This is a genomic window from Providencia rettgeri (genome assembly GCF_041075285.1).
In the GTDB taxonomy this organism is placed as follows: Bacteria; Pseudomonadota; Gammaproteobacteria; order Enterobacterales; family Enterobacteriaceae; genus Providencia; species Providencia rettgeri_G.
In genome coordinates, this window is sequence record NZ_CP163512.1 from 346,029 (window position 1) to 461,371 (window position 115,343).

Annotated in this window: 92 protein-coding genes (2 of these 92 cut by a window edge); 51 read left to right on the forward strand and 41 right to left on the reverse strand. The window is 40.0% G+C overall.

The window, feature by feature from the left end; genetic code table 11:
* A protein-coding gene (locus AB6N04_RS01595) for a LysR family transcriptional regulator (RefSeq protein WP_369310179.1) crosses the window boundary here: on the reverse strand, positions 1-426 show its 5' end (the start). 483 nt of this gene lie to the left of the window's left edge; the window shows 426 of its 909 coding nt (coding positions 1-426); the start codon lies at positions 424-426; its stop codon lies beyond the left edge, outside the window.
* 180 nt (positions 427-606) lie between these two features.
* Positions 607-1,812, reverse strand: coding sequence for a sodium/glutamate symporter (gene gltS, locus AB6N04_RS01600; RefSeq protein ID WP_369310180.1), 1,206 nt, complete (start codon positions 1,810-1,812; stop codon positions 607-609).
* A gap of 1,098 nt (positions 1,813-2,910) precedes the next feature.
* On the opposite strand from gltS, the gene mdlC reads away from it, so the two are divergent.
* The 4 genes from mdlC to AB6N04_RS01620 all read left to right on the forward strand — a co-directional run bounded on the left by mdlC (position 2,911) and on the right by AB6N04_RS01620 (position 5,951).
* Entirely contained in the window at positions 2,911-4,539 is a 1,629-nt protein-coding gene (mdlC, locus tag AB6N04_RS01605) for a benzoylformate decarboxylase (RefSeq protein WP_369310181.1), read from the forward strand.
* Between the two features lie 117 nt (positions 4,540-4,656).
* Complete coding sequence (locus tag AB6N04_RS01610; RefSeq protein ID WP_369310182.1) at positions 4,657-5,418, forward strand: aminoglycoside adenylyltransferase family protein; 762 nt, start codon at positions 4,657-4,659, stop codon at positions 5,416-5,418.
* A gap of 127 nt (positions 5,419-5,545) precedes the next feature.
* A complete protein-coding gene (locus AB6N04_RS01615; RefSeq protein WP_369310183.1) occupies positions 5,546-5,701 on the forward strand; it encodes a hypothetical protein in 156 nt (51 codons plus the stop codon).
* Entirely contained in the window at positions 5,670-5,951 is a 282-nt protein-coding gene (locus tag AB6N04_RS01620) for a Rid family hydrolase (protein WP_369310184.1), read from the forward strand. The genes AB6N04_RS01615 and AB6N04_RS01620 overlap by 32 nt, the downstream gene beginning before the upstream one ends.
* A 218-nt stretch (positions 5,952-6,169) precedes the next feature.
* On the opposite strand, the gene AB6N04_RS01625 is transcribed toward AB6N04_RS01620, so the two are convergent.
* Together AB6N04_RS01625 and AB6N04_RS01630 are read right to left on the reverse strand one after the other, a co-directional pair.
* Positions 6,170-7,513, reverse strand: coding sequence for an NCS2 family permease (locus tag AB6N04_RS01625; RefSeq protein ID WP_369310185.1), 1,344 nt, complete (start codon positions 7,511-7,513; stop codon positions 6,170-6,172).
* Positions 7,514-7,545: 32 nt separating this feature from the next.
* Positions 7,546-9,321, reverse strand: a complete 1,776-nt coding sequence (locus tag AB6N04_RS01630) for an adenine deaminase (RefSeq protein WP_369310186.1) — start codon at positions 9,319-9,321, stop codon at positions 7,546-7,548.
* Between the two features lie 146 nt (positions 9,322-9,467).
* Here AB6N04_RS01630 and AB6N04_RS01635 point away from each other — a divergent pair, with 146 nt between their 5' ends.
* The 3 genes from AB6N04_RS01635 to AB6N04_RS01645 all read left to right on the forward strand — a co-directional run bounded on the left by AB6N04_RS01635 (position 9,468) and on the right by AB6N04_RS01645 (position 12,622).
* Entirely contained in the window at positions 9,468-10,400 is a 933-nt protein-coding gene (locus tag AB6N04_RS01635) for a LysR family transcriptional regulator (RefSeq protein WP_369310187.1), read from the forward strand.
* Between the two features lie 402 nt (positions 10,401-10,802).
* Entirely contained in the window at positions 10,803-11,705 is a 903-nt protein-coding gene (locus AB6N04_RS01640; protein ID WP_369310188.1) for a hypothetical protein, read from the forward strand.
* A 182-nt stretch (positions 11,706-11,887) separates the two neighbouring features.
* Positions 11,888-12,622 (forward strand): VWA domain-containing protein, encoded by a 735-nt coding sequence (locus tag AB6N04_RS01645; RefSeq protein WP_369310189.1) that lies wholly within the window; start codon positions 11,888-11,890, stop codon positions 12,620-12,622.
* Between the two features lie 146 nt (positions 12,623-12,768).
* On the opposite strand, the gene efeB is transcribed toward AB6N04_RS01645, so the two are convergent.
* From efeB to AB6N04_RS01670, 5 genes are all read right to left on the reverse strand, one after another.
* Complete coding sequence (gene efeB, locus AB6N04_RS01650) at positions 12,769-14,043, reverse strand: iron uptake transporter deferrochelatase/peroxidase subunit (RefSeq protein ID WP_369310190.1); 1,275 nt, start codon at positions 14,041-14,043, stop codon at positions 12,769-12,771.
* Positions 14,044-14,054: 11 nt separating this feature from the next.
* Positions 14,055-14,957: an EfeM/EfeO family lipoprotein gene (locus tag AB6N04_RS01655; protein WP_369310191.1), complete on the reverse strand. Its 903-nt coding sequence runs from the start codon at positions 14,955-14,957 to the stop codon at positions 14,055-14,057.
* Positions 14,935-15,783 carry an FTR1 family protein gene (locus AB6N04_RS01660; RefSeq protein WP_369310192.1) on the reverse strand — a complete coding sequence of 283 codons (849 nt, stop codon included), beginning with the start codon at positions 15,781-15,783 and terminating at the stop codon, positions 14,935-14,937. Before AB6N04_RS01660 ends, AB6N04_RS01655 begins: the two co-directional genes overlap by 23 nt.
* Before the next feature lie 11 nt (positions 15,784-15,794).
* The gene (locus AB6N04_RS01665; RefSeq protein WP_369310193.1) at positions 15,795-16,130 is read right to left on the reverse strand and encodes a cupredoxin domain-containing protein; all 336 of its coding nucleotides are present in this window, start codon (positions 16,128-16,130) and stop codon (positions 15,795-15,797) included.
* A gap of 93 nt (positions 16,131-16,223) precedes the next feature.
* Positions 16,224-16,781 carry an iron transporter gene (locus AB6N04_RS01670; protein WP_369310194.1) on the reverse strand — a complete coding sequence of 186 codons (558 nt, stop codon included), beginning with the start codon at positions 16,779-16,781 and terminating at the stop codon, positions 16,224-16,226.
* Positions 16,782-17,054: 273 nt separating this feature from the next.
* On the opposite strand from AB6N04_RS01670, the gene AB6N04_RS01675 reads away from it, so the two are divergent.
* Both AB6N04_RS01675 and AB6N04_RS01680 read left to right on the forward strand, forming a co-directional pair.
* On the forward strand, positions 17,055-17,984 hold the full coding sequence (locus AB6N04_RS01675; protein WP_369310195.1) for a haloacid dehalogenase-like hydrolase: 930 nt from the start codon (positions 17,055-17,057) through the stop codon (positions 17,982-17,984).
* A 504-nt stretch (positions 17,985-18,488) separates the two neighbouring features.
* Positions 18,489-19,193: a hypothetical protein gene (locus tag AB6N04_RS01680; RefSeq protein WP_369310196.1), complete on the forward strand. Its 705-nt coding sequence runs from the start codon at positions 18,489-18,491 to the stop codon at positions 19,191-19,193.
* Positions 19,194-19,397: 204 nt separating this feature from the next.
* Here AB6N04_RS01680 and AB6N04_RS01685 read toward each other — a convergent pair whose 3' ends face one another.
* Both AB6N04_RS01685 and AB6N04_RS01690 read right to left on the reverse strand, forming a co-directional pair.
* On the reverse strand, positions 19,398-19,877 hold the full coding sequence (locus AB6N04_RS01685) for an Hcp family type VI secretion system effector (RefSeq protein ID WP_369310197.1): 480 nt from the start codon (positions 19,875-19,877) through the stop codon (positions 19,398-19,400).
* Between the two features lie 415 nt (positions 19,878-20,292).
* Positions 20,293-21,261 (reverse strand): hypothetical protein, encoded by a 969-nt coding sequence (locus tag AB6N04_RS01690; protein ID WP_369310198.1) that lies wholly within the window; start codon positions 21,259-21,261, stop codon positions 20,293-20,295.
* Between the two features lie 236 nt (positions 21,262-21,497).
* Between AB6N04_RS01690 and rimO the strand changes: the two genes are divergently transcribed.
* Both rimO and AB6N04_RS01700 read left to right on the forward strand, forming a co-directional pair.
* Positions 21,498-22,832: a 30S ribosomal protein S12 methylthiotransferase RimO gene (gene rimO / locus AB6N04_RS01695; protein WP_369310199.1), complete on the forward strand. Its 1,335-nt coding sequence runs from the start codon at positions 21,498-21,500 to the stop codon at positions 22,830-22,832.
* A 212-nt stretch (positions 22,833-23,044) separates the two neighbouring features.
* Positions 23,045-23,683, forward strand: coding sequence for a helix-turn-helix domain-containing protein (locus AB6N04_RS01700; protein ID WP_369310200.1), 639 nt, complete (start codon positions 23,045-23,047; stop codon positions 23,681-23,683).
* A 584-nt stretch (positions 23,684-24,267) separates the two neighbouring features.
* On the opposite strand, the gene AB6N04_RS01705 is transcribed toward AB6N04_RS01700, so the two are convergent.
* Positions 24,268-24,897: a response regulator transcription factor gene (locus tag AB6N04_RS01705; protein ID WP_369310201.1), complete on the reverse strand. Its 630-nt coding sequence runs from the start codon at positions 24,895-24,897 to the stop codon at positions 24,268-24,270.
* A gap of 470 nt (positions 24,898-25,367) precedes the next feature.
* Here AB6N04_RS01705 and AB6N04_RS01710 point away from each other — a divergent pair, with 470 nt between their 5' ends.
* Positions 25,368-26,363 carry a LacI family DNA-binding transcriptional regulator gene (locus AB6N04_RS01710; protein ID WP_369310202.1) on the forward strand — a complete coding sequence of 332 codons (996 nt, stop codon included), beginning with the start codon at positions 25,368-25,370 and terminating at the stop codon, positions 26,361-26,363.
* A gap of 31 nt (positions 26,364-26,394) precedes the next feature.
* On the opposite strand, the gene AB6N04_RS01715 is transcribed toward AB6N04_RS01710, so the two are convergent.
* On the reverse strand, positions 26,395-27,852 hold the full coding sequence (locus AB6N04_RS01715; protein WP_369310203.1) for a glycoside hydrolase family 32 protein: 1,458 nt from the start codon (positions 27,850-27,852) through the stop codon (positions 26,395-26,397).
* Between the two features lie 159 nt (positions 27,853-28,011).
* Here AB6N04_RS01715 and AB6N04_RS01720 point away from each other — a divergent pair, with 159 nt between their 5' ends.
* The 3 genes from AB6N04_RS01720 to purT all read left to right on the forward strand — a co-directional run bounded on the left by AB6N04_RS01720 (position 28,012) and on the right by purT (position 31,358).
* On the forward strand, positions 28,012-28,959 hold the full coding sequence (locus AB6N04_RS01720; protein WP_369310204.1) for an aminoimidazole riboside kinase: 948 nt from the start codon (positions 28,012-28,014) through the stop codon (positions 28,957-28,959).
* Between the two features lie 170 nt (positions 28,960-29,129).
* A complete protein-coding gene (gene rarD / locus AB6N04_RS01725; RefSeq protein ID WP_369311930.1) occupies positions 29,130-30,056 on the forward strand; it encodes an EamA family transporter RarD in 927 nt (308 codons plus the stop codon).
* 123 nt (positions 30,057-30,179) lie between these two features.
* A complete protein-coding gene (gene purT, locus AB6N04_RS01730) occupies positions 30,180-31,358 on the forward strand; it encodes a formate-dependent phosphoribosylglycinamide formyltransferase (protein ID WP_369310205.1) in 1,179 nt (392 codons plus the stop codon).
* An 88-nt stretch (positions 31,359-31,446) separates the two neighbouring features.
* Here the strand turns inward: purT and AB6N04_RS01735 are convergent, their stop codons facing one another.
* The 8 genes from AB6N04_RS01735 to AB6N04_RS01770 all read right to left on the reverse strand — a co-directional run bounded on the left by AB6N04_RS01735 (position 31,447) and on the right by AB6N04_RS01770 (position 39,190).
* On the reverse strand, positions 31,447-32,679 hold the full coding sequence (locus tag AB6N04_RS01735; protein WP_369310206.1) for a hypothetical protein: 1,233 nt from the start codon (positions 32,677-32,679) through the stop codon (positions 31,447-31,449).
* Between the two features lie 46 nt (positions 32,680-32,725).
* Entirely contained in the window at positions 32,726-35,281 is a 2,556-nt protein-coding gene (locus AB6N04_RS01740) for a fimbria/pilus outer membrane usher protein (RefSeq protein ID WP_369310207.1), read from the reverse strand.
* Between the two features lie 62 nt (positions 35,282-35,343).
* Positions 35,344-36,093 carry a molecular chaperone gene (locus AB6N04_RS01745; protein ID WP_369310208.1) on the reverse strand — a complete coding sequence of 250 codons (750 nt, stop codon included), beginning with the start codon at positions 36,091-36,093 and terminating at the stop codon, positions 35,344-35,346.
* Entirely contained in the window at positions 36,090-36,806 is a 717-nt protein-coding gene (locus AB6N04_RS01750; RefSeq protein ID WP_369310209.1) for a molecular chaperone, read from the reverse strand. The genes AB6N04_RS01745 and AB6N04_RS01750 overlap by 4 nt, the downstream gene beginning before the upstream one ends.
* 19 nt (positions 36,807-36,825) lie before the next feature.
* A complete protein-coding gene (locus tag AB6N04_RS01755) occupies positions 36,826-37,371 on the reverse strand; it encodes a fimbrial protein (RefSeq protein WP_369310210.1) in 546 nt (181 codons plus the stop codon).
* 5 nt (positions 37,372-37,376) lie between these two features.
* The gene (locus AB6N04_RS01760) at positions 37,377-37,940 is read right to left on the reverse strand and encodes a fimbrial protein (RefSeq protein ID WP_369310211.1); all 564 of its coding nucleotides are present in this window, start codon (positions 37,938-37,940) and stop codon (positions 37,377-37,379) included.
* Positions 37,915-38,589 (reverse strand): molecular chaperone, encoded by a 675-nt coding sequence (locus AB6N04_RS01765; protein ID WP_369310212.1) that lies wholly within the window; start codon positions 38,587-38,589, stop codon positions 37,915-37,917. The genes AB6N04_RS01760 and AB6N04_RS01765 overlap by 26 nt, the downstream gene beginning before the upstream one ends.
* A gap of 70 nt (positions 38,590-38,659) precedes the next feature.
* Positions 38,660-39,190 carry a fimbrial protein gene (locus AB6N04_RS01770; protein WP_369310213.1) on the reverse strand — a complete coding sequence of 177 codons (531 nt, stop codon included), beginning with the start codon at positions 39,188-39,190 and terminating at the stop codon, positions 38,660-38,662.
* Between the two features lie 784 nt (positions 39,191-39,974).
* Between AB6N04_RS01770 and AB6N04_RS01775 the strand changes: the two genes are divergently transcribed.
* From AB6N04_RS01775 to yjiA, 8 genes are all read left to right on the forward strand, one after another.
* A complete protein-coding gene (locus AB6N04_RS01775) occupies positions 39,975-40,655 on the forward strand; it encodes a VWA domain-containing protein (protein WP_369310214.1) in 681 nt (226 codons plus the stop codon).
* Positions 40,656-40,658: 3 nt separating this feature from the next.
* On the forward strand, positions 40,659-41,411 hold the full coding sequence (locus AB6N04_RS01780; RefSeq protein ID WP_369310215.1) for a PP2C family serine/threonine-protein phosphatase: 753 nt from the start codon (positions 40,659-40,661) through the stop codon (positions 41,409-41,411).
* Positions 41,411-42,847 carry a DNA-binding protein gene (locus AB6N04_RS01785; protein WP_369310216.1) on the forward strand — a complete coding sequence of 479 codons (1,437 nt, stop codon included), beginning with the start codon at positions 41,411-41,413 and terminating at the stop codon, positions 42,845-42,847. Before AB6N04_RS01780 ends, AB6N04_RS01785 begins: the two co-directional genes overlap by 1 nt.
* A gap of 10 nt (positions 42,848-42,857) precedes the next feature.
* Positions 42,858-45,413, forward strand: a complete 2,556-nt coding sequence (locus AB6N04_RS01790) for an energy transducer TonB (RefSeq protein WP_369310217.1) — start codon at positions 42,858-42,860, stop codon at positions 45,411-45,413.
* A gap of 15 nt (positions 45,414-45,428) precedes the next feature.
* Complete coding sequence (locus AB6N04_RS01795; protein WP_369310218.1) at positions 45,429-45,881, forward strand: WG repeat-containing protein; 453 nt, start codon at positions 45,429-45,431, stop codon at positions 45,879-45,881.
* 418 nt (positions 45,882-46,299) lie between these two features.
* On the forward strand, positions 46,300-48,453 hold the full coding sequence (locus AB6N04_RS01800) for a carbon starvation CstA family protein (RefSeq protein WP_369310219.1): 2,154 nt from the start codon (positions 46,300-46,302) through the stop codon (positions 48,451-48,453).
* A 101-nt stretch (positions 48,454-48,554) separates the two neighbouring features.
* A complete protein-coding gene (locus tag AB6N04_RS01805) occupies positions 48,555-48,758 on the forward strand; it encodes a YbdD/YjiX family protein (RefSeq protein WP_004260586.1) in 204 nt (67 codons plus the stop codon).
* A 39-nt stretch (positions 48,759-48,797) separates the two neighbouring features.
* Complete coding sequence (yjiA, locus tag AB6N04_RS01810) at positions 48,798-49,760, forward strand: GTPase (RefSeq protein WP_369310220.1); 963 nt, start codon at positions 48,798-48,800, stop codon at positions 49,758-49,760.
* Between the two features lie 102 nt (positions 49,761-49,862).
* Here the strand turns inward: yjiA and AB6N04_RS01815 are convergent, their stop codons facing one another.
* Complete coding sequence (locus AB6N04_RS01815) at positions 49,863-51,182, reverse strand: serine dehydratase subunit alpha family protein (protein ID WP_369310221.1); 1,320 nt, start codon at positions 51,180-51,182, stop codon at positions 49,863-49,865.
* A gap of 208 nt (positions 51,183-51,390) precedes the next feature.
* Positions 51,391-52,737, reverse strand: a complete 1,347-nt coding sequence (locus AB6N04_RS01820) for an MATE family efflux transporter (protein ID WP_369310222.1) — start codon at positions 52,735-52,737, stop codon at positions 51,391-51,393.
* 195 nt (positions 52,738-52,932) lie between these two features.
* Between AB6N04_RS01820 and AB6N04_RS01825 the strand changes: the two genes are divergently transcribed.
* From AB6N04_RS01825 to AB6N04_RS01835, 3 genes are all read left to right on the forward strand, one after another.
* The gene (locus AB6N04_RS01825) at positions 52,933-53,829 is read left to right on the forward strand and encodes a diaminopimelate dehydrogenase (RefSeq protein ID WP_369310223.1); all 897 of its coding nucleotides are present in this window, start codon (positions 52,933-52,935) and stop codon (positions 53,827-53,829) included.
* Positions 53,830-53,999: 170 nt separating this feature from the next.
* Positions 54,000-54,764, forward strand: coding sequence for a hypothetical protein (locus AB6N04_RS01830; protein WP_369310224.1), 765 nt, complete (start codon positions 54,000-54,002; stop codon positions 54,762-54,764).
* A gap of 41 nt (positions 54,765-54,805) precedes the next feature.
* Positions 54,806-55,444 carry a hypothetical protein gene (locus AB6N04_RS01835; RefSeq protein WP_369310225.1) on the forward strand — a complete coding sequence of 213 codons (639 nt, stop codon included), beginning with the start codon at positions 54,806-54,808 and terminating at the stop codon, positions 55,442-55,444.
* 55 nt (positions 55,445-55,499) lie between these two features.
* Here AB6N04_RS01835 and AB6N04_RS01840 read toward each other — a convergent pair whose 3' ends face one another.
* Both AB6N04_RS01840 and AB6N04_RS01845 read right to left on the reverse strand, forming a co-directional pair.
* Complete coding sequence (locus tag AB6N04_RS01840) at positions 55,500-56,327, reverse strand: phosphoenolpyruvate hydrolase family protein (RefSeq protein WP_369310226.1); 828 nt, start codon at positions 56,325-56,327, stop codon at positions 55,500-55,502.
* A gap of 11 nt (positions 56,328-56,338) precedes the next feature.
* The gene (locus AB6N04_RS01845; protein WP_369310227.1) at positions 56,339-57,559 is read right to left on the reverse strand and encodes a Tm-1-like ATP-binding domain-containing protein; all 1,221 of its coding nucleotides are present in this window, start codon (positions 57,557-57,559) and stop codon (positions 56,339-56,341) included.
* A 367-nt stretch (positions 57,560-57,926) separates the two neighbouring features.
* Here AB6N04_RS01845 and AB6N04_RS01850 point away from each other — a divergent pair, with 367 nt between their 5' ends.
* Both AB6N04_RS01850 and AB6N04_RS01855 read left to right on the forward strand, forming a co-directional pair.
* Entirely contained in the window at positions 57,927-58,559 is a 633-nt protein-coding gene (locus AB6N04_RS01850; RefSeq protein ID WP_369310228.1) for a TetR/AcrR family transcriptional regulator, read from the forward strand.
* Between the two features lie 176 nt (positions 58,560-58,735).
* Complete coding sequence (locus AB6N04_RS01855) at positions 58,736-59,776, forward strand: AbrB family transcriptional regulator (protein WP_369310229.1); 1,041 nt, start codon at positions 58,736-58,738, stop codon at positions 59,774-59,776.
* Between the two features lie 68 nt (positions 59,777-59,844).
* Here the strand turns inward: AB6N04_RS01855 and AB6N04_RS01860 are convergent, their stop codons facing one another.
* On the reverse strand, positions 59,845-60,195 hold the full coding sequence (locus tag AB6N04_RS01860; RefSeq protein WP_369310230.1) for a YacC family pilotin-like protein: 351 nt from the start codon (positions 60,193-60,195) through the stop codon (positions 59,845-59,847).
* A gap of 241 nt (positions 60,196-60,436) precedes the next feature.
* Here AB6N04_RS01860 and cueO point away from each other — a divergent pair, with 241 nt between their 5' ends.
* Together cueO and hpt are read left to right on the forward strand one after the other, a co-directional pair.
* Complete coding sequence (gene cueO, locus AB6N04_RS01865) at positions 60,437-62,038, forward strand: multicopper oxidase CueO (protein ID WP_369310231.1); 1,602 nt, start codon at positions 60,437-60,439, stop codon at positions 62,036-62,038.
* Between the two features lie 126 nt (positions 62,039-62,164).
* Positions 62,165-62,701 (forward strand): hypoxanthine phosphoribosyltransferase, encoded by a 537-nt coding sequence (gene hpt, locus AB6N04_RS01870; RefSeq protein ID WP_369310232.1) that lies wholly within the window; start codon positions 62,165-62,167, stop codon positions 62,699-62,701.
* Between the two features lie 237 nt (positions 62,702-62,938).
* On the opposite strand, the gene AB6N04_RS01875 is transcribed toward hpt, so the two are convergent.
* Together AB6N04_RS01875 and can are read right to left on the reverse strand one after the other, a co-directional pair.
* Positions 62,939-67,087, reverse strand: a complete 4,149-nt coding sequence (locus AB6N04_RS01875; protein ID WP_369310233.1) for a filamentous hemagglutinin N-terminal domain-containing protein — start codon at positions 67,085-67,087, stop codon at positions 62,939-62,941.
* Positions 67,088-67,502: 415 nt separating this feature from the next.
* On the reverse strand, positions 67,503-68,156 hold the full coding sequence (can, locus tag AB6N04_RS01880; protein WP_369310234.1) for a carbonate dehydratase: 654 nt from the start codon (positions 68,154-68,156) through the stop codon (positions 67,503-67,505).
* 257 nt (positions 68,157-68,413) lie between these two features.
* Between can and AB6N04_RS01885 the strand changes: the two genes are divergently transcribed.
* The 8 genes from AB6N04_RS01885 to AB6N04_RS01920 all read left to right on the forward strand — a co-directional run bounded on the left by AB6N04_RS01885 (position 68,414) and on the right by AB6N04_RS01920 (position 76,899).
* Positions 68,414-69,352, forward strand: a complete 939-nt coding sequence (locus AB6N04_RS01885; RefSeq protein ID WP_369310235.1) for an ABC transporter ATP-binding protein — start codon at positions 68,414-68,416, stop codon at positions 69,350-69,352.
* A complete protein-coding gene (locus tag AB6N04_RS01890) occupies positions 69,352-70,122 on the forward strand; it encodes an ABC transporter permease (RefSeq protein ID WP_369310236.1) in 771 nt (256 codons plus the stop codon). Before AB6N04_RS01885 ends, AB6N04_RS01890 begins: the two co-directional genes overlap by 1 nt.
* Before the next feature lie 737 nt (positions 70,123-70,859).
* Entirely contained in the window at positions 70,860-71,405 is a 546-nt protein-coding gene (locus AB6N04_RS01895) for a fimbrial protein (RefSeq protein WP_369310237.1), read from the forward strand.
* 56 nt (positions 71,406-71,461) lie between these two features.
* Positions 71,462-72,139, forward strand: coding sequence for a molecular chaperone (locus AB6N04_RS01900; RefSeq protein WP_369310238.1), 678 nt, complete (start codon positions 71,462-71,464; stop codon positions 72,137-72,139).
* A gap of 21 nt (positions 72,140-72,160) precedes the next feature.
* Positions 72,161-74,743, forward strand: a complete 2,583-nt coding sequence (locus tag AB6N04_RS01905) for a fimbria/pilus outer membrane usher protein (RefSeq protein WP_369310239.1) — start codon at positions 72,161-72,163, stop codon at positions 74,741-74,743.
* 20 nt (positions 74,744-74,763) lie between these two features.
* Positions 74,764-75,786, forward strand: a complete 1,023-nt coding sequence (locus AB6N04_RS01910) for a fimbrial protein (RefSeq protein WP_369310240.1) — start codon at positions 74,764-74,766, stop codon at positions 75,784-75,786.
* A 14-nt stretch (positions 75,787-75,800) separates the two neighbouring features.
* Positions 75,801-76,349 (forward strand): fimbrial protein, encoded by a 549-nt coding sequence (locus tag AB6N04_RS01915; protein ID WP_369310241.1) that lies wholly within the window; start codon positions 75,801-75,803, stop codon positions 76,347-76,349.
* Positions 76,350-76,359: 10 nt separating this feature from the next.
* A complete protein-coding gene (locus AB6N04_RS01920) occupies positions 76,360-76,899 on the forward strand; it encodes a fimbrial protein (protein ID WP_369310242.1) in 540 nt (179 codons plus the stop codon).
* Positions 76,900-76,961: 62 nt separating this feature from the next.
* Here AB6N04_RS01920 and panD read toward each other — a convergent pair whose 3' ends face one another.
* The 7 genes from panD to sfsA all read right to left on the reverse strand — a co-directional run bounded on the left by panD (position 76,962) and on the right by sfsA (position 83,325).
* On the reverse strand, positions 76,962-77,342 hold the full coding sequence (panD, locus tag AB6N04_RS01925) for an aspartate 1-decarboxylase (protein ID WP_219246106.1): 381 nt from the start codon (positions 77,340-77,342) through the stop codon (positions 76,962-76,964).
* A gap of 301 nt (positions 77,343-77,643) precedes the next feature.
* Complete coding sequence (gene panC / locus AB6N04_RS01930; protein WP_369310243.1) at positions 77,644-78,507, reverse strand: pantoate--beta-alanine ligase; 864 nt, start codon at positions 78,505-78,507, stop codon at positions 77,644-77,646.
* A 26-nt stretch (positions 78,508-78,533) separates the two neighbouring features.
* A complete protein-coding gene (gene panB, locus AB6N04_RS01935) occupies positions 78,534-79,325 on the reverse strand; it encodes a 3-methyl-2-oxobutanoate hydroxymethyltransferase (protein ID WP_369310244.1) in 792 nt (263 codons plus the stop codon).
* Positions 79,326-79,383: 58 nt separating this feature from the next.
* Positions 79,384-79,875 (reverse strand): 2-amino-4-hydroxy-6-hydroxymethyldihydropteridine diphosphokinase, encoded by a 492-nt coding sequence (folK, locus tag AB6N04_RS01940; RefSeq protein ID WP_369310245.1) that lies wholly within the window; start codon positions 79,873-79,875, stop codon positions 79,384-79,386.
* 14 nt (positions 79,876-79,889) lie between these two features.
* Entirely contained in the window at positions 79,890-81,236 is a 1,347-nt protein-coding gene (pcnB, locus tag AB6N04_RS01945; protein ID WP_369311932.1) for a polynucleotide adenylyltransferase PcnB, read from the reverse strand.
* 727 nt (positions 81,237-81,963) lie between these two features.
* A complete protein-coding gene (gene dksA, locus AB6N04_RS01950) occupies positions 81,964-82,419 on the reverse strand; it encodes an RNA polymerase-binding protein DksA (RefSeq protein WP_004260494.1) in 456 nt (151 codons plus the stop codon).
* 195 nt (positions 82,420-82,614) lie between these two features.
* Entirely contained in the window at positions 82,615-83,325 is a 711-nt protein-coding gene (sfsA, locus tag AB6N04_RS01955) for a DNA/RNA nuclease SfsA (RefSeq protein ID WP_369310246.1), read from the reverse strand.
* A gap of 79 nt (positions 83,326-83,404) precedes the next feature.
* Here sfsA and hrpB point away from each other — a divergent pair, with 79 nt between their 5' ends.
* Together hrpB and mrcB are read left to right on the forward strand one after the other, a co-directional pair.
* On the forward strand, positions 83,405-85,885 hold the full coding sequence (gene hrpB / locus AB6N04_RS01960; RefSeq protein ID WP_369310247.1) for an ATP-dependent helicase HrpB: 2,481 nt from the start codon (positions 83,405-83,407) through the stop codon (positions 85,883-85,885).
* 188 nt (positions 85,886-86,073) lie between these two features.
* On the forward strand, positions 86,074-88,596 hold the full coding sequence (mrcB, locus tag AB6N04_RS01965) for a bifunctional glycosyl transferase/transpeptidase (RefSeq protein WP_369310248.1): 2,523 nt from the start codon (positions 86,074-86,076) through the stop codon (positions 88,594-88,596).
* 201 nt (positions 88,597-88,797) lie between these two features.
* Here mrcB and hemL read toward each other — a convergent pair whose 3' ends face one another.
* Entirely contained in the window at positions 88,798-90,087 is a 1,290-nt protein-coding gene (hemL, locus tag AB6N04_RS01970; RefSeq protein WP_369310249.1) for a glutamate-1-semialdehyde 2,1-aminomutase, read from the reverse strand.
* A 213-nt stretch (positions 90,088-90,300) separates the two neighbouring features.
* Between hemL and erpA the strand changes: the two genes are divergently transcribed.
* Complete coding sequence (gene erpA / locus AB6N04_RS01975; protein ID WP_369310250.1) at positions 90,301-90,645, forward strand: iron-sulfur cluster insertion protein ErpA; 345 nt, start codon at positions 90,301-90,303, stop codon at positions 90,643-90,645.
* Positions 90,646-90,916: 271 nt separating this feature from the next.
* Here erpA and btuF read toward each other — a convergent pair whose 3' ends face one another.
* A complete protein-coding gene (gene btuF, locus AB6N04_RS01980) occupies positions 90,917-91,747 on the reverse strand; it encodes a vitamin B12 ABC transporter substrate-binding protein BtuF (protein WP_369310251.1) in 831 nt (276 codons plus the stop codon).
* A 64-nt stretch (positions 91,748-91,811) separates the two neighbouring features.
* Entirely contained in the window at positions 91,812-92,504 is a 693-nt protein-coding gene (gene mtnN, locus AB6N04_RS01985) for a 5'-methylthioadenosine/S-adenosylhomocysteine nucleosidase (RefSeq protein WP_369310252.1), read from the reverse strand.
* 251 nt (positions 92,505-92,755) lie between these two features.
* Between mtnN and dgt the strand changes: the two genes are divergently transcribed.
* From dgt to AB6N04_RS02020, 7 genes are all read left to right on the forward strand, one after another.
* Complete coding sequence (dgt, locus tag AB6N04_RS01990; protein WP_369310253.1) at positions 92,756-94,282, forward strand: dGTPase; 1,527 nt, start codon at positions 92,756-92,758, stop codon at positions 94,280-94,282.
* A 165-nt stretch (positions 94,283-94,447) separates the two neighbouring features.
* On the forward strand, positions 94,448-95,779 hold the full coding sequence (rlmD, locus tag AB6N04_RS01995) for a 23S rRNA (uracil(1939)-C(5))-methyltransferase RlmD (protein WP_369310254.1): 1,332 nt from the start codon (positions 94,448-94,450) through the stop codon (positions 95,777-95,779).
* A 16-nt stretch (positions 95,780-95,795) separates the two neighbouring features.
* Positions 95,796-98,027 (forward strand): GTP diphosphokinase, encoded by a 2,232-nt coding sequence (gene relA, locus AB6N04_RS02000; RefSeq protein ID WP_369310255.1) that lies wholly within the window; start codon positions 95,796-95,798, stop codon positions 98,025-98,027.
* Positions 98,028-98,802: 775 nt separating this feature from the next.
* Complete coding sequence (mazG, locus tag AB6N04_RS02005) at positions 98,803-99,597, forward strand: nucleoside triphosphate pyrophosphohydrolase (RefSeq protein ID WP_369310256.1); 795 nt, start codon at positions 98,803-98,805, stop codon at positions 99,595-99,597.
* A 735-nt stretch (positions 99,598-100,332) separates the two neighbouring features.
* Positions 100,333-101,970 (forward strand): glutamine hydrolyzing CTP synthase, encoded by a 1,638-nt coding sequence (gene pyrG, locus AB6N04_RS02010; protein ID WP_369310257.1) that lies wholly within the window; start codon positions 100,333-100,335, stop codon positions 101,968-101,970.
* A 65-nt stretch (positions 101,971-102,035) separates the two neighbouring features.
* Positions 102,036-103,337, forward strand: coding sequence for a phosphopyruvate hydratase (eno, locus tag AB6N04_RS02015; protein WP_369310258.1), 1,302 nt, complete (start codon positions 102,036-102,038; stop codon positions 103,335-103,337).
* 373 nt (positions 103,338-103,710) lie between these two features.
* On the forward strand, positions 103,711-105,096 hold the full coding sequence (locus AB6N04_RS02020) for an SLC13 family permease (RefSeq protein ID WP_369310259.1): 1,386 nt from the start codon (positions 103,711-103,713) through the stop codon (positions 105,094-105,096).
* Between the two features lie 72 nt (positions 105,097-105,168).
* Here the strand turns inward: AB6N04_RS02020 and AB6N04_RS02025 are convergent, their stop codons facing one another.
* The 3 genes from AB6N04_RS02025 to AB6N04_RS02035 form a co-directional block, all read right to left on the reverse strand.
* On the reverse strand, positions 105,169-106,104 hold the full coding sequence (locus AB6N04_RS02025; protein WP_369310260.1) for a filamentous hemagglutinin N-terminal domain-containing protein: 936 nt from the start codon (positions 106,102-106,104) through the stop codon (positions 105,169-105,171).
* 582 nt (positions 106,105-106,686) lie between these two features.
* Complete coding sequence (locus AB6N04_RS02030; RefSeq protein ID WP_369310261.1) at positions 106,687-109,845, reverse strand: efflux RND transporter permease subunit; 3,159 nt, start codon at positions 109,843-109,845, stop codon at positions 106,687-106,689.
* Between the two features lie 15 nt (positions 109,846-109,860).
* Complete coding sequence (locus AB6N04_RS02035) at positions 109,861-111,048, reverse strand: efflux RND transporter periplasmic adaptor subunit (protein WP_369310262.1); 1,188 nt, start codon at positions 111,046-111,048, stop codon at positions 109,861-109,863.
* A gap of 134 nt (positions 111,049-111,182) precedes the next feature.
* Here AB6N04_RS02035 and acrR point away from each other — a divergent pair, with 134 nt between their 5' ends.
* From acrR to mscK, 3 genes are all read left to right on the forward strand, one after another.
* Positions 111,183-111,833 (forward strand): multidrug efflux transporter transcriptional repressor AcrR, encoded by a 651-nt coding sequence (gene acrR, locus AB6N04_RS02040; protein WP_369310263.1) that lies wholly within the window; start codon positions 111,183-111,185, stop codon positions 111,831-111,833.
* A gap of 13 nt (positions 111,834-111,846) precedes the next feature.
* Positions 111,847-112,200 carry a DsrE/DsrF/TusD sulfur relay family protein gene (locus AB6N04_RS02045; RefSeq protein WP_369310264.1) on the forward strand — a complete coding sequence of 118 codons (354 nt, stop codon included), beginning with the start codon at positions 111,847-111,849 and terminating at the stop codon, positions 112,198-112,200.
* A gap of 121 nt (positions 112,201-112,321) precedes the next feature.
* Positions 112,322-115,343, forward strand: partial view of a mechanosensitive channel MscK gene (gene mscK, locus AB6N04_RS02050; RefSeq protein ID WP_369310265.1) — the 5' portion only. It continues 377 nt past the right edge of the window; only the first 3,022 of its 3,399 coding nucleotides appear in the window; it begins with the start codon at positions 112,322-112,324; the stop codon falls past the right edge of the window.

A 115,343-nucleotide genomic window follows, 5' to 3' on the forward strand; every position in this document is an offset into this window, starting at 1 on the left:
ATCCAAATCTTGTTGCGTTAATAATTGCAGAATATCGGTTGTATGGTGTGTGCCAATTGTCAGCTTGATATTGGGGTGTTTTTTTATAAATAGGGCGGTGACTTCAGGCACAAGGTTTAGCCCTAAGCTTGGTAAGCAACCGATCGCTAATTTACCTTGCGGATTACGGGATAAATTTTGTGCTAAAATTCTGAGCTTATCTAAATTTTGATAAACTTCTTTTGCCTCTTCAAACAATAAATTGGCTTCATCTGTTGGAATTAATTTCCCTCTAATTCGTTGAAATAAAACCAGTCCAAGTTGCTGTTCGGCATGTTTTAATGCTTTGCTGGCAGCAGGCTGTGAAATATGAAGAACTTCTGCTGCCCGAGTTAAAGAACCACAAGTCATGACTGCGTAAAAGATATCAAGATGTCGTAATTTCATTCTATGAAAACCTGCCATTTTTGTTTATCAAGGTATTCTACCGAATTAATCCTATTTAATCCGATGAGGTCGTCACTTTGTGATGAGATACGAAAAAAGACATTTTTAAATGAAGGGATGCATTCACTAGAAAGGACCATGCCAGCCTATATGATTTCGTTATAGGCTGGCATTGTATAATTAGGTGAAATAAGTGCCTATCTCGATGAATATTTTAATTAAGATGCTATTTGAGATATCTACGATAAATGCACCAACCATTGGCACTACTAAGAAAGCTTTATGGGAAGGGCTAAATGCTTTTGTGACGGTTTGCATATTGGCAATCGCCGTTGGCGTTGCCCCCATACCAAAACCACAATGCCCCGCACTGATAACCACAGCATCATAATCCTTGCCCATCATCCGAAACGTGACGAAACAGGCGAAGAGCACCATCACGACCGTTTGCACCGCAATAATCAGTAAAACAGGGCCCGCCATACTGGCGAGTTGACCGAACTTTAACGACATTAACGCCATCGCTAAGAATAATGACAACGCCACACTACCAAGAACATCTACAGTCGGTTCAAACACTTCATGTTTAAAGAGGTGGGTTAAGACGTTACGGATGATAATTCCGACAAATAAACACCAAACAAAGGTGGGTAATTGTAACACAGTATCTTTGAACAATGCGCTAATATAGCCACCAACGACAATACAGATAATCAACATTGAAATGGTTTCAATAACATTATTAGCATTGATTTTGCGCTTAACACTCGGTTGTTCAAATGCTTCAACGATAGTTTCTTTTTCTAATTCAGTGGAAGATGGGATCGTGACTTTTTTCAATAAATGACGTGCTACTGGTCCACCAATTAATCCCCCTAACACTAAACCTAATGTGGCACATGCCATGGCTAATTCAACCGCACCGGTTACACCGTATTTATCGGCTAATAATGGCCCCCAAGCTCCCGCGTTCCCGTGACCGCCCGTTAACGTAATTGAGCCTGCAATTAAACCAATAAAGGGGCTTTCATTAAGCATGATAGCCATCCCCATGCCAACGGTATTTTGAATCGCAATTAAAATAGTTACCGCGATAGTTAATAATACTAGCGGCTTGCCACCTTTTATTAAGCGCGAAAAATCCGAGCTTAGCCCAATGGATGAGAAGAAGGCGATCATCAGAATACTTTGTAATGATGCATCAAAGGTAAAGGTATAGCCTGCGGTTTTATCGACAATCAATAAAATAATCGCCACAATAAAACCGCCAACAACAGCTTCGGGAATATGGTTTTTTTGTAAAAAGGGGGAGTATTTAACAACGAACATCCCTATCAATAGCGCTAAACAAGCGACTAATAATGTGTAGCTGGCATCTAAAGTCATTGTATTACCTCAAATCAGTTTACGAGGGGCTGTTTATCTTTGATGGTCAATTTTCATTCGAATTAAAGCCATTTTAGGATTGTTGTTTGACCTTTTTTAGCTGTAAAAATCAGCAGCAAAGATAAACAGCCCCTAGAGCTTTTACTATTGTTATTTAACATTAGTGATAAATTAAGCTACTTTGTGCAACCTTTATTTAACAATGAGTTTTGATTGGGTATCTATAACCTTTAGTTAACCCTAAAGGGGATACTGAAAGAAAGGTGATAAAATTTTATGTATCAATTTGTTGACTAAACACAGCAAGAGGCTGCTTAAACAGTAGGTTTGCATGGCGGTGGTCGATTTTGAGATGATTTTTTAAGAAGCAAGCTGGCTTTTTTTTCAACTCAGGGGGGGCAAGGCTACGACGGCAAGTAATTATAAGAAATGTGATGTACAACATAAAAGAAAACGCGCAGATTGAAGTGAAAAATGAGGTAAATAATCTATTTTGGATGGCTTGTAGATATTTTGTCTAGGGGCTGTTTATCTTTAATGGTCAATTTTTATTCGAATTAAAGCCATGTGATGCTGCGTTAAGAGGCGCTTGACGAGTCCATTAAACGGTAAATTTTCCCCTTGACTAAAATAGCGTTAATTCGAATAAATATTTACCGCCAAAGTTCTCAGCTCCTTGATGCTCGGTGTGAGTGTTAAAGCCTGATGCAGGGGTCTTTTATTGATAATAAATTATGGATGATTATTTTTAAATGGAATAAGTACAAATATAATCACCCAACTCTATTTGATAATTTTGTTTCGAGTTTAGATTTGGATTTTTTTACTATCTTATTACAGCTATCGAATTTGGTTAGTTATTTAATGGGTTGTTTTAATACGCTTATTGTCTTTATTGCCATTTTTAAAATACATAAAAGTCAATTTTATACAAATATATGGTTAGCCGATTGTTTGCTATGATGACCTAATAGCAATGGGTTCTCTGGTATTTTTTATTGTTTAATGATGCTGTGATATGTAAATCTAAAAGAATGTATTCAATTCAAAATTTCGTTTTATTAAATAATTTTAATCGTGTTTTCTGGAGTGTTTTAAATGCAAAAAACGATCCGCCAAGTCACCTTTGATTTATTACGTAAGCTGGATATTACAACCATTTTTGGGAATCCCGGTTCAACAGAAGAAACATTCTTAAAAGATTTTCCGCGTGATTTTCGTTATATCCAAACCTTACAAGAAGCTTCTGCGGTCGCTGCCGCTGATGGTTATGCCCAAGGAATGCGTAAAGTTGCAATGGTAAATGTGCATACCTCGGCGGGTTTAAGTAATGCCATGAGTAATATTTTGACGGCATATATGAATCGGACGCCACTCATTATTACGGCGGGAAACCAAACACGTGAAATGCTATTAATGGAGCCTTGGTTAACCAATATTGAACCGGAAACGCTACCTAAACCTTGGGTCAAATGGAGTTACCAGCCAGTGCGGGCGGAAGATGTTCCCGCCGCGTTTATGCGTGCTTATGCTATGGCGCTACAACCTCCGGCGGGGCCAGTATTTTTATCGATCCCTTTGGATGACTGGGATAAACCCGCACTGACTGAAGAAGTGGTTGTGCGTTCAGTACCACAGCGTATTGGTTATGATCCTATTCGATTGCAAGAGTTTGCCACTGCGCTATCTAATGCGAAGGATCCCGTTCTTATTTATGGTTCCGCCATTGCAAGAGGAGAGGGGTGGGATATTGGTATCAAACTTGCTGAGAAACTCAATGCTCCGGTGTGGGCTGCGCCGGCTTCTGAACGTCCGCCATTCCCCGAAACCCATCCTTTATACGCAGGGGGCTTACCTTTTGCGACCCAGCCATTAGCTGAAAAGCTTGAAGGACACGACTTAGCCATTGTTATTGGCGCGCCTGTATTTCGCTATTATCCTTATGTTGCAGGCCGTTATATTCCGGAGGGGTTAAGGTTATTACATATTACCGATGATCCTCTTGAAGTGGGTAGAGCCCCGGTTGGCGATAGTCTACTGAGTGATGCCGTGCTCGCACTTGAAGGGTTAATCAACTTAGTTGCGCCACGCGCAGCCGCAAAAAATGTGGTAAAACAGCCCCATGGAATGGCTCCGCACCCCGCTGCGCCGGCACACAGCAGCAACAGTTCAATTTTGAGTGCAACACAATTATTTCGCGCTTTAAGGGAAGTTTCACCGAAAGAAACTGTTTTGGTGGAAGAATCCCCTTCCAATCTCGGGGAACTTCACCGTGAATGGCCGATTGAATCTCCAGACTCATTCTATACTTTTGCAAGTGGTTCATTAGGTTGGAATTTGCCTGCAAGTGTGGGGATTGCCTTGGCAGAAAGAGACAGTGGACGTCATCGTCCAGTAATGGCAATTATTGGTGATGGCTCTATGCAGTATTCTATTCAAGGCTTATGGAGTGCGGCGCAACTGAATTTACCTATTGTATTTATTATTCCGAAAAACAATGAATATGCCATTTTAAAATCCTTTGCGGTATTGGAAGAAACACCGGGGGTACCGGGGCTTGATATTCCAAATTTAGATATTGTGGCGTTAGGTAAAGGATATGGTTGTACCGCCCTAAGAGCACAGACTGTAGAAGAGGTTAAAAAAGCGTGTGAAGAGGCATTTAAACGCAATGGACCAACGGTAATTGAAGTGCCTATTTTACCTTCAATTCCATCTCTGATTTAATTGTGTTTATAATTGTTAAATAGCGCCTAATTTGGCGCTATTTTTTAACCTGCGGTTTATTCATAAAACAGAAAGAATTGATAAATTATCATCTCAATAAGGCTGGATGCGATATTGATGACAGTTCCTCTCCAAGCGAAACAGGCTTTAGCTATTTTGCAAAAACATTTTTCTGATTCATTAATTGCGGTTTATCTGCACGGTTCTTCTGTTTCTGGTGGATTACGACCAACGAGTGATATTGATTTACTTGTGGTTGTTGATAACCCGATGACAGAAGCGTCTCGTGAACAACTTGTGCGAGAGTTAATGGTAATTTCTGGTTTATACCCAACAGATCCAGAAGGGCGTCGCCCCCTTGAAGTGGCTGTGTTTTTAACCAATGACTTAAACACGCTTTCATACCCCGCAAAATGCGAATTAATGTACGGAGAGTGGTTACGTACAGAGTATGAACGAGGAATATTTGAAGGGCAAACTCAAGATCCTGAATTCACACTGATGTTAGCCCAAGCGGCACAAGAAGCGGTGAGTTTATGGCACAAAAAAAGGTTCTGCCTACCCATGATTGCCCAACATGAAATACGGCGAGCCCTATTAGATGCCCTCCCTAACTTAGTGTTATCTGTGAAGGGGGATGAACGCAATGTTTTACTCACACTAACGCGGATGTGGTACACCATGGCGACGGGGTTATTTACATCAAAGGATAACGCCGCTAATTGGGCGATAGAACAGATGCCAGCGGCGTTATCGCCGATAATTATGATGGCAAAAAATGACTATTTAACCGGGGTTCCCGTTGATTGGGAAGCGCAAAACGAGGGTATCCGCCAGTGTGTGAGTTATTTAGCGGGATGTGTAAATATTTATCCTTAATTGGTTCCAATTGATACTTGTTTTAGTGCTTTTTAGCGTTATTAACGCGATGTTTTCCCGTTATTTAAGGAATTAAAAAATAAATTAATTATACTGCACCACTGTTTTATTCACGAGGGAATAAAAAATGGGGAAAAAATTAATTAACCCTGCATCTGTTTTCAATTCTTTGCAGTATGGCTTTAGCCAAGCAATAGAAACCACAGGAACTCGCCAACTGTTTTTGTCAGGTCAAGTGGGGGTCAATGAAGATGAAGAAACGGTGGCGGGGGGGAATTTATGAGCAAACGGTTCAGTCACTGGTGAATATAGAACATGTACTACGTGAAGCGGGTGGGGATTTATCTCATGTTGCCGTTTTACGTATTTATATCAAAGATGGCGCGAATAGCTATGAAGAGCAACGAGATATTGCCAAGGCATTAAAAGAAAAGTTTGGTGATACACCGCCAGCGTCCTCTTGGATTATTGTGACGGGGCTTTCATTGCCTGAATGGTTAATTGAAATTGAGGCGCATGCCGTTTTAGATTAATTCAATAAAATAGAAAAAGCCGATAAAAAATCGGCTTTTCAGACTGCTGACAAACATAACATGCTTGGCGGCAGGTTGGATAGGTTTTGAAAATAAACAAGGAAAATCAATATATTGATTTTCGCCTGATAACACAAAGTGGGAAAAACCACGCTTTTATCCCACTTTGTCAACAACCTCAAAAGCCGATAAAAAATCGGCTTTTTTACAATAAAGAATTAGTGCTTAACGAGGGTTGAAAAGTAATACACTAACGGAACGGCAAGGATCCACAAACTTATTGGAATTTCTCGCCACTTGCCTGCAACGGCTTTAATTAAAATATAAAACAGCAGTCCACCGGCAATCCCGGTACCGAAGCTATTGGCGATTAACGTGATCATTACCATCATTAGCACAGGCAAACCGTCAGTAAAATTCCCCAAATCAACTTTACGTAATCCACTGAACATATTGAGACCAATTAAAATTAATGCTGGTGCAGTGGCTTGTGCGGGGATCATTAAGGCGATTGGCGTAAATAGCAGCATCAATAAGAACATTAAGGCGGCAGCGAGAGCTGTCATCCCCGTTTTACCGCCCGCTTCTGCGGCAGCGGAGGATTCAATCAATGCAGTTGCGGCCGGGATCCCCACCCATGGGCCCAATGCCGCAGCAATAGAATCAACAATAAACGGGCGATTGATATTGGGCATATTGCCTTCTTCATCTAATAACCCCGCCTCCCCACCTACGGCTAATGTTGTGCCCATCGTTGAAAAGAATTCTGCGGCAAAAAAGACAAACAGGAATGGTAAAAAGGCAATGTTTAAAGCACCAATTAAATCGACTTGAGCTAATACTGGGGCAACAGAGTGAGGGGTACCAATAAAGCTTTCTGGTAACTTAGTCACACCAAAAGGAATCCCTAAAATTGTGGCAAATAAAATGGCCCATAAGATCCCCCCTGGAATTTTACGTGCTTGCAAGGCAATAGCGACAAAAAAGCCCGCGAGTGCAACAAGCGCGCCGGGGGATAAAAAATCCCCTAACATGAGTGCATTAGTTTTCGGATTAGCGAGGACTAACCCGGCATTTCGAAAGCCTAGCACCGCGACAAACAGACCAATTGATGCGGTAAGCCCAAGTTTTATGGACTGTGGTACGGAACGCGTGACGACCTCACGTAAGCCAAATTTAGTGAGTAAGAAAAATAAAATGCCTGACCAGCATGCGATCCCTAAACCGATTTGCCAAGCAATACCTTCACTCCCTGCCAGAGTGATACCGACTAAGACTGAGCCGCCGATCCCTGGACCAACAATAAAAGGTAAGTTGGCATAAAAGGCCATTAATAAACTTGCTAATACAAACACAATGATAGTGCCAGTTGTCGCAGCACCTTTATCCATTCCCCCCGCAGCCAGTAGACCGGGGATCACTACAAGAAGATAAGCCGCTGCCAAAAAACCGGTGATCCCTGCCAAACACTCTGTTTTGACTGAACTGCCGCGTTCACGTAAGGCAAAACGTTTTTCAAGCCAATTCCCTGGTATTGGCTTATTGATTGAATTGTCAGCCATGAGTTGGCTCTCCTTTTATAATTTTAACTATTTTACGCGTGTTCATGACGATGAATAACAGCATCAACGATCTTGCGTGTTGTGCCATCGGTGAGCCCTAAATCGGTTAAATGAGGCCCTGCATTACAAGCAAGGCAAGTGCCTTCAATGGCTTTAAATACGCGATATGGTGGTTCCCAGTCGGCAATTTCACTACTTAAATCACGGAGTTGTCGAAACTGAGCAGCAAGCTCAGGGGCTGGTAAGTCAGAGAGCATTCCTGCAATTGGCATCGCAACGTGGGCTAACACTTTGCCATCTTGTACTAACGCCATCCCGCCGCCACTTTCGATTAACAAGTTACATGCCATGGCCATATCTTGCGGGTCACGACCTAAGACGACAAGGTTATGGGAGTCGTGTGAGTAGCTGGTTGCAATAGCGCCACGTAACTCTCCCCAACCCGCTAGCAGCGCTATTTGGGGTATAGCATCATGGCGTGCGTGGCGGTGCTGGACACGAATTAGGCTAAAATTATCAGGAAGTTGCACAACACCATTTTGAATCTCTACGTCAACTTCCCCCCACTGTGTAAAACGGGCTCCCTGAATATGACGTAGTCGTGCTGTACCGTTGTTTATTCCGTCAATTTTGAGTTGGCAATCCTCAACTGTCACAGGGGAAAGGCGCATTGTCTCGCGAGGCGGTAAAATATGACTCGCTGAGGGGATGGAGACGAGAAGCTTGCCATTTTCGGCTATTTTCTTGCCTGCGACATACACAGATTGAGCTTTTAATGTTGTTAATGAATCAAAAATGACGAAGTTGGCTTGGCGACCCGCAGCTATTAATCCTAAGTCATTGCGTTGTAGACGGATGGCACCGTTAAATGTTGCAAAACGCAGCGCATCAGTTGCTGGCATCCCGTGTTCAATCAATAAATTAAGCAGCGCAATAATACCGCCTTTTTCCAGTAGTATATCGGGTGGAACATCATCAGTGCATACGGTAATTTGCGAGGATAAATGGGGCAGCGATTTTAATGCAGTAACAATTTCGGGTAATAGGTAAGGGTGTGAGCCCCGAATTTCGAGGGTGAGTCCCGCGCGTAGTTTTTCTAGTGCATCTTCCGCGGAGGTAAGTTCATGATCGGATGTGACACCTGCGGCAAGGTACGCCTGTAAATCAGCACCGCTTAAGCCTCTGGCATGTCCTTCAATCAATTTTCCTGAGCGCAATCCCGCGTCTAAAATGTCTTCCATACGTTCACTGCCATGAAGCACACCAAACATATCCATCACTTCAGCAACACCATGGACTTCAGGCCAGCTAAGCATTGTCGCCATTTCTTTGCCTTCAAAATCAGCCCCTGACATTTCTAGACCGGGTGTAGAAGGGACTGAAGATGGCGCTGCAACCATCACATCAAGGGGGAGATTTCGACTGGCATCAATCGCATATCGGACTCCTTCTAGCCCTAATACATTGGCAAGTTCATGGGGATCCCAAAAGACGGTTGTCGTCCCTTGTGTTAAGACTATTTCTGCATAACGCACAGGGGGCAAATGTGAGCTTTCTAAATGGACGTGGGTATCAATCAGACCTGGAGAGACAAAATAACCGGATAAGTCATGAGTTTCTTTTGCATCTGTGCGTGTGCCGCTTGGGTGAACACTGGCAATTAGATTACCAGTAATACCAATATCCGCAGGACGAACTTCACCTGTGACCATATCAATGATATTGGCATTGACCAGTAAAAGGTCAAAAGGGGCATCACCTTTTGCAGCTTGAATGACGTGACGTCGACTTTGTTCTGTTTTGCACATAAAAATACCATCCCTACAATTTATGATAGCTACTTTATGAGCAACGCAAACGTTTGCCAAGATGATAAAATTTATCAGATCATAAGAACAGGTTATAATGGGATAAATACTTCAGGGATATTTAATCAATTTAATAATAGATCACTATGACTGAACCTTGGCAACGCTTGCCAGCACTAACGCTTAAACAACTTCAGTATTTTGTCACTCTGGCAAAATTACGTCATTTTACGGAAACGGCAAATCGTTTAGCGGTCAGCCAGCCTGCCTTAAGCAGCGCAATACGGCAGATTGAGTCTGTTTTAGGGGGGAAACTGATCAATCGAACCGCTTCATCTGTCTCTTTAACGGAATTAGGCACTGCTATTTTGCCTCATGCTCAGCAGATATTGAGTGTTTCACACCGTGCATTTAGCGAAATTCAAAAAATTATCGAAGAAGGTGGCGATGGTACGTTGCGAATTGGTCTTGTGCCTTCAGTGAGTTCGTTACTATTTCCGGCTGTGCCTGAGTTATTAAGCCAACATTTTCCGAGGCTAAACATTGAATTTTATGACCAGACCAATGACTCTCTGGTTAATAAATTAATTAATCATGAAATCGATTTTGGGATCGGTGTTATTGATAGTTTTGTTCCGCAAAATTTGCAGATCTTTCCATTACAAGATGACCCCTTTGTCGCCGTTATTCATTGTGGTGATATATTAGCAAATCATCAGTTCCATTTACCTTGGAAATTACTCAACGGACGAGATATCGCTATTTTTTCAAAAGGGAATATTCAGCGATTAGTGACAGCAACGATTGAAAGTCACCGACTGAAATTAAACCCACGCTATCAAGTGGATTATATTGAAACACTGTATGGATTAGTTCGCTCAAAATTAGCCATTGCGATTTTACCACAACTGTATACCAGCCATTTATGTGATCCCGAATTAAAAGTACTGCAACTTCAGCAGCCGGAACTTGCTCGTACAGTTGCTCTAATTCGTCATAACGCGGTTGCGACACCAATGATTGAGTCTGTTTTTCAGATACTTTTAACGGCATTGAAAGGAAAAAAAGCTAACGAATAGCCATATTTTATCCCCTTTAAAAAGCGGTCTTAACGGACAACTTTTCCCCTAATAATTCGCTTTATTATCATGGGCAGCAGTGAAATTTTTATCGAAAACAGGCGTCCAATCTCTTTTCTAAAAGCCATTAATATTTCTGCCGATAAGTATTTATTTCATTTGAATATATAACATGAAAATAAATATTTTTGTTTTGATAACATATCATGTTTTAAATATAGTGATTATCACAAAAACGGATGGAAAATAGCCTACTTGGATTAAAGCACTTATCGTAAAGTTATTTATATCCATTTAGATTTAGAATATACAATTATATAAAATGCATATTAGTGTATATTTAAAATTTAACTCATTGATTTTAAATATATTTTATAATGCCCTATCTATTGGGAATGCTCAATGAAAACGTTACTGACATTTGGCTGCTTGATGGTTTCTTTGTTACTGCTTTCAGCTTGTGATGGATTTGATAGCATTGGAAGTAAGGGGAAATTTTACTACAGTAACCCAAGCACCAACAATATTCGATTCAAGGTTGATGGGAAATCTTATGAAATTTTACCCAATGATCATGGCGTCATCATGCTTTCCAGCGGTGTACATCATTTAGAAAATGATAAAGGTGACATAACTGAGTTTATGGTTTTTGAAAATAACTCCGGGGGGATCCTTAACCCAAACCATTTTGTCTACTATACCTTATCTGAAGTTTATGCCGTGGATGGGAAAGCGGATCGATTTAAACCTACAAGTTATCCGATTACCATTAATGGATATCAGCTAAATTTACCTATTCGCAGTGCTAATGCGACGGTTATTGATACCAATTTATTTAGGTGCAGCTACCCTATCGGAGAAGTTTTTCCTGACTCCATTACACTTCATGATGATAAGTTGGATGGGAATATCAAATCGAAATGCTTCGATCAACTTGAATTGGTTAAGTATATGGCGAATGAATATGATCAAAATTTAATGCCAATCACGTTTGATGATGGAGATCTTAACTCCATTAATATGACCTTTAATTATGAAGTACCGAAAGTAGAATTTAATGATAAAACGGTACAACTAAAGGCGCAGCAGCTTATTAAGCTTATTGAAAAACTTAAAAATACTGATGATGTTGATATCCATAAAAAATTAAATAAAGAGTTTCATCAAGCAACCATAGAACTAGTTGAAGAACATGCCGCGATGGCGACACATAATACGGTTGAGGAAAATGTAAAATATAACGATTTTATTCAGGAAGTTAATATGCTTATAGGGAATGGTATATGGATAAAATCGACTCATTAAGCTTATGCATTGCCTTTTACTTTTAATACCTTTAATTTGCGTATTTAAGGTAATTGGTGCTGTATGTTTTTAATTCGGAATATGCTTATTTAGTAAACAGAGTAATCTTATGTGAAGCAATGCCGTTACACGGAATATTGGTCATGGCGATACTTATATTAACTTCACCAAGGAACTCGGCTATGAACTTATCTAAACAGTCCATTTTTACCTTCCTATCAGCAGCATTTTTATTACTATTTTCTTCAATATCAATCAGTAAAACGGTTATTGAATCAAATACAACCCCTGAAGTGTTAGATTTAGTTTTTATTTTAGATAAAAGTGGTTCAATGTCGGGCTTTGAATCTGACACTATAGGTGGCTACAATAGTGTGCTTGCTGAAAATAAAGATAAAAAAACACAGACCTATATCACCACTATTTTGTTTAACGACAAAACAAGCTTATTACATAATCGTGAACCGATAAGCAAAGTTTCTAATTTAACATTAAATGATTACCCAGTTGGTGGATATACTGCATTATTTGATGCTATTGGCGAAGGCATCGAAAAAATGCGTGAAAATAGAAAAATCACGAAAAATAATAATGTTCTTTTCGTGATCATTACGGATGGTCAGGAAAATAGTAGTCATAAATATTCTGCCTCTAAAATTAAAACTATGATTAAGTCGGCAGAAGCAGAGGATAAATGGGACTTTATTTTCTTAGGTGCCAATATTGATGCGATTTCTGAAGCGGAAAATATCGGTATTAAAAGTTCTAATGCAACAGGATATGTACAAGATGGCGAAGGGTACGATAAAGCTTATCGCGCTGTAAATAAAGCCGTCGAAGCGAAGCAAAATGCAGCGCCAATATCAAAAGATTGGAAACAGGAAGTTGAAGCGGATGTGAAGGAACGCAAAAAATAGCCAGCTATAGCGCGTTAAGGATGGTGTTTTGCGGGTGAGTTAACCTAAAATATTGATTTGTATTAAGTTTAATCTGCAAGCGAACGTGACATCATCGATTGCAATGCCCTTAAGGTATCAATAAGACTTAAGGGCATTTTTGTGGGTTAACTTGCTTGTTTTAACGCATCAAACATTGGTTTAGCTAGGCTATCTTGTGGGGATTGCATTCCCGGTAAGACAAAATAATATCCGCCACCAAATGGCTTAATATAACGTTCAAGTGGTTCGCCATTGAGCCGTTTTTGTGTGTCAATAAAGCCTGTTTTCAAATTGCCTTGATAAGAAACAAAAATCAGCCCCATATCAAGGGCACCTGCATCCGTAAGGCCTAAAGAATAACTGTAGCTTCGGCGTCTTAGTTTAGCGGTATGGCGTTTAGGGTTGCGAGGTTCAGCCCGTCGCATGTGAGAGTCAAACAATACGCGATCCCCGTGAGGGTCTTTATCAAAGGCCGGATCATCATGCTCTTGTTTCATCCCCATTGGCGCTCCAGTCGTTTTGTGTCGACCAAAATCATTTTCTTGATCTTCCAATGGTGTTCTATCCCAAAATTCAAGGTTAAAACGGATCAAACGTACGGCTTGGTATGTTCCACCATCACACCATGCAGGCTCTTTACTGCCTTGTGTCACCCAAATTAATTCATCCATGAGCGCTGCATCATCAGCGGAGGCATTTCCTGTACCATCTTTGAAACCAAATAAGTTAATAGGCGTACTATGGTTATCGATGTCACGAGCTGGCAAGAAACCATCCATTTTCCACAATGGAAAACTATAAGGTGAAATATGGCGTAAAATATCTCTTAGTGCATAAATGACACTTTCTTGGCTATTTGCACAGATTTGCAGCATGATATCGCCACCACACCACTTTTCTTCTAGCCGATCGTTCGGAAAACTTGTCATTTCAACGAGTTGTTTGGGTTTGATTTTATCCAACCCAAAGCGTGAATCAAACAGGCTATTCCCCAGCGCTACGGTGATCGTTAAAGAATCAGGTTGTAGATGCGTGCCAAGAATACCCGATTCAGCTGGTGGCATTTTATCGTTTGTCGTTAATGGTGCTTGCTGTGGTTGAGTGAGGTAAGCGATTCGCTGGGAGAGTAGCGAGAAAACAGCCTGTAGTTCAGCTAATTGGCGAGTGGTGATATTGAACGCAATAAAAGAGGCATTTTTTTGCTCGGGTGTTAAAACTCCGGCTTGGTGCAGACCAAGGTAATTTATCGATTTGTCATAATTTAATTGGCAGTTTGCAATTTGGTTTTTTGCGTTTAATGCAGGGGCCGCGAAAATGGCACTACCAATTGCGATTGCTTTTAATGCGGAACGACGAGATAACCCATTGGTGGGTAGCTGGCTTCTAAGTTTAGCTTGCATAAATTTATGCCTTAATATTTATAGTAAACATCAACATCGAGCTGGGCTCTCAGTGTTGCTAAGATCTCGGCTTGTTGAGTTAATAAGGAATAGAGGGCCATTTTATCTTTTGGTTGTAATTGGCTGTAAGGTTGGTACATACCATTTGGTACTTGATACGTTTGTACTACTTTACTTATTTTTTGGTCATTTTCTTTTATCTGATCTAATGTTTTTGGCTCAATAAAAGGGCTAATGACGTCAATAATTTCTTGAGAACCCTTAAGATTAGCCGCAATATCAGCTAAGTCGGATAAACTGTAGATATTTTCTTTACCATCTAGCTTTGTTTCGATGATCATTTCCACAAAGTCAGCAGAGGCTTGAACTAATTTCGGTATTTCAATGGTTTCTGTCATCACCCGTTTATGTAAATCGCGTCCTTTCAGTAATAACTCTTCGGTAGCCACAAGAGCTTGTTGGACAGATTTTTGCTCAAATAACTGATATTCAACCAAGTGAAAGCCAGTAAAACGATAATCTTTTTCTTTATCGAGAAAATAGTCAGCGCGAGGATTTATCGTCCTATCGGTATTACCGAATAATACAATAATTGGACGTACTGTTTCGTAATGCTGATGGGCGGCAATATAAGCGCCTTGCGCTTTGATTAAGTCCCCTTTTTGCAAACTTTGTTTCAGTGTTTCTAATTGAGTGACCATTTCGGCGAGTTCGGCGGTCACGAATGTGAGGTAGGTTTGAATACTACTTTGGTATTTTTCAGGGGTTGGAATATCCCCTTTAGCGATAATAATATTGTCCCCTGTTTGCACAGGGGAGCGCAGCGCTTTACCTTGAACCGAAGAAGGTATGGTAATAGCAAGTATTAAGCTAAAAAAAATCCATCTTGTGTTATGCCTTAGCAAGCTGTGCATGTTTTTTGCTCCGTGCAAATAATGGAATGACGATCAACCAATAAAGGACAAAGGTGATCACACTTAACCAAATAGGTTGCGAACGATAGGCGAAGAACGACGAAATAAAGTTCCCAACAATACCTGAATCATCAAGCAATGCTGTGGTATCCCATGCTGGGTAGATTAAAAATTCAGGTATTGAATAGTCATACTCAATGAATAAATTCGCGCTTTCTTCGACACCCTTAAGCAGTAAAGATAAGGCTAAAAATAGCAGTACTACCCCCGTCACTCTAAAGAAAATTGCCCATGAAATAAGGCGATTAGTAAGGAGAAATAGATACAGTGTTAAGCCTGCGATGGCGATCCCTCCACCAACTTCGACAAAAAACTCAGATGCATTGGCCGCTGTTAGCGACATGATAAAGCTGGAGAGGAACACGACGATTTCACTTCCTTCTCGGGCGATAGCTATGGCAATAATCAGTGCAGCACCCCACCAGTTATGGCGTGCAGCATTACGATTAATCCCTGATTCTATTTCGGACTTCATGGAACTGCCATGCTTATTCATCCAATACACCATTTGGACGATGAGTATACAGGCGAGTAATTCCATAAAAATCATGAATAATGATTGGCCAGTATCATCAAGCACATTAAACACGCCATAGATCAGTAAGGCGAGCAAGATAGAGGTAATGATACCTAGAGTAACGCCAGCCCAGAGGTATTTCATCCCATTACGGGCGTCAGGATGGCGTTTTATCCATGCATAGATAATACCGATAACGAGCAATGCCTCAAAACTTTCTCGCCAAACAACAAATAGAACTTGTCCCATATTTAACCCTTTTATTTCGCTATGATTTCGCCTTTAGGGCTAGAAAGGTGGAAGTCATCAAAGAAGGTATAAGTGCCAGGTTTAAGAGGCGCAATCACGACAACAGAGCTTGCTCCAGGCGCTAACACTTTTTCTTTGCGCAGTTGGATACTTTCAAATTCAGCGGGCTCAGTTCCTGTATTGGTTATTTTAATCCGGATAATTGTTTTGGCAGGGACTTCAAGTACGCGTGGAATTAAATCGCCATTTTTCATTTCTAATTCTACGGTGTATTTTTCCGCCGCAAAAACAGATTGAGGCAAGAAAGAGCACGCGATAACCAGTAAAAAGCTCAGTAATGTTCTCATGTTGGCTCAGGTCATCCTGTTATTAGCGCAATCAGAAGAAGGGCTTGCAGTGGATAATTGTTCCCACCAAGCCCTTAACCCGTATAAATAAAACTAGTAGCTTCCTTTACGACCTACCCCCGCGTAGTCAAAGTCCCAAGAAACTTCAAAAGGTTGGAACCAAGGTGCAACACCAGTTTCTTTATCAATGTGGCGACCAAAGGCAGCATCTTTATTGTGTGACGGTGGGTAAATTTTATACGTTACTCGGTATTTACCATTACCATCGAGCTTGATGTTTTCCCCATAGTGAGGACCATCATTAGCCACCATAGGCATGAATGTACCCGTTTGTGTTTGAGGTTTATCCCCTAATTTTGTTATAGCGTATTCGATGGTCAGGTAAGGGATCCAATCGCCTTCTGCAAACCCATTCGGGTTATCTTCTACTGCGTGGATGTCCGCTTCTAAGTGAATATCGGCTTTACTGGCCGCCAAATGGGCCATTTTATGATGCCCTTCTTCGGTATCCATTGTAATGGGTTGTAAATAGACTCCTTGGATTTCCATTCCATTTTTAATTACTGGGTGTCCGAGTGGGTATTCTTGAGCAAATGCGGAAATTGAAAACAACGCGAGACCCGAAACGGCAGCTTTATAGGCGAGTTTCATTATTACGTCCTTACCATTATGTAAATTAGAGGGGTAATGATAATCATTACTATTACTGAATTACAAGAGGTTATTTCTGATAAGTTAACCCTAGAATAGGCGAAATAATTATTTTTTTGAGAAAAATCTAAGCGTTAGAAAAAGTTATTATGCTTTAAAAAATAACTTCATCATAATGTGCACTGTGGATCGGTTTATTATTTTTGACATGCTATATTTCACTCAAGGATATTATTTTACAGTGAAATTTGTTGATAAATAAAGGTACTGCAAATGCAAAAACGTTATCTTGACTGTTCAGCTTCAGAAATTGCAAATTTAAGTAAAAAGAACCTGTTAGAAGCGATAAAAGCCAGTGAAGGGCGGTTAGTCGTCTCTGAAACCATTGGCACTATTCAGCCTGTTTTAATGACGGTAACGAATGCAGAACTTGCAGCAAGCCAAGGTGCTGATATTTTATTATTAAATGTTTTCGATGTTAATCAACCTGTTATGCAAGGCTTACCACAAGGAACCGCGCCAGAGGAGATTATCCGCACATTAAAACATTTAACGGGGCGTGCAATCGGTGTCAATTTAGAACCTGTCCCCGCAGGGTTTAATAACCCAACTCAAGATGCGCAGTGGAAAATGTCTGAAGGGCGACTTGCAACAGTTAAAAATGCAATGAAATTAAAAGAGATGGGGGTAGATATAATTGTCCTGACAGGAAATCCGGGCAATGGTGTTACCAACCAAGAAATCAATCAAAGCTTAAAAGAGTTAAAAGCGGTTGTCGGCAACGATGTGATCCTAATTACAGGAAAAATGCATGCTGCGGGGGTGTTAAATGCGTCGGCCGAGCAATTGATCACTGAAGATGATATTCGTGCATTTATTGCGAATGGGGCTGATATTATCTTGCTACCAGCTCCCGGAACGGTGCCAGGAATTTCGTTGGAGTTTGTACAAAAAATGGTTGCTTATTGTCACTCTCAAGGGGTGATGACGATGACCGCAATTGGCACGTCACAAGAAGGTGCTGATATACAGACAATTCGCCAAATTGCTTTAATGTGTAAAATGGCTGGAACAGATCTACACCATATTGGTGATTCTGGATATAACGGTATTGCGCTACCGGAAAATATCTTGAATTATGGCATTGTGATCCGTGGTGTACGCCATACTTATGCGCGTATTGCACGCTCTATTAACCGCTAAATTTTATTTTACTTCCGAGCGGATCAATACGTATTTTCCGCTCGGAACATCATGTTTATCGGCAAAAATTTATACAATTCCTTTTGTTCTTCAGGTAAAATTTTGCCCATTTTTTTAAACAATAAAAGAAGTGAGTTTGTCGCAAAATACTAATCCGGTGCCAAAAATTGGCTTCGCTTCACTTGGTTGCCCGAATGAAAAAATACTATCGATTTATTAGGTAAGTAAGAATTTAAATAATATTTAAAAGTAAGTGCAACTTTCTTTGTCAGTCGCTATAGGTTGAACGCATATTGTTATTACTTCAATATAAAAATATGTATCGTATCAATGTGGATTCGCTTCAGTCATTTCCCCTCTGCATGGGGGCAATGTAATTATGTTATTATTAATTGAATATCATTATTGTGTTCATCTCATAGCATAAAAATATTAGCTCTTTCGTTTTATAATCATTCTGCTAAAATAAAATTTAGCATAAGTCATTTTAACCGGTACTAATGAATGGATTACATTGAGCAACATTTTATTAATTTGACAAAAGAAGAAAAGATGATTGCTATTGCAATGGATAAAGGCATTGCAGGGGTCCAGGAAATAGCAGCAGATGTTTATGATGCATTAGGTGATGGGCTTAATCGGTCAATGAGAAGGGCAATCTCTTATGCTTTTGATGATGATGAGTATAATGTAATACATAACCAAGATAGTCGGTTAATTTCAGCGGTTAGAACATTTTCATTTGATTACAATCCAATAAAAGATATTGTTAATACTTATATTGAATTAGCATTAATTGAAAAAAGTGAAAGTGAGGTAAAAAGCATTTATGATAAGATACTTAAACAGTTAGGTCATAGTGCAAAGCTTGCAACAAAAAAACTTACAAAAATGGTTATCATTGAAGCTATAGTTGAATCACTATATCAAATAATTTTATTTAGTCCTGTTGTTAGAAAAAATGTTAGAATGGTTTCCAATATTGCATTTACAGCAATCGGTGGCTATGGTCGGTTTGAACAAGCCGCTATTGCTGCTGAACAACTAAGTTGGAATGACCCATATTTTTATTGGAAGCTTTATGGTAAGGGAATTGAAATGTTGTATTTCATCCCAAAACCTAAGTTAGAAAAAGGGTTATATCTTGTAAATGGAAAGCATACTGATGAAGATATAGTATCTACAATAGTCGATTTGATTGTAGGATAATTTAATGAAGGATTTTATATCTTATTTTTTTAAAGACTTACTAAGTAATATATTGATTACAATAGTTACTATTAGCATAATCATAATATATATTATTTTTTTTCCAAGTCATTGGTTTTTATTAAGTTTCATTACCATCTGCATCGTTCCGTTTTATCGTAAAATAATTCTTTTTTTTAAAAGGTGAAAGGTCACCTTTTAAAATTAAAAAATGTTATCATTAGATATTGAATAGCCCTCTGTGCCTGACATTAAATGTCTCCATGATATAGATTCGTACTTCATTAATAGCTTTTCATATGGCATCAATTCATTGTTGTTAATGGAATTAGGGTAAACGCAAGAAACTTCAACTAATGAAGCTTTGGTTAGTTTTAGCTCATAGAATTTTTCTAACCCACCTTGCCCACTCGTCCGATAAAAATAAAAGACTGCATTGAATAATTCATTGTTATTCAATGCAACACCGAGCAATGGTGATGACTTATCTATAGGTTTTAAGATTTGTATTGGATGATGGGATGAGTTTTGAGTTCTTGTCATTGAATGATTTAAACCAATAACTTGAATTTCATTTTCATGACCAAGCTGATAACGATTTCCAATTGAGTCTTTGGATGAACATCCAGTAGAGATTAAACCTTGCTTATCACCTTGTAAGCTTAAATAGATCAAATATGACATGGTACTTCCTATACGCTAATATTTTTTGGTAAGCATTGTAAATTTAACTTAGGTGATGTGCAATAAAAATAAAGTGAGAATATTAGGTTTATCAAGGGGAAGTGGGCAATGCCGCTATGGATAAGAAAAGTGAAGGTATCGGCAGCAGAAAGAGTATTATCTCTAGAAATTTGGTCTAAATTATTGCTTTTGGCAAAGGCTGTAGCAGTAAATAGTTGCCTATCACCAGTCGTACCTTCTGTTTGTTTTTCACTTGACCATAGAATCTAGATGTACATTTTGCTTTTTTCAAAGCTAAAATCCTTCGCCAATTATTCAACCCATATAATAATTATATTATTTATGAACAATAAAAATCGAGCTTTAACTGTTGGATTTATTTCACTCGGTTACCCGAGTGATGAAAATACTGCAGTTAAGGTGATTGTTTATCAATATCATGAGTATAGCTGATATTGCCTATAAATTCTGGATAAAGCCAAGAAAAGAATAGAACTAACCCAATAGCGATAAGAATAGTTGAAGTTAATAACAAAACTAAAGCCCATGAAGGCGGTAAAATTGTGGCCCAAAATGGCCATAGCATAAATAAAACACCTATCATGATGATTGTCAAAATAATGCCATACGTGTTTTCTGCCCTTCGCTTTGATGGTGAAAATTCAAATGTTTTTGGGTCTATATCGAGTTTAGTAAATACACTTTGGTTGATTTTTATATCAGGAATTCTCGCGAGTCCTTTAAGCACTGCTTTAAGCATCAATTTTCTTTTTTCTACTGGAGTGAATGGCGAATAGTTAAGCCAGCTCTCGATGGGTAATTTATATTCTTCACTCTCATTTGAGGCATTTTTATATTGAAAAATAAGATAGTCAGGCCCATATTTACGACTTCTTTCGATATAAACAACATATTCAGAGCAAATATTTTCCCAGAGTATTTCAAAGTTCCTGTTTGGATATGAATCACACTTATAGCGGAATCCTTTATCATCGATAGAATAATAACCAACAGTTTTAGTTAATCGTTTTAGTAGGGTATAAAATGAAACGAATAGTATGGTCTCAATAGTGACAAAAAGAAATTTCTCTGAGATTACACTCCATAAAATGAGCGAAGTAAATGCATATATCAAAGTACAAAATAGCCATATAAAATAAGTAAATGTTTGATTGCCATGTCCGATGATCGATTCTATAGGACGTTTCAACTCATTAGGTAATGGATAAGTGATTGTTTCTAAGTGGATGCAGGGCTGACTATTGTTGTTAATACTATTGTCACTATTTAGACTATCAGGGCTAAAAATCAGACTGTTGTAGCTACAGTGGTTTCTATTTCGACGTTTGTTTTTTCTTTTGTTTTTTGTCTTGTTTTTTTTCATTTTTTAAAGATAAGTCGTTGTAATTAATTCTTCTAAGTGAATTTAAATGGTAACATAAGTTAAATTATGTAGCTATGAATAATAAAATCGCCCATAGTTTTTGGTTTATATCTGTAAAATCCGAAAGACATAAACCTTTTAATGAAAATCATGTTTATCGGCAAAAATTTATACAATTCCTTTTGTTCTTCAGGTAAAATTTCGCCCATTTTTTAAAACAATAAAAGAAGTGAGTTATGTCGCAAAATACTAATCCGGTGCCAAAAATTGGCTTCGTTTCACTCGGATGTCCAAAAAACTTGGTGGATTCAGAACGCATCTTAACAGAGCTACGCACTGATGGTTATCAAGTCGTTCCAAGCTATGATGATGCAGATTTGGTCATTGTGAATACCTGTGGTTTTATCGATAGCGCGGTACAAGAATCGTTAGAAGCGATTGGCGAAGCGTTAAACGAAAACGGTAAAGTCATTGTGACAGGGTGTCTTGGTGCAAAAGAAAATCAGATTCGTGAAGTTCATCCGAAAGTTTTAGAAATTACGGGGCCACATAGCTATGAGCAAGTGTTAAGCCATGTTCATCATTATGTCCCTAAACCAGAACACAACCCATTCTTTAGCTTAGTGCCGGAACAAGGCGTTAAGTTAACTCCAAAACATTATGCTTACTTAAAGATATCAGAGGGGTGTAATCACCGTTGCACTTTCTGCATTATTCCTTCAATGCGCGGTGACTTAGACAGTCGCCCAATTGGTGATGTTTTAAATGAAGCAAAACGCCTTGTTGCTTCGGGTGTGAAAGAGTTATTGGTTATCTCACAAGATACCTCTGCTTACGGTGTTGATGTTAAGCATCGCACAGGTTTTTGGGATGGACAGCCAGTAAAAACAAGTATGGTTGGATTGTGTGAGCAACTTGCGACAATGGGCGTTTGGGTGCGTTTACATTACGTCTACCCTTACCCTCATGTAGATGATGTTATCCCATTGATGGCTCAAGGTAAGGTTTTACCGTATCTAGATATACCGTTGCAGCATGCAAGTCCCAAAATTTTAAAATTGATGAAGCGCCCTGGGGCTGTAGAAAGAACATTAGAGCGTATTAAACGTTGGCGCGAAATTTGCCCTGAGTTAACGTTGCGTTCAACCTTTATTGTTGGCTTTCCGGGGGAAACGGAAGAAGACTTCCAAATGTTACTCGATTTCTTAACTGAGGCGAAATTAGACCGCGTAGGCTGTTTTAAATATAGCCCAGTGGAGGGAGCAAAAGCCAATGAGTTGGCAGATCAAGTCCCTGAAGATGTAAAAGAAGAGCGTTACCATCGGTTTATGCAATTACAACAGCAAATTTCAACCCAGCGACTGCAAGATAAAATCGGTCGTGAAATTCTGGTGATTATTGATGAAGTTGACGATGAAGGGGCCGTTGGTCGTAGCATGGCAGATGCACCTGAAATTGACGGTATGGTGTATTTGAATGGGGAGTTTGATGTAAAAGCTGGGGATATCGTTAAAGTGCTTGTTGAGCACGCTGATGAATATGACCTGTGGGGAACGCTCATCACTGCATAATAAAAAGAAGTTGTTTGTATCTTTTAGGGCCTACTTGTTGTTTAATAAGTAGGCTTTTTTGGTTTCATTTTGGGATTATTTTGGTTTTCATATTGAAAATTGATACAGATCAAATGGTAAAAATCTATCAAAGAATAATTTGATCTAGGATATAAAAATTAAATGGCAAGTTGACATAATCAGATAACTCTTATCGAAGAATAAGGATAATTATGTCGGCTCAGTTATTATTTACCACTACAGCAACAAAAGAAAATACAGCTTATTTAGATGATAATGAGCTTCACCTTTCGCTAATACGTGATACCGTATTATCTGGATTATCAACGCTTGATGAAATTGATGCTGATGTTTCCTTGTTAAGTCTTCAAGGTGAAACATTATGGCTAAGTCAAAAAGCTCAAGATAACTTTGAAATAGCTGATTTGCTATTAGGGGAAATGAGTCAGAGTGCTCAGGAACGGCTTTTTGTTAGTCCTATTGAATTGCACGGTAAATTTTATTATTTAGCACCCGTCTATTCGCCATTAGGTGAATTGCGGTTGATCGTCGCTTTATCAACCTCTCAGATAAATAGCAATATATTGCTTGCTCTTCTTCAATCGTTAGCAAGAGAGGCCAGTGAAAAGCTGAAATGCCAATCTTATGTATCGTCACTTTCACGTGTGCAGTTTAATGGTGCCCGCGTTGCCGATCTGAATATCCAGTCAGTTGAAAAAGCACTCATTATTGAGGTGGCAAAAGCTTGTCGAGGTAAAATTCAACAGATGCATCAGGTTTTGAATATGGGAAGAACAACACTGTGGCGAAAGCTGAAGCAATATCATATTGATATTAAAGAATATAAGTAGAAAAATTTGCTATTTATCTACATAAAAAATGTAAAAAAAACGCTTCGACATATTCTTAGATGGATGAGCACCATAAAAATAGTTGAAGCGTGAAAGACTGACCAATACTTGTGACAAATAACCACTACAAGCGGTTAGAATGAGATAAAGAGTCATAAAAAGCAGCGTGGATCTTCTCTAAATTTTCCCTTTTTGTCTGTCAATGGCAGTCTTATCTTTTTAGTTTACGGTGACGTGAACAAAAATAAATATCGCGAAATTAAAGGGATTTCTTTACCTGTGGATAGCTGACCTAGTGATATAAAATAAAAAACGTTTCTCTATTTAATAGAGTAAATAATCATAGTAATTATTACAATTGTAACTATTAATTAACTTAAGTGCGTTTTTTTGTGATACTACCTGTGTAATTTAATTTATTATTATTTATAAAAACAGATGGGATTATGGAATTAATAGCATATTAATCTATAATTTTCTAAATTATTATATATTAATGTTTTTATCGGATGTGGGTATCTGATGGTTTAACGTGAAACCATCAGATATAATAACTACTATATTGTAAAAACATATAACATATATTACATATTTTTAGAGTATGTATTAATATATTCGTATTCTTGAATAAGTTGAGGAAGTGATTTGATACCTAATTTTGTATAGATGTTCGAACGATGTACTTCAACTGTTCTTGGCGATAATGAAAGCTTTTCAGCCGTTTCTTTGCTGGTATTACCTTCTAAAATCATATCCATTATTTCCCTTTCTCTGACAGATAGACGATCAAACTTATCTGAAAGGTAAGTATATTTCTTGTGACTCTCGTGCAGGTCTAGAAACTGCTCAGTGGCACTATTGATTGCATTGAAAATTTCGATATCTTTGAACGGGAAGGGGAAAAAGTCAAAAGCACCAGACTTAAAGCTTTCCCTGCATAGGCTAACTGAAGGCTCTTCAGCAAGTACAATAAAAGGCACAATACCAAAGGTATTATTTATATTGGTTAATCTATTAATACGATTTTCGTTATTGTTTAAAAATAATAAAATACATTCCTTAACGTTACTTTCCAGGGGGTAAGTATAATTACTGATAAATGTATCTTCGTTATTATAAAACTTAAAGACAAAATCAAATGACTCCATCATTAATTTCAGTTTATTCTTAAAGACATTATCACTATCTATGATTATGTGAATGGTGTTATTCATCACCATACTCCTGTTGAACTGATTTGATATTCATATTAAATTGATAAAATAAGTAGATAAATATTGCTCAACGGAATTGGGCAATAATATTTTCTACAGATCGTTGTTCTTTTTATTAATGTATTACTGACCTTAATTTATATTAAAAACATCATCTAGTTAAATTTAATATAAAAATAGAAACAAAGGTTAAAGTTTGTGTCAATGCGTAAGAATCGATTAACCACATGTAACAATTTAGGTGCTTTTACTTGTTTCACGAGTTTTTTTGTGATCGTAAATCCGTTGGAAAATTTTATAAACAGGCTCAATAATATCTTAAATAGTCAGTCAGAAAAAGCCTGATAAGTATATTTCATGCAAGTTTAGTAAGTGATAGTACCGATAAGGGGATTTTTGAAGTTAAGGTGCTTTTTCTATCTGACATGATAGAATTTATTACAACCTTTTTAACTGAGTGAATATACTTAATGGCTTCCTTAAAAGATGTTGCTCGACTTGCAAATGTATCTTTAATGACAGTTTCGCGAGCAATTAATAATCCTGAATTGCTAAAACCAGATACGCTCAAGCAAGTTCAGCAGGCAATTAATACACTCAACTACATTCCAGATTTCTCAGCGAGAAAAATTAGAGGAAAAAGCTCTAAGGTTTCAACTGTAGGGGTATTGGCTTTAGATACAGCAACAACGCCTTTTTCTGTTGAAATTATTTTGTCGATTGAGCAAACAGCAAGGCAATATGGTTGGAACAGTTTTGTTGTCAATATAACGTCAAGTGAAGATAGTGATAGAGCGGTTAGGCAACTATTGTCTCAGCGTCCTGATGGCATTATTTTTACCACAATGGGGCTGCGGGAGGTGACTATTCCTGAGTCTTTACACCAAAGCCAGTTGGTTCTAGCAAACTGTATCGATAAAAACACATCATTTCCTGCATATATTCCCGACGATTTTAATGGTCAATATAAAGCGGTAGAACGCTTAATTGAGAAAGGTTATCGAAAGCCATTGTGTTTATATATTCCACAGGAAACTCTTGCTGGGAAAATTCGACGAGAAGCCGTAGAAGCAGCTTGGAAAAATGCTCATTTACCGCATAGCGATTTGATGCAATATCATCTTGAACTGGGTGATGAGCATTATCTTGATGTTGTGGCTATAATCGATTCTCATTTTCACAATAATCAACCAGATTTTGATGTTATTATTTGTGGAAATGATCGCGTTGCTTTTTTGGCATACCAAATTTTATTAGGCCGTGGTTTACATATACCTAGTGATATTGCCGTACTGGGATATGATAATATGATTGGTGTTGGTGACTTATTCTATCCGCCTCTTAGCACAGTGATATTGCCGCACTACCAATTAGGGCAACAAGCTGCGCTTCATATTATAGAAGGGCGTCAACATCAAGAGACCCAATATGTAGCATGTGATCTCCTTGAGCGCAGCTCGTTTTAACTGTATGTACTATTTTTTTGAAGATGCTTGTTTATGCAATTGCTTTACTCAAAGGCCAATAGATTGCGCTTTTTAATAGTGCCGCATGGTTAATAGTAAATAGTTGGAGTATCTTTTGTTCCTGTTCGGGGTAAATACGGCAACTAAAATTAATTTCGCCATCGTTAATGAAAATCTCTAGGCAAGACTGGTCAATAAATGCATGAATTTTTAGTTGTTCAGTTTGTGGTAAAGGCGTACTACGGCTATCACTAATTACATATTCAGGATAGTGGCGCATCAATGTTAACTGTTGGCTTTGATTATCAATATAGAATTGCAGGCCATTTCCAATCCAGAAGCCAAATTTTTCAGCCAAAATACTTTGCTTTAAATCCCAAATGAGCTCTATTTCACAAGCGGTTACATGCTTATTAAGTAAAAGTGTGGTGTTTTTGGGCAAATACGTTTCTGTAAAATGGGTCGCTGATTGCCGCAATGACTCTAATTCACGGATTGGCTTAGCAATAATTTTGCCTTGTTTTGATAAGCTAAGTTCTCTTGGTAATGTAAAACAGCCTGACCATCCATGTTTACTCGAAGGCATATGACTTTCCCACATATCCATCCATGCAATAGCAATGCGTCGTCCATCTTTTGCTAAAAAAGTTTGAGGCGCATAAAAGTCTTGCCCGAAATCTAACTCACTAAATGGTTGTGTAATTTCATAAGATGAATTGGAAGACCAATTTCCAACTAAGTAACCATTTTGATAAAGGTTGCGGTATTGGAAATTGTTTGCTTTTTTTCCTTGAGGAGAAAATAAAGCGATAAAGTGACCATCAAGTGGGAAGAAATCAGGGCACTCCCACATATAGACATCTTTGTCATCTGTTTTTGCGAGCACCTGAAAGTGAGGATCCCAGTGGAACAAATCCGTTGTATTAAATAACAAAATTTGCCCTTGATCAAAAGTATCCCTAGCGCCAACAACCATCCACCATTTACCATCTTGTTGCCATACTTTAGGATCGCGAAAATGCATATATCCTTTAGGTGCGGGAAGCACAACCCCTTTTTTCACAAAATGAATGCCATCATCACTCACTGCTAAGCACTGTGATTGTTGGATCTGACTGTCGTCACCTTCATCTGCTAACCAAATATGACCGGTGTAAAACAAATACAGTTTACCGTCGTGGCTGACGGCTGAGCCTGAAAAACAGCCATCTCGGTCATAATCTTCACTTGGCGCAAGGGCAATGGATTGATGTTGCCAATGCACCATATCAGTACTTGTCGCATGTCCCCAATGCATTGGACCCCACTGTGAACTGTAGGGGTGATGTTGGTAAAAGGCATGGTATAGACCTTGATGATAAATTAGGCCGTTAGGGTCATTCATCCAACCTGCTTGTGGGGCTAAATGGAAATATGGGTAAAACCGGGAATTTCGTGTTTTTAACGTATTTTCAATAGCTTGATTTGCTCGTTTAATCTGTTTTTCCATGATAGATCCTTGATTATGTTGCTAACAAATCTGAAATGGATAAATGGTGTGAGATAACGCGTGCGTTTTCTAATCAATCATTTTATACTTTATGTTAACGTTAACAATGAAAGTTTGCTAGCTTAAATTTTCGTGATTTACCATGAAAAAGGAGAAAAGATGAAAATCTGGGCGTTGGGTGATGCTGTTATTGATCTGATCCCATTAGAAAATATGCAGTATCAAGCTTGTGCGGGGGGCGCACCGGTTAATGTGGCAGCAGGGGTGGCTCGACTTGGTTATCCCAGTGGGTTTATTGGCAGAGTTGGTGAAGATACATTTGGTCATTTTTTGCAAAAAACCTTATTTGACCTTGGTGTTGATACGCAAACGATGGAATTTGATGAAGAGTATCGAACAAGTACAGTATTAGTTTCATTACATGAAAATGGTGAACGGGAGTTTGCGTTTTTGGTTTCGCCTTGTGCAGATCAATTTTTAAGCTCAAGAACTTTACCGCAGTTTGGCCAAGATATTTTACATTTTTGCTCACTGGCACTTGTCCATCCAATATGTCGCGCTTCTTTAACAGAGGCAATAATTCAGGTCAAGCAGGCAGGGGGACTGTTAAGTTTTGATGTCAATATTCGTCCTCAAATGTGGGAGGATCATGAAGAAATGCACCAAGTGGTAGATACTTTCGCCAAACAGGCTGATATTTTGAAACTATCTGATGATGAATTGCTTTGGTTAACCCATGAAAGTCTATTTGATAAAGCGATAGACAAACTACGAAGTTACCCCGCGCAGCTTAAAGTTGTGACACAAGGTTCTCAAGGGTGTAGGGTGCTTACCCGTGAACATAATTTTGCGCTAAGTGCTTACTTAGTTGACAGCATTGATACAACGGGCGCTGGAGATGCTTTTATGGCAGGCTTGTTGGCGGCGATTAATCAGTATGGTATGAGCAATGCAAAAGATAACTTGATAAAAATTGTTTCTCAGGCAACAGCTTGTGGTGCATTAGCGACAACAAAAAAAGGCGCTATTGCAGCTGCGCCAACAGCACAAGAGTTGGCGGAATTTATGCAACAGCAGCCGCCGTTACATCAAAAAACAGCCTTTTAGTGGCAAGGGACAAAATGCAAATAAAAAGTGGCGGAGTTCGCTATTTTTTATTTGCATATAATTTGAAATTATTAAACTTATAATGAGTTCTTGTGACATTTTATTTTTACTATATTGGCGTATGATATAAAGCTAATTTTACTTTATTAGATTTTATTGTAGGTTATATGATGTTGCTGCGTTCAGGTGTGGCTCTGGCTATTTTTTCCTATATTTTATGGGGGATAACCCCTCTATTTTATCGCCTACTCCCTGAAGCTGAGCCTCTAGAACTACTAGCCCAACGCCTTATTTGGTCTATCCCATTACTGTTTTTAATTCGTATAGTGATGAAAAATAAAACAATATGGAAAAACGTTTGGGCGGATAAAAAATCAATTATTCTGTGTCTTTTTAGTTCTTCCATTATGGCTATTTCTTGGACGACATTTACGTATGCACTCACCCATGGGCAGGTATTAGCGGCAAGTTTAGGTTATTTTATCAATCCATTATTTTCCATTTTATTGGGCGTTATTTTTTTACGTGAAAGATTAGTTTTTGCCGAAAAGATGGCCGTCATTTTTATTTGTGCTGGAGTGGGGTATCAAATCTGGCAGTATGGTGAACTACCCATTTTAGCGTTAGTGATGGGAAGTGCATTTGCGATATATGGATTGATCCGTAAATTTATTCGGTTTGATGTTATTACCTCACTGTTTTTAGAGGCATTATGGCTGTTGCCCGTTGCAATAGGGATCACCTGGTGGCTATCGGCAAAAGGGTTAAGTGCATTGGCAGATGGTGATTGGCAACTGCGCACTTTGTATATATTAGCCGCGCCAGTCACTATTATTCCCCTGCTGTTTTTTACTGCGGCGATTAAGCGTACATCACTCACTGTCATTGGTTTGGCTCAATATATAGAGCCAACTATTCAATTTTTACTCGCCGTATTCTTGTTTAATGAATTATTTGATTGGGTAAAAGGGATTAGTTTTTCACTAATTTGGATTGGTTTGTTATTTTGTATTTTGGCTTTGCTGCATAAGCAATACGCTAAATTTTCCCAAAAAGATCCTTATATAACAGGGCGAGATGAAACACCACATAATTAGATAATATTTCATTTATTTCAAATAGCTACGATTTATCTCGTGGCTTTTTTATTTCGTGAATAGAAAAAGCAAACGTTTGCTTATATAATCTTCGCTATTATTTGGCATAGAAGGTCATTCATCATGGAACAGTTAGGTACTGCACTTTGTGCATCTGCAACGAAAGTTATGTTACTGGGGGCGGGGGAGTTGGGTAAGGAAGTTGCTATTGAATGCCAACGCCTTGGTATTGAAGTCATTGCGGTGGATCGCTATGAGAATGCACCGGCTATGCACGTCGCTCATCGTAGTTATGTGCTCAATATGTTGGATGGTGATGCACTGAAACGTGTCGTTGCAACAGAAAAGCCTGATTTTATCGTGCCCGAAATAGAAGCGATTGCGACGAAAACGTTAGTTGAATTAGAAGAACGTGGGCAAAAGGTTGTCCCTTGCGCAAAAGCGGTTTTCCTAACAATGGATAGGGAAGGTATTCGCCGACTTGCTGCTGAAACATTAGGTTTACCAACGTCCGAATATTATTTTGTTGAGAGCCAGTCAGATTTTATTGATGCTGCAAAAAAAATAGGTTTTCCCTGTATTGTTAAACCTGTCATGAGTTCGTCAGGGAAAGGGCAAAGTGTTATTCATTCATATGACGATTTGGAAAAAGCATGGAATTACTCTCAAGAAGGCGGGCGCACAGGGCAAGGGCGAGTCATTGTTGAGAAAATGGTGAATTTTGATTTTGAAATTACCATGTTAACGGTTAGTGCGGTAGATGGGATCCACTTTTGTTCCCCTGTCGGTCACCGCCAAGAAAAAGGCGATTATCGTGAGTCTTGGCAGCCTCAAGTTATGAGCGAAAAAGCGTTGGAAAAAGCGCAAGATGTTGCTGCGAAAATCGTAACTGCATTAGGTGGTTATGGGGTATTCGGCGTTGAATTATTTGTGTGTGGTGATGATATCATTTTTAATGAGGTTTCCCCGCGTCCCCATGATACGGGGATGGTCACTCTGATTTCGCAAAATCTATCTGAGTTTGCTCTACATGTACGTGCTTTTTTAGGTTTTCCAATTGGTCAAATTCGTCAATATGGGCCAAGTGCTTCAGCCGTTATTTTGCCTGAACTTCATAGCCGCAATATGGTGTTTTCTCATGTTAAAGATGCGTTCGGTTCTGATATTCAGTTACGTTTATTTGGTAAACCCGAAATTGCGGGAACCCGTAGATTAGGTGTTGTGTTAGCGATTGCAGATTCAATCGAAAAAGCGTTAGAACTGGCTGAAAAATCAGCAAAAAAAGTAGTGGTTTCTGGCTAGTTTCCCTATGACAAAAAAGCTCATTAATAAAAACATTAATGAGCTAACTAATTAATATAAATACTAAATCGAGAACAATGAATAGGGATTATTCAAGATAGAATGATACGTCAATGCTACCTCGATAACCGCCAGCTTTGACATTTCCGTTTTGGCAGAGGTTAAAGTACAGATTCTGGCGTAAGTTAGTGGTGGTAATATCCCCTAGCTTGATGCGGTCATAATATACAAGCGCATCACTATGCCCCCTTCTACAGATATCTGATTTAGGAGGAACTTTAGATGTGACAATATAAGGGCGCTGAGTTGAGTCACTGGAGTTACCTGACGTAGAATCTAAAGCCATTCCCGCCAAGTTGGTACCACTCGTTGTCCCTTCAGCCGTTTGCCCGTGTAGTTGTTGGTTCGCCGATAACACCATCAAAAGCTTACCTGTTGTGACACAATTTATCGACATTGTGGCAGGGCGTGTTTCGAGTAATTGGTTAGTTTTATTACCCGCTAATTGATTATTAAAAACGATATTAGTGGCTGTCATTGGTGTTACAACGCACGAATCGAGGGCTTCAATACTGAGTGTATTATCATCTAATAATTTTGTTTTTGAGCTATATGAACCCATATAGGAATACATCGATGCTCTACCAAACCTTAATTCTTCGTTTGTCGATAACTTATAGCGCCCTTTGGTTATTGTGCCTTCTCCACCACTTTCAGTACTGGCATATGCAGAAAAGCTGGTAATATCAGCGCGGATGTAGCCTGTTCGGTTTCTGCTATCAGCAATAAAGTAATTTGGGATGGGGCTTGTGTTTGTTTCTATATACCACCCCAAAGAATCGGTTTGGTAAAGGTTACCCGAGATTGTCCTTGATTTGCTAATCGTCGCGCTTCTATTATCTCTCGTATAATTCCATCTATAAAAAGACGCACTGACCGTTCCATTAAGCAGTAGTATGATAATTTTGTTCGGGTCATTTTCATTAATTAGTCGAATTCCAGGTGCGCCATTATATTTAGGAAAGTTAGAAAGAATCCAGTTGTTTTTTACCGTATAAAAGTTTAAATAAATGTCACGGTCAGGTAGAGTAGGATAGTTAATATTAGGGTTAGTTAACGGTCCTTCCTCCTCAAAATGATATTTTGGATGGTAATCAAGGTAGGCAGACCTTGCTGAAGGGTAAAGCTCTCCCAAATAGCCTGTTTGCCCTGCACGGACGGTCAATTTGTCCGCAGCCAATGATGAGGACATCGCACCAAATAATAGTGCAAATAATGGGATACTTTGTGAAAATGAAAAATAGGATGTTAATTTTTTCATTGTGATTCTCTTATTTGTCAATTTTACAGTAGACAATCAGCACTTATTATTTGCACTCAGTTGTCAGTGTTCTAACAGGCGAGTCCGCTGTTACCACAATACTTTCCAAGGAAGCGTAATTAATTGAACATTGTCCATCTTGGCTTCCCCACTTAATATTAATTTTCCCTGAATCAGGCAACCCGCTCATATAGAGTTGGTTGTTAGAACCAACAATGCCTGTATTGATATCATCGTCCTTGTCAGTGGAAACGAGAGTAGCTATTGCCCCAAATGGCGGCATTTTGCCTGCCGAACTAATATTGATGATGGCTTGATAACCAATTTTAGTTTTAAAGTGACGTTTGATGATGGCACCTTCTGTTGGGTACACCATCATAGAGGTATCTTTAAAGGTAATATCATCAGGAAGTGTATTCACATTGACCGATATTTGGTTGGCAGTATTGCTGGCTAACTGCGGGATCACTGCGTTACCAAAGCGGTCAAATTTCGCACCTGTTGTGAGTTCAGCGCCTTTGGCTCCATCTGCGGTGATAATTGCAATGGTATCACCGATATTAGGTGACAATGAGACACCATCAGAGTGGACAAGCATTCCGCCACTCATACTGGCATTCATTGTTCTATTCGAATCAGAGTAACTATATCCTGCTGATAATGTCGAGTTATCAGCGGAGTATGTAGCATTTGCACTACCGCCGTAGTTGCTACCTTGGCTATTGTAATTTTGGTATAAGCCATAACTAAATTTATTTTCCAGTGCTGTACCGGTTAAACCTGCTTGATTGCGTGTTTCGCCATGATTATCAACACTGATACCATAGCGTGCACTCATCGATTGAGCCATTTCACTATTGGTGAGTAATCTTAGTGGCACCGAAATATCTAAAGAAACAACACGGTTTTCTGGCCACGAGTTGTTGTAGCTTTTCACTCGGTCAACCATATAACTCAGGCTATAAGATACACCTTTATAGTTATTGTTGTATGACAGGCCAACAGACGTATTGGAACTCTGACCACCCCAATAGGTATTTTTTGCCGCTCTTAATGATAAAGAACCATAAGAATCAAAGGATTGGCTGATAGACGTTTGGAAACTGTAACGTTGCCTTGAGCCTGTCCATGGGGCTAACCCATCTTTAATATCGTAACCTGCGTTGTTGTAATCAGAAAATGAATAGAAATCCTCTGTGGTATAGCGTAGTGCCGTTAAGTCAAAAGAGGTGCCTGTTGACAGTAAGCTTTTTGAATAACGTATACGATAAGATTGTCCTTTTAAGCGTTGGTTTGAAAATTTGGCGTCAGAGTGGGTAATGTCCGTAGATAATGCACCCAGTATGCCTAATGAAAGCCCCACACCGCCAACAATAGAATTATATCCATTGGAAACTAATAAGCCGCCATAGGTCGTAATGTTGTAAGGTAAGCCAACACTAAATGTTCCTAAGGTAAATGTTTTCTTTTTTGAATCTGTGGTAATCCCACCATTATAACGACCTGCGACTATTTCGTAGTTATACATTCCTTGTCTTTCCATCATTGGTAATGATGAATAAGCTTGGGTATAAACAGTTTGCTTACCATTTTCTTCTTCAATGGTAACTTCCATGTCGCCAGCCAAACCACTTGCCGGAATATCTCTGATCAAGAAGCGACCCGGTGCCACAAATGTTTGATATACAACGCTACCATTCTGACGAACGGTTACAGTCGCATTTGAGTTTGCAAAGCCCTCTACGATAGGGGCATAACCTTGCATATTATTCGGATTCAGGTTCGGGTTTGATTTTAGACTGGCACCTTTCATCGGAATGGAGTCAAAAATCGTACCACCTGATGAAATTTCACCCGCTTTTAAGGTCGATTTAATCGCATTAATTGTTCTATATACATAGGTATTTGAAAAGTCAGAATCAGTGTCGCTTGATGAATCACTATTTTTATTATAACTATACAAATAGCTGGTTCTTAGCCGCCATGCATCGAAGTTAATCCCCGCATTGATATTGGCAAAAATAGAGTTAGATGTCCCAGCTTTTTGATAATATTGGCTTAGTTGGCGGTTGTTACTGTAATTTAGGACATAATCCATAATTAAAGCAGTTACACCATCATCACGTGCATCGGGCGGAACATAGCCTGTAAAGTTAGGCACCATTGCAATTTGTGGGATTGACAAACTCACCGTTAACGTTTGAGCATCAAATATAGCGGAAGCATCCGTAATATAGTCAGTTACGTTTGTGATAACAAAATCATCCGCTAACCCTCTTAATTTGGGTACCGCAGATATATTGACGCCGAGTTTTTTTAAGTCACTGATAGTGAATGTCGGAGAAACTTTATCGTTTTCACCTTTAATGAACGTGATATTAAATTCCCCAGAAGGGATCATATTGACATTGACGTTGACTTCATAATCACCCGGTGTCAGCGTGTTGTCTTGCATAAAATCATTTAAATTGATTTGCGAGACATCAATACCGCTACCATGCATGAGTAGGCCTGGGTCAAAGTAAGATTCAGCGTGTGCAAAAGTAGGGATCATTGCATAACAACATGCAAAAACCTCTAATGCTATTATTTTAATTTTCATCCCTTTCACAACATCACCATTTATCGTCAATCGTTATAGTTAATAATGTTCCAACATAAGATTTAATTTGATGATTCTTTACTTAGCTCCATCAAATATTCATCTGTAAATCGCCACTCAATTTTCCCGACGTTACTATTTTTTAGCGTAACTTCTTTCGTAGAAAAAGGTGTTAATGTTATTTCCCTTTCACCATTTTTAATTTCATTTCCAGCGACTTTTAAATAATCGAATGTCAAATAAAAAGGTGTTGGGTTCTCTATTTTTAGTCGCGTATTATTTCTTGTGATTTTAACTTTCTTTGCTAAATCACTGGTTTTTAAATTTTCAATTTCTTTAGGGCGGTAAAGTAATTTAAAGTAGAAATTAGGTATAATATTTAATTGAACGCTATTTTCTTCTTTTGTTTTATCTTCACTTGGGATCGCTCTAATGCCAATCCAAAAAAGACTTTCCCTATCTTTTGGCATATCAATGCCATTAATTTTCATTCCAGTACGGCGTATATTCCAGGAGTGTTGTGAACCCGGACCCATATTTTTTAATGGAGGCAAAATGATAAAAGGAACTGTTTCTGCATCTTTTTTCTCTTTCGGTAGCAAAGTTTCTTCATCAACATTTGCTATCCAAGCTTCCATTAAATAATTTTTATCGTTTCCGTTTGTCATATCGATGCTGATACCACCCGCATCACTTTCATTATAAACATATCTTTTTAGGAGAAAGTCGAAGCCTGTCGGGGTGTTTGCTAATGCGACTACAGGGAGGCATAAGCATAAAAAAAACAAAACCAGTAATTTATTTTTTATCATTTGTGAGTACCATTTAATGTTACTGACTTTAATTTTGTTTCACCACCATAGTCATTAATAATGTCCCACTCTAATTTTGAAACCTTTTTTGTTGTTGGTATTTCAAATGTAGAAAAAGGGGCCACCATAGGGGCTCTATCACTGATATAGGGTTGTTTATCCATTTTGATATTAACAAACGTATAATAGTAAGGAGATGGGTTATTGATAATAATTCTGTCTCCTGACTGCTTAGCAGTTAGTTCGTTAATGTAATCTTTTACATTCCCGTTAATACCATTTGGACGGTAAAACATTTTGATAACTATTTTCGTTGATAAGTTAAACTTTGTGTTTATTTGGCTACTTTCGTCATTATTATTTTTTTTGGTTTCGGGTATGAAGTTAACCATCAAGTAAAACAACGATTCTCTATCATTTGGCAGTTCGTTTAATCCTTTCGGTAAAATTTTTAATGCATTACTCGAGTTTTCTTTCAGCGTCACGATAGGCGGAATAACCGTAAAATTGTGACTTGGCTCATTTTCGTTACTTAGATCAGAAAAAACTAAGCTCTGAAGTAGGTATTTTTTGTTTGCAGTGTTATAAGCACTTACACTTTGGCTTTTATCACCTTGGGTAAATATTACCCTTGAGTGGTCTAATGAAACGGCTGCAAGTGCACCTTGAGATATAAATAAAATTCCCAGTAAGGCTTTAACCATTTTTTTCATGTAAATTTCCACTGTATTATTAATCGGCGTAATAACCGATAGTTAATGTTGCAGAGAAATCACCTTCATTAGGTTCACAATTATCTATTGCGCAACGTAACTTAGCTGTGACAGTTTTGGTTGCGCTTGTGCTTTCAATATTATCCCAGATAACAGATGCTGCACTGGGTTTGCCCAAAGGGTTATTGTTGATATTGATAACACGGTTGCCATCCAATAATTGAACCCCAATAACACCAGTTGGATCATCATTGAAAAAATTATTAGTACCATTCAATGTGTTACCAGATGACAGATAAACAAGTGCAGTACTTTGTGATTGGTTATTGCAATTCTTCAAACCAATTGTAAAGTTTTTTGCAACATTGTCATTTTTAATTTCTGTTACGGTGGTGATACCTGCTTGATTACCCAGTAAAATTTCAGAAGGGACATCAATATCACAAGTTTTCGCTAAAAATAAAACAGAGAACTCATATCTAACAGTGTAATTGTCAGCTGCCATTACAGGGTAATACATGAAAATTGTTAAAAAAGTTAGTAAGACCTGCTTTATTTTTTTCATGACACTTAATCCTGATAAAATTCAAAAGTAACAGCTGCGCTCGAATCACCGGGTTTGACACCATTTTCTCGTTTTACTAGGCTAACTCGATAATTAACTTCTACTGAATCACTGGTCGTGGATGGGAAAGTAGAAACGCTTTCATCATTCACTTCCTGACAAGTTTGGTTGTTTTTATCACATGATTCAAGTAAAAAACCCGTTTTAGTTGTATCCCCTAGTCCGTAAAATATGCCATTGCTAAATTGTGTTGAAGAAGCTGACTTAGATTTTATTTTTATGTTTTTTTCTGTATTTGCAGGAAAATTTTTACAAACGATGGTATATGAAAAATTTTCAGTTAAAATGGGCGTTTTTATTGGGTGTTCATTGACTTCAGATGCGACAAGAATACCTTTTTTATTAAAATCGATAGTTTTATTTAAATCACTGTTATCGTCGAATTCACAAGTTCCTTTTGTGATCCGAGTTTTGAACTGTATTTGCCCGCTCTCTGCAATAAGTTGGCTTGAAAATAGAGCAATACCTAGAGTTAATACTATTTTATTGAACCGTCCCATGGTATTCATTGTATCCCCCAAGATCGTTGATAACAGCCCATTTAACTGCTCCATTTTTCGTTTGGCTCAAATAATTCATTTTTGAGAACGGGGCTATTACATTATTTTGCTTATTCAGTTTTATGCCTTTACTATTAACATATAGTCCAGCCAAATTGACGTAATAAGGTGAATCATTGACTAATGTAATTCCGTCTGCCGACCTGTTAATTTTAATGCTTTTAAATGCAACATCTTGTGGCATCGATAAATTCTCAGGGCGGTATATAATTTTAATAATGTTTTCTAAGCCAACTTTTACACCATTACTTTCATTCATTTCAGGTACATTACGTGAGTGAAAGTAGTACATCGACTCTCTGTCTTTAGGAAACTTGTTTGTTATCGCTTTAATTTTAATAATATTGCGTTGTTTTGGCGATAATTTAAAAATAGAAGGTGTAATAACAAATAAACCTTCAGTAGCTGTTTTGCTGTTTAACTGTTGTGTAATAAAATTCGCAACTAAATAAGACTTGTCATCGTCATTTCGTGCAGAAATAGATGCTGAATTATTTTTTTCTTCAATGATAATGCGTGTTTGGCTTAAGCCTACACCTGCTTGAGTTGCAAATGAAAAAGTTAATAATAAAAAAAGTAAGGATTTTAATTTTATCATTTTTAATTTCCTTTATTGCAGGCGGTATATATACCGCCTGCTCAACTAGCTAATTAACCAAAAATAGTTATTAGTCGTATGCAACGCTGAATGTTACAGGAACATTTAAAGATTGAGCTGAAGCATCTTTAGTCGTTACATATAAACCAGCAGTGACTGGAACGATGTAGTCGTTATTACCTAATACTTTAAGATCAGCGATAGTTGCTTCTTTGTTAGGAACGATATCCACAGAACCTGATTTTAATTTAACACCGACTTGTGATGCTTGTGCATCAGCAAACATGTCTGAGTGACCAGCTAAAGATTCACCCGTTGCTAGGATTGAAACTTCAGTTGCAGTATTTTCATCATCATAAACTTTAGTACATTTGTTTAATACTAAATTAAAGTTTGATTCAGCTAATGCTTTATTGATATCAGTGATTTTTTCAATTGAGTGCGTACCTAAGTTTACTAAAGTTTTAGACGCACTAATATCACAAGTTGCAGCAACTAAACGAGCATTGAAATTAACAGTTGCATCTTCTGCTGCGAAAGCTTGAGAAGATAGAGCCGCTGCAGTTAATGCACCAATCAGAGCAAGTTTATTGAATTTCATAATAGTTATTCCTAATTATGTGAGAAATTTAAGATTTATTTGTATCTATTTGGGCGTACTAAATATTAAGTTTTTATTCTAACAATAAGGAATTTTAAATTTTTATTAAAGCGGGTTTGATAAATAATAATTATTATTTATCTCGCTAGAATAATAAATTTATTTAAAAACTTAATTTTTAATCTTGTTAAAATATTATTGCAAGCTTTCACTTGCTGAGTACACGAATGATATTAATGGTACTCATATTTGTTGTCAAATTGAGGAAAATTGAATTTTTAGCTTTCATGTATGTTTTTCAAATTGTTATTTTTGAGGCGTTTCAATCACTTAGGTGATATTTTTTTTCATTAATTTAAATTTGAGTGTGTTTTTTGGTGTTTTATGCTGTGTTTACTTTGTTTTTTGAGTTATTTTGGTTTTCAATTCCGACATTTACAAAAATTAATAAATTGTCTCTTATTATAACACTTGAGCGGTGTAAGCTCGGTAAATGTTACTAATAAATAATAGATATAAGTAAAATATGTATAAATAAGGTGTTTTCACTATCTATTATTAATATTAATCTGTTTTCTTTATTAAGATTTGATTTTTTAAATGGTTATTTAGATGACGGCGCTTAGGAGTATTCTTATTATATTTTTAAGTCTAATAGAAAATAAGTTAGCATTTCTTATAAGATAATTCTTATTTAATGTCGGTGTTTTTCATTTTTCTTAGTTTCATTAGCGGCACTATTCTGTATATTGGTATTTTCATCACGATAAAATAAGGATAATTCATGAACCAACCTATCATTCCAGATGTTGCCCTAGTCGATAATAGTGAGCAACGAACACCACTGGTCTTGGTATTAGATTGCTCTGGCAGTATGCATGGTGAGCCAATTAACGAATTAAATGCAGGGTTGCAATTACTTGAAAAAGAGCTCAAAAATGATGTGATTGCAGCTAAACGTGTTCGGATACTGGTTATTCAATATGGTGGAAATGACCAATGCTCGATTATTGGCGATTGGTGTGATGCGATGGATTTTACCGCGCCGATATTAGAAGCTAATGGTACAACACCAACTGGGCAAGCCGTAATGGCGGCATTAGATGAAATAGAAGCGGAAAAACAACGTTTCCGCCAAGCCGGTGTTGCGTATACACGCCCTTGGTTATTTTTAATGTCAGATGGGGCTCCAACCGACTTATGGGAAGAGTCGGCACAAGTGTGCCGCCAAGCGCAAAAAGATCAAAAAGTGGCGATGTTTCCTATTATGGTCGATGGAGCAAGTGCACAAGTGATGGGGGAGTTTAGTATCGCAGGCTTGAATGGTGTGAAAAAGTTGAAGGGATTGCAATTTAAAGAACTTTTTTTATGGTTAAGCGCCAGCATGCAGGTGGTTTCCCAATCGACACCGGGTGGTCAGGCTCAACTTCCTTCAACAGATAGCTGGTCAACAGTGTCGGTATAATATATGAGTTGGTCTATTTATTGTGCATCAGTGCAAGGGCGTTCACATCAAGAAAACAATTTGCCTTGCCAAGATGCTTGGCATGCAGAGCACACAGCAAATGGATTAGCCGCTTGTGTTTGTGATGGGGCGGGCTCCGCACGTTATAGTGATATTGGTTCGCGTTATGTTTCAAGGCTATTTGTGCAGCGGATCTCTGAGTTTGGCGATGTTGACTATTTATGTGTTGAAGAGATACAGCCTGTCATTCTTCGTACGCTCAGTGCTATACGTGAACAACTTATTTCTCTTGCTAATGATAAACGCGGAGAATTGAAGGATTTCGCTTGTACTGTGGTGGCTGCATGGATTGGTAAACGGCAAGGTTTTCTTTTTCATTTAGGCGATGGCGTTGCCATCGCGTCTTACCAACAAGATGGACATCTTATTGACAAAGTTTCCTCTCCGGAAAATGGTGAATATGCAAACCAAACCTGGTTTCTAACCTCAAATGATTGGCAGGCGCACTTACGTATTACACCCATTATCGGCAAAATAGAGCGGATTATCTTAATGTCTGATGGTGTACAGCCTTTTGCCATGAATAAGCAATGCGATGCACTTTATCACCCTTTTATTGATCCTGTGACTCGATTTTTACAGCAACATGATGAATACACAGGCAGTGAAGCATTAAAAGGGACACTTGATGACCCTCGTACTTATTCCATTACTGGGGATGATAAAACCTTACTTGTGGCATTTAGGGAAGTGTAATGGCAGTGGCAAATAAGATGAAACTTGTCGATGGGCAAGGGCAAGTTATTCAACTGGGTAAATTAATTAAAAGCGGTGGAGCTGGCAGTGTCTATCATATCGCGTCAGCGCCAGGTCAAGTTGCTAAGCTTTACCACGATAAAATAGATAAAACGTTATATCGCCGTAAAACAGCGGCAATGTTAGCGTTAAAGCCACATTTACCGCCTATTACTGATACGACAATTCCCGTGGTTCAGTTGGCATGGCCAATCTGTCAACTGTTTAACCAGAAAAAACAGTTTGTCGGCTTTGCGATGCCAGAACTGGATGTGAACGCATCCATTGAGCTTGAATATATCTTGCAGGAAAGACAGGCTAGAGCAAATAATCTACCCGTTGGGTTAGGGGCAAAAATCCAACTGGCAACGAATTTAGCGATCTTGGTTGAGGCTATTCATCAACAAAATCACTTTATTATTGATATGAAACCCGTGAATTTGCGCTTTTATCGGGAAAGCTTATATGTATCAATGCTAGATTGTGATGGCTTTAGTATTCAAGGGGAAAAGGAACGTTTTGCTGCTGGACAATTTACTGTCGATTATCTTGCACCTGAATTTCAACAGAGCAAAAGCGTGCCACAATCCCAAGAGTTACAGCAAGACCAATTTTCATTGGCAGTGATTTTATTTCAATTATTGAATTTTGGTATCCATCCCTTTTCTGGTCGACCTTTACATAATCAAGTGCCGAATGATTTACCCAGTCGAATTGCAGGAAAATATTATGCATATGGGGTAAAAGCGCACCAAGGAATAAGCCCTGTGCCGACCAGTGGGCATACCTTTTTACCTGAGGAGATCCGCCAATTATTTGATAAAGCCTTTAATGGGCCCCCAGCCCAAAGGCCAAGTGCGGCTCAGTGGGTGCAGTGCTTACGACCTTATGCGCTGCGTAGCCAGAAAAAAATGGCGGTATGTAGCAAAAATAAAGAACATCAATATTTTGTTGGGCTTAAATGTGCCGCTTGTGAAAGAACAAAACAATTAAAAGTCGCCAGTGAAGCATTACAAAAAACACGGCAACAACAAAATGTGTATAAAACGCGAGTTAAAGGGCAAACACAAACCCGTCGAGTTGTTCGTCCACAACCTGTGCCCCCAATCACCTTTACGCCACCTGCGTGGTTTAAGGCAATTAAAAAGGTGCATTTTTACACCTTTTTTGCCATCGCTGTTCCATTATTAATGGCATTTATCGCTAGCCGTATTACCCAAAATATAAAACCTGAAACGTTATCACCTACCGCTTTTTATCAGTATTGGGCGCAGTATGGTTTAGAGTTTGATATGGCGCTGAGTATTATCACATTACTTATTTTATTGGGACTGTGCCTGTTTTTCTGGCTGGGGCTGTTCTTGCCTATCAAGTCGATTGTGACTAAGAAGCCATAGGGGAATAACGTTGAAAATAAAACTGACTCCGCTTCTTTTATTGCTTTTAACTTTCTTGTTTGTGGCATCGGCGCTGCCTCTTTTCTTTGGTTATGGCTTATTTATTGCGCTATACGAGCTGGGTGAATTAATTTGGCCAAGTGCGTTGAATGTGAGTGATAACTTATTTCTGACAGTAATGTGGCTGTTTGGGAGTGCATTTGTTGTTGCCTTGTTGATAGGTGCGGTTCGTTTTAAAGCTCGACAATATTGGGGGATAATCATTGTTGTATTGGCCGTGTTTAGCACCATCACACTCATCAATATTCCGTTAAATGAAGCATCAAACCAACGATGGCGAGCGCAAACCTTAATTGAACAGCATGATTGGTCGTCATTTCTAAATGAACAAAACACAGCCGTAAATGATGTGCTATCAGGGATTATTGATAATCGGGAAACCGATGTTGAAGTTGAAGCGCGATACCACGAGTTACAAGCGCGTGTCGATAAGATGGATAAACTCGTGGAGTTAGCGCCGCAAAGTGCCGCAATGCGTGCAATATGGCAACCTTTATTACAAGCCAATACACCTGCATCAAAAGATCAAATCACACAATTAGAAGATGCGAGCCAATATTTACCCCAAGATGGGGCGCTCGCTTATGCTGTGGGGTTACTTAAATTGCGTCAAGCAGATCCACTTTCGCTAAAAGATAGTCTTGTTTTCTTCTTTCGTGCTGTTGTGGCAGAACCCAATAACCCAGCTTATTGGCAAGGCTTAGGGGTAGCGTATAGCTTAATAAAAAACCAAGCAGATAATAGCGATGTAAACTTAAAAAAAGCCTACGCTGCATTTATTTTCGCACAATATCTGAGCCTGACTAATCAATGGTCAACCCCTCCCTCGTCATTATTCGATACACAAAGCGCTGCGATATTAGCAAAAGAAATTCAGCGCCTCTCTACAACGGAACGCCAAAATGTTTTTATTTTACAAGCAAGAAGCAAAATAAAGGTATTGGATTGGCGAAGAGAAACGGTTGATGCGCAAACACAATTATTGGCTAAGCAACCATTATCTGTGCAGGGAAGTTATGGGGCGGTGAGGTTAGCGAATGATTATTATCGAGGTGATCCGCGTTATCCGGGGAAAATGACCATCAATACAGAGGGGACATCCATTGTTCCTAGTTCAGTTAATGGCGTTCGTTATCCTTCAATTAAATATGATGTGGATAATGTCACTGCAACAGTGTCCGTGGATGTGAATGAAAAAGGCACGCCTGCGTTTACGTTAATCGAAACTACCAGTGGTATAAAACACTATGATATTGCTGCGGAATATGCCGTGAGCCAATTACGATTTGAACCCGTAAGGCAGCCAGTTCGCCACCTTGTCACTGTCAGTTTTAAAAGCACGGTGAAAAGTTTAGATGATTATGCCAAAGAGGTTGGGCTGTTAGTCGAGAGAGCCAGTAAAGCGTTAGCAAGGCATAATGAAAAGTCGTTTGAACATGTGATAAAAAGGCTCGTGAGTTATGTCAATAATACGGTTCCTGCCAAATATACACGGACCTCGCGTTCCTCTTATGAATACTACCAACAGCAGCAAGAAATCTCGAAAGAGATACGAGCCACACTGCGACAAGCGGATAGTCGTTCTAAATCCAATGGAGAAGCATGGGAAAGCAATACGCAAAGAGTTCGCGCATTATTGTTAAAGCACCCAAATAATCTGGAAGTGCTCAGTACAACAGCAAGAATGGAGTTAATGCATTTTAATGCGGCACGAAACTTATTAACCAAGGATAAAGCATCAGCAATAAAAGACGGCTTTGTCGATAACGAGCAACATTGGCGAGACTTACTGCTGAGCGCACGAGGGCATTATTTGCAAATTATCACGATCAACCCAAACCGCATTGATGCATGGTTTGCTTGGGGAGTGACGATGATAGACGAAGATCCTGAATTGGCAGCGGGCGCATTTGCATTAATGCACTACAACGCCGATAACAGTATCGATCAGCGTTTGATGGTAGCGCAGTCCCGTTTCTTTTTATTTGGTTTGCCAGATAAAACCAAAGAGCGAGTCAATATTATCAATGCACGTATGGCCCAGTTGTACAGCAAAGGGGAAATACCGGTATCTGCAACAGAAGAGGAACGCCAAGCGTTTGAAGAACAAAAAGTGTTGGCTCAAAAAGTGATGCCAGCGGCGATACCTTTTGTTTCAACTTATCGTATTGCGCCTATGCGAAATGAAAACCTAGCTGATCCGATGGCGGTGAGTATTGACGCTGCGGCTTTTGGTATTCAAGAAAATACCTTGAAGCTACCTGCGATTTCCCAAGAGTCAGTGGGGAAAACGCAAGGTGAAGCGGTTTTGAAAATTGATGTACCAAAAGGCGGCGTACCAAGTTCCGTTATGTTACAGCAATCTAGCGGTGTGGATTATTTCGATGACAACTTAATTTCAGCCGCGTACCAGTGGCGATTTAATTCGGCGTTTCAGAATAAGGTGTTATTAATTCCAGTGACTTTTAGCCAGCCAAGTGAGTCTTCACTGAACGGTAAGCCATAAAAAATGGGGAATATCATGATCCGATATATAATTGCTGGTCTACTCGTTATATTTTGCTCTGTGCCCGTGTTTGCACAAAATCTTGAGCAACAATATAGCTTATGGATGAATGACCAAAAAAATCAAATTCACTGCTTTGATAAAAAATCCGCTTTTCAATATTGTTTACGTGAGTCAAAGGATGGCAAATTAATCGTCGCGGATAAAAACAACCAAGAAATTTATCAAATTTATTATTTTGATAACTGGCCTGATGAAGCCCAAGATGGGGTTTATCGTATTCGCCAAGGAAATAAGATTGGCTTTGCTGATGCCGTGACTGGGAAGATCGTTATTGATGCAATTTATGATTGTGCCTACCCTTTTGAAGATGGCAAAGCCAAAGTCGGTATTGGCTGTAAAACAGAAACAGATGGTGAGCACAGTTGGTGGGTTGGCGGCGATTGGACAACAATTACACGGCCATAAGGAGACTACCTACTTAGATACTCTTTTTTAGGGTATCTAAGGTGTTTTTTACGATCTTTATGATATTTAGTTACAATTTGATTAACTTTAATCATATTTTTTATACTACTTAACTTATTGAATATTAGCTATTATTGTTATATAGATCACAGTTTTCATCCCATTAAACCTTTCTTAAAACCATTCACGGCAAAATTCAAACCGCTTAATTCTGTATGGCACCGCTTAGCGCAACTTTAATCATTTATAGAGTGTTATTTCTTACCATAGACACCATGGCAGAGCTCAATTTTCGATTTAATACAGTTCAACCACTGCCAATTAAAAGCCATCAATAACAAACTGCACCACGATGCAACTAGTGTGATGGTAAATACAAAATCAATGGCATGTTCGTTTTACCTCAGAAGGGTGTTCTATGAACAAAAATGGTATTTTAAAGCACATTCCGTGGATGATCCTTGGGATCATTGGCGCAATTTGTTTAGGGGTTGTTGCCCTAAGACGCGGCGAGCACATTAGTGCCCTATGGATAGTCGTCGCATCGGTAGCGGTTTATCTTATTGCTTATCGCTATTACAGCTTATATATCGCTAAAAAAGTGATGAAGCTGGATGAAACACGTTCAACTCCAGCCGTCATTAATAATGATGGTTTAAACTATGTTCCAACTAATAAAAATGTCCTATTTGGTCACCACTTTGCGGCGATTGCAGGGGCAGGGCCATTAGTAGGACCGGTGCTTGCGGCGCAAGTGGGTTATTTACCCGGCACATTGTGGCTGCTGGCAGGGGTTGTTTTGGCGGGGGCAGTACAAGACTTTATGGTGTTGTTTATTTCGTCCCGCCGTAACGGTGCATCATTAGGGGAGATAGTCAAAGAAGAGTTAGGCCCTATTCCTGGTACTCTTGCTCTCTTTGGCTGTTTCCTCATTATGATCATTATCCTTGCTGTATTGGCGCTGATCGTCGTGAAAGCCTTGGCAGAAAGTCCATGGGGGGTATTCACCGTGGTATCGACTGTGCCAATTGCCTTGTTTATGGGAATATACATGCGATATCTCCGACCAGGGCGTGTTGGTGAGGTTTCGGTGATTGGTATCGTGCTGCTGGTGGCATCAATTTGGTTCGGTGGCGTTATCGCGCATGACCCATACTGGGGCCCAGCACTGACATTTAAAGATACTACGATCACTTATGCATTGGTTGGCTATGCGTTTATTTCTGCGCTGTTACCCGTATGGCTGATCTTAGCTCCTCGTGACTATCTGGCCACTTTCTTGAAAATTGGGGTTATTGTTGGTTTAGCGATTGGTATCGTTATTCTGAACCCTGAATTAAAAATGCCAGCGGTGACGCAATATATTGATGGTTCAGGTCCAGTTTGGAAAGGTACACTGTTCCCATTCCTGTTCATTACCATTGCGTGTGGTGCGGTATCTGGTTTCCACGCCTTGATCTCATCCGGTACAACACCGAAATTGTTAGCAAACGAAAAAGACGCGCGTTACATCGGTTACGGCGCAATGTTAATGGAATCTTTTGTTGCGATTATGGCACTGGTGGCAGCATCGATTATCGAACCTGGCTTGTACTTTGCGATGAACACGCCGCCATCAGCATTAGGTATTACAATGCCTAATCTGCATGAGCTTGGTGGTGCTGATGGCGCAGCTATTATGGCTCAATTGAAAGATGTTTCTGTTCATGCAGCGGCAACAGTCAGTTCATGGGGCTTTGTGATTTCACCTGAACAAATTATGCAAACGGCAAAAGACATTGGTGAACCATCCTTGCTTAACCGTGCGGGTGGTGCGCCAACATTAGCGGTTGGTATTGCATTTGTATTCCACGAAATTATCCCTGCGGCCAATATGGGCTTCTGGTATCACTTTGGTATTTTGTTCGAAGCACTGTTTATCTTGACAGCATTGGATGCAGGAACCCGTTCTGGCCGCTTTATGTTGCAAGATTTATTGGGTAACTTTGTTCCATTCTTGAAGAAAACAGATTCAATGATTGCCGGGATCATCGGGACGGCAGGTTGTGTCGGCTTATGGGGTTATTTACTGTACCAAGGCGTTGTTGACCCACTGGGCGGAGTTAAGAGCTTGTGGCCGCTATTCGGTATCTCGAACCAAATGTTGGCTGCGGTTGCATTAGTCTTAAGTACCGTTGTGCTGATTAAGATGAAACGCAGTAAATACATTATGGTGACTGTGTTACCAGCAGTGTGGTTATTGATTTGTACCACTTGGGCGTTAGGACTGAAATTGTTCAGTGATAACCCTCAGTTAGAAGGCTTCTTGTATTTAGCCAAATCTTATAAAGATAAGATTGCAGCAGGGGGCGCTGAATTGACAGCCCAAGAAATTACTAACATGAATCACATTATCATCAACAACTACACCAATGCGGGTCTAAGTATCCTATTCTTAGTGGTTGTTTACGGTATCATTTTCTATGGTATCCGCGTGGGAATGAAAGCACACAAAAATCCAGAACGTACAGACAAAGAAACACCGTATGTGCCTGTACCGAAAGAGGGCGTGAAAGTTTCATCTTCACATTAGTAACCTTTCGACAATATCGAGCCATATCAGCGGCTCGATACTGGAATGGCCGCCCTACATTGTGTGCTCATGATGTAGGGCATTTGTATTTGGAGAAGTTGATGTTTGGTAACCTTGGCAAAACAGGTAAATACTTAGGGCAAGCAGCACGTATGCTGATCGGTATTCCAGACTATGATACTTATGTTCAGCACATGAGTGACAATCACCCTGATAAGCCAGTCATGACTTATAAAGAATTTTTTCGTGAACGGCAAGATGCGCGATATGGTGGCAGTGGTAAGGGTGGATTCCGCTGCTGTTAATGATGATTGCAGTGAAACAATGGTGCAAAGAGGATAATAATGAAACCAATTAATGTCACAATCCTAACCGGTTTTCTCGGGGCGGGTAAAACAACGCTTCTTAGCCATATTCTTCATGCAGAACATGGACATAAAATTGCAGTCATTGAAAATGAATTTGGTGAAGTCCCTATTGATAACGCCATTATTGGTGACAGAGCCACCCAAATTACTACATTGAGTAATGGGTGTATTTGCTGCTCTCGTTCGAGTGAATTAGAAAATGCATTATTAGACTTGTTAGATGGTCTAGATAGCGGCAAACTGGATTTTGACCGCTTAGTGATTGAATGTACGGGAATGGCCGACCCAGGCCCCATCACGCAAACCTTTTTCTCTCATGATGTATTATGCGAACGTTTTTTATTGGATGGCATCATCACCTTGGTGGATGCGGTTCATGCGGAAAAACAACTGAATGATTTTGCTATTGCTCAAGCCCAAATCGGTTATGCAGACCGAATTTTATTAACAAAAACCGATATCAACCCTGATACAGACGCTCTGATAGAACGGTTACAACGTATTAATGCTAGAGCACCAATTTACCCTGTTATTCACGGTGATATTAACTTACAGCTTTTATTGGATATTCAAGGGTTTTTATTAGACTCTGAACTGAAGGTAAATAAACCGACTTTTCGTTTTGCTCCAAAACAACAAAATGAGGTGGAGTCTATTGTTGTGGAGTTTGATTACCCTGTTGAATTGATGGAAGTTTCACAGGTAATGGAAGATTTACTACTTGGCTTTGCGGATAATCTATTGCGCTATAAAGGCATTTTGTCCATTAAAGATGAGCCAAAACGTTTGTTATTCCAAGGCGTTCAACGCCTTTATAGTGCGGACTGGGATACTGATTGGCAAGACGACGAAGCTCGCCGCAGCGTATTAGTGTTTATTGGGGTAAAACTTCCTGAACAACTTATCCGTGAAAAATTTGCCGCCTTGGAAGTGAAATAGATTTTCATTCAAAAAAAGGCAATTAAAAAGCAAACATTTCAAAAAATAATTCAAAGTCCTTAACGCCTAAGTCAACAAGGCGATGACGTTAAGGACGAAGAATTAACGTGCTTTTGACGCCATAATCTCAATAATCTGCACATCCGTATGCCTCATTGACCCTGCGGCTAATGAACACAAATTCGCTATTGATTGGTCGACATCGTCTGACACAATACCGTCAGAGCCTCTGACACAGCTGTTATCTAAAGCCATTAGTACGGCTTTATAAGCTGCACTGGCACTGGTGGAGACTTTCATCGCACAACTGTTTGATGCGCCATCACAAATCATCCCGCTGACATCGCCAATCATGCTGGAAATTGCCATTGCAACCACCTCATAGCGAGACTCCAATAACCATGCGATCCCTGCGGCTGCGCCCATTGCTGCGGTGGTTGCGGCACATAATGCAGAGAGTGCAGGTAGTTGATTATGAATATAGATAGCCATTAAGTGGGATAGCATTAACGCACGAGCCAACTGCTCTTCAGAAGATTGCAGATAATCCGCTGTCACTACGACAGGCATGGTTGCGGCGATACCTTGATTACCCGAACCCGAATTACTCATGGCGGGTAAAACAGCGCCTCCCATACGGGCATCGGATGCAGCGGAGGTACGGATCATAATTTCGGACATTAAGTCTTTCGATAATAAACCGCGATCACGCTGAGTTTGTAGGGTTTTGCCAATATGTAAGCCATACACATTACGCAGACCTTCTTGGGACAAAGCTTCATTTAATTGTGCGGCCTCTAAGATAAAACGAATATCTTCTAACGGCGCTTCAGTGGCAAATTGATAGACTGATTTTGCCGTAACGGGAGGCAAAGGAATATCCGCCGCACAATCCACGGGGAGATCGTCTTGAGGTTTTTTGGCTAACGTATCAAACAGGGTTTCATTATTATGGATGATTTTCACAATATTGGTGTGTGAGCCTGTGATGATCACAGTAGCGGAGCCTGTCTGGGTATACACGGTTGCTTCAGAATAGATAACATCTTCACAAGGCTGTTTGATATCAACCGTCACCAGTCCTTGGGCCAACATTGCTTTACTGAGTGCAATCGCTTCCGCAGAGGCTGATTTTAACACTTCTAAGCCTGCATCGGCATCTCCCCCAACAGCGCCTAACGCAGCCGCGATCGGCAGTCCTACCATACCTGTACCGGGTACGGTGACGCCCATGCCATTTTTCATCAAGTTTGGGGAAACAAACGCACAAACACGCGTCACTTCACCATCAAGGAAAGACGCTGCTTTTGCGGCAGCGTAAGCCAGAGAAATGGGCTCAGTACAACCTAACGCTGGCTTAACTTCTTGTTTTACCGCATTGATAAAATATTGCCAAAGTAATGGTTGTGATTGCACATGCATGGCCAGTCCCCTTAATAAAATCTTTTTTGATTTTATTATTTTAAATAACTCGTTGGAGAAAAACTTCACTAAGTTTGGGGAGATATAGACGTTAAAGAGAAAAATAATCTCAAATTTCTTCAATGAAAGGAAAATATTTTTAAATTTGAGCTTTGTCACAAAAATCCTGCCTATAAAATAGGGCAGGACATTGTGATTGTTTTATTGGCTAGCTTTCAACATCCAGGCGTTTACTTTGCCATTTCCGAGAGCGCCAGCGCCATGCATTAGTCAAACCGCGTAACCATTCATCGGCGAAGAAACCGAGCCAAATTCCCAGCAAGCCCATTTCCATTTTTATCCCTAAGAAATAACCGAGTGGGATCGCCACGCCCCACATAAAGATAATGGCGGTACACAGTGGGAAGCGCGCATCTCCTGAAGCTCGTAATGCATTGACCATGACAATATTAATGGTGCGCCCAGGCTCCAAAAAGACTGAGAGTAAAAACAGCGGTAATAATAACTCGATAATACCGTGGTCATCGGTAATGTTGTTCAGGATCGGATCACGAAGTAACCAGAAGACAATAACAACACCAATTGTCACATAAAAGCCCATCTTGAGGCTTTTGATTGCCCGCATATAGGCATCTTCAAAGCGTTTTGCTCCCACCAAATGACCGACCATAATTTCATTACCAATACTGACGGAAATACCGAATAGCATGATAAATAGCGATAATTGGAAATACAGAGTCTGTGCGGCAAGGGAGGTTTCCCCCATTAAACCTATAAAGGCGGATGCGGTCATAAAATGCAAGATCCACACAAGGTTTTCCCCCGCAGAGGGTAAACCAATATGCAGAATTTTACCGAGCATTTTACGTGACCAGTGGATTAACATTATTGGGACAAACTTGATGCGTAACCCATAGAATAATAAGCAAAATAGTAGAACAACGGCAACAATACGACCGACCACAGTAGACCATGCCACACCTTCTAAACCATATTGCGGCAGGCCGAAAAACCCATAAAGTACAATGATATTACCAACAACAGTAATCAAGTTAGCGATCAATGTTACCCACATAGCTGGTTGTGCTTTTCCATAAACTCGTAAGCATGCCGCTAAGATAATCGAAATGGCTTCAGGAATTAAACAAATCCCTAAAATACGTAAATAGGTATAACCATCTGCCATTAAATGGGATGGCATATTCATGATTTCTAGAATGGTATAGCCAAAGAATACCGCGACTAATGCACTGGAAAGTCCCAGAATAAAGTTAAAGGCAATAGAAATATGGATCGCTTGACTGGCTTTTTCTCGGCGACCTGCCCCTAAATATTGGGCGATAACGACACTGCATCCCACACTAATAAAGTTAAAAATAGTAATAAAAAGATCAAAAACTTGGTTACCCACCCCCATGGCTGCAAGGTAAGCGGTAGATACATGACTAACCATGTAAGTATTGATTAATAACGTGGCCAAATGGAGAAAAATATCAATAAAAATTGGCCAACTGAGTGAAAAGAGTGACCGCTCAGTCACATCAGATTGATGCATTGAGAACCTTTATCTATTTATGGAAGTTATGGATGGTCGTTTGACTACGCAATTCTACATGGAATTCGTTAATGAAAATAGGGCTAAAATGCACCATATTTTGTAAAGTGAATGTTTTGTTTACTTTTAATTAATCTGTTAAATTTAATTTCGCTATAAATTAATAAGCAACATCAGAACTGTATAGGAGCGAAAATGACAAAAATTAAAGCAGCAATAGTGGGATATGGCAATATTGGCCATTATGCACTAGAAGCTGTTCTGGCCGCAGACGATTTTGAACTTGTTGGAATTGTTCGTCGCAATACACAAGATATTCCCGCTGAACTTGCCTCATACAACGTCGTTGATGATATTGAAAAACTTGGGGAAGTGGATGTTGCGCTTCTTTGTTCGCCAACTCGAGCTATTGGCCCACTTGCGGCAAAAATCTTAGCATTAGGCATCAATACGGTTGATAGCTTCGATGTACACACGGATATCGTAGCACTGAAAAGAAGCCTAGATGATGTTGCAAAACAACATAATAGCGTGGCAGTTGTTTCGGCAGGGTGGGATCCAGGCTCTGATTCCATTATGCGTACCCTAATGTTAGCGATGGCACCAAAAGGGGTGACTTACACCAATTTTGGACCGGGAATGAGTATGGGGCACAGTGTTGCGGCAAAAGCGATTGAGGGTGTAAAAGATGCATTATCAGTGACTATTCCGCTAGGCACTGGAGTACATCGCCGTATGGTGTATATTGAACTGGACGCAGGGGCTAAATTTGATGACGTTGCTCAAGCGATCAAAGCGGATAGCTATTTTTCCTCTGATGAAACACATATTCGCCAAGTTGATAGTATTGATACATTGAAAGATGTTGGTCACGGCGTGCATATGACCCACAAAGGGGTTTCAGGTGCCACACACAACCAATTGTTCGAATATTCAATGCGTATTAATAACCCAGCGTTAACGTCGCAATTTATGGTTTCTGCTGCACGTGCATCGATGAAGCAGGCGGCGGGGGCTTATACTGTGATTGAAATCCCACCTGTCAATTTCTTGCAAGGTGACTTAGATACACTGATCGCTAAGTTAGTTTAATTGCATTTGTATTTATCTGTGGCATGGCGTTTTGTGCTCATGCCATCTTGTCGTCATTTTTTACACTTAATCTTGGGTTTGCTTCGCCATTCAGATTTTAGCCACTGTTTATTTCTGGTGTTATCAAGTAGCTTATTGAAAAAGCACAATTGATGAGCTGGAGTGATAATATGACTAAGTCGTCTGGGAATGAGCAATCAAAAACAGCAAAGAATACAAATCAAGGCTTTTTCCCAAAACAGCCAACAGAAAAAAGTGTGAAAGAAAACTCGCACTCATTTAGCCTTGTTCGAGCTTTATCAAAGATAATTAACTACGGTTTTTCTCTTTTTTATGTTGGGTTTATTTTATCCGTTTGGTTTTTTCCTGAGTATTACACGATCGAGATTATTTATAATCTGACCGTGATCCTTATTTTTGAATTTATTTTGGTTCACTCTGGGGTCTTCATGGCGGTCTTTCGTGATTGGCGGGTGTTGACTCTATTTGCACTATTCTATGGTTTATTTGCATTGGCAATTAACATGGCAGTACTCGGGGATTCCCCATTAATTCTTTATTTATACAGTGCTACAGTAGCAAACCGAATATTGTTCGGTCTAACGAGTCGCAGTGAACAAGAAAGAAACGAAAACATGGGCTATTCAGCGTTAATGGCACTCAATTTTATGTTCTGTATTTTCCTTGTGCTAATGTTATCCTTCCTTGTGCCTTATGGTGGGGTAACGCCTGAATATTTACAGTCTATTGGCTATTATTCTAGTATTTCTTCAGGTGGAGAGTTCCCAGATAAACCGCATATTGCTTTTGCTTTTGGTGTTTTGTACTTTGGATTGCCTGTATTTATGGCTTGTTTAATGAATTTCTTGTGCAAAGGGCATTCAATTTACCAAGAAAAAGGAAAAGGATTTCGTGGCAAGGAAAATAAAAAATAAAAAATAAAAAAAGAGCTAAAAAGTTCTCGCCATCATCAACAGTGAAGGGGAAACACAATTTTATTGCGCCAGATAAACCGCCAGGAATGGTGAGCTATTTACCTGAGTTGGTGGATTATGGCTTGACCATTTTTTATATCGGATTTTTATTGTCTCTGTGGTTTGCCCCTGATTGGTCGGGAATTGAAGTTATTTACAATATGGTCCTGATCCTGCTATTTGAATTTATATTGGTGCATATGGGCACAATGATGGCGGTATTGCAACGCGGTTTTTTCTTTATTTTTGTGGCGATAATTTTAGGTGGTGTTGCCTATATCTTTCATACCACTCAAATTAAGTCTTCCGCCATTCTTTATATTTATGCCGTTACGTTGATTAACCGAATTATTATTGGGCGTCAGCAAAGAAGTGAGTTTGATTATTTTGATGCCTTTAGTGAAGGGATTGGGAAGTTACGCCATTATGTTGCGTGTTTTATCATAGCGATGTTTTTAACACATTATTTGTCTCAAGGGGGACTCACGCAACAGTACCTGACAGAAAATGATTATTATAGTATGTTAAAAATGACAGGTATGACGGAGAAGCCGCTAATGATTATTCAATTCGGTGTGTTGTATTACTCTACGTCATTACTTTGGGTATTGTGGCGTTTTTTAAAACCAAGTAATAAATAAAAAAGCGCCTATGGAAATAGGCGCCCTGGTGTTGACAAAAATTAAAAATAAAAAACTAACGTGTTATTGATTTAAATTGCTGTGTAGTCTTTGTGAGAGCAACTTCGGTAGGCAAACGTTCCATTGAGCTTGCGCCATAAAAACCGTGGCAATCAGGGCAGTTTGCTAAAATATATTCAGCATCTTCTGGTGTTGCGATAGGACCACCGTGACAAAGGACAATGACATCATCGCGTACGGCTTTAGCTGCTTTTGCCCATTCATTGATTAATGGGACACAATCTTTTAGCGACAGAGCCGTTTCTGCACCGATATTACCACCTGTTGTCAGCCCCATATGTGGCACGATAATATCCGCACCGGCTTGGGTCATCGCAGCCGCATCCTCGGCGCTGAAAACATACGGTGTGGTTAATAGATCTTTTTCGTGCGCCATGCGGATCATCTCGACTTCTAGACCATACCCCATTCCTGTTTCTTCAAGGTTAGCGCGGAAGTTGCCATCAATTAGGCCTACAGTTGGGAAGTTTTGTACGCCTGCAAAGCCGGTTGCTTTGATCTCATCTAAAAACTTATCAAATTGGCAGAATGGGTCAGTACCGTTTACACCTGCAAGGACGGGGGTATGTTTCACCACCGGCAAGACTTCCTTCGCCATGTCCATCACAATTTCATTGGCATTGCCATAAGCCAGTAAACCTGCAAGTGAACCACGACCAGCCATACGATAACGACCGGAGTTATAAATAACAATTAAATCAATGCCACCCGCTTCTTCACATTTTGCCGATAAACCAGTACCTGCACCACCACCGATAATTGGTTCCCCACGAGCAATCATTGCTCTAAATTTTTTTAATAAATCTGCGCGGTTATGTTTCATATTAACCTCTATTATTTGTTCAAAATTTCCTGGTGTAGCTGAATAACCTGTTCACAAAACTCATGGGAATTAATGTGATAAGGACTCAAAATAAGTTGTCTTTTTTCTGTTGTTATAAGGTTTTCTGTTAGTGCATCAATAAACGCCTGATCTGCGATAGGATCCCAGAACGGTGCGCCTTCACTATCTAACGCGGAGAACCCTGATGTTGGAACAATAAAACGAACTTCGCCATCACAACGGTTTAATTTATCAGCAATCCAACGACCCATTTGTTGGTTTTCTTCTTTTGTCGTTCTCATTAACGTAACTTGCGCATTATGATGGTAGAATAAGCGGTCTTGGTATTTTTCTGGCACGGTGGTGGGGCGACCAAAGTTCACCATATCCAGCGCGCCACATGACATTACACAAGGTGTTTGTGTGCGTTGGATAGCACCAAACCTATCTTCATCGCAAGCTAAAACACCCCCAAATAAATGGTCACAGACTTCCGTTGTAGTCATATCCAACACGGAATGCAGTAAGCGACTATCAATCAATTTTTCCATCGCTTTACCGCCACTACCTGTTGCATGAAACACGAGGCAGTCATACTGTTCTTCTAATTGTGCGGTAAGTTGTTGAACACAAGGGGTTGTCACGCCAAACATAGTTAGGGCAATCGCAGGTTTAATATCGATATTTTTTTCATCTTCTTGATTAAACCAGACAGCCCCTGCAATTTGATTTGCGGCGTTTTTTAATACCTTACGCGAGATGATATTCAAGCCGGAGACATCGGTGACAGAGTACATCATGGAAATATCACTCGCACCGATATAACCTGAAATATCACCGGAAGCCATGGTCGAAACCATTAATTTGGGGATCCCGACAGGAAGCACTTGCATTGCTGGGGTGATTAAAGCAGTGCCCCCTGAGCCCCCTAAGCCAAGGATTGCTGCAACATCGGTTTGTGCTGCAATGTACAAGCTAAAAGCGTGTGCCATGGCTTCAATCGCCTTGCCACGATCACCACAAAAAACCGCTTCTGGGCCTAAAGGGTGAAAACTTGCGACAGTGTGTGCGCTAATGTCGGCGTCTTTTTCTAATGGTGTTGGTTGAGTCGTTAAGTCAACGGTGCGAACTGCTAGCCCTGCGCGTTGGATTAATTCGCTAACATAAAAGAGTTCAGCGCTTTTTGTATCCAGCGTTGTGGCGACATAAATAAAACCTGGGTGCTTTTCCATATATACATCCTTTCAGATTAGAGTTCGCGTTGAATTTTTCACCGTAATGAGACTATAGTATCATTTTTGTTGCTTGTAAAATGAGATTGCAGTCTCATTTTCTGGTTTGTTGTAAAACCGATTAGTTGATAATATGCATATCTTATTGATAAAACATCATAAATATTAATTGATACCCAGTATCTATTGTGAGTCATAAGATTGCTAGATTTGTGATAGGGATAACTTATTTGGTTGTATATACAGGTTAGTTTGAGGGATGGATGTTTTAACTGTTTTGTTGAGTAGATGTACTTATTCTCCCTTGTGTTTTCTCAATATTATTGACTAGACTTGTGATAAGAGACAGTATTTTAAGGATAATTAAATGCCGAAAACTCATTCAGTTTCAGAATATAAAGGAACGCGAAAACGGACTTATGTATTATTGGTTACCACGGCTTTAGATCTATTTGAAAAAGGCGCAATGCCCTCTGTTTCTGAGCTGGCGCTTGAAGCAGGGGTTTCTCGTGCAACGGCTTATCGTTATTTCCCGACTCAAACTGATTTAATTACGGCAACAGTGAATGAGAGTTTAGGGCCTATTTTAACTTGGCGTCCACAGAGTGAAAAAACGGAAGAGCGCATTGATGAATTGCTGACTTTTGCCTTCCCTCGAATGTTTGAACACGAAGGCGCTTTAAGAGCTGCATTACAAGCCTCATTACAGCAATGGGCTCAAGGGCGTTCTGCGCCACAGGATGCCAAAAACAAGCAATTTGAGCGTGGAAACCGTAAAGATATTTTAGCGATGGTCACAACACCAATGAAATCAGAATATCCGCAAGAAATTGTGGATAGGGTAATCAAGGCATTTTCAGTAATATATGGTTCAGAAATTTTCTTGGTATTAAAAGATATTTGGAAGATGGATAACCAGCAGGTTACAGAATTGGCTCAGTGGATGGCGAAAGCGATAATGAACCAAGCAGTAGCAGATAATGCTAAAGGTAAAAAATAAGGTTTTCCCAAGTGCGTTTTTTTGTGCTCAAGTAAAAAAAGAAAATCAAAACCTGACAAACAATAAAATGATAGTGAATAATCACTATCATGACAAATAAATGAAAACTAAAGTCATGTAGCATTAATAATATGATATAAATTGAGGCTATAAATAGTATTAACGGTTAATGTCGCATGATGAAATCATTCAAAATGATAGTTGGGATTGCTGTTTGTGCCTTGATTGGTGGTGGGTTAACTTACCTTGGCATCCCATTAGCGCTGATGTTTGGCCCAATTATCGCTATTATCATTTTCCATCGCTTTGGCATTTCCCTTGCTATTCCTAAACATACCATCCCTTTCGTTCAAGTGATATTAGGTACCTCCGTTGGACTGATGTTTAATCAGCTTTCACTTAATGAAGCTGATAACTTATTTCTATTATTATTGATGCTGGTGGTGTGTTTAGCGGTACAATTTTCATTTAGTTTTTTTTGGTTTTATCGCAAAGTGGGGTGGACAAAACAAGAAGCTATGTTAGGCTCAGTGCCCGGCGCTATGGCAGCAATTTTAGCATTAACAGACCATACCCACACACCACCGCAAAAGATTGTGATTTCCCATACTATTCGCCTTATTATTTTGATTTTATTGGCGGGAATTGTCGTTGGTAGTGATGGTGATCCTCAACCAATTATTGAGTTTCCTTCATTAACGTGGATAGCCACCATGTGGTTATTGTTAATTATCGCGGTTGGGGTAATTGCCGGTTTGATATTGCAGCGTTTCAGAGTTCCTGCACCTTATATGCTCACGTCATTAGCGGCGGCAACATTAATACAAAGTTGGGTTGATATTCCTTTAAATCTTCCATTAATGCTAACTGAACTGAGTATGGTACTAATTGGAATGAATATCGGTAACCATTTTGTGGTTTTCCCACTTTCTTCGTTGATTAAAAATATTTACTCCTCTGCACAAGTTGTTGTTATTAATATTATTTTAACGTTCTTGATTACTGTGTTTGCCGCTTGGCTAACGGGATATGATATTTCTGTTTTATTACTTGCTTGGGCACCTGGAAGCATGGAAGCGATGACCTTCGCTGCAATCACGATGAATTTAGATGCAGGGTTTGTTATGTCGAATCATATTATCCGCATGGTGATCATCCAAAGTATCCCATCCATAGCTTTATTTTGGCAGGAAAGTAGGGCAAAAAAACGGCAATAAAAGCGTCAGAATGGAGAAGAAAACATGCCAAGACTGAGTTTGCATGTTTTCTTAATGTCACGGTGAGATTATTTTACGTAAGCAAACAGTCCGAGCGAGTCTCGGGCTAATGATTGGCACTTAAACTCTTGTGCCAGCGGTATTCCCTTTAAGTCATTATAACTTTCTTTATTTAACTGAGTCATTTTCTCAGAGTTGTAGTTGCTCAAATCCCACTTATTGCTTTTCGCAAAATATACGATAGCGCGTTCAATCTCTCTATCGGGGATCTGTGAGTATCCACAATCATATTTTAGGTAAATAAAAACAGCCGTCAGATCCGCCAGATCTTCAGCTTCATTGGGGGCAAGAGCTCTGGCAGAATTGGTTATCCCTAACAGAGTCATTAAGCATGACATCACTAATATAAATTTGCGCATTCTTTATTCTATCGGGTTTCTATGTCAAGTAACGTTAGCATAAGAATAGAATTGTTAGTCAACTATATTTTTCTTAAATGAATGTAATAAACCCATAATAATCGAGTGGGTTTGTTGACCTTCCTGTAAGGGGAAGCTTTATCATTTGCTTTATTAAACCATGTTTTGCAGAGAAAGGGTAATTTCCCTCAATATACTCTGTTACTGATTATTGATTTGATAAACAAAAGGAAGATTATCAATGTTACGTCGCGATTTTTTGAAATTAAGTGCTATCACATATGCTGCAAGTGCGCTGCCTATTTGGAGCCGCATCGCGGTCGCCGCTGAAAACTATCCCACACTTGCGATCCCGCCGTTATTAGAGCCTGATGCACAAGGAAATGTTCAACTGGTGATTAAACAAGGAACCTCCCAATTCATTCCAGGTAAAAAGACCACAACGTGGGGATATAACGGCAACTTGCTTGGCCCTGCCATTAGCTTGAAAAATGGCCAAAGCGTTAATATTAATATTGTAAATCAGTTGGCGGAAGAGACAACGGTTCACTGGCATGGCTTAGAAATTTCAGGCGAACAAGATGGTGGCCCTCAAGCGATTATCCAACCTGGGGCAACACGTAAGGTCAATTTTACGGTTAATCAAAGTGAGGCTACTTGCTGGTTCCATCCACATACACACGGGAAAACAGGTTATCAAGTGGCTATGGGGCTGGCGGGGTTAGTTCTGATCAAAGATGAAGACAGTGCAAAATACGGTTTACCTAGTCACTGGGGCGTTGATGATATCCCTGTGATTTTACAAGACAAACGTTTGAAAGATGACGGGCAAATTGATTATCAACTTGATGTCATGAGTGCAGCAGTAGGCTGGTTTGGTGATTTAATGTTAACGAACGGTGCCGTTTATCCGAAACACGTTGCACCAAAAGGCTGGATCCGCTTGCGTTTACTTAATGGCTGTAATGCTCGTAGCCTAAACATTTCAACCAGCGATGGTCGTAAAATGTATGTGGTTGCCAGTGATGGCGGTCTACTTGCTGAGCCTATTGCATTGACCGAATTACCTATCCTGATGGGGGAGCGTTTTGAGGTGCTAATTGACGCTTCCGATGGTCGTGCATTTGATTTAGTCACATTACCTGTGGGGCAAATGGGAATGACCATCGCTCCTTTTGATCAGCCTCTGCCGGTTTTGCGTATTGAAACCACATTAACAAATGGTGATGGCAAATTACCCTCAACACTTGCAGCAATTCCAGCACTTCCATCTTTAACTGGCTTAAACCGCCGTCGTTTCCATTTGATGATGGATATGCGTTTAGACATGCAAGGCATGATGATGCTACGTGAAAAGTATGGTGCACAAGCCATGGGCAATATGGGCGGTCATGGTGCGATGATGGGGAATATGAACCAAAGCAATATGGGCAGTGGCAGGATGCGCGGTGGTATGGGCAATGGTGGACATTGTGGAACTGGCATAGGCGATTTAGATATTCACAATGCCAATACGATTAATGGACAAGTGTTTTCGATGACTCACCCTGCTTTTGATGCGCCAATGGGACGTCAAGAAATTTGGGTAATTTCAGGACGTGGGGACATGATGCTGCATCCATTTCATGTCCATGGTACACGCTTTCGTATTCTAAAAGAGAATGGTCAAGCGGTAGAGCCGCATCGTCAAGGTTGGAAAGATATTGTCAAAGTTGAAGGACAGGTCAGTGAGATTTTAGTGGAGTTTAAGCACCCTGCAACGAAAGCACACCCTTATATGGCGCATTGCCATTTATTAGAACATGAAGACACAGGAATGATGCTTGGCTTTACAGTGAGCTAATTACGCACTTATATTTTAGGACAACATGCAGCATTAAATTTGAGTGCTGCATCTCCTTTATTAGTATCTGACATACGCCTATGCTAAAATTACGCGCTTTCCATTCCTTTAGATGCGTAATTGAAGATGAAACATACCCTTGAAGTCATGATCTCTGAAGAAGAGATTGCTCAACGAATCAGTGAACTCGCTGAAAAAATCAGTGCACATTACCAACCCCTTGAAGGTGATTTAGTCCTTGTTGGCTTATTGAAAGGCTCATTTATTTTTATGGCTGATTTATGCCGTAAAATTGATGTTCCCCATGAAGTCGATTTTATGACCGTGTCAAGTTACGGTAATGGGACGACATCAAGCCGTGATGTCAAAATTGTCAAAGATTTAGATGAAGATATTCGTGGTAAACACGTTTTAATTGTTGAAGATATTATCGACTCGGGTAATACCTTAAATAAAGTTCGTGAAATTTTCCAATTACGAGGTCCTAAATCGGTCGCTATTTGTACTTTATTGGATAAACCATCACGTCGTGAAGTGGATGTGCCTGTTGAATGGATTGGTTATTCAATCGAAGATAAATTCGTTGTTGGCTATGGTATTGACTACGCACAACAGTATCGTCATCTTCCGTATATTGGGCATGTGACCTTACTCGAAGAGTGATCATCGGGAAAAAGAATAAAGAAAGGACAGCGTATTCGCTGTCCTCAGACTGCTGACAAACATAACATGTTTGTCAGCAGGTTGGATAGGTTTTGAAAATAAACAAGGAAAATCAATATATTGATTTTCGCCTGATAACACAAAGTGGGAAAAACCACGCTTTTATCCCACTTTGTCAACAACCTCAGGACAGCGTATTCGCTGTCCTTTGGTTATGACAATATGGAAATCTATCAATTAGTTGGTTTCAATTATTACTTTGTTACCCGTGATCTTTCCATTGTTATTTGAAAGGATAGGAGATGTCACTTTAGTGGTGTTTCTTGAATTAAATATTCCGTAAATATTGTTAGTGGCATACCCTGCTTTAGCAGTTAAATCCAGATCGGCTTTCATGATCCCACTGTAATTACCAATCGTGTTTGCGCTCACATTCAAATTTCCTGCACTGTATATTTGCGCATAGTTATTGACTATCTCATTGCTCATCGCAATATTGATATCCGCTTCTCCAGCCGCAGGGAAGATAGCATTGGTTTGAATAAGACCTGAAGCATTATTCAACTGAATGCCTTTGATGTTAATCTTTCCATTCTCTGCAATAATACCGCCTTTTTGACTTGGTAAACCAAGATAGTACGTATTTTTGCTAAAGTCAGAAGCATTTGTATTGGCAATATAATCTGCATTCATCACTACATTATTGCCTGCTTTAATCAGGCCACCGATATTATATAAATAATTAGAAATAATGTTGAGGTTAAAGCCTTTAATATAGCCAGCATTGTTTGTTAAGTTATCGACAGCAAAGGTAGACTTGCCATTATTTGAAACAATAATGCCACTGTTAGTCAGTTTTGGTGATGTGATATTCATCAGTTTGTCGCTGCTAATTGTACTCTTTGTGTCATTAGTGAGTTCTTTTTGTGCCGTAATATCCATTCTACCAGTTTCAGCTTGAATGGTAGATGACTGATTAATTACATAATCAGAGTCAATGGTTACGCGACGATTTGCTTTGATGGCGCTAGAGGCACGATTAGTTAGCTCTGAACCTGTAAATGTGAAATCACGTCCCGCTGTCATGACAGCTTGTTCATTAACAATTCGTCCCCCATTAATATTAATATCTCTACCGGCAATGAACCTATTTTTTCCGTGCTGGCTATTGTTACTTGCCCAGTTGTAGATTGTATCGACATTAGCATTAATATCACCTTGTTCAGCTTTGATTAAACCGCCGCCATTTTGAATATTTTCAGAAATATTCAGGTTGACATCTTTTTTTGCGCTGATTAAGCCATTATAACGGTTATGTAAGGAGTTATTAGATGTAATTTTAATATCACCATTAGTCGAGATAATATTTCCATAGTCATTGTTAAAGGTGTAACGTCCAGTGGATGTTAGGTCAAGATTACCTTTACCTTGGATTGTACCAGTATTATGTACTGCGTAAGCATTAACGGTTAACCCATTATTCCCTGCATTAATTAACCCCGAGTTACTTAAAAAACGACCGCTTTCATTGACATTAAGGTTTATTTTTTCAGCATCTAAACTTCCCTTAGCAGCAATCGTAATTCCATAGTTATCCTGACTGGCAGGTCCTGAGACAGTAGAAAGTACATTACCCTGTTGGTCAAATACATTTGAACCTGTTGAGATATTGATTTCATTTGCCTTAACATCGCCATTAATGAGTACTGAACGTGCGATAAAATCGACAGCATCTTTAGATGTTAGTTTTTTATTAACGGTAATTTGACCTTTACTAACGTTATAGCCAATTAAATTGTTACCAACAACAAGTGGTGTACCTGTAACAAACGCCCCACGGGTTGCATTAATAAAACCACAATTATTACAGGTGATACCTGAGGCATTAGCGACAATAACTTGTGCTGCTGTTCCTGCAACTTCCATCATGCCGTTAATAGTACTAATATTATTGGCAACCACTTCATTTAAAATAACCTTTGCCGGGGCTGAGCCTGCTAAATTCTGATTACCATAAATATTTCCGCCTAATTGAGTGGTTGATTGGACATCACTATTATTAAAAATGACTCCTTTTTCACCCACATTAAAGCTTTGATAAGTATTATGTGAAATGCCTTTATCTGAAGGTTTCTTAATATGAATAATATTTAACCCGTCAGGTCTGTAAATAATCCCTGTACCATCTAAGCTATAGGTTTCATTTTTATCGTAAGTCTTCACTACAGGCGTATAAAGCTCGGTGACATTCTTTGATTTCAAGTTACCATAAATGTTGTTGATATATTCAGAAGCTCTGATCTGCAATTTTCTATTTGTATTAATTAAGCCTTTGTAGTTAGACGCTTCTTTTGCATTAATTGCAATATTACCTTCGCTATTTAATTCGCCATAGTTATTCTCGAACAGTCCGGTGACATTGAACTCCATACCTCCAGAGGTTGCAACTCGTTCTTGCATAGTGCTTTTAAAAAAACCATAGTAATTAGATACAATATCACTGGTCACAGTAATACCACCATCTAATACTTCAATTCCGCCTATTTTATTGGTTAACCCAAATTTAGACGCAAAATTACCAAAGTAGCTTGAATAGGTATTACTGAGTGTTTTTACATCAAGGGTAATGTCTTCGTAACTACGAATATACCCTTTATAATTATTTAAGGTATTAGCCGTTACATTTAGTTTTGTGGCATCAATAAAACCTTGGTCATTAATAATGGTATCAGATGTAAAGTTCAGTGTATCACCAGTAATCATACCGCCTACGTTTTCAATTGTATCAACTTTAATATCCGTAACATAGGTTGGAATAGGCGGTGTATTGGGTTTGTTGGTGGGTGAAATAATTTTCCCATTATTGACGAGTTTTGCGGACGTAATATTCAGTCCTCGGCCACTACTGATAATTGAGTTCGCATCATTATTAATGTATTTAGAAGCAGAAATATCAGACTTAGCGTTAGTCGCGATGATCGATGACGCTTTGTTGGTGATAGTACCTGCATTTATGTTTACTCTTCGCTTAGCAACAATCGATGTATTAGCATTTTCAATAGCAGAGGTTGTTGTAATATTAACATCTCGTCCAGATTCAATATTAGCCGCTTCACTGATAACTCTATCCGCAGTGATGTTAATATCTCGCCCAGCAACAATGCGATCTTCTAGAATATTTTTACTATTTCTTTTCCATTGATAAACGGTACCTCTTGCATCTATATCGACATCACCTGTTTCTGCTTTAATCAGACCGGTGCCATTTTGGATATCAATAGTTTTTATATCAATATTATTTTTGGCAATGATTTGACCATCAACACGATTGAGTAATGTAGTTGGCGTTTTTAGATTAATATCACCTGCGGTTGAAATGATTTTTCCACTATTATTATTTAAATAGCTATTTACAGAGGTGTTAGTAATATTAATATTTTTTTTGGCTGAAATAAGTGCGGTATTAGTCAATCCGCTGCTATTAATATTGATATCACCAATAGATTCAATCTTATTCTTTTCATTAACCACGAGACCAGAAGAGTTGATGGTTAGCCCGCCATCTTTTGCAGAAATAGTACCTTGATTACTGACGCCAGTGCCACTTTCAGTAGAAACAAGCGTGATTTTATTTGCATACATTCCCCCTAATGCCGAAACATCTATTCCTACAGAAGGTCGGCTCCCTGTACCCGCGACAGTGGCTTGTGCATCGCCGTTTGCATCTACAAAATTATTACCTGTAACTATTTTTATTTCTTTTGAGTTTAATTGTCCATTAATAATGGCTGAACGAGAAATAAGTTCAGTAGGTGACTCGGACTCTAAGCCTTTATTGATAATAATTTGGCCTTTAGCAACGTTATAACCGAGTAATTCACCATTGGCAATTAAGGGTTTTCCAGTAGTTAGCGTTGTATCTTTCGTGTTAATAAATCCGCAGCTATTACAAGTAATGCCTGAGGGGTTAGCAATAATAACTTTTGCTCTCTCACCCGCAACCTCAACCATACCATTTAAGGTTGTTGTACTATTAGAGTTAACTTCATTAATGATAACTTTAGCGGCACCGTTGGCTAAATTAAGGTTACCATTAATAAGACCGCCTAATTTTGTATCAGTGTCAATTTTGCTATTATTTAGGATGACGCCATTTTTATCGACATCAAATTTACTGTAAATATTATGGGATACACCTTTATCACTTGCTTTATTAATATGAACAATAGTTGGGCGATTATTTTGGTTCATAACCCCCGCACCATTAGTATTAATTATTTCAGCATGAGAAAAAGAAGCTACACCAAGGATTGCAGAGACACAGAGGAAAATAGGTTTTAGTTTCAATTTGGGGTTTTCTGCACCAAATTTAATAGATTGATTCATAGGTATATCCCTAAATTTGAATATTTGTTTAAGTTAAAGTGATTTTTATTATGGCTATTGAATTATGCTTGAATTAATGAATAAGTATATTTAAATATACTTAATTAAATGGTTTTTTTATCTTGTGAGATTAAATGTCATTAATGAGGGAAAATCAGATTAAAATACAAATGATTTGTTTTTGTCTTTTAAAATCAAAGAATAGTAAATACTCTGCTTTGGCGTTCGTGTGTGTAATTACTTATGGGGATATGCATAATTTTTTATTTTTTTTAATTTTGAGTGTTAAGCGTTTTTAAATTGTGTGAAACGTTCTTTTTATATGAAAATATTTTTTTTATTTAATTCTGTTTTTACTCCAAGAGGAAATGATATCAATAGAAAAGACCCTAGATATTAGGGCCTTTTCTGAGTGTTATTTCTTTTGTGTTAAGTTTGATATCGATTCGCGGTAGCAAAGCTCAAGTTTTTCTCGGCTATCCGCAGTGATATGCAAGTCTTGAAGGCGACCATTGTTGATACCATAAACCCAACCATGGATCATCACTTTCTGACCTCGTTTCCATGCTGATTGCAGGATAGTAGAGTGGCCTAAGTTATAAACTTGCTCAACCACGTTCAATTCACATAAACGGTTTAAGCGTTCGCAAGGTTTTAATTCACCTAGCATTGAGCTATGTCTGTACCAAATATCACGAATGTGTAGTAGCCAGTTATTAATCAGGCCTAATTCTGTATTGTCTACAGCCGCTTCAATACCCCCACATCCGTAATGACCACAGATAATAATATGTTCAACTTGCAGTACATCGACAGCATATTGAATGACGGATAAACAATTAAGATCGGTATGGATAACTAAGTTTGCAACGTTACGGTGGACGAATAGGTCACCAGGTGCAGCATTGATTAACTTTTCAGCGGGGACTCGGCTGTCTGAACAGCCAATCCATAGGAATCTTGGCTTTTGTGCTTTTGATAATTCTTTGAAGAATTCAGGATCTTGTTCTTTTACAGAGGCTGACCATGCTTCATTATTGGCAAACAGCTCTTCGATTTTTCTCATCATGACTTATAGCCTAGTTGTGTTACTGTGCGATAAAATCTTATACAACATTTATTGATTAATTAATAATTAGTTATACTAATTACAACATTGGTATAATGAACCACTCATTTAGACAAGACAACCCTCAATTAGTAACATATTGAATTATCTTATAGAAATCTATTATCTCTTTTCTGCATAACATAGCGCAGAAAAAAGTGGCATCATAAGATTATATTGCCTCCAAATCGTCCTAAGAATAAAGGGTTTTTTTATATATGACGTATGCACTTGAGTTATCGCAGTTAACAAAAACCTATTCAGGTGGCGTTAAGGCTCTGCGAGGAATCGATTTACATGTTGAAGATGGTGACTTTTATGCTTTATTAGGTCCTAATGGCGCAGGGAAATCTACCACTATCGGTATTATTAGCTCATTAGTTAATAAAACCAGCGGTTCAGTCAAAGTATTTGGCTATGACCTAGAAAAAGACGTTGTGCAAGCAAAGCAGCAACTTGGTCTTGTTCCTCAAGAATTTAACTTCAACCCATTCGAGACCGTTTTGCAAATTGTTTTAAATCAAGCGGGTTATTATGGCGTACCCCGCTCTGTTGCAGTACAGCGTGCTGAACAATATTTAACGCAGTTGGATTTATGGGAAAAACGTGATGAGCGTGCCCGCAATTTATCTGGTGGGATGAAGCGCCGGTTAATGATTGCTCGCGCACTTATGCACCAACCAAAGTTATTAATTTTGGATGAACCAACAGCGGGTGTTGATATCGAGTTACGCCGTTCGATGTGGTCATTTTTAAAAAATTTAAATGCCCAAGGCACTACAATTATTTTAACGACACACTACTTAGAAGAAGCGGAAATGCTGTGTCGCAATATTGGTATTATTCAACATGGTGAGCTGGTTGAAAATACCAGCATGAAACAATTGCTGAGTAAATTGGAGTCGGAAACCTTTATCTTTGATTTAATGCCAAAAAGTCCTATCCCTCAGTTATTCGGTTATGAGTCTCGATTGGTAGATACATCAACGCTGGAAGTTGATGTTAAAAGAGAACAAGGGCTAAATGGTGTCTTTAGTCAATTAAATGAACAAGGCGTTCAAATTTTGAGTATGCGTAATAAGGCCAATCGTTTGGAAGAATTATTTGTTAGCTTAGTAAAAAAAGAAAGCCATACGGCTGAGAAGGAGATAGCCTAATGTTCTCACTGTATTGGGTTGCATTAAAAACAATCTGGATAAAAGAAGTTACCCGTTTTGGACGAATTTGGGTACAAACGTTGTTACCGCCCGTTGTTACCATGTCATTATATTTCGTTATTTTTGGGAATTTAATTGGCTCACGGATCGGTGATATGGGCGGCGTGGATTATATGCAATTTATTGTCCCTGGTCTGATTATGATGGCGGTGATCACTAACTCATATTCTAATGTTTGTTCGTCGTTTTTTGGTTCTAAGTTCCAAAAAAATATTGAGGAATTACTTGTTGCGCCCGTACCAACGCACATTATTATTGCGGGCTTTGTTGGTGGTGGCGTTGCTCGAGGGATCTTAGTGGGCTTCCTTGTCACATTAGTTTCATTATTTTTTATCCCATTACAGGTTCATTCGTGGCTTATGATCGTTATAACGCTATTATTAACAGCGATAGTGTTCTCACTTGCTGGCCTGTTGAATGCGATTTTTGCAAAAACGTTTGATGATATAAGCATCGTCCCAACGTTCGTTTTAACGCCATTAACGTATTTGGGGGGGGTGTTCTACTCACTCTCATTATTACCCCCGTTTTGGCAGGCTGTTTCTAAGCTCAACCCCATTGTGTATATGATTAGCGGTTTTCGATATGGTTTTTTAGGTATTGCGGATGTATCAATAGTCATTACCTTGGGGGTTTTAATGATTTTCCTGTTCGTTTTTTATTTACTCACATGGTATTTAATCGAACAAGGAAGAGGTTTACGTAGTTAATTTAAGTGAAATCACTTAATTTAAAATAAGGCTGTACCTAAACGTTATTTTCAACGAATAAGGTACAGCCTTTTTTATTGCGTATTTTTACGTATTATATTTACTTGGTTCTTTAACTACCGATGAAACTTAAATAAAAATCAAGTTTAATTTAATCTGGTAACAATTTGCTTTTTTAATAATTTTTATCTGAATAGCTATAAGAAATAATTCTCATAAGTATTTGTTAATGTTTTTTCTGTGGTATTAAAATAAAGTGTAACTATTAAAATATTTTTTGATATCGATGTAATTGCCTGATTAATATAAATAATTATTTTTTTATGCTTATTTTTTCGTGTATTTTGTTTATTACTCTTGTGTCTTTAGTGTTAGTTTTGTTGAAAATCCCTCCTATTTTTGACTTTTTATTAATTTATATTAATAACGAAATATCGTGTTACAGTTATTGTAAAAATTATAAAAATCCAATCGCGGTGTATTTTTAGTGTTAAATTCTATTTATTTGTGATTGATTGTTTTTTGTTGGTGATGCTTTGCGTATTTTCCCGCTTATTGCCCTATGAATTGCATAACTTAAGTAAAATATCAAAATTATACTCATAATATGGAATTACTTAAAATGATCTAATATACTTTTTGTGAATCAAGTGTTCTAAATAATAGTTGCTAAATAGGTAGATATATATCACGCCTGTTTACTGTTAATTTTATTTACTAATAAGTAAGGGAGTCTTATGCATTTTAAAAAATCCATATTCATTTCGTCGATAATTATTGCTTCATTTTCCAGCGCGCTGCATGCCGCTGAAAGTGGTAATGCTAAAGGGACTATTCATTTCAAAGGTCAATTTATTGATAGCACTTGTACCGTTGAAGTGAATAACACGAATAAAGATGAGGGGACAGTTCAGTTGGGGACATGGATGGCAAATACATTTAATAAAGTTGGCGAAACAACTGAAGCAGTGCCATTAACTATTGGTTTAAGTGGTTGTCCTGGGGCATTAAATAAAGCACGAGTGACGTTCGGTGGGGGAAGCGTGCATCCAGATAACCCTCAATTATATGCAGTTGATGAAGCGGAAGGTGTCGGTATTGGTATTTCAGGCGATGAAAATGGGACTAACTTTTATACGCCTAATACTGAAGCTGATGGTATTCCATTAAACGGTAACATCGGCGAAAAAACATATTATGCGCGTTATGTGACGACTGCTGATAGCGTGACTGCGGGTAAAGCAAACGCTGATGTGACGGTAACAATTCAGTACAACCAATAATAAGTTCAATTAGGGAACGTTTGTTCCCTCTTTTTTGATATTAACAGGAGAGAATTTTGAAAAAATCACTTTCGATTTTAGCGCTTTTTTGCTGTCTCATCATCAATGCGAATGCAAGTGTGGTATTAGGTGGAACTCGAGTGATTTATGGGGGTGACAAAAAAGAAACGTCGATCTCTGTTCGTAATAACGATAAAACGCCTTTTCTTGTGCAATCGTGGGTCAATAATTTTAATAGTGCAGATACACAAAAAGTGCCATTTACAGTGACGCCACCACTTTTTCGTATTGAACCTGAATCGGCTAATGCGGTAAGAATTGTTTTAACTGATCCAAATCTTCCTACAGATAAAGAGTCCATATATTGGTTGAATGTGAAATCTATTCCACCAACAGATCCCAATTCAACCAATAATCTGACTATTTCAATCAATAACAAAATTAAGTTGATCTATCGTCCAACGAACCTTCCAAATGCAGATGCGTTAACGGCTTATGAAAAACTCAGTTTCGAAAAACAGGGTAATAACCTAAAAGCTAAAAATCCAACACCTTACTATGTTTCTTTTGGTGATCTAAAAGTCGGGAATAAAGAAATTGATGAACCAGGTATGGTGCCTCCAATGGGGGAAATGTCTTGGAATGTTTCGGGTATTCAAGCCAATCAGGTGACTTGGAATGCAGTTAATGACCATGGAGCAATAACAAAGTCTAAAACACAAATATTAAAATAATCAGATGGAAGACTATTCATTATGCGCAGTATTCTAAGACAAAATCATGACAACAGTAACAGTGATGCTCATTTAACCTATTCGCATAATGGGGTACGTACATTTAAATTAAAAAAAATATGTCGTGTTATAACTATCGCTATTGTTACTGGAATGGGGAGTAATTATTCCATCGCGAATGATTATTTTAGCCCTAGTTCTTTAAGTATTATTGATGGGCAAAATATTGCAGATTTACCTAATCTTGATCAATTTTCTAGTCCTGGTGGTCAAATTGCGGGTGAATACCATGTAGATGTTATTGTAAATGGTGTTTTAGTGGATTCGAAAAAAATTGAGTTTATTAAAAGTGAGCATTCAAATCAGCTAATACCCGTTATAACCAAAAAAGAATTAGCTATTTGGGGAGTCAAGGTTAACGCTATCCCAAAACTAACTGCGTTATCGGCTAATCAAGAAGTGGGGGAACTTAGTGAGCTTATTCCTGATGCAAAAACCACATTGGAATTAACTCAACAAAAATTGAACATCTCTATTCCTCAAATTGCTATGGATAAGCAGATTTCAGGTGCGGTCCCGTCGAGTCAATGGGAAAATGGTGTTCCAGCGCTTATTTTAAATTACTACTACAGCGGCTCGAATAACTGGAGTCGAGATAACACAAAAGATACTAATTCACACTATTTCAATTTTCGAAGTACGGCTAACCTAGGCCCTTGGCGACTAAAAAACTATTCCACCTATACAAATAATCGTGAAACGCGGGAATGGAGAAATATTGAAACGAGCCTAGAAAGAGGGATTAATTTTTTAAAATCACAATTAGTGATAGGGGATACGGTAACACCGACAGAAATTTTTGATGGGTTTCAATTTCGCGGTATTCAATTGCAAAGCGATGAAACCATGCTGCCAAGTTCAATGAGAGGCTTTGCCCCTGTTATAAGAGGTATCGCACAAAGTAATGCAGAAGTTACAGTAAAACAGAATAATTATGTAATTTATCAGTCGTATGTTTCTCCTGGTGCGTTTGAGATAGATGATTTATATCCAACAGGCACCAGCGGTGACTTGACGGTTATAATTAAAGAAGCGGATGGATCTGAGCGTTCTTTTATTGTGCCATTTTCCTCTATTGCAATTATGCAACGGGAAGGGCAGCTTAAATATTCATTAACAGGAGGGAAATATAAATCTAGCTCTGCGGGTGAATTAGAACCCGATTTTCTTCAGTCGACGTTTATTTATGGCTTACCAAAAGGTATTACTGGGTATGTTGGTACATTATTATCCAAAAATTACCAATCTTATGCGGTTGGAATAGGGGTAAGTTTAGGGCGTTTTGGTGCCTTATCAACGGATGTAACTCAGGCTAATAGCCAAAATTTATTAGGTAAAGATGACTCAGATAGTGGTCAATCCTATCGTTTCCAATATTCTAAAAATGTTACGACAACAGGGACATCAGTCACATTGGCGAATTACCGCTATTCGACGGAAGGGTATTATTCTTTTAGTGAAGCAAATAGCTACCAACCAAAAATCTATCGTGATAACAAGAAGAACCGCTTTCAAATTTCACTAAACCAATCTTTAAATGAATTCGGCAATATTTACTTCTCAAGTTATCAACAAGACTATTGGAATCGTTCAGGTAAAGAGCGTTCGTTGAATGCGGGTTACAATAATCATTTTGGCGGTATTACCTACAATTTTAATTACAGTTATTCCGATAGCCCTTATCAACGTAAAGCAGACAATCGCTTTTCATTATCGATTACGATCCCATTGGATAACAATCAAAATAATTACACATCTATAAACAGTAGTGTGACAACCGATAATAACGGAAATGCGGATGCGATGATGGGGATTAGCGGCACATTGCTTGAGCGCAATAATTTAAATTACTCAGTACAGCAGTCATATGGAAATAAACAAACACGGGCGAGTGGTAATGCATCTGCTTCTTATCGAGGGAGCTATGGTATTGCAAATGCAGGATATGGTTATGATAGATATTCACAACGGGCGAATTATGGTCTAACAGGAGCCATCGTCGCTCATCCATACGGTGTCACATTGGCTCAGCCAATCTATGACTCATTTGCTATTGTAAGAGCGCCAGGCGCTGAAAATGTGCAAGTATCGAACCGTACGAGTGTCTTAACTGACTCTCGGGGTTATGCAATTGTGCCGTATTTAAATCCTTATACCAAAAACGAAATTTCATTAGATGTTGAGACGCTGCCCGATAATGTTGAGTTAAAAAGTAACTCGGTAAGCGTGATACCCACTAAAGGGGCTGCAATTATTGCCAATTATCAAACATATGTTGGTTATCGATTACTCTTTAATGTGACACATCAAGGGAAACCTGCGCCATTCGGAGCAATGGCTCAATTCGCACAAAATGACGATCAAAATATGAGCTCGGGTATTGTGGGGGATAACGGTGAGGTTTACCTCAGTGGAATGCCGGAAAAGGGGCGTTTACACGTTAAGTGGGGTAAGGATTTACAAGCGCAATGTGTCGCTCAATATCATTTAACGGCAGAACAATTAAAGCAGCACTTACCCGTGTTATCGGTAGATTGTCGTTAAAAATCAAATAGGTTTTAAATATGAAGATAAAACACATTTTTGCGGCTATTAGCATGACACTTATTTCTTTTAATGCTTTAGGTATTGGGCAGTTTCGTGTCAGCTTAGGAGACTTAGAAATTGATGCCGCAGCGCATAAATTGCCCCGAGAATCAATATTAGGCAATGGTTGGAAACAATTTGATGTCACCCCTAATAGTGAGCTTTGTGTTGCGAAAAGCGCCGGAGACTTTAAATTTATTCCTCAAGTTAATGCTCGACCGCTTAGCCTCTCAGTGAATGATGCTTCTGGACGTTATCCCGTATTTAGTACGGGAGTTGATGGTATTGGTTATGTGATTGGTATCCGCCAGAAGGGAACAAGCCAATGGTTTCCGGTAACTGGAAATGCGGGTGAAGTCAATGCTATTGCGGGATCGAGCGCATTAGAACTTGAAGCTAGGATGATGTATGTCAAAACGGTGCAAGGGGATATTAAAGGTACGGAACAAACCATAACCCACTTTGACCCTATCAAAGTGCAATGTATTGGGAATTTAGACTGGCAAACTTCCGTTGGTGAAATTTTACCTGCTTCAACCTTAATATCGTGGGCTCAACGATCTTGCCAGATATCTTCACCGCGGCAATCGGTAGACTTAGGTGTTCATGATATTGCTAAAATCCGTGCTTTGAATATTGGGGATACATTTGGTCAGGCTCAGCAGTCAATTACGATTCATTGTCCAACTATGATGTCAGTGGCTTACACGATTGCTGATAATTTGCATCCAAACAATATCAATACTGACATTATTTACCTTGAAAATGAGCATGAAAAACCTGGATTTGCTTTACGTGTTTATGAGGTCGGAAAATCCGTTCCTTTAAAACTTGGGGGAGATCGGTCTTTATCAAGTAATCATGTTTATTCGCTATTAGAAAAAAGCAGTTTAAATCCAACGGTAACGAAAACCTTTGAGTTTAAATACGTTAAAACAGCCAATGAAATTAAAGCGGGCAATGGTAATGCACAAGTGACCGTCACACTTGTATATAAATAGTTAAGGCATTTTAAATGAAATATATATTTAACTTATTAATTGCTCTGGCAATATCTCTGGTGTCATTACATGTGCTTGCCGCCGATGATAGGGTGAAAGTGAACTTTAGCGGCTCAATAAATGCTTATTCGTGTAATGTGAGTTCTGCGGCACAAAATGTTAATTTAGGTATTTGGTTTTTAGAGGGGGATGGTAGCAATTTTCCTCGAAACTCTGCAACCGATTGGGTTGAATTTGAGTTAAATTTTAACTGCTTAGGAGGGTATCGGCAAGTGATTGGCGCAATAGAAGGTACCCCCTCGACATTAAACCGAAATTTTTTTGCGCTCGATAATATAGAGGGCTCAGCAACTGGAATGGCTATTGAGATAGAAGCCTATTCACCGGAACGTAAGCGCTGGGAACCGAAAAATCCGAATGAAGTGAGTACGTTAATTGGCATGGCGAATATCACATACGGCAATAATGTTGTTCAACTTCGAGCGCGCTATAAGCAGTTAGCTAATGTGGCAACCCCAGGGTATGCCAACGCTTCTGTGACCTTCGTGGTACGCAATAATTAAGGAGTTGCGTGTGAAACAGTTTACAATTAAGGTGTATGCCCTTGCTATACTGGCGATGTGTTTTTCCCAGCAAGCGATAAGCTACGATGCCCTATTTAGTGTGACGGGCAGAGTTTCATCTAGTACGTGTTCATTAGTTTCATCTGACTCACAAAATATTTTCCTGGGAAATCATACGATTGGTGAAAATAATTTTGGTAATAAGAAGGGTTCAAAAACAGAACCTATTTATTGGCGATTAGAATTCGATTGTGACAAAAACGAGGAAATATCGATGAGGTTGTCTGGCTCAGCTTATCTTGACGATGCTTTTGCACTAAAGTTAACATCAGGAACTGGCAGTGCAAAGGGCTTTGGAATATATAACGTTGTAAGTGGTGACGGGGTATCTTATTATCAGTGGGCACTAAATAGAGACTATGTAATATCCGTAAAAGATGTCAATGGAAAAAGACGAATTTATTTTAAGTCGAATTACGTTCAGATGGAGGAAAATATTGAGCCAGGTAAAGCGAACGCAACCATGGAAATACAAATTACCTATAGGTAATTATTTAATGAGTACCACCACAATCCTATTTCAGTATTGCGGTGGTAAAACAGTGCAGTCACTTAGGCTACTTGAACAGGAACGGCTTTAGCAATACGGCTCATCACATTATTTTCATCAAAATAAGCCACTTTGGGTTTATGAAGGCGAGCATCTTCATCCTCCATTTGCACATAGGAGCAAATAATTAGTTTATCGCCAACCGCTGCACGTCGTGCTGCGGCGCCATTGACAGAGATAATTTTTGAACCGCGTTCGCCTGAAATCGCGTAAGTAGAAAACCGTTCACCATTATCAACGTTATAAATGTCAATGGCTTCGTATTCCAAGATCCCTGCGGCATCCATAAAATCTTGATCGATAGCGCAAGAGCCTTCGTAGTGTAAATCTGCCTGAGTGACGGTGACTCGATGGAGTTTACCTTGCAACATTCTTCTTAACATTTTTTCTTCCTTATTCGGTTCACCGCGTTGTTGGTGGCATTATCTCGCCTTAGGGCTGTTTATTTTTGCTGCTGATTTTTACCGCTAAAAAAAGTCAAAAAACCACCCAAAAAATGGCTAAATGTCCCCGTTGTACTGACTGATGACGATTTGAATCAATTATTGTCACTAGGGGCTGCCTTAGGGGAGCGAGCCCACAGCTATTCAGACTGCAGCGTTGTTGCCTGCGCGCATGCAAGTCGTAACGGGTATATCAACGCAGCGAACATATTGCTGTGATAGTGTTATAAGGCTTATTGTTTTATGCAATATCGCGTTTTAGGTCAACTTGTAAATTGTCAATTAAACGCGTTTGACCTAACCATGCAGCCATTAAAATCACTGCACGTTGACTTGTATTATTGAGAGCTAACAATGTATCAGCGTCACGAATAAACAGTTCATCAGGGGTAAAACCTGCCTCCCGTAATTGGTGATTCATCTCATCAATAATAACGTCAGATGAGTTTGGCTCCGCCATCAATTTTTCGCCCGCTTGTTGCATAATTTGATATAGCATTGGCGCAATTTTTAACTCATCAGCGGATAAGTTATTATTACGGGAGCTCAGTGCAAGACCATTTTTCGCTCTCACAGTTGGAACGCTAATAATTTGTGTGTCAAATGATAAGTCATTGACTAATTTGCGAATTAGTTGCAACTGTTGATAATCCTTCTCACCAAATAACGCAATATCAGGTTGAACCAAATTAAATAACTTAGTAATAACTGTTGCAACGCCTCTAAAGTGACCAGGGCGACTCGCCCCTTCTAACATAGTTGATAGCTCAGGCACTTCAACAAAAGTCTGTTTTTCCATGCCTTCAGGGTAGAATTCTTGTGGAGATGGGGCAAAAACTAAGTTCACATCTTTGCGTTTGAGTTTTTCACAATCTTCCTGAAGTGTTCGTGGGTAATTGGCTAAATCAGATTGCCTATCAAACTGCATTGGGTTAACAAAAATACTCGCAATAACAATATCGGCTTGCTGCTTGGCTTGCGCAATCAGTGTCAGGTGGCCGTCATGCAAATTTCCCATGGTTGGGACAATTGCAATGCGTTTACCTTCTTGTTTCCAACGGCGGATTTCGCGGCGAAGTATCAATGCGGTTTCAACGATAAGCATACAAGTAGTCCTTATATATGAGTTAATTAGGAAAATGAGTGAGCTTCAGCTGGATAAACGCCTGCTTCAACTTCTTGAATATATAAGCGAATAGCATCTTGCATATTTCCTGCTTGTGCGAGGAAGTTTTTGGCAAATTTAGGGGGGCGAGCTGTAATACCTAACGCATCATGCATAACCAGAATTTGCCCGTCTGTCCCATTTCCTGCACCAATACCAATAACAGGTAGTAGGAGCTCTTCTGTGACATGGTTAGCCAATGAAGTTGGCACACATTCAAGTACTAACAGTTGTATTCCCGCATTTTCAAGAGCTATAGCATCCTTTACTAGCTGATTTGCGGTGATTTCGTCACGACCTTGTACTTTATAGCCGCCGAGAACATTGACAGCTTGTGGTGTTAACCCTAAATGTCCACAAACTGCCACTGAGCGCTCAGTCAGCATTTTTACCGTATCACATAGCCAACTACCGCCTTCGATTTTGATCATATTCGCTCCTGCTTGCATCAGAATGGCTGCATTAGCACAAGCTTGTTCTGGGGTGGCGTAGCTCATAAATGGCATGTCCGCGATAATAAAGGCATGTGGCGCGCCTTTACGGACACAGCGAGTGTGGTAGGCAATTTGTTCAATAGTGACAGGCAAGGTGCTAGTTTCACCCTGAATCGTCATACCTAATGAATCACCAACAAGCATCACTTGAATTCCTTGCTCATAAAATAATTGAGCGAAGCTTGCATCGTAGGCCGTTATGGTTGCAAATTTGCGATTGTCTTTTTTGAACTGACATAAATCAGCCAGAGAAATTGGTTTCATTATAATAACCTCCGGAAATGATCTCCCTATGACCACACCTCAGAAGAGGTTGATTATTTTAGGTGTCTATATCCCAAAATGTTAGGCCGTTACGCGGGACGTGTGTGAGTCTTTCTGACAGCGTTTCACCATCAGGAAAAACAAGAGTAGGGGCAATATCACTGAGCGGATATAACATAAATTCACGCTCTTTTAACCCATAGTGAGGAACTGTTAATCGTGGCGTATTAATAACACGATCACCAAAAAGCATGATATCGAGATCGAGTGTTCTTGGCCCCCAGCGCTCGTCTTTGCGAACACGACCAAGGTCGAGCTCGATTTGCTGGGTATAATTAAGTAATGCTTCAGGTTCAAGGGTGGTTTCAAGAAGTACAGCCAAATTTAAAAAATCTGGCTGATCTTGAGGTCCTAAAGGCTTCGTACGATAAATAGGCGAAGTCGCAGTAACACGGCTACTAGGGATTGCATCTAACGCAGCAATAGCTTGTTGTGCCTGCTTAAGTGGCTCACCAAGGTTGCTTCCTACTGCAATATAGACTTGTTCCATAGTGCTCTCTCTATTTATGACGATTTATTCGATTTACGCGCTCCAGAGTGTGAGGCACGTTGTGGGCGATGACGTCGGCGGGTCGGCGCATTGCCTAATTCTGAAATCATTTCGCGTTGCTTGGTATTGTTGGCCTGTTGAAAGTCAGCCCACCACAATGCCAATTCTTGCAGTTCATTTCGATGCTCCACATTGGCTCTAAGCTCTAATAAATCAAACGCGGCACGGAATTTTGGGTGCTCCATTAATTTATTGGCTCGACGACCTTGTCGGCGAGGTAAGCGTAACTGCAACAACCAAATATCGCGCATCGTTGTAGTGATACGTTTAGGGATCGCAATGGAACGGCATTGCTCATCTAAAATATCATTCATCGCAAGAGCAAAAGCATCATAGTACGCAAGACCACCTTCCTGAGACAGTTTTTCTGCATGCTCAGTTACGGGGTACCATAACATAGCAGCAAATAAAAATGCAGGGTTTACACGTTTATCATTTTTAAGCCTGAAGTCAGTATTTTTAAGGACCTGCTCAATGATTTTTTCCATTGGCGAATCGCCAATTTCGCTGAAACGGCTCGCCACAACAGGGAACAATTGCTCAAATAAACCAAATTTTTTGAGCATTTTGTACGTGGCGTAACCTTGACCTGCTTGCAGTAATTTTAAAGACTCTTCAAATAACCGAGCAGATGGGATCTCCCGTAATAAAGGAGCGAGCTGATAGATAGGATCGGCTGTTTTGGGCTCGATAGTCATATTCAGCTTACACGCAAAACGAACTGCCCTTAACATCCTAACAGGATCTTCACGGTAACGAGTTTCAGGATCACCGATAAGACGAATAACACCTTCTTTAAGGTCTTTTAACCCATTGACGTAGTCACGTAAGGTGAAATCTTCAATGTTGTAATACAAACTGTTAACGGTGAAATCACGGCGGATCGCATCTTCCTCAATAGAACCGAAAATGTTATCGCGGAGTAACATGCCGTTTTGCGCCTGTGCAGACAGGTTTTTATCGTCAGAGGCATTTTGATCATGGTGGCCACGGAAGGTCGCGACTTCAATGATCTCAGGACCAAACATAATATGTGCTAAGCGGAATCGACGTCCCACAAGACGACAGTTACGAAACAGTTTACGAATTTGCTCGGGTGTTGCGTTTGTCGTGATATCAAAGTCTTTAGGTTTTTGACCTAATAATAAATCGCGAACACCGCCGCCGACTAAATAGGCTTCATAGCCATTTTTATTTAAACGATAAAGGACTTTCAACGCATTATCGCTGATATCACTGCGGGAAATAGGGTGTTCAGAACGCGGAATAACAGTAATGTTTTCGTTATGTTCGGTTGTCATTGTCGGGAATTTCTCAGGCGAAGGATCGGCACGTTGAGATTGACGAACCGTTTTTTTAATAGGCGCTGTTTTTGGCGTTTGTTTAGCGTTCCGAGTGTTAGGTGAGGTTTGCACCTGATCGGAGTGAGTGACTGGCCTTTTACCGTCTGCCGAGGTATCTCGCTGAGTATGCGTGTGCTGCAACACATCTTCACCACTGGAAGCTGTTGTATTGCGAGATAAAATATTACGGCAGAAATTTGCTACTCGGTTAAAAATAGTACACCTCGATGTCATTACCAATGTTCAATAAACAAAATAAGCGGCTAATCATAGCTCACTGACGTTTCTTTGAGAATGGTTAAACGAATAAAAGTCATGTCTAATTATTATTTTTATCAATAAAAATTGCTTGGAAAACACGCGAAATTTTCTGACGTTCCTAAGTTATGATATGGAATGCCTTATTTTAACAGGATTTTATCACAATAGTATTGTGTGTTATCCAAGTTATCACCTGCAAAATACAGGATTAAATTCAATTAAAAATTGACTGAAAAACAGCCACTCCATTGAGTGCTTAACACTGTATTCGTTTGTTAACCATTAATTTCATCAAAAATGATAGCAAAAATAAGGGATTAATAAAGATACTTATTGGGGAGATGAAAAATAGGTGAATTTTTACTGAGCAAAACCCTTACAACGGCGCACGCTATATGCGCCGTTTAGGACTCCATCTGAGTAATTAGCCTGCCATCTGCTTTTCGCGAATTTCAGCTAATGTTTTACAGTCGATACATAAATCAGCGGTAGGACGGGCTTCCAAACGGCGGATACCAATTTCTACACCACATGATTCACAGTAGCCAAAGTCGTCATCTTCAACTTTTTTCAGCGTTTTCTCGATTTTCTTAATCAATTTACGTTCACGATCCCGGTTACGTAATTCAAGGCTGAATTCTTCTTCCTGAGCGGCTCTATCAACGGGGTCTGGAAAGTTAGCTGCCTCATCTTGCATATGAGTAACAGTCCGGTCCACTTCATCTCTGAGTTGATTGCGCCATGCTTCGAGAATGAGCTTAAAATGCGCCAATTGGGCTTCGTTCATGTACTCTTCGCCAGCTTTTTCATGATAGGGTTCAACCCCAGCAATGGCGAGAATGCTTAAGGACGATGTCTTACGTTTTTGCCCTTCTTGCATAATGCTTCTCCTACACACGCAAATTTTACAAAAACCCCAAGGGGGAAAATTTAAGGTCGCTATAAATAACAGAAGAGAGCTCTCTTGGCAATCGTTCATGCAATGAGTTTTGTAATGCTGTGAGGGCGAGCGTGTTTATTCCCTTTTTAGCGCCCAGAACTCAGCGGCCTCGTACAAAAAACTATTAAAAAAACATTATTTAATAGGCGTGAAACTAATCTGTTTACTTAACGACATTTGTTGAACAGTTATATCTGCCTGATAACAAAGTACTTCAACACCGCTTTTCCTTGCTTCCTCTAATAATAGCGCATATTTATTATCAATATGTGCAGCTGCTGATGCTACGTGAATACCAGTATGTAAAGCAACAAACAATAGTATGGCTCTTTTTCCTTCTTTCGCAATGTGCATGAGTTCTCTGAGGTGTTTTTGTCCTCTAAGTGTCACTGCATCTGGAAAATAACCAGAGTCATTTTCCAGCAAAGTGACTGATTTTACTTCAACAAAACAGTCAGGTAACCCAGCGTTTGAGAGAAAAAAGTCAATTCGGCTATTTTCTGTTCCATATTTCATTTCAGGCTTTATCTCACGGTATTCAGATAATTCTGGAATACGTTTTTCGGCTAAGGCTTCAGCAACGAGTTGGTTCGCTCGTAGGGTATTGATACAAATAAAATGTCCTTGCGCCGTTTGGGTTAATTCCCAACTGTGAGGGTATTTGCGTTTTGCATTGTCAGATGTGGAATACCAGACTGTATCACCGGGGATGGCACACCCTGTCATCGCCCCTGTATTGGCACAGTGAATGGTTATCTCTTCACCATTAGGTAGGGTGACATCCGCTAAAAACCGTTTATAACGCTTAATTAAGGTTGCTGGCCGTAAAGGGGGGGTAAATTCCATAAGGTCTCCGCGGTTCTTGCCAGTGATAAGCTGACTGATGAAAGTGGCTAATGCTACAATGTCTGATAGCAAAAGTTAAATGCAGGGAGTCGTTACTTTCGTGTTACCCATATTAGAAGTCAGTGCATCGTTACTGGCAGCCTTTAAATCGTCGCCACAAATTTTATTACATGCCCCCACTGGGGCGGGTAAATCAACCATATTGCCCCTTGAAATATTAAAAAGTGGTGTGATTGATGGGCGAATTATTATGTTAGAGCCTCGTCGCCTTGCGGCGCGCTCAGTTGCAATGCGTTTAGCACAACATCTTGGCGAAGAGGTGGGAAATACGATTGGGCTACGCATGCGTTCGCAGACCAAAGTTAGTCGTCATACACGGCTAGAAGTGGTGACAGAAGGGGTGCTGACGCGACAGCTACAAAACGATCCGATGCTTGAAGGTGTTGGGCTTGTCATTTTAGATGAGTTTCATGAGCGAAATTTACAGGCTGATCTTGGCCTTGCACTACTGCTAGATACCCAACAAGCGTTGAGAGAAGATTTACGTATCTTATTGATGTCAGCAACCTTGGATAACCAAGGGCTTACCCAATTATTTCCAGAAGCCCCCGTCATTAGCTCGCAAGGTCGCACTTTTCCCGTAGTACGTGAATATCACCCAATTAACCCGAACAAATTATTCCATCAAGAAGTGGCCTCGGCGGTGTGGCAATTATTACAACAACAGCAAGGTTCGCTACTTTTATTCCTCCCTGGCGTTGGGGAGATAGAGAAAGTAAGGTTAGAACTCTCCTCTGTGGTTAGTGAGGACATACTTTTATGCCCGTTATATGGCTCACTTTCATTACAAGCACAGCAACAAGCCATTCAAGTTGCCCCCGAAGGGAAGCGTAAAGTGGTACTGGCAACCAATATTGCAGAAACCAGTTTAACGATTGAAGGCATTCGGTTAGTGGTAGATAGCGGTTTGGAGCGTGTAGGGCAATTTAACCCACGCTCAGGGTTAACAAAGCTGGTGACACAGCGAATAAGCCAAGCGTCAATGGCTCAACGGGCTGGACGAGCTGGTCGTTTGGAAGCTGGTGTATGTTGGCATTTACTCAGTGAGGAACAAGCGGAGCGAGCCGCACAGTTCAGTGAAGCTGAAATAAACCAAAGTGATCTCAGTGGGTTATGGCTCTCTTTATTGCAATGGGGATGCCATGATGCCGGGCAATTAAAATGGTTATCACCCCCACCTCAATCTGCGATTGCAGCAGCAAAAAATTTATTAACACAACTAAAAGCGATTGATAACCAAGGTAAATTAACGTTAATGGGGCAAAAAATGGCGTCGTTCGGCACCGAGGTGCGAACCGCTGCGATGCTCTATAAAGCGCAAGAGAGCCAAAATAAGGATGTCATTCAGCTCTCTGCATTGTTAACTGCAATCATTGAAGAGCCTCCACGCCATGGTGGATGTGATTTGCGCCAATTTATTGAAAAGCCGACTGACAATTGGTGTAAGCGCGCATCTGCGCTAAGTGAACAAAAAGTATCAAGTCAGCTAGGTCAACAATCCGCACTAATTAGTGAGTGGTTACCAACTTTATTAGCTGCTGGTTATCCCGATCGCATCGCCAAATCCCGCGATAATCAATTACGCTATCAACTATCCAATGGTTTGGGGGCGGTTTTAAATGCTGATGACGCCCTTATTGGCACTCCTTGGTTAATGGTTGCTTCTGTTTGGCAGCCTGAAAATTCAGCCGATGCACGAGTTTCGTTAGCTTATCCTATTGAAATAGAAAGATTACAAGCTCACTGTCCCGCCTTATTTCGACCGCAAGAAACCGTAGAATGGGATGAGCAAAAAGGCACTTTATTGGCGTGGAAGCGTTTGCAATGTGGGCAACTGGTGGTGAAGTCAGAGCGGCTTACACATCCAGATAAAACGGAAATTCGTCAAGCATTAGTTTATTGGTTAAAGCAAAATGGGTTACAACAGCTAAATTGGCAGCAAGATGCACTGCAATTATGTATTCGTTGCACATTGGCTAAACGCTTGTTCCCTGAGGTGGACTTCCCTGATTTTGAAGAAAGTGCCTTAATGGATTCTTTGGGGGAATGGTTAGAGCCTTATTTAGAGGGGGTGACAAATAAGCAAAAATTGCAGCAAATGAATTTAGCTCAGTTATTAATGAATCGTTTAAACTGGCAGCAACAGCAGTGGTTAGAAACTGTGTTCCCGAGCACTTATCACGCGCCATCCTCCCATGATGTCCCTATTCACTATGCGTTAGATAAGCCACCATTTATTGAAATTCGTATGCAGGAAATGTACGGCGAAAAAGCGAATCCCACAGTTGCTCAGGGAAAGTTAACCTTAACGGTGTCTTTGTTATCTCCTGCGATGCGCTCCTTGCAAATCACCCAAGACTTAGGCACTTTTTGGCAAGGCAGTTATAAAGAGATTCAAAAAGAGATGAAGGGGCGGTATCCAAAGCACTTATGGCCGGATGATCCTGCCAATACTGCGCCGACAAGGCAAACAAAAAAAGCGATGATGAGTACGAAATAACCTATTTTTATGCTCTAATAGCGGGTTTCCAAAATGTGTTTCTATAGCCACAGCAGAGTAAGGAAATGTAATTAAGAGCTTTCTTTGGTGAAATCCCAAGGGTTATGGGTCAAAATTAACCACCCAGCGTGAAGCTGTTAGTGAATAATAAGCCGTTAAGTTATTTTGTAAGGTGATATGGAGCGACCATGTCAGGTAAAGATTTTGAACCAATCGGTCGACGTAATAAAAAATCGACAGAGAAAAAACAATCTTCATCACGCCGCCGTAGAAATCGCGATGATTATGATGATGAAGATTTATACCAAGATGATGATATTGAAGAACAATATCTCGATGATGAAGATGAAGAAGAGCAGATGGCTAAAAAAGGCTCAAACAAGAAAAAACAGCGCAAAGTAAAAAGCAAATGGCGTTGGTTCTGGCTACTCGTCAAGCTAATGATTGTGTTTGCAGTACTCTTAGCTGCATATGGTTTTTATTTAAACCAACAAATTAAAGAACGCCTCGATGGCAAGGTTTGGGATTTACCCGCTGCGGTTTACGGTCGCATGGTCAATCTTGAGCCGGGGATGGATTATAGCCAAGCTGAAATGACGCGCTTGCTTGAAGGTATGCAATATCGCAAAGTCAGCAAAATCACCACATCCGGTGAGTTTGTTGTGCGTGGCAATAGCATCGAAATTTTACGTCGTCCATTTAACTTCCCTGACCAAAAAGAAGGGCAGATTTTGGCCCGTATGGTGTTTGAAAATAACTCGTTAAGTAAGATTGAAAATATGGAGAATGGCCGTTCATTTGGCTTCTTCCGTTTAGATCCTAAACTTATCACGATGATGCAGTCAGCAAATAATGAGCAGCGTTTGGTTCTGCCATTGGCCGATTTTCCTGAGTCATTGGTGAAAATCTTGCTTGAAACCGAAGATAGAAACTTTTATGAACACGATGGCGTCAGTTTGTACTCTATCGGTCGTGCGGTCGTTGCTAACTTAACGGCGGGGCGTTCAGTGCAAGGGGGAAGTACCTTGACACAACAATTGGTTAAGAACTTATTTTTAACCAATGAGCGAACCCTAAAACGTAAAGCTAATGAAGCCTATATGGCCATTTTGTTGGATTATAACTACAGCAAAGAACGTATTTTAGAGCTGTATTTAAATGAAGTTTTCTTAGGGCAAAATGGTAACGATGAAATTCGAGGGTTCCCATTAGCCAGTTTGTATTATTTTGGTCGTCCAATCAATGAGTTAAGCTTTGACCAACAAGCATTGTTAGTCGGTATGGTACAAGGGGCATCCACATACAATCCTTGGACAAAACCGCAAAATGCGATTAAACGCCGTAATATTGTGTTGAAAATTCTCGAAACACGCGGCGTGATTGATCAAGAGATGTACCAAGTGCTGAGTGCAAGGCCGCTTGGTGTGAAAAATAAAGAAGGGCTGGTGGCTTCTCAACCCGCCTTTATGCAAATGGTTCGTTTAGAACTGAATGAAAAGCTGGGTGATAAAGTTAAAGAACTGTCCGGAGCGAAAATTTTTACGACCTTAGATCCTGTTGCACAAACTGCGGCAGAAAATGCGGTGGAAAATGGTGTCGCGGATTTACGCAAAACCCGTAAATTAGACGATATTGAAGGCGCAATGGTGGTGGTTGACCGCATTAATGGCGAAGTTCGTGCTATGGTTGGCGGCTCTCAACCTCAGTTCTCCGGTTTTAACCGTGCATTGAACGCACGCCGCAGTATTGGTTCATTGGCAAAACCGCCGGTCTACCTTGCTGCACTGAGTGAACCTGATCGCTACCGCTTGAATACATGGTTAAAAGATGAACCGTTAACCGTGAAAGTGGGTAATCAAAACTGGAGTCCAAGAAACTATAGCCGTAATTTCAATGGTCGTATGATGCTGGTTGATGCTCTAGCAAAATCTCAAAATATCCCAACTGTAAATTTAGGGTTAGATATTGGCCTAGACCAAGTATTTAATACTTTTGTTCGGCTAGGGGCCCCTGCAACAGCGATGGAAAAACTACCAGCGATGTTGTTAGGTGCTGTAAACTTAACGCCAGCGGAAGTCGCTCAGGTTTACCAAACAATTGGTGGTGAAGGGAATCGGGCGAAATTATCCTCATTACGTTCTGTCATTGATGGAGATGGTAAAGAAATTTATCAAAGTTACCCATCCGCAGAGCGCGCAGTGCCATCGCAAGCCGCTTATTTAACGTTATACGGTATGCAACAGGTGGTAAATCAAGGAACGGGGCGTGTTTTATTATCCAAATACGGGAAGTACAATTTGGCAGGTAAAACAGGAACAACCAATGACTTGCGTGATAGCTGGTATGCGGGGATTGACGGTAAGGAAGTGGCCATCGTCTGGGTAGGGCGTGATAACAACGGTCCAACCCAGTTAACTGGGGCAACAGGGGCCTTGAAAGTCTACCAACGTTATCTGGATAACCAAGCGCCATTAGCACTGATTAACCGTGCACCAGAAGGTATTGTCGATATGCAAGTCACGGCGGACGGGCAATTAAGTTGTTCAAATTTTGGAGGCGGTAGAATGTTACCGATTTGGACTGATAACCCAGATAGCCTATGCCAATCTTCTGAAAATCAAGCGCCTGTCTGGAATTTAAATGGCAATAATGATGAGCAGCAAAATGATGCACCGGATTGGGTCAAGGATATGTTTGGCAATAATCCCTAAATTCTCGTCATATTTCGAGCTGTGGCGGTGTTGGCTACGTTCAGCGACTCGGGGTATCTTCCCCGAGCTAGCTTCACTTGCCGTCTAACCACAACTTGAACTATATAAGGAATTATTGTGTAAGATGTATAACGATGAAGGTTAACTTTGGAAAGGTAGAGGTGAAGCGAGAGTGCTTCACCTCTTTGTTTTTAAAACGAATTAATTCGCTTTAATCTTCGCCAGTGCTATGTCAGCGGCTTTGATGGTTTTTTCAATATCTTCATCGCTGTGTGCGATAGACATAAAGCCGGCTTCAAAAGCGGATGGCGCGAGATAAATACCTTGCTCTAACATGTAATGGAAGAATTTTTTGAAGCGTTCCACATCACACTTCATCACATCTTGGTAGCAAGTGACCGTTGGCGCATCGGTGAAGAAAATGCCAAACATTCCCCCAACGTGGTTAACCACCATAGGGATACCTTGTTCTTTGGAGACGCGTTTTAAGCCACGTGCTAATTTCTCGGTGAGTTCATTTAAACGTGAATGAACACCCGGCTGAGCCACTTCTTTTAAGCAGGCAAGACCAGCCGCCATAGCAACAGGATTACCAGATAAAGTGCCTGCTTGGTAAACAGGACCGATTGGCGCTAATTTTTCCATGATCTCAAGGCGACCACCAAAAGCGCCCACTGGCATACCGCCACCAATGATTTTGCCTAAGCAGGTTAGGTCTGGTTCAACACCGTAGTGCTCCTGAGCACCACCTAGTGCCACACGAAAGCCAGTCATCACTTCATCAATGATCAGAACGGCGTTGAACTCATCACACAATGCTCGTAAACCCGGAAGGAATTCAGCCGTTGGTGGTACGCAGTTCATGTTTCCAGCAACAGGCTCTACAATCACACAGGCGATATCTTCTGGGTAGTTTTCAAAAGCTTGGCGTACAGATGTTAGGTCATTGTAGGTACAAGTGAGCGTATGTTTGACGAAATCCTCAGGCACCCCCGGTGAGTTTGGTTCGCCCATTGTGAGTGCGCCTGAACCCGCCTTGACTAATAAACAATCAGCATGCCCATGGTAGCAGCCTTCGAATTTGATGATTTTATCGCGACCAGTATAGCCGCGAGCAAGACGAATTGCGCTCATGGTAGCTTCGGTTCCTGAGTTCACCATGCGCACTAAATCCATAGAAGGAACCAGCTCACAAACTAATGCGGCCATTTCAACTTCAGCGGCAGTCGGTGCTCCGAAACTTAAACCTTTATGGACGGCTTTAATTACAGCATCACGAATTTCTGGGTGATTATGGCCTAACACCATTGGGCCCCAAGAGCCAACATAATCAACATACGCTTTGCCATCAACATCATAAATATAAGCGCCATCCGCTTTTTCAATAAATAAAGGCGTGCCGCCAACACCATTAAAGGCTCGAACTGGCGAGTTTACACCGCCAGGGATTTGTTGTTTTGCTTGCTCATACAGAATTTCAGATTGCGACATGGCAGGGCTCCAGAAAAAGGCGAAATAAAATTTTGCCACTATTCTAAAGCACTGTATCAATTAAACCAAATGTTGCTATCAAGATATGCACAATGTGTCTAATTGCGTAACAACACTTGAACGATTTAGTCAAGTGGCGGATAATTGGGTCAATTGATCTGAGTGGGTTTTTGCTCACACATGAATTTACCGGTCACCGGTTTGGAGTAAAAAATGAGTGATGATGCAGCTCTGCCTTTGCAATTTACTGATGCAGCAGCAATTAAAGTTAAAGATTTAGTCTCTGATGAGGATAACCCAAATCTGCGTCTGCGTGTTTATATCACTGGTGGCGGATGCAGTGGTTTCCAATATGGTTTTACTTTCGATGATCAAATCAACGAAGGCGATATGACCATTGAGAAACAAGGTGTCGCGTTGGTCGTCGACCCTATGAGCCTGCAATATTTAGTCGGTGGAAGCGTGGATTATACCGAAGGTCTAGAAGGTTCTCGTTTTATTGTGACAAATCCAAATGCTAAGTCTACTTGTGGCTGTGGCTCATCCTTCAGTATCTAATTTTCGTCATATTTTAAGTTGTGACTGTGTTGGCTTTATTAGTCAACTCTAGTCACATACTTGTGTATGCCCGTAGGGCAGCGTTTAGGCTCAATAGTTGATTCAAATCGTCGTTAGTTTGCGTGATAGGTGCATTTACCTGTTCTGGGGTGGTTTTTTGACTTTTTTAGCTGTGAAAATCAGCAGCAACGATAAACAGCCCCTAGAGATTTCCTCGTTCGCCGCCTTGCCACAATTAATCTATTTAGACAATTTCTGTAATTCGTAATGCTTAATTGGATAGCGAGTTTAACTGCTCGCACAGTTGTTCGGTGGCGTTGACAATTCGCGGGCCTGCGCGGTGGAACCAATCTTCATTTAGACGAATGATGGGGACATTGAGTTGTGAATGCCAAAAATCTCGAACAGCCTGTTGTTGAGCTTCATTCCCTGTCATCACAATCACATCCGGTTTGCGGGAGAGCACTTGCTCACGACTAACTTGTGGCCATTGTACCGCGCTATTTGCAAAAATATTTTCACCACCACAAAATGTGACAACATCATTTTGCAATGTATGGTTGCCTGCGCTAAATAAAGGCTGAGTCCCTAGTTGGATAAATACTTTTTTTGCGCTATTAGGTACGATTTTTCTATTCTGAGAATGCGCTAATTTAGCACGCATCTTGTCAATGGTTTGTTGGGCAAGTTCAGGATTAGGGCTGTATTGGGATAACGCATTGACAGCTTCAATCACATCATCAATGGTCTGTGGATCAAAATAGATAATAGGGATACCGAAAGATGAAAGCTGATCCAGCGGTCGTTGCGGGTTTCCGCCTCGCCACGCCAAAATAAGATCAGGTTTGAGTGCCAGTATGCGTTCGACATTAATCCCTTGCCAATCAGAAACTTGTTCCAGTTTTTTTGCGGGTTCTGGGTGATCTGAATAAGCACTTGCTGCTATCAAGCTATCACCTAATCCCGCAGCATAGGCGAGTTCAGTATTTGCTGGGGATAAGCTTATAACGCGATGTTTAGGCTCCGACAGAGCTGAAAATGAGATAAAACAAGCAAGCAAGCAAGTAATAGCATGGGATAAATAGGCAGTTAATTTTTTCATAGCTATCATCATAATGGCAAGAACAGGCAATAACTGACAAACCGTTATGCCTGCTCTGTTGAACTTAGGCCAGTTTCGCTAAAATAGCATTGATCATCAATGACGACTGGCGAGCCGCAATAGGGAGAAACTCATCAAAGCTGGTGTGTGATTCTTTATCTGCAACATCAGAAATCGCGCGAACGACAACAAACGGTACGCCGAATTGATGGCAAACTTGGCCAATCGCTGTCGCTTCCATTTCAACGGCAGCAACATGTGGGAAGGTTGCCTTAATACGCGCTAAAGGCTCGGCACCATTAATAAATGCATCACCGCTGCATACCAAACCACGTACCGCATTCATGTCGAGTAACTGAATACACTGTTCTGCCAGATCAATCAATTTGCTATCAGCGACAAAAGCAGGTGGACATTGTGCCATTTGCCCCGGTTCATAGCCAAATGCAGTAACATCTGCATCGTGATAGCGTACTTCAGTAGAAACGACGATATCACCTACATTTAAACGAGGATCTAACCCGCCTGCAGAACCGGTATTAATCACCACATCAGGCTGGCAATGTTCTAACAATAAGGTGGTGCCGATAGCCGCTGCAACTTTACCGATGCCTGATTTTAACAGGGCAACATCAACACCATTAATTTTACCTGTATAAATTTCACAGCCAGCGCGGCTAATGGTTTGGCAACCTTCAATTTGTGAGCGAAGAATGGCAACTTCTTGCTCCATTGCACCAATGATCCCAACTTTCATTTTGTCCTCCTTTTCCCTGCACAATTTGCACTATGAGTGAGTGTTAATATTTTGACTAGGGAAGATAATGTTTTATTGTGTTGTTGCTCTATTGTTCGAGTGGGTTCGCAATTTTTATTGTAACAACTCGAAGTTAGACAGCGAAATTACAAAAATGCACGAAGTGTAACATTGAAAGATAAGTCGTGAAGTATTTTTCCTGTGTTTAGGCGATATAATTAAGCATCAATCGAGATAGGGAAGGTGGCAGCGTGGGTGAGATTAATTTTCTAAAGAAACTGAACTTTCAACGTAACTATATGAGTAGTGCTAAAAACCAGAAAGTCTCACCTCAGGATGAAGACGCTGTAAACCGTTTATTTGAAAGCGATCGTGGGCGCATAATTAACTCTGCGGCGATCCGCCGCTTACAACAAAAAACACAAGTTTTCCCATTAGAACAAAATGCCGCGGTACGCAGTCGTCTAACCCATTCACTGGAAGTTCAACAAGTGGGACGTTATATCAGTAAAACGGTACTTGGAGAGCTAAAAAAGAAAAAGTTATTGGAAACTTATGGGTTAGATGAGCGCTGTGATGCTTTCGAAAGCCTAGTGGAAATGTCCTGCCTGATGCATGATATTGGCAATCCGCCTTTTGGTCATTTTGGTGAGGCGGCCATCCAGCGTTGGTTTAGTAAGTTACTTGCTCCCGATTACCTTTATTCGCCAGATATTCCCGACCCTTGCCAAATTCAAGCATTGCAATTAACAGGCCATGAAAAACAAGATCTTTTTCGCCGCCAATTAAAGCAAGATTTATGTTCATTTGAGGGGAATGCGCAAGGTTTACGCATGGCTCATCGTTTACTCAAGCTAAATTTAACGTATGCGCAGATTGGCTCAATTTTAAAGTATACGCGTGGTGCTTATGATTTAGAGCCGATCCCGCCGGAATTTGATTATTTGATGAAAAAACCTGGGTATTACTGGTCAGAAGCGGATTTTGTCAGTGAACTTACCAAAAAACTCGGTATGGAGAAATATTGCCGTTTCCCTCTTTCCTATATTATGGAAGCTGCGGATGATATCTCTTATTGCATAGCTGATTTAGATGACGCTGCTGAAAAAGGCATATTTACCGTTGAGCAATTGATTGATTATTTGCGAGCTGAATGGGGGGAGGTGGAACAAAACGATTTATTTGATCAAACCATTATGCGCGCTTATAACAATATTAGTGATAACCACACAAGGCGTATTCAACAAGACCAGTTCTTCATGTATTTACGGGTTAATATTACAGGGAAGTTAGCCCATTACAGCGCCCAACGTTTTATTAAAAATCTACCTGAAATCTATCATGGCCGTTTTAATAGTGCGCTACTTGAAGATAAAAGCCCAGAGCATCGCTTGCTAAAAGTATTAAAGACGGTGGCATTCAAACATGTGTTTAATCATCACGAAGTCGAACAGTTAGAACTGCAAGGTTATAAAATTATCAGTGGGTTACTCGATTTTTATAGTCCACTGTTGATGATGAACAGAACGGATTTTATCGAGTTAGTGGAAAAAAATTATCACAAGCACTTTTTTATAGAAACGCGGCTATTCCACAAGTTATCTAATAAGCATCGTTTATCCTATAACGAGGCGCTTGAGAAAGTATCTGCAACGGATGAGGCGGATAAATCCATTCTTGAGTTCTATTATCGGGCTCGTTTGATACAAGACTATATTAGCGGTATGACAGACCACTATGCCTATGAAGAGTATCGAAAATTTATGGTGAGTAATTAATACTATTAATTCGCTAAGTAATAAAATAAAAAAGTAGACAATAAAATAACAGGAAAAACAGGTATACTAAACATGTCTGCTTTTCCTTATTCAGGAGCCCAAAGTACCTGTAATGAAAGCAAACAAGAACCCCTTTTTGTAACTAATACTTTGTTGTGACTACCTATGGCTCAATTTTACTCTCCGAACCGCCGAACCACTTCACGCCGTCAACTTACGGTTATTGCTGATAGCTTAGATGTCGCAGGGCAAGGTATTGCGCGACTTGATGGAAAAACGATTTTTGTGGCGGATTTACTTCCGGGGGAAGAGGCACTAATTGAACTAATACAAGATAAGCGCAGCTTTGCGAAAGCCAAAGTGGTTAAGCGGTTATCAACAAGCCCACAGCGAGTTCAACCACTATGCCGTTACTTTAATCAGTGTGGTGGTTGCCAACAGCAGCATATTGATATTGAGTTACAAAGAGCCAGTAAGGCCGAAGCTCTGCAATATTTGATGATGAGAGAAACGGGTATTGATAAAAGCGCAACCCCCGTTATCAGTGGTGACCCCTATGGATACCGACGCCGTGCTCGTTTAGGATTGCAATATCAACCTAAAAATCAACGGGTCGTCATGGGGTTTCGCCAAACACAAACCAATACACTTGTTGATATCAAAAGTTGCCCTGTATTAGTACCTGAATTGGATATATTACTTAAGCCTCTTTCTGAGTGCCTTAATCAACTGAGTATTAAGCAAAAATTAGGGCATGTTGAGCTGATTCATGCGGATAACAGCAATATTATTATGATCCGCCATTTGGCCCCATTTTCTCAGACAGATAGGCAAAAACTACACGATTTTGAAAGTGAGCATGGTGTGTCTATTTGGTTAGCAGGGAATGATAATATATTAGACGCTTTAATGGCGAACTCACCGATGCCGGAATACCAAGTGGCTGGGGAAGTGCTTAAATTTAATCCATTAAATTTCATCCAAGTAAACGGGCAAATAAATCAGTTAATGGTGGCACAAGCGTTAGCATGGTTAGATCTAACTGATGAAGATAGGGTATTAGATCTTTTTTGTGGGATGGGTAATTTTACCTTGCCAATAGCCCGATTGGCAAAATCCGTTGTAGGCGTTGAAGGTGTCGAAAATTTAGTCGAACAAGCGCGAAACAACGCTCAGCTCAATACTATTTCCAACGCGACCTTCTATAATGAAAATCTAGAAGCAGAAATTCACAGCCAACCTTGGGCTGCACAAGGGTTCAATAAAGTTTTATTAGACCCAGCACGAGCGGGGGCTGCGGGGGTAATGGAACATTTAATTAAACTGATGCCCGAAAAAATTGTCTATGTTTCTTGTAACCCGACGACATTAGCAAGGGACAGTAAGGTTTTGCTTGATGCAGGGTATCAATTATTACATTTGCGGATGTTGGACATGTTTCCGCACACTAGCCATTTAGAATCGATGGCACTATTTATCCGTCGACCAGAGCATTAACAGGTAGGGAGAACATATGGTTGCAGTAAGAAGCGCACATCTTACCCCAGCAGGTGAGTTTGCCCCAGAAAAATGGGTGAGCGGTCTGGGCTTGAGCAATAAACAATCAGAAGAAAAGCTCATCCATACCTGGCAGTTTTGTCATGATAAATTAGCTGGCCAAGAAATTGGGCCATTACTACTTTGGCGTGGCATTGAGATGACCGAAATCTTATCTACGCTCAGCATGGATATCGGCAGCTTACAAGCCGCATTATTATTTCCATTGGTTGAAGAAGGCAAACTGGAACAGCAAGAAGTCATTGATGAGTTCGGGAATTCGATTCACGAACTTGTTAAAGGCGTGCTTGAAATGGATGCTATTCGCCAATTAAAGGCTACACAATCGAGTGAAACAAGTTCTGTCCAAGTGGACAATATCCGCCGGATGTTATTGTCGATGGTGGAGGATTTTCGCTGTGTTGTCATCAAGTTAGCAGAACGCATCGCACACCTACGTGAAGTCAAGGATGCCACAGAAGATGAACGCGTATTAGCAGCAAAAGAGTGTTCTAATATTTATGCACCATTAGCCAATCGCTTAGGGATTGGGCAATTAAAATGGGAATTAGAAGACTTTTGCTTCCGTTATCTGCATCCGGATGAATACAAAAAAATTGCTAAACTGCTCCATGAACGCCGTATTGACCGTGAAGATTATATTGATAATTTTGTCAGTACATTGCGTAAGTATATGTTAAAAGAGAATATTCAAGCAGATATCTACGGTCGACCCAAACATATCTATAGCATCTGGCGTAAAATGAAGAAAAAGTCATTAGCGTTTGATGAACTGTTTGATGTGCGTGCGGTACGTATTGTGGTTGAGCGCTTGCAAGACTGCTATGCGGCATTAGGAATTGTGCATACACATTTTCGCCATCTGCCTGATGAATTTGACGACTATGTGGCAAATCCGAAGCCAAATGGTTACCAATCGATCCATACCGTTGTGTTAGGCCCTAATGGCAAAACCCTTGAAATTCAAATTCGTACTCGGCAAATGCATGAAGATGCTGAGCTAGGTGTTGCTGCTCACTGGAAATATAAAGAGGGGGCAACAGGGGTTGGTAAGGGCAGTAGTTATGAAAACCGTATTGCATGGCTACGTAAATTAATTGCATGGCAAGAAGAGATGGCTGACTCAGGTGAAATGCTTGATGAGGTTCGTAGCCAAGTGTTTGATGATCGAGTGTATGTCTTTACGCCAAAAGGTGATGTGGTCGATTTACCCACAGGTTCAACACCACTTGATTTTGCTTACCATATTCACAGTGATGTGGGGCATCGATGCATTGGTGCGAAAATAGGTGGTCGGATCGTACCATTTAGCTATCAATTGCAAATGGGCGATCAAATTGAAATTATTACTCAAAAACACCCGAACCCAAGCCGTGACTGGTTAAATCCAAACTTAGGTTATGTGACCACAAGTCGTGGGCGTGCAAAAATTCAAAACTGGTTCCGTAAGCAAGATAGGGATAAAAATATTCTTGCCGGACGTCAGATTTTAGATAGTGAGTTATCTCAACTTGATATCAGCCTGCGTGAAGCGGAAAAGCTGCTTATCGCCCGTTACAATGTTCATTCGTTAGATGAAGTGCTGGCAGGTATTGGTGGGGGTGATATTCGTATCAACCAGTTAGTGAACTTCTTACAAAGTAAGTTCAACAAAGCGACAGCAGAAGAGGAAGATCGCGCTGCATTGAAGACGCTAGAAAATAAATCTTCAGTGCCAAGAGCGCCATCTCATAGTAGCGGTCGCGTTGTTGTAGAAGGTGTCGGTAACTTAATGCACCACATTGCAAAATGTTGCCAACCCATCCCAGGGGATGAAATTGTTGGTTTTATCACTAAGGGGCGCGGGATCTCAATTCACAGTGTGGACTGTGAACAATTAGCGGAATTACAAAGCCATGCCCCTGAAAGAGTCATTGATGCGGTTTGGGGGGAAAATTACTCTAGTGGCTACTCTTTAGTTGTTCGAGTGGTAGCAAATGACCGTAGTGGCTTACTGCGTGATATCACAACCATTTTGGCAAATGAGAAAGTCAATGTACTTGGAGTTAGCAGCCGCAGTGATGTGAAACAGCAGTTAGCAACCATTGATATGACCATTGAAATTTACAACATTGAGGTGCTGAGCCGAGTGCTAGCTAAGCTTAATCAGTTGGCGGATGTGATAGAGGCAAAACGCTACTCCCAATAATTTTCTTCATATTTTGAGCTGTAGGGGTGTTGGCTGCGCTTAGCTACTCGGGTCACATACTAGTGTATGTTCCCCGAGATATCTGCGCTTGCCGCCTACCTACAACTCAAACTATTTTGAAAATACCCTTTTAATTTTTTGGTCTCTACCGACAACTCAAATTATTTTGAAAATGCTCCGCTTGATATTTTGAGATGCCGGGGTGTTGGCTGCGCTTAGCTACTCGGGTCACATACTAGTGTATGCTCCCCGAGATATCTGCGCTTGCCGCCTACCTACAACTCAAACTATTTTGAAAATGCTCCGCTTGATATTTTAAATTGTAGGAGCTGTGCTTAACTACTTGGTTTATAGACTAATGGATGCTCCCCGAGATATCTGCGCTTGCCGCCTACCTACAACTCAAACTATTTTGAAAATGCTCCGCTTGATATTTTAAATTGTAGGAGCTGTGCTTAACTACTTGGTTTATAGACTAATGGATGCTCCCCGAGATATCTGTGCTTGCCGCCTACCTACAACTCAAACTATTTTGAAAATGTCCCACTTGATATTTTAAATTGTAGGAGCTGTGCTTAACTACTTGGTTTATAGACTAATGGATGCTCCCCGAGATATCTGCGCTTGCCGCCTACCTATAACCCAAACAATCTTGAAATAACACCATGCCAGTTTTCTTTGTTTTTAGGAAAAAAGTGTTGATTGCTCTTTATCTCTGATAAATTTGAGCTAAAGATAGCGATATAGAATCAAAAGAAAATCAAAGGGTAACTCAATGAGTCAGGAAAATTGTCAAATCGAACGTTTACTATCTATCATGGCGCAACTGCGTGATCCCCAAACAGGCTGCCCTTGGGACAAAGTACAGACATTTAAAACTATTGCCCCTTATACACTTGAAGAAACTTATGAGGTGCTTGACGCTATCGAGCGTGAGGATTTTTCTGACCTGAAAAGCGAACTGGGGGACTTATTATTCCAAGTCGTTTTTTATGCGCAAATGGCGCATGAAAAATCACTCTTTGACTTCAATGATATCTGCCAAGCTGTTAGCGATAAACTTGAGCATCGTCACCCACATATTTTTGATGCGAACAATTCACTTTCGAGTAATGAAGTGATTGAGGGGTGGGAAAAACGTAAGGCCAAAGAAAGAGCCGAAAAATTACAGTTTTCTGTACTTGATGATATTCCAAACGCGCTCCCTGCGCTGATGAAAGCTTATAAAATTCAAAAGCGCTGCGCTTGTGTTGGTTTTGATTGGAATACGCTTGGTCCAGTCGTTGAGAAAGTGCATGAAGAACTTGAAGAAGTTATGGAAGAAGCCACTCAAGCTGTTGTTGACCAAGAACACCTTGAAGAGGAAATTGGTGATTTATTATTTGCGGTGGTGAATTTGTCTCGTCACTTAGGTCATAAGCCGGAAATAGCATTACAAAAAGCATGTAATAAGTTTGAACGACGTTTTAGGCAAATCGAAAAAAATTTATCTGAAAGTGGTAAATCGACAGAAAGTGCTACACTTGAGGAGATGGAAATACTCTGGCAGCGTGTTAAGTCACAAGAATAGATAGCTCGTTATATTTCGCGTTACAGTGTTATTGGCTGTTGATCTTTGATGGTCAATTTTCATTCGAATTAAAGCCATTTTAGGCAAGGCGAAAGGTTCGCCGTCAAGTGAACTTGGCAAGAACCTATTAACGCAGCATCAAATGAGTGAAACGTGCTTTAATCGAACCCATAGGGCTGTGTTTAGGGACAATATTTGATTGAGGTAGTCGTTAGTCAGCACGATGGATACATTTATCCATTTTTTGAGCCTTTTTTAGCGGTAACACGACCTATTTAGCCCCACTGTATGTAAGTATGGAAATCGTTATCTGTCGTTTTAAGGCTGTTAACAATGAAGTCAAAAAAATAGGGGCGAAGGGGGTTAAAAATCCCCTCCAAATAAAGCTTCAAAAACGACGGGGAAACTGACATTTTTACGCGCAAAACGACCAGAGGTAGGGTAAATAGTTATGCAAAATCAAACTGAGTGCATAATCGCGTTTTTGCGTTATAGAATAAGCTGAAAGGATTTAGCTTTTGCCTTTAAACTGTGTTAATGTATAAAAACAGACGCAGATGACTATTTTTAAAGCGATAAATAATTTTTGTTTTTAACTTGCTGATAATATTAGAGTATTGATGAAATTTAGCCTTATTATGCTTAGAACATTTGTAGCGAAATTAAGGTTCGGGTATACTGTTTTCCCGTCCTGTTATATCCATCATCTTTTAAACCTAAACTTTCAGGTTCAGCATGAAAACTAATTATATTTTTGTGACCGGCGGGGTCGTATCCTCTCTGGGTAAAGGCATTGCCGCAGCCTCGTTGGCGGCTATACTCGAAGCCCGTGGACTCAACGTGACGATTATGAAACTGGATCCCTACATTAACGTAGACCCAGGCACAATGAGCCCAACCCAACACGGGGAAGTTTTCGTTACAGAAGACGGCGCTGAAACTGACTTAGATTTGGGTCATTATGAGCGTTTTATCCGTACTAAAATGACACGCCGTAATAATTTTACGACTGGACGTGTCTACTCTGAAGTTCTGCGCAAAGAACGCCGTGGCGACTACTTAGGCGCTACAATTCAAGTTATTCCACATATCACGAATGAAATTAAAGACCGCATTATCCGCGGTGGTGAAGGCCATGACGTTGTTCTCGTTGAAATCGGCGGAACCGTGGGGGATATTGAGTCTCTGCCATTCCTTGAAGCTATTCGTCAAATGGCGGCAGAAGTCGGTCGTGAGCACACGCTATACCTGCACTTAACCTTAGTGCCATACCTTGCAGCGGCGGGTGAAGTGAAAACCAAACCGACACAACATTCTGTGAAAGAATTGCTGTCTATTGGTATTCAACCTGATGTATTAATTTGCCGCTCAGATCGTGTGATCCCTGCCAATGAACGTGCGAAAATTGCGTTATTCTGTAATGTACCAGAAAAAGCCGTTATTTCACTGAAAGATGTTGATTCGATTTATAAAATTCCAGCCTTATTAAAATCACAAGGTTTGGATGAATACATCTGTAACCGTTTCCGCATCGAGGCGCCTGAAGCGAATCTGTCTGAGTGGGAACAAGTTATTTACGAGGAAGCCAACCCAGCAGGTGAAGTCACTATCGGGATGGTGGGTAAATACGTTGAGTTACCTGATGCGTATAAATCAGTTATCGAAGCATTGAAACACGGTGGTTTGAAAAACCGCTTAACCGTGAATATCAAGTTAATTGATTCGCAAGATATCGAAACCCGTGGCGTTGAACTGCTAAAAGGTCTGGATGCAATTTTAGTTCCAGGCGGCTTTGGTGAGCGCGGCGTAGAAGGGAAAATTCTGACAGCGCAATATGCACGTGAGAATAAGATTCCTTATTTAGGTATTTGTTTGGGTATGCAAGTTGCGTTGATTGAATTTGCACGTAATGTTGCCAATATGGCAGAGGCAAATTCAACAGAATTCAAAGCAGATTGTAAATATCCAGTTGTTGCGCTGATTACCGAATGGCGTGATGAAGAGGGTAACCTTGAAGTGCGTTCTGAAGAGAGCGACCTTGGCGGGACAATGCGTGTTGGTGGTCAACCATGTCATTTAGTCAATGGCAGCTTAGTGCGTGAAATGTATGGTGCTGAAACCATCGTTGAACGTCATCGTCACCGTTATGAAGTGAACAATTTATTGCTGAAACGCATTGAAGATGCAGGTCTAAAAATTGCGGGTCGTTCAGTGGATAATAAACTGGTGGAAATTATCGAAATCCCAAATCACCCTTGGTTTGTGGCTTGCCAATTCCATCCAGAGTTCACCTCGACCCCAAGAGATGGTCACCCGTTATTTGCAGGTTTTGTTAAAGCCGCTGGTAAGTACCAGAAAGGTGAGTTGAAATAAGATATGGGGAAGTCGGCGCAATAGCACCAACTTCCCGAAATTTAACTTGTACTGAGGAAAACCTAATGTCCAAAATTGTTAAAGTGATCGGCCGTGAAATCATTGACTCTCGTGGTAACCCAACTGTTGAAGCTGAAGTTCATTTAGAAGGTGGCTTTGTTGGTTTAGCTGCTGCACCATCAGGTGCATCTACAGGTTCTCGCGAAGCTCTCGAACTGCGTGACGGTGATAAAGCACGTTTTCTGGGTAAAGGTGTTCTGAAAGCTGTTGATGCGGTTAATGGCCCAATCGCAGAAGCTCTGATTGGTAAAGATGCAAAAGATCAAGCTAACATCGATAAAATCATGATTGATCTTGATGGCACTGAAAACAAATCTAAATTTGGTGCGAACGCAATTCTGGCTGTTTCTTTAGCGAACGCAAAAGCGGCAGCAGCGGCAAAAGGTATGCCTCTGTATGAGCATATTTCTGACCTGAATGGAACCCATGGCCAATATTCTATGCCTCTGCCAATGATGAATATCATCAACGGTGGTGAGCACGCAGATAACAACGTCGACATCCAAGAGTTTATGATCCAACCTGTTGGTGCACCAACTCTGAAAGAAGCTGTCCGCATGGGCTCTGAAATTTTCCATCACTTAGCAAAAGTACTGAAGTCTAAAGGTATGAACACGGCTGTTGGTGATGAAGGTGGTTATGCACCTAACTTAGAATCTAACGCAGCAGCGTTAGCAGCGATTAAAGAAGCGGTTGAACAAGCGGGTTATGTGTTAGGTAAAGACGTAACTTTAGCGATGGACTGTGCAGCGTCTGAGTTCTTCAATTCAGAAACAGGTAACTATGAGCTGAAAGGTGAAGGCAAAACTTTCACTTCACAAGAGTTCACACATTACTTAGAAGAGCTGACTAAACAATACCCAATCGTTTCTATCGAAGATGGTCTGAACGAATCAGACTGGGATGGTTTCGCATACCAAACTAAAGTTCTTGGCGATAAAATCCAACTGGTTGGTGACGACCTGTTTGTGACGAATACTAAGATCCTAAAAGAAGGTATCGATAAAGGTATCGCTAACTCAATCCTGATCAAGTTCAACCAAATTGGTTCACTGACAGAAACGTTAGCTGCAATTAAAATGGCGAAAGATGCAGGCTATACCGCTGTTATCTCTCACCGTTCAGGCGAAACTGAAGATGCAACCATTGCAGATTTAGCGGTAGGTACAGCGGCTGGTCAAATCAAAACAGGTTCAATGAGCCGTTCTGACCGTGTTGCGAAATACAACCAATTAATCCGTATTGAAGAAGCATTAGGTAAAAATGCACCATTCAATGGTCTAAAAGAAGTAAAAGGCCAAGCATAATTATTGGGCATAATTAAGAAGGAAGCCGAGTGCTTCCTTTTTTTATATCTAAATAATCACTGTGTTTGCATGATACCTAATTGTTAATGGTAAGTGCTGATCAAGTTGCGACGCAGACATTACCCATCCCCCATGCTTAGATAGATGCACTGAAATAGTAATTATTTACAACTTTAAATACTTCGGTATTTGCGAGTAAATAGTCAGGTTTTTTGGAATTAATACAAAATAACCGAAAATTATCCGGTATAGATCGCACTTTTAATTCATCCACATTTTCATTCCATTCAATTAACTCTATATTTCAGACCTCGCAAATAAATATTAACAATAATACTCGAAAACAATTTGCTTCCGAGCTATGGAGTTTTACATGGATGCTTCTGAATCTTTAACACCGGCAGTAAGTCCAACTCCCGCGAATAAGCGTGGTTGGATCATTTTAGCTGTTGATATTGTGTTGCTAATCCTGCTTTTGAAATACCTACCGTTTGATGAAAAAGCGAATGCAGGGCTGGCAATGATGGTTTTCATTGGTGTGCTTTGGTTAACTGAAGCCATACACGTTACGGTGACTGCATTATGCATTCCTATTTTGGCCGTTGGTCTTGGGCTAATGAATACAGGGGATGCCCTTAAATCTTTCGCTAATCCAATTATATTTCTCTTCTTTGGTGGATTTGCACTTGCCACGGCCTTGCATATTCAAGGCTTAGATAGGCTTATTGCAAATCGCTTATTAATGGCGGCCCGTGGACGTCTTTCTGTTGCGGTATTATTGCTTTTTGGTGTGACGGCAGGTCTGTCGATGTGGATCAGTAACACGGCAACGGCTGCAATGATGCTACCACTTGTTCTTGGTATTTTATCCAACCTTGATGTGCGCCATGAACGTAATACGTTCGTCTTTGTGCTACTTGGTGTGGCTTACAGTGCCAGTATTGGTGGATTGGGAACCATTGTCGGGAGCCCACCGAATGCGATAGCAGCTTCAGCACTGGGCTTGGATTTCCTTTCTTGGATGAAATACGGCATCCCGATTATGGTTGTATTATTGCCGATGATGTTTGTCCTGATGTACATGATGTTACGCCCAAATCTTAAACATCGCTTTGAAATTGAATTAGAACATGTTAAGTGGAATGGTAAACGTGTTACAGCAATGATTATTTTCTTGCTGGCAGTGGTTTGCTGGATCACGAGTACATTTATCAGTGATGCGTTAGGGGGCGTGAAAGATTTAGACACCATTATTGCTATGATCGCGGCGATTTTAATTGGTATTACAGGTGTCGCGAGCTGGTCTCAGATCCAAAAAAATACAGAGTGGGGCGTATTGATGCTGTTTGGTGGTGGTTTAACACTGAGCGCAATCTTAAGTTCTTCTGGTGCAAGTAAAATTATGGCGGACTGGATGCAGCTAACATTTGGTGCAAGCCATTGGTTTGTTATTATTCTGGCCGTCACAACCTTCATTATTATTTTAACTGAGTTTACCAGTAACACTGCCAGTGCGGCTCTATTAGTGCCTATCTTCGCTACCGTGGCTGAAGCATTGGGGATGCCAGTGATTGTCTTGACAATGATTATTGGTATCGGTGCATCGTGTGCCTTTATGTTGCCAGTGGCTACACCGCCTAATGCGATTGTGTTTGGTTCTGGTTATATTCGCCAAATAGAAATGGTTAGAGTGGGAGCCGTATTGAACGTTGCTTGCATCATTGTGATTTCACTGTTTGCTTGGTTCATCTGGATGTAACCTAAGAAAAATTATCATACCTTACGGCCTCTTTTTTGAGGCCGTTTTACATTGTTGTGCTGCTTTTAGATATTATTTGGGGGTGGATGCGACAAGTGCTTGTAGATTTTTCCCTAACTGAATAACTCCTGTATTTGAAAGTGAAATTTCACTGTTGCCACGCAATGAAAAATTCATTGTTTTAATTACCCCATGTATATCGATTTTATTTTGTGGGCAAAGAAAATCATCTTTACATTGATACTGATGACTTTCTAACGTTATTGAGCGCCCGGTTAACTTTGTATGTTCATCTAATTCTAAGAGATTTCCTTGTATATGAGGGATATCTGTTTTGAATTTAGAACCGTATTTTATAACGCCTTCACTGGGAGAAAGCGTGCCACTGCCTGATGCGCTTATATAATTTTGCAAGGCAGCGTTAATATTGAGATTGTTTTGCAGTTTTATATGGTCAGCAAAAATATTCATTTTAGATAATTGAATAGGATTGCTATGTTGTTGGCTTATGCTGATTAGACTGGCCGGCTGGATTGAAAATTTAAGGTTGCTGTAGTCCTCCTGTTTTTTTGGTTCAAGTTGTTTATTATCTTTATTTCTGGTGTATTGTGGTTCTAGTTTGCCCGCGACCAAAGACAGGCTATTAATATTATTTACGGTTCCATTTTTCCATGAAATACCATTTGGATTAGCTATAACCAGGTTCGTCCGTTGTCCTTTTATACCTATTACCCCCTGAATATGGCTTTCTTCTATACCCGTGACTTCCGCCAGTATCAGTTTTGCAGCAGCGTTATGAAGTTTATTATTACTCGTAATATCATTATTAAAAATTAAACCATGTTCGTTTGAAGATAACGTTTCGAATGTATTAAAAGAAATGTGATTTTTAAGCGGAGTGTTGATATCGATAATTTTTGCTTGGTTAATATTAATGTCATTAGCGTGTGTAGTGAGTGGTGAAAATAACAGTAAAACAAAGATTGTTTTCTTGACTATTAATTTCATATTTAAGCTCCTTGCTATGGGTGAATTCCTTTATGGATAATGAGTATAAGTGTTAATTGATTTCTTAATGCAATCAAAAAATATATACCACCAATAAAAAGTGTTAAGTTAATAGCGTATTGATGAGCCACGGTGTTTATCGAAATTAAGGTTTTGCTGACTATCACTCAAAGGCGTCCGGGTTTTGTATCTTTATTGCGCTATTTAGAGAATAAGAGCACTTTGCCCGTGACTTCACGCAATTATCGAAGTGCATCAAGTGAAATGGCGAGAGCGAACAATGGTTAGTGGGCGTAAAAGATAAAGTTACCCGCGGTGAGATAGGTGTATTGATATTGCATGCCATCAAAAATTAAGAATAAAAAAAAGAGCCACATTGCTGTGGCTCTTCAGACTGCTGACAAACATAACATGTTTGGCGGCAGGTTGGATAGGTTTTGAAAATAAACAGGGAAAATCAATATATTGATTTTCGCCTGATAACACAAAGTGGGAAAAACCACGCTTTTTCCCGCTTTGTCAACAACCTCAAGAGCCACATTGCTGTGGCTCTTAGGTTGTCTTTATATTACTTATCAGCCACTAATGCGCTGTTGGCGGATGGCTGTGTTCAATGTCTTCAGACTTCTTAGAGAAGCGGCGACGGATCACCACGAAGAACACAGGAACAAAGAAAATGGCTAGCGATGTCGCAGCGAACATACCACCGAGAACCCCTGTACCGACTGAGTTCTGAGAGGCTGAACCTGCACCATTACTAAACACTAGTGGGATAACACCTAACATAAATGCTAATGATGTCATCAGGATTGGCCGTAAACGCATCTTAACTGCATCCAGTGTCGCTTCAACTAACCCTTTCCCTTCTTTTTCCATTAGATCTTTGGCGAACTCAACAATCAAGATTGCGTTTTTCGCCGATAGCCCGATGGTTGTTAAGAGACCAACTTTAAAGTAAACGTCATTATCTAATCCACGCACGCTGGTAAAGAGTAGTGCACCGATAATCCCCAGTGGAACCACTAGCATAACGGAGAATGGTACAGACCAGCTTTCATACAGTGCGGCCAAACAGAGGAATACCACTATCAAGGAAATCGCATACAATGCAGGGGCTTGGTTACCTGCTAAACGCTCTTGATAGGACATACCCGTCCACTCATAACCAATACCTTCCGGTAGGTTTTCCGTGGTGAGTTTTTCCATTAATAGCATCGCATCACCCGTACTTTGTCCCGGTGCGGCTTGGCCCTGAATGTTCATTGAAGGTACCCCGTTATAACGCTCTAAACGTGGTGAACCAAACTTCCAAGGGTCTTTAGATTCGTCTAAGAAAGTAGAGAACGGAACCATTTTGCCTTGGTTATTACGAACATACAGATTGCTAATATCGGATGGCAACATACGACTTTCGGCATCACCTTGTACGTAAACTTTCTTAACACGACCACGGTCGATAAAGTCATTGACATAAGTTCCACCAAAGACGGAACTGAGTGTTGCGTTTATATCACTAATTGCGACACCTTGTGCCTGAGCTTTTTGTTGGTCAATGTAGATACGGTACTGTGAGGTATCATCTTGCCCGTTAGGACGAACACCTTGGAGCATTTCTGGATGCTGAGCGGCTAAACCGAGCAATTGGTTACGCGCTTGCATCAGTTTATCATGCCCTAAGTTAGCTTTATCCACTAACTCAAAGTCAAAACCATCTGCGGTACCTAACTCAACAATAGCGGGTAGGTTAAAGGCGTAAATCAGTGCCTCTTGTTTTTTGGACATCGCGATATTTGCGCGTTGTACAATCGCATCAACATGGTTTTCAGCACCTTTACGTTCGCTCCAGTTTTTCAGAACGATAAAGGCGAGACCCATATTTTGACCTTGACCAGCGAAACTAAAGCCTCCAACGGTAAAGACAGATTCAACATTATCTTTTTCGTCAGTATGATAATAGTTATTCACTTCATCCAATACGGCTTGTGTCTGTTCTTGTGTTGATCCTGGTGGTAATTGAACCATGGACAGGAATACACCTTGGTCTTCTGCGGGTAAGAAGGAAGACGGTAAACGAACAAACATAAATGCCATGCCAGCCACTAAAATGAGGTAAATCACAAGATAACGACCAGTGCCGTTAAGCATACGACTTACACTGTCTGTATAGTGGTGGGCTTGCTTTTCAAACGTTTTATTAAACCATCCAAAGAACCCTGTTTGGCTACCATGGCTGCCTTTTTCAATGGGCTTTAACATTGTTGCACACAGTGCTGGCGTTAAGATCATTGCGACCAGTACTGATAGGATCATGGACGATACAATGGTAATGGAGAACTGACGGTAAATAGCCCCCGTAGAACCACCAAAGAAGGCCATTGGGACAAATACCGCAGACAGAACCATTGCAATACCGACTAATGCACCTTGGATTTGACCCATTGATTTTTTGGTCGCTTCTTTCGGTGATAAGCCTTCTTCTTGCATAACACGTTCAACGTTCTCGACAACAACGATGGCGTCATCAACGAGTAGACCGATGGCGAGTACCATCGCGAACATGGTCAAGGTGTTTATCGAATAACCAAATGCCGATAAGATGGCAAATGTCCCCAGCAATACGACTGGAACGGCAATCGTTGGGATCAATGTGGCGCGAATGTTCTGAAGGAACAAATACATAACCACAACAACTAACATGATTGCTTCAACTAACGTTTTAACAACCTCGTTAATCGAGATTTTAACGAATGGCGTTGTATCGTATGGGTAAACAATTTCTAACCCTTGAGGGAAGAACGGTTTCATCTCATCGAGTGCAGCACGCACGTTGTTAGACGTATCTAACGCGTTCGCCCCTGTCGCTAGTTTGATACCGATACCCGCGGCTGGTTTGCCGTTAAAACGCGCAATCGTACTGTAGTTTTCCGCACCTAATTGAACGTCAGCAACATCTTTAATACGAACTTGCGAACCATCTTGGTTAACACGTAGTAAGATATTGGAGAACTCTTCTGCATTGTTTAAGCGCGTCTGTGCAATGATTGAGACGTTTAAACGTTGGTTTGCAATTGACGGTGACCCACCGAGCTGTCCAGCTGCAACTTGGTTATTCTGAACCTTGATTGCATTAATGACGTCGGTTGTTGTCATGTTGTATTTAACCAGTTGCTCGGGTTTCAACCAAATACGCATTGCATATTGGGTACCGAATAACTGTGTTTCACCCACACCATTTACACGGCTTAATGGGTCTTTAATGTTCGAACCAACGTAGTCGGCAATGTCATATTGGCCCATCGAGCCATCGTTAGACACGAAACCGGCAACCATCAAGAACGAACTTGTTGATTTATCAACACTGATACCTTGCTGCTGAACTTCTTGTGGCAGCAATGGCATCGCCAATTGCAGTTTATTTTGCACCTGTACTTGTGCGATATCGCCATCAGTTCCTGCTTCAAAGGTCAACGTAATTCTTGCAGAACCAGATGAGTCACTGTCCGATGACATATATACTAAGTTATCGATACCGTTCATGTTCTGTTCGATAACCTGAGTTACTGTGTTTTGTACCGTCTCGGCATCCGCTCCCGGATAGTTAGCTGAAATAGAAACAGCTGGCGGTGCGATAGTCGGGTACTGAGAAACTGGTAACTGGATAATTGCCAACAGACCAGCAAGCATGGTGATAATCGCAATTACCCACGCAAAAATTGGTCTTTCTATAAAAAACTTAGGCATTAATCAGCCGCTCCCTTATTTAGACTTTTCTTCAGGTTTAGCCTGATTGTCTATGGATTGCGTTTCTAAGTTTGCTTCCTTAGGATTCACAACAATTCCTGGTTTGATTTTCTGTAAGCCAATGACGACAACGCGATCACCTGCTTGTAGGCCATCTTTAATCAGCCATTTGTTGCCAACTGCTTGTCCAGCTTTAACCGTTCTGACTTCAATTTTATTCTCTGCGCCAACAACCATGACTTGAGAAGTACCTTGAGCAGTACGAGATAACCCTTGCTGAGGAACCAAAATTGCATTTTCAACAACGCCATCTTCTAAAATTGCACGGACAAACATTCCTGGAAGTAACTCTTTGTTCGGATTAGGGAAAACGGCTCTCATCGTGATGGAACCCGTGGTTTCATCAACGGTGACATCAGAGAACTCGAGTACACCTTTTTGTGCGTATTCTTGGCCATTGTTATTGATTAAACTAACAGGCGCTTGACCAGATTCTTTTAGCACAGCTCCTTTCGCTATCTCATTTTTTAGACGTAGGAAATCTTCGCTTGATTGCGTTACGTCAACATAGATAGGGTCAAGTTGCTGCACACGCATTAATTCGGTCGCTTGGCCTGCTGAGACTAATGCGCCTTCAGTCACATTCGATTTACCAGTACGGCCACTGATTGGCGCAGTCACTTTGGTATAGTTCAGGTTGATACGTGCCGTTTCAACAGCTGCTTCCGCTGCTTTGACGGCAGCAAGTGCTTGAGCATAGGTTGAAGTCGCTTGGTCGTATTCTTGCTGACTAATGTAGTTCGTTCCTAACAATGGTTTATAACGCTTCACCGTCAGGGCCGCGATATTTGCATTGGCTTGCGCTTTTGCAAGTTCTGCTTTTGCACTGTCATAGGTTGCTTGGAAAGGCGCGGGATCAATTTGATACAACGATGTTCCCGCTTCTACGTCGCTACCTTCTTTATAGTTCCTTTTTAAAATGATGCCGCTCACTTGTGGGCGAACCTCGGCAACGCGGAATGCAGATGTACGGCCTGGTAACTCGGTCTTGAGAGTCAGAGGTTCGGCTTTCAGCGTAACAATTCCTACTTCAGGCGCCGGGCGTTCTCCGCCACCTTGTTGTTCTTCGTTACAACCTGACAAAGCTAAGCCACCTGAAAGAACCAACAGGGCCAGAGGTAACACCCCTCTGTTTTTTCGCATAAGTTAACCTCAATTAATCAATATGAGTTCAAAACAAAAATAAGAAAAATAGTAAACAATATGATTTATCACTATGCTATAGTACAAACATACACGAATGTATGTAAATCAGCTTTCGATAGAAACGGGTCACAATGGCACGAAAAACTAAACAACAGGCTGAAAAAACCCGCCAGGAAATAATAGAGGCTGCGATCAAAACATTCTCTGAGCGAGGGGTTTCAGCCACATCATTAGCCGATATTGCACAAGCAGCGGGGGTAACCCGAGGTGCAATATATTGGCATTTTAAAAATAAAGTTGATCTCTTTTATCAAGCTTGTGAGTTTGGTGATAACCAAATAATCCAAGCTGAAGAATATTATCGTTCTAAATATACCAATGATCCACTTTCAATACTAAGAGAATTATTAGTTTTTATTTTAACCGATTTTATCGATAACCCCAAAAATCGTGCGCTGATAGAAATTGTCTTTTCAAAATGTGAATTAGTGGGTGAAATGGCGGAATTAGTCGAGTTTAAACGAACTAATTATGCAGCCAGTCAGTGCCGTATCGTTGATATTTTGCAAACCTGTATTGATGCAGGGCAATTGCCGCCAGACCTTAATGTTGAATGTGCAGCCATCATGATCCGTTCATTAGTCTCAGGTTTATTAGAAAACTGGTTATTACAATCCGATGATTTTAATATAAATCAACATACGATAACATTGGTAGATACACTATTAGAGACGTTAAAGTGTAATCCAGCAATACGCCTTAACCCCACTCAAATAAAATAGATCGGAGTAACAGATGTCATCTATCCTAATTATCGCGAATGGCGCACCTTATGGTAGCGAAACGTTATTTAACTCATTGCGCCTCGCTATCACGCTAAAAGAACAAAATTCAGATTTAGATTTAAAAATTTTCTTAATGTCTGACGCCGTCTCGGCGGGTTTAGCTGCTCAAAAACCGAAAGAAGGCTACAACCTTCAGCAAATGTTAGAAATTTTAACCGCTCAAGGTGTTCCTGTTAAATTATGTAAAACATGCACAGATGCACGTGGCATCAGTGAGTTAACTTTGGCTGATGGTGTGGAAGTTGGCACGTTAGTTGAGTTGGCTAGCTGGACATTAACATCAGATAAAGTCTTAACATTCTAATATGTTGGTTTAGAATATCAGCCTAACTGTATGTGCTGGTAGCGAGTTGCCAGCACTTTCTTTTAATTAACGTCTGAGCAACAATATCAGAAATGATATGGGTGGGCATAAAGGTATTATGATGGCAAAACAACAAAGGATAGAGCGGTATTTTATTAGCGCTGTGTTGTTACTCGCAATGATATTTTTTTCTTACTCTGCATTTGCTATAACCCCCAATAACCTACCCAGTAAAAACGATATTAAAAATTCACTCACTGCATTAAGTAAAAAAAGTACCTTAAGTGAAGAAGACAAATTGGTGCGTGGGGACTTGGAAAAAACAGCCGATTTTTATAATGAGTTGGATAAATTAGAGCAAAGAACAGAAGAACTGCAAAAGAAACTCAATCGGACCAATGAAGAATCAAGAATTGCTATTCAAGGTTTGCAACAAATCAGAAATGACAGCCAACAACAAGCTTCACAATTTGCAGAAAAGATAAAAAATAGTTCACTCTCTCAATTGGAAACGCTACAAGCAACCTATCTAGAAAACCTACAATCAGAACAAAACGACCTTGCGACCTATAATAGTCAACTTATCGGTTTGCAAACCCAGCCAGAACGAGCGCAGGCAATGATGTTGGATAATGCGCGGCGATTGCAAGAAATACGCAATGAACTTAATAGCACACTCAATGATTCAGTAAGCTTGCGACCTTCGCAAGTTGATATGCTACAAATTGAACAATATCTTTTGCAGCAACAAAATGAATATCAAAAACGTATTTTACAAACGAATACCCAATTACAGGACGTTCTGCAAAAACAACGTGATTATACGGCTGCGTACATTGTGCAGCTTGAAGATCAAGTTCAACAGTTACAAGCTGCTATTAGCAATCGTCGCCTCGATGATTCTCAATCGACAGTACGCGAAGCATTAAATACCTCTGAGGCGGATATCCAAGCGCAACAAAATCCGATTATAAAAAAAGAAATTGCGATAAATAATGCGCTGAGTGACAGGTTGATCCAAGTGACCGAAGAGAGCAACAAGCTGGTACAAAACGGCATCCGAGTAAAAGCGTGGTTAGAAAGAGCAACCCAGTCAGAGCGCAACTTAAAAGAGCAAATTAACGTTTTGCGTGGTAGTTTGTTGTTATCTCGTATCTTATTTCAGCAGCAAATTGATTTACCACCGGACATTTTAACCAAAAATCTGCCCGTAACCATTGCCGATTTGCGCCTTGAACAATTTGATATTAATCAACAGCGTGATGCGTTGTACCAACCTAATGATTACATTTTGGGTTTAGAGAGCCAGTTGGCCGTCAAAAGCGGGGAAGAGCAGGGCAATGATTCATTATTATCAAAGGAGGATAAAGCGGCCCTCACTAAACTTTTGGATGTTAGGCGTGGGCTGTTAGATGAACTGAATCAGCAGTTGGGGGGGCAAATATCTCAAGCGATTAATTTACAGCTAGATCAAAACCAATTGTTGAGTGTGGTAAGTTCCCTTGAAAATACCTTAGCTCAACAAATATTTTGGGTAAATAGTAATAAGCCGATGGATTTGGAATGGGTTAAAACATTCCCCGAAGCGGCGGCAGCTCAAATCAGCCGTTTTGATTTTAGTTTATCGTCCCGTAGTATTCAGCGCGGGCTAACGAATTCACTGTTAGTGGTGATCCCACTGGTATTGATAGCGGTGATTTTTATCTGGTTTCATCGCAAAATTAATCGACGTTTACAAGAGATTGACCAACGCTTATCGAGCTTACGTAATGACAGCGTGCTCAGTACACCGATTGCGCTATTGCTGACATTGATGCAAACTTTGCCTATCTCATTGTTGTTATTAGCGATAGGGTATTGGTTCTTAAAAACAGGTAATGCTCAGGGACCATTCTTTTGGCAATTTTGCCAACAGCTTGCCATTTTTTGGGCTCTATTTGAGTTCACATTCCGTATCTTGAAGCCTCAAGGTATTGCTCAGAAGCATTTTGGAATAGAAAAAGAAACGATATTACAAACCCGTCGTCGTATGTCGCGATTGTCCATTCCACTGATTCCATTAATCTTTTTTTCAACGTATGGTGTGATCAACCCGCTAAAAGTCTCAGAAGATGTGATTGGGCAATTAATTGTATTTGTTTCACTGTTTTTACTGTGTATTTTTACTGTGCCATTTTGCAAACATGTTTGGCAAGAGAAAGGCAGCCATTTAACACGGACGATAGTGATCACGCTATTGACCTTCTCCCCGCTTATTTTAGTCGGGCTGATGATGGCGGGGTATTATTACACCACGCTGCGCTTAGCAAACCGTTGGCTTGATAGCTTGTATTTATTATTGCTTTGGTACATCACATACAGTACTTGTTTGCGCGGCTTGACGCTGGTAGCTCGCAAATTGGCATACCAACGCGCAGTGGAACGTCGTGAAGCATTAAGGCAAGAAAGGCAAGAACAGCAGGAAGACGCTGAAAATGAGCCAATCAAAGAACCGCCGATGACCATTGAGTTAATCAGCCAGCAATCTTTACGCCTAACAACGATGGTACTGTTTATCATTTTTGCACTGGCATTTTATGGTATTTGGTCTGATTTTATTACGATTTTCTCGTTTTTGGATAGTGTGGAACTGTGGCGCTATGCCGATGTTTCCCCTGAAGGTAGTAATATCCTTCGATCCGTGACATTGGCAAATCTTATTTTAGCGGCGGTGATTATTATTGTTGCGTGGGTGATGACGCGTAATCTACCCGGGCTGTTAGAAGTACTGGTTTTATCAAGGCTTAAATTGAGGCAAGGATCAACCTATGCAATTACCACAATACTGACTTATATTATTGTTGGCATTGGGGCAATTGCCTCGCTTGGCATGATAGGTGTGACTTGGAACAAGCTACAATGGTTAGCTGCGGCTTTAACGGTTGGGTTAGGGTTTGGTTTACAAGAAATTTTTGCAAACTTTGTCTCGGGGATCATTCTTCTATTCGAAAGGCCGATCCGTATTGGTGATACGGTAACCATTGGGACATATTCAGGTACTGTTAGCAAAATTCGTATTCGTGCGACAACGATTGTCGATTTCGATCGTAAAGAAGTGATCATCCCCAATAAGGCTTTTGTGACAGAACGGCTGATCAACTGGT

Excerpts from the sequence above, each read along its gene's own strand:
- gltS (WP_369310180.1), bottom strand. The coding sequence starts at position 1,812 with ATGACTTTAGATGCCAGCTACACATTATTAGTCGCTTGTTTAGCGCTA.
- mdlC (WP_369310181.1), top strand. The coding sequence starts at position 2,911 with ATGCAAAAAACGATCCGCCAAGTCACCTTTGATTTATTACGTAAGCTG.
- AB6N04_RS01610 (WP_369310182.1), top strand. The coding sequence starts at position 4,657 with ATGACAGTTCCTCTCCAAGCGAAACAGGCTTTAGCTATTTTGCAAAAA.
- AB6N04_RS01615 (WP_369310183.1), top strand. The coding sequence starts at position 5,546 with ATGGGGAAAAAATTAATTAACCCTGCATCTGTTTTCAATTCTTTGCAG.
- AB6N04_RS01620 (WP_369310184.1), top strand. The coding sequence starts at position 5,670 with ATGAAGAAACGGTGGCGGGGGGGAATTTATGAGCAAACGGTTCAGTCA.
- AB6N04_RS01625 (WP_369310185.1), bottom strand. The coding sequence starts at position 7,513 with ATGGCTGACAATTCAATCAATAAGCCAATACCAGGGAATTGGCTTGAA.
- AB6N04_RS01630 (WP_369310186.1), bottom strand. The coding sequence starts at position 9,321 with ATGTGCAAAACAGAACAAAGTCGACGTCACGTCATTCAAGCTGCAAAA.
- AB6N04_RS01635 (WP_369310187.1), top strand. The coding sequence starts at position 9,468 with ATGACTGAACCTTGGCAACGCTTGCCAGCACTAACGCTTAAACAACTT.
- AB6N04_RS01640 (WP_369310188.1), top strand. The coding sequence starts at position 10,803 with ATGAAAACGTTACTGACATTTGGCTGCTTGATGGTTTCTTTGTTACTG.
- AB6N04_RS01645 (WP_369310189.1), top strand. The coding sequence starts at position 11,888 with ATGAACTTATCTAAACAGTCCATTTTTACCTTCCTATCAGCAGCATTT.
- efeB (WP_369310190.1), bottom strand. The coding sequence starts at position 14,043 with ATGCAAGCTAAACTTAGAAGCCAGCTACCCACCAATGGGTTATCTCGT.
- AB6N04_RS01655 (WP_369310191.1), bottom strand. The coding sequence starts at position 14,957 with ATGCACAGCTTGCTAAGGCATAACACAAGATGGATTTTTTTTAGCTTA.
- AB6N04_RS01660 (WP_369310192.1), bottom strand. The coding sequence starts at position 15,783 with ATGGGACAAGTTCTATTTGTTGTTTGGCGAGAAAGTTTTGAGGCATTG.
- AB6N04_RS01665 (WP_369310193.1), bottom strand. The coding sequence starts at position 16,130 with ATGAGAACATTACTGAGCTTTTTACTGGTTATCGCGTGCTCTTTCTTG.
- AB6N04_RS01670 (WP_369310194.1), bottom strand. The coding sequence starts at position 16,781 with ATGAAACTCGCCTATAAAGCTGCCGTTTCGGGTCTCGCGTTGTTTTCA.
- AB6N04_RS01675 (WP_369310195.1), top strand. The coding sequence starts at position 17,055 with ATGCAAAAACGTTATCTTGACTGTTCAGCTTCAGAAATTGCAAATTTA.
- AB6N04_RS01680 (WP_369310196.1), top strand. The coding sequence starts at position 18,489 with ATGGATTACATTGAGCAACATTTTATTAATTTGACAAAAGAAGAAAAG.
- AB6N04_RS01685 (WP_369310197.1), bottom strand. The coding sequence starts at position 19,877 with ATGTCATATTTGATCTATTTAAGCTTACAAGGTGATAAGCAAGGTTTA.
- AB6N04_RS01690 (WP_369310198.1), bottom strand. The coding sequence starts at position 21,261 with ATGAAAAAAAACAAGACAAAAAACAAAAGAAAAAACAAACGTCGAAAT.
- rimO (WP_369310199.1), top strand. The coding sequence starts at position 21,498 with ATGTCGCAAAATACTAATCCGGTGCCAAAAATTGGCTTCGTTTCACTC.
- AB6N04_RS01700 (WP_369310200.1), top strand. The coding sequence starts at position 23,045 with ATGTCGGCTCAGTTATTATTTACCACTACAGCAACAAAAGAAAATACA.
- AB6N04_RS01705 (WP_369310201.1), bottom strand. The coding sequence starts at position 24,897 with ATGAATAACACCATTCACATAATCATAGATAGTGATAATGTCTTTAAG.
- AB6N04_RS01710 (WP_369310202.1), top strand. The coding sequence starts at position 25,368 with ATGGCTTCCTTAAAAGATGTTGCTCGACTTGCAAATGTATCTTTAATG.
- AB6N04_RS01715 (WP_369310203.1), bottom strand. The coding sequence starts at position 27,852 with ATGGAAAAACAGATTAAACGAGCAAATCAAGCTATTGAAAATACGTTA.
- AB6N04_RS01720 (WP_369310204.1), top strand. The coding sequence starts at position 28,012 with ATGAAAATCTGGGCGTTGGGTGATGCTGTTATTGATCTGATCCCATTA.
- rarD (WP_369311930.1), top strand. The coding sequence starts at position 29,130 with ATGTTGCTGCGTTCAGGTGTGGCTCTGGCTATTTTTTCCTATATTTTA.
- purT (WP_369310205.1), top strand. The coding sequence starts at position 30,180 with ATGGAACAGTTAGGTACTGCACTTTGTGCATCTGCAACGAAAGTTATG.
- AB6N04_RS01735 (WP_369310206.1), bottom strand. The coding sequence starts at position 32,679 with ATGAAAAAATTAACATCCTATTTTTCATTTTCACAAAGTATCCCATTA.
- AB6N04_RS01740 (WP_369310207.1), bottom strand. The coding sequence starts at position 35,281 with ATGAAAATTAAAATAATAGCATTAGAGGTTTTTGCATGTTGTTATGCA.
- AB6N04_RS01745 (WP_369310208.1), bottom strand. The coding sequence starts at position 36,093 with ATGATAAAAAATAAATTACTGGTTTTGTTTTTTTTATGCTTATGCCTC.
- AB6N04_RS01750 (WP_369310209.1), bottom strand. The coding sequence starts at position 36,806 with ATGAAAAAAATGGTTAAAGCCTTACTGGGAATTTTATTTATATCTCAA.
- AB6N04_RS01755 (WP_369310210.1), bottom strand. The coding sequence starts at position 37,371 with ATGAAAAAAATAAAGCAGGTCTTACTAACTTTTTTAACAATTTTCATG.
- AB6N04_RS01760 (WP_369310211.1), bottom strand. The coding sequence starts at position 37,940 with ATGAATACCATGGGACGGTTCAATAAAATAGTATTAACTCTAGGTATT.
- AB6N04_RS01765 (WP_369310212.1), bottom strand. The coding sequence starts at position 38,589 with ATGATAAAATTAAAATCCTTACTTTTTTTATTATTAACTTTTTCATTT.
- AB6N04_RS01770 (WP_369310213.1), bottom strand. The coding sequence starts at position 39,190 with ATGAAATTCAATAAACTTGCTCTGATTGGTGCATTAACTGCAGCGGCT.
- AB6N04_RS01775 (WP_369310214.1), top strand. The coding sequence starts at position 39,975 with ATGAACCAACCTATCATTCCAGATGTTGCCCTAGTCGATAATAGTGAG.
- AB6N04_RS01780 (WP_369310215.1), top strand. The coding sequence starts at position 40,659 with ATGAGTTGGTCTATTTATTGTGCATCAGTGCAAGGGCGTTCACATCAA.
- AB6N04_RS01785 (WP_369310216.1), top strand. The coding sequence starts at position 41,411 with ATGGCAGTGGCAAATAAGATGAAACTTGTCGATGGGCAAGGGCAAGTT.
- AB6N04_RS01795 (WP_369310218.1), top strand. The coding sequence starts at position 45,429 with ATGATCCGATATATAATTGCTGGTCTACTCGTTATATTTTGCTCTGTG.
- AB6N04_RS01800 (WP_369310219.1), top strand. The coding sequence starts at position 46,300 with ATGAACAAAAATGGTATTTTAAAGCACATTCCGTGGATGATCCTTGGG.
- AB6N04_RS01805 (WP_004260586.1), top strand. The coding sequence starts at position 48,555 with ATGTTTGGTAACCTTGGCAAAACAGGTAAATACTTAGGGCAAGCAGCA.
- yjiA (WP_369310220.1), top strand. The coding sequence starts at position 48,798 with ATGAAACCAATTAATGTCACAATCCTAACCGGTTTTCTCGGGGCGGGT.
- AB6N04_RS01815 (WP_369310221.1), bottom strand. The coding sequence starts at position 51,182 with ATGCATGTGCAATCACAACCATTACTTTGGCAATATTTTATCAATGCG.
- AB6N04_RS01820 (WP_369310222.1), bottom strand. The coding sequence starts at position 52,737 with ATGCATCAATCTGATGTGACTGAGCGGTCACTCTTTTCACTCAGTTGG.
- AB6N04_RS01825 (WP_369310223.1), top strand. The coding sequence starts at position 52,933 with ATGACAAAAATTAAAGCAGCAATAGTGGGATATGGCAATATTGGCCAT.
- AB6N04_RS01830 (WP_369310224.1), top strand. The coding sequence starts at position 54,000 with ATGACTAAGTCGTCTGGGAATGAGCAATCAAAAACAGCAAAGAATACA.
- AB6N04_RS01840 (WP_369310226.1), bottom strand. The coding sequence starts at position 56,327 with ATGAAACATAACCGCGCAGATTTATTAAAAAAATTTAGAGCAATGATT.
- AB6N04_RS01845 (WP_369310227.1), bottom strand. The coding sequence starts at position 57,559 with ATGGAAAAGCACCCAGGTTTTATTTATGTCGCCACAACGCTGGATACA.
- AB6N04_RS01850 (WP_369310228.1), top strand. The coding sequence starts at position 57,927 with ATGCCGAAAACTCATTCAGTTTCAGAATATAAAGGAACGCGAAAACGG.
- AB6N04_RS01855 (WP_369310229.1), top strand. The coding sequence starts at position 58,736 with ATGATGAAATCATTCAAAATGATAGTTGGGATTGCTGTTTGTGCCTTG.
- AB6N04_RS01860 (WP_369310230.1), bottom strand. The coding sequence starts at position 60,195 with ATGCGCAAATTTATATTAGTGATGTCATGCTTAATGACTCTGTTAGGG.
- cueO (WP_369310231.1), top strand. The coding sequence starts at position 60,437 with ATGTTACGTCGCGATTTTTTGAAATTAAGTGCTATCACATATGCTGCA.
- hpt (WP_369310232.1), top strand. The coding sequence starts at position 62,165 with ATGAAACATACCCTTGAAGTCATGATCTCTGAAGAAGAGATTGCTCAA.
- AB6N04_RS01875 (WP_369310233.1), bottom strand. The coding sequence starts at position 67,087 with ATGAATCAATCTATTAAATTTGGTGCAGAAAACCCCAAATTGAAACTA.
- can (WP_369310234.1), bottom strand. The coding sequence starts at position 68,156 with ATGATGAGAAAAATCGAAGAGCTGTTTGCCAATAATGAAGCATGGTCA.
- AB6N04_RS01885 (WP_369310235.1), top strand. The coding sequence starts at position 68,414 with ATGACGTATGCACTTGAGTTATCGCAGTTAACAAAAACCTATTCAGGT.
- AB6N04_RS01890 (WP_369310236.1), top strand. The coding sequence starts at position 69,352 with ATGTTCTCACTGTATTGGGTTGCATTAAAAACAATCTGGATAAAAGAA.
- AB6N04_RS01895 (WP_369310237.1), top strand. The coding sequence starts at position 70,860 with ATGCATTTTAAAAAATCCATATTCATTTCGTCGATAATTATTGCTTCA.
- AB6N04_RS01905 (WP_369310239.1), top strand. The coding sequence starts at position 72,161 with ATGCGCAGTATTCTAAGACAAAATCATGACAACAGTAACAGTGATGCT.
- AB6N04_RS01910 (WP_369310240.1), top strand. The coding sequence starts at position 74,764 with ATGAAGATAAAACACATTTTTGCGGCTATTAGCATGACACTTATTTCT.
- AB6N04_RS01915 (WP_369310241.1), top strand. The coding sequence starts at position 75,801 with ATGAAATATATATTTAACTTATTAATTGCTCTGGCAATATCTCTGGTG.
- panD (WP_219246106.1), bottom strand. The coding sequence starts at position 77,342 with ATGTTAAGAAGAATGTTGCAAGGTAAACTCCATCGAGTCACCGTCACT.
- panC (WP_369310243.1), bottom strand. The coding sequence starts at position 78,507 with ATGCTTATCGTTGAAACCGCATTGATACTTCGCCGCGAAATCCGCCGT.
- panB (WP_369310244.1), bottom strand. The coding sequence starts at position 79,325 with ATGAAACCAATTTCTCTGGCTGATTTATGTCAGTTCAAAAAAGACAAT.
- folK (WP_369310245.1), bottom strand. The coding sequence starts at position 79,875 with ATGGAACAAGTCTATATTGCAGTAGGAAGCAACCTTGGTGAGCCACTT.
- pcnB (WP_369311932.1), bottom strand. The coding sequence starts at position 81,236 with ATGACAACCGAACATAACGAAAACATTACTGTTATTCCGCGTTCTGAA.
- dksA (WP_004260494.1), bottom strand. The coding sequence starts at position 82,419 with ATGCAAGAAGGGCAAAAACGTAAGACATCGTCCTTAAGCATTCTCGCC.
- sfsA (WP_369310246.1), bottom strand. The coding sequence starts at position 83,325 with ATGGAATTTACCCCCCCTTTACGGCCAGCAACCTTAATTAAGCGTTAT.
- hrpB (WP_369310247.1), top strand. The coding sequence starts at position 83,405 with ATGCAGGGAGTCGTTACTTTCGTGTTACCCATATTAGAAGTCAGTGCA.
- mrcB (WP_369310248.1), top strand. The coding sequence starts at position 86,074 with ATGTCAGGTAAAGATTTTGAACCAATCGGTCGACGTAATAAAAAATCG.
- hemL (WP_369310249.1), bottom strand. The coding sequence starts at position 90,087 with ATGTCGCAATCTGAAATTCTGTATGAGCAAGCAAAACAACAAATCCCT.
- erpA (WP_369310250.1), top strand. The coding sequence starts at position 90,301 with ATGAGTGATGATGCAGCTCTGCCTTTGCAATTTACTGATGCAGCAGCA.
- btuF (WP_369310251.1), bottom strand. The coding sequence starts at position 91,747 with ATGAAAAAATTAACTGCCTATTTATCCCATGCTATTACTTGCTTGCTT.
- mtnN (WP_369310252.1), bottom strand. The coding sequence starts at position 92,504 with ATGAAAGTTGGGATCATTGGTGCAATGGAGCAAGAAGTTGCCATTCTT.
- rlmD (WP_369310254.1), top strand. The coding sequence starts at position 94,448 with ATGGCTCAATTTTACTCTCCGAACCGCCGAACCACTTCACGCCGTCAA.
- relA (WP_369310255.1), top strand. The coding sequence starts at position 95,796 with ATGGTTGCAGTAAGAAGCGCACATCTTACCCCAGCAGGTGAGTTTGCC.
- mazG (WP_369310256.1), top strand. The coding sequence starts at position 98,803 with ATGAGTCAGGAAAATTGTCAAATCGAACGTTTACTATCTATCATGGCG.
- pyrG (WP_369310257.1), top strand. The coding sequence starts at position 100,333 with ATGAAAACTAATTATATTTTTGTGACCGGCGGGGTCGTATCCTCTCTG.
- eno (WP_369310258.1), top strand. The coding sequence starts at position 102,036 with ATGTCCAAAATTGTTAAAGTGATCGGCCGTGAAATCATTGACTCTCGT.
- AB6N04_RS02020 (WP_369310259.1), top strand. The coding sequence starts at position 103,711 with ATGGATGCTTCTGAATCTTTAACACCGGCAGTAAGTCCAACTCCCGCG.
- AB6N04_RS02025 (WP_369310260.1), bottom strand. The coding sequence starts at position 106,104 with ATGAAATTAATAGTCAAGAAAACAATCTTTGTTTTACTGTTATTTTCA.
- AB6N04_RS02030 (WP_369310261.1), bottom strand. The coding sequence starts at position 109,845 with ATGCCTAAGTTTTTTATAGAAAGACCAATTTTTGCGTGGGTAATTGCG.
- AB6N04_RS02035 (WP_369310262.1), bottom strand. The coding sequence starts at position 111,048 with ATGCGAAAAAACAGAGGGGTGTTACCTCTGGCCCTGTTGGTTCTTTCA.
- acrR (WP_369310263.1), top strand. The coding sequence starts at position 111,183 with ATGGCACGAAAAACTAAACAACAGGCTGAAAAAACCCGCCAGGAAATA.
- AB6N04_RS02045 (WP_369310264.1), top strand. The coding sequence starts at position 111,847 with ATGTCATCTATCCTAATTATCGCGAATGGCGCACCTTATGGTAGCGAA.